The organism is Pseudomonas sp. UBA6323 (assembly GCF_002439135.1).
In the GTDB taxonomy this organism is placed as follows: Bacteria; Pseudomonadota; Gammaproteobacteria; order Pseudomonadales; family Pseudomonadaceae; genus Aquipseudomonas.
Genome location: NZ_DJSX01000065.1, coordinates 1 through 112,270 on the forward strand (window position 1 = coordinate 1; position 112,270 = coordinate 112,270).

General features: G+C 64.3%; 105 protein-coding genes, 2 pseudogenes and 2 riboswitches (1 of these 109 cut by a window edge). Of the genes and pseudogenes, 54 read left to right on the top strand and 53 right to left on the bottom strand.

Annotation, left to right across the window (positions count from 1 at the left end; all coding sequences use genetic code 11):
* The 4 genes and pseudogenes from B3P22_RS14670 to B3P22_RS14685 all read right to left on the bottom strand — a co-directional run.
* Window positions 1-2,660, bottom strand: a pseudogene (locus tag B3P22_RS14670) (LuxR C-terminal-related transcriptional regulator); the annotation flags it as partial.
* Window positions 2,661-2,979: 319 nt separating this feature from the next.
* Window positions 2,980-4,347, bottom strand: a complete 1,368-nt coding sequence (locus B3P22_RS14675) for a DUF1329 domain-containing protein (protein WP_296271470.1) — start codon at window positions 4,345-4,347, stop codon at window positions 2,980-2,982.
* Window positions 4,348-4,377: 30 nt separating this feature from the next.
* Window positions 4,378-6,177, bottom strand: a complete 1,800-nt coding sequence (locus tag B3P22_RS14680; RefSeq protein WP_296271471.1) for a DUF1302 domain-containing protein — start codon at window positions 6,175-6,177, stop codon at window positions 4,378-4,380.
* 217 nt (window positions 6,178-6,394) lie between these two features.
* Entirely contained in the window at window positions 6,395-8,077 is a 1,683-nt protein-coding gene (locus B3P22_RS14685; protein WP_296271472.1) for a fatty acid--CoA ligase, read from the bottom strand.
* Between the two features lie 190 nt (window positions 8,078-8,267).
* Between B3P22_RS14685 and B3P22_RS14690 the strand changes: the two genes are divergently transcribed.
* Window positions 8,268-9,443, top strand: coding sequence for a thiolase family protein (locus B3P22_RS14690; protein ID WP_055986993.1), 1,176 nt, complete (start codon window positions 8,268-8,270; stop codon window positions 9,441-9,443).
* Between the two features lie 44 nt (window positions 9,444-9,487).
* On the opposite strand, the gene B3P22_RS14695 is transcribed toward B3P22_RS14690, so the two are convergent.
* A complete protein-coding gene (locus B3P22_RS14695; protein WP_197855384.1) occupies window positions 9,488-10,117 on the bottom strand; it encodes a LysE family translocator in 630 nt (209 codons plus the stop codon).
* A gap of 79 nt (window positions 10,118-10,196) precedes the next feature.
* Here B3P22_RS14695 and B3P22_RS14700 point away from each other — a divergent pair, with 79 nt between their 5' ends.
* From B3P22_RS14700 to B3P22_RS14715, 4 genes are all read left to right on the top strand, one after another.
* Entirely contained in the window at window positions 10,197-11,162 is a 966-nt protein-coding gene (locus B3P22_RS14700) for a 2-hydroxyacid dehydrogenase (RefSeq protein WP_296271473.1), read from the top strand.
* Window positions 11,163-11,271: 109 nt separating this feature from the next.
* Window positions 11,272-12,267 (top strand): class I SAM-dependent methyltransferase, encoded by a 996-nt coding sequence (locus B3P22_RS14705; RefSeq protein WP_296271474.1) that lies wholly within the window; start codon window positions 11,272-11,274, stop codon window positions 12,265-12,267.
* A 36-nt stretch (window positions 12,268-12,303) separates the two neighbouring features.
* Window positions 12,304-12,424, top strand: a riboswitch (yybP-ykoY riboswitch).
* A gap of 92 nt (window positions 12,425-12,516) precedes the next feature.
* Window positions 12,517-13,098 carry a TMEM165/GDT1 family protein gene (locus B3P22_RS14710; RefSeq protein ID WP_197855614.1) on the top strand — a complete coding sequence of 194 codons (582 nt, stop codon included), beginning with the start codon at window positions 12,517-12,519 and terminating at the stop codon, window positions 13,096-13,098.
* Between the two features lie 110 nt (window positions 13,099-13,208).
* A complete protein-coding gene (locus tag B3P22_RS14715; protein ID WP_197855387.1) occupies window positions 13,209-13,652 on the top strand; it encodes a ketosteroid isomerase-related protein in 444 nt (147 codons plus the stop codon).
* A gap of 57 nt (window positions 13,653-13,709) precedes the next feature.
* On the opposite strand, the gene B3P22_RS14720 is transcribed toward B3P22_RS14715, so the two are convergent.
* Window positions 13,710-14,531 carry a M48 family metallopeptidase gene (locus tag B3P22_RS14720; protein ID WP_296271475.1) on the bottom strand — a complete coding sequence of 274 codons (822 nt, stop codon included), beginning with the start codon at window positions 14,529-14,531 and terminating at the stop codon, window positions 13,710-13,712.
* A gap of 193 nt (window positions 14,532-14,724) precedes the next feature.
* Here B3P22_RS14720 and B3P22_RS14725 point away from each other — a divergent pair, with 193 nt between their 5' ends.
* Window positions 14,725-16,875 (top strand): methyl-accepting chemotaxis protein, encoded by a 2,151-nt coding sequence (locus B3P22_RS14725; RefSeq protein WP_296271476.1) that lies wholly within the window; start codon window positions 14,725-14,727, stop codon window positions 16,873-16,875.
* A gap of 28 nt (window positions 16,876-16,903) precedes the next feature.
* Here the strand turns inward: B3P22_RS14725 and B3P22_RS14730 are convergent, their stop codons facing one another.
* Genes B3P22_RS14730 through B3P22_RS14740 form a run of 3 tightly spaced genes read right to left on the bottom strand, consistent with a single transcriptional unit; the run spans window position 16,904 to window position 17,991 of the window.
* Window positions 16,904-17,521: an SOS response-associated peptidase gene (locus tag B3P22_RS14730; RefSeq protein ID WP_296271477.1), complete on the bottom strand. Its 618-nt coding sequence runs from the start codon at window positions 17,519-17,521 to the stop codon at window positions 16,904-16,906.
* A 27-nt stretch (window positions 17,522-17,548) separates the two neighbouring features.
* The gene (locus tag B3P22_RS14735) at window positions 17,549-17,809 is read right to left on the bottom strand and encodes a putative signal transducing protein (RefSeq protein WP_197855391.1); all 261 of its coding nucleotides are present in this window, start codon (window positions 17,807-17,809) and stop codon (window positions 17,549-17,551) included.
* Window positions 17,809-17,991 carry a CPXCG motif-containing cysteine-rich protein gene (locus tag B3P22_RS14740; protein WP_296271478.1) on the bottom strand — a complete coding sequence of 61 codons (183 nt, stop codon included), beginning with the start codon at window positions 17,989-17,991 and terminating at the stop codon, window positions 17,809-17,811. The genes B3P22_RS14735 and B3P22_RS14740 overlap by 1 nt, the downstream gene beginning before the upstream one ends.
* A 265-nt stretch (window positions 17,992-18,256) precedes the next feature.
* Between B3P22_RS14740 and B3P22_RS14745 the strand changes: the two genes are divergently transcribed.
* Window positions 18,257-18,577 (top strand): hypothetical protein, encoded by a 321-nt coding sequence (locus B3P22_RS14745; protein WP_296271479.1) that lies wholly within the window; start codon window positions 18,257-18,259, stop codon window positions 18,575-18,577.
* 289 nt (window positions 18,578-18,866) lie between these two features.
* Complete coding sequence (locus B3P22_RS14750; protein WP_296271480.1) at window positions 18,867-20,030, top strand: 1-acyl-sn-glycerol-3-phosphate acyltransferase; 1,164 nt, start codon at window positions 18,867-18,869, stop codon at window positions 20,028-20,030.
* A gap of 62 nt (window positions 20,031-20,092) precedes the next feature.
* On the opposite strand, the gene B3P22_RS14755 is transcribed toward B3P22_RS14750, so the two are convergent.
* Window positions 20,093-20,368 (bottom strand): hypothetical protein, encoded by a 276-nt coding sequence (locus tag B3P22_RS14755; protein ID WP_296271481.1) that lies wholly within the window; start codon window positions 20,366-20,368, stop codon window positions 20,093-20,095.
* Window positions 20,369-20,640: 272 nt separating this feature from the next.
* Between B3P22_RS14755 and B3P22_RS14760 the strand changes: the two genes are divergently transcribed.
* Entirely contained in the window at window positions 20,641-20,847 is a 207-nt protein-coding gene (locus tag B3P22_RS14760) for a hypothetical protein (protein WP_296271482.1), read from the top strand.
* A 61-nt stretch (window positions 20,848-20,908) separates the two neighbouring features.
* On the opposite strand, the gene B3P22_RS14765 is transcribed toward B3P22_RS14760, so the two are convergent.
* Window positions 20,909-21,493, bottom strand: a complete 585-nt coding sequence (locus B3P22_RS14765) for a YajG family lipoprotein (RefSeq protein ID WP_197855397.1) — start codon at window positions 21,491-21,493, stop codon at window positions 20,909-20,911.
* A 165-nt stretch (window positions 21,494-21,658) separates the two neighbouring features.
* Here B3P22_RS14765 and B3P22_RS14770 point away from each other — a divergent pair, with 165 nt between their 5' ends.
* Window positions 21,659-21,889, top strand: a complete 231-nt coding sequence (locus B3P22_RS14770; RefSeq protein WP_197855398.1) for a hypothetical protein — start codon at window positions 21,659-21,661, stop codon at window positions 21,887-21,889.
* A gap of 464 nt (window positions 21,890-22,353) precedes the next feature.
* Window positions 22,354-23,850, top strand: coding sequence for a malate dehydrogenase (quinone) (gene mqo, locus B3P22_RS14775; RefSeq protein ID WP_296271483.1), 1,497 nt, complete (start codon window positions 22,354-22,356; stop codon window positions 23,848-23,850).
* A 188-nt stretch (window positions 23,851-24,038) separates the two neighbouring features.
* Here mqo and B3P22_RS14780 read toward each other — a convergent pair whose 3' ends face one another.
* From B3P22_RS14780 to rplU, 5 genes are all read right to left on the bottom strand, one after another.
* The gene (locus B3P22_RS14780) at window positions 24,039-24,497 is read right to left on the bottom strand and encodes a CreA family protein (RefSeq protein WP_296271484.1); all 459 of its coding nucleotides are present in this window, start codon (window positions 24,495-24,497) and stop codon (window positions 24,039-24,041) included.
* A gap of 15 nt (window positions 24,498-24,512) precedes the next feature.
* Window positions 24,513-25,631: a glutamate 5-kinase gene (gene proB / locus B3P22_RS14785; RefSeq protein WP_296271485.1), complete on the bottom strand. Its 1,119-nt coding sequence runs from the start codon at window positions 25,629-25,631 to the stop codon at window positions 24,513-24,515.
* Between the two features lie 81 nt (window positions 25,632-25,712).
* Window positions 25,713-26,933 (bottom strand): Obg family GTPase CgtA, encoded by a 1,221-nt coding sequence (gene cgtA, locus B3P22_RS14790; protein WP_197855402.1) that lies wholly within the window; start codon window positions 26,931-26,933, stop codon window positions 25,713-25,715.
* Between the two features lie 140 nt (window positions 26,934-27,073).
* Window positions 27,074-27,331, bottom strand: coding sequence for a 50S ribosomal protein L27 (rpmA, locus tag B3P22_RS14795; RefSeq protein WP_013717060.1), 258 nt, complete (start codon window positions 27,329-27,331; stop codon window positions 27,074-27,076).
* A 36-nt stretch (window positions 27,332-27,367) separates the two neighbouring features.
* Window positions 27,368-27,679 (bottom strand): 50S ribosomal protein L21, encoded by a 312-nt coding sequence (gene rplU, locus B3P22_RS14800; protein WP_004424548.1) that lies wholly within the window; start codon window positions 27,677-27,679, stop codon window positions 27,368-27,370.
* Between the two features lie 246 nt (window positions 27,680-27,925).
* Here rplU and B3P22_RS14805 point away from each other — a divergent pair, with 246 nt between their 5' ends.
* Window positions 27,926-28,894, top strand: a complete 969-nt coding sequence (locus tag B3P22_RS14805) for a polyprenyl synthetase family protein (RefSeq protein ID WP_296271486.1) — start codon at window positions 27,926-27,928, stop codon at window positions 28,892-28,894.
* 147 nt (window positions 28,895-29,041) lie between these two features.
* On the opposite strand, the gene B3P22_RS14810 is transcribed toward B3P22_RS14805, so the two are convergent.
* Complete coding sequence (locus tag B3P22_RS14810; RefSeq protein WP_296271487.1) at window positions 29,042-29,800, bottom strand: SDR family oxidoreductase; 759 nt, start codon at window positions 29,798-29,800, stop codon at window positions 29,042-29,044.
* Between the two features lie 253 nt (window positions 29,801-30,053).
* On the opposite strand from B3P22_RS14810, the gene B3P22_RS14815 reads away from it, so the two are divergent.
* From B3P22_RS14815 to B3P22_RS14835, 5 genes are all read left to right on the top strand, one after another.
* Complete coding sequence (locus B3P22_RS14815; RefSeq protein WP_296271488.1) at window positions 30,054-30,788, top strand: HugZ family protein; 735 nt, start codon at window positions 30,054-30,056, stop codon at window positions 30,786-30,788.
* A gap of 67 nt (window positions 30,789-30,855) precedes the next feature.
* The gene (locus B3P22_RS14820; protein ID WP_296271489.1) at window positions 30,856-31,305 is read left to right on the top strand and encodes an FxsA family protein; all 450 of its coding nucleotides are present in this window, start codon (window positions 30,856-30,858) and stop codon (window positions 31,303-31,305) included.
* A gap of 258 nt (window positions 31,306-31,563) precedes the next feature.
* A complete protein-coding gene (locus B3P22_RS14825) occupies window positions 31,564-31,857 on the top strand; it encodes a co-chaperone GroES (RefSeq protein WP_017675400.1) in 294 nt (97 codons plus the stop codon).
* Between the two features lie 47 nt (window positions 31,858-31,904).
* Window positions 31,905-33,551: a chaperonin GroEL gene (gene groL, locus B3P22_RS14830; RefSeq protein WP_197855407.1), complete on the top strand. Its 1,647-nt coding sequence runs from the start codon at window positions 31,905-31,907 to the stop codon at window positions 33,549-33,551.
* A gap of 551 nt (window positions 33,552-34,102) precedes the next feature.
* A complete protein-coding gene (locus B3P22_RS14835) occupies window positions 34,103-34,339 on the top strand; it encodes a hypothetical protein (protein ID WP_197855409.1) in 237 nt (78 codons plus the stop codon).
* On the opposite strand, the gene B3P22_RS14840 is transcribed toward B3P22_RS14835, so the two are convergent.
* The 4 genes from B3P22_RS14840 to B3P22_RS14855 form a co-directional block, all read right to left on the bottom strand.
* Complete coding sequence (locus B3P22_RS14840) at window positions 34,340-35,068, bottom strand: lysozyme inhibitor LprI family protein (RefSeq protein WP_296271490.1); 729 nt, start codon at window positions 35,066-35,068, stop codon at window positions 34,340-34,342.
* A gap of 306 nt (window positions 35,069-35,374) precedes the next feature.
* The gene (locus B3P22_RS14845; RefSeq protein WP_296271491.1) at window positions 35,375-36,202 is read right to left on the bottom strand and encodes an arylamine N-acetyltransferase family protein; all 828 of its coding nucleotides are present in this window, start codon (window positions 36,200-36,202) and stop codon (window positions 35,375-35,377) included.
* A 305-nt stretch (window positions 36,203-36,507) separates the two neighbouring features.
* Complete coding sequence (locus B3P22_RS14850; protein ID WP_296271492.1) at window positions 36,508-38,004, bottom strand: CoA-acylating methylmalonate-semialdehyde dehydrogenase; 1,497 nt, start codon at window positions 38,002-38,004, stop codon at window positions 36,508-36,510.
* Window positions 38,005-38,086: 82 nt separating this feature from the next.
* Window positions 38,087-39,433 carry an aspartate aminotransferase family protein gene (locus B3P22_RS14855; protein ID WP_296271493.1) on the bottom strand — a complete coding sequence of 449 codons (1,347 nt, stop codon included), beginning with the start codon at window positions 39,431-39,433 and terminating at the stop codon, window positions 38,087-38,089.
* 181 nt (window positions 39,434-39,614) lie between these two features.
* On the opposite strand from B3P22_RS14855, the gene B3P22_RS14860 reads away from it, so the two are divergent.
* The 9 genes from B3P22_RS14860 (at window position 39,615) to B3P22_RS14900 (ending at window position 48,054) form a co-directional block, all read left to right on the top strand.
* Window positions 39,615-40,532: a LysR family transcriptional regulator gene (locus B3P22_RS14860; protein WP_296271494.1), complete on the top strand. Its 918-nt coding sequence runs from the start codon at window positions 39,615-39,617 to the stop codon at window positions 40,530-40,532.
* Window positions 40,533-40,689: 157 nt separating this feature from the next.
* A complete protein-coding gene (locus B3P22_RS14865) occupies window positions 40,690-41,352 on the top strand; it encodes a TetR/AcrR family transcriptional regulator (protein ID WP_296271495.1) in 663 nt (220 codons plus the stop codon).
* The gene (locus B3P22_RS14870) at window positions 41,352-41,936 is read left to right on the top strand and encodes an IMPACT family protein (RefSeq protein ID WP_296271496.1); all 585 of its coding nucleotides are present in this window, start codon (window positions 41,352-41,354) and stop codon (window positions 41,934-41,936) included. The genes B3P22_RS14865 and B3P22_RS14870 overlap by 1 nt, the downstream gene beginning before the upstream one ends.
* Window positions 41,933-42,496, top strand: coding sequence for a DUF922 domain-containing protein (locus tag B3P22_RS14875; protein WP_296271497.1), 564 nt, complete (start codon window positions 41,933-41,935; stop codon window positions 42,494-42,496). Before B3P22_RS14870 ends, B3P22_RS14875 begins: the two co-directional genes overlap by 4 nt.
* 157 nt (window positions 42,497-42,653) lie before the next feature.
* Window positions 42,654-43,340 (top strand): SDR family oxidoreductase, encoded by a 687-nt coding sequence (locus tag B3P22_RS14880; protein ID WP_296271498.1) that lies wholly within the window; start codon window positions 42,654-42,656, stop codon window positions 43,338-43,340.
* 191 nt (window positions 43,341-43,531) lie between these two features.
* Window positions 43,532-44,092 (top strand): MFS transporter permease, encoded by a 561-nt coding sequence (locus B3P22_RS14885; protein WP_296271499.1) that lies wholly within the window; start codon window positions 43,532-43,534, stop codon window positions 44,090-44,092.
* Between the two features lie 321 nt (window positions 44,093-44,413).
* Window positions 44,414-45,961 (top strand): ABC transporter ATP-binding protein, encoded by a 1,548-nt coding sequence (locus tag B3P22_RS14890; protein ID WP_296271500.1) that lies wholly within the window; start codon window positions 44,414-44,416, stop codon window positions 45,959-45,961.
* Window positions 45,962-45,971: 10 nt separating this feature from the next.
* Window positions 45,972-47,075, top strand: coding sequence for an ABC transporter permease (locus B3P22_RS14895; protein ID WP_296271501.1), 1,104 nt, complete (start codon window positions 45,972-45,974; stop codon window positions 47,073-47,075).
* Window positions 47,076-47,127: 52 nt separating this feature from the next.
* Entirely contained in the window at window positions 47,128-48,054 is a 927-nt protein-coding gene (locus tag B3P22_RS14900; protein ID WP_296271502.1) for an ABC transporter permease, read from the top strand.
* An 80-nt stretch (window positions 48,055-48,134) separates the two neighbouring features.
* Here the strand turns inward: B3P22_RS14900 and B3P22_RS14905 are convergent.
* Window positions 48,135-48,596 (bottom strand): annotated as a pseudogene (locus B3P22_RS14905) (REP-associated tyrosine transposase); the annotation flags it as partial.
* A 237-nt stretch (window positions 48,597-48,833) separates the two neighbouring features.
* Between B3P22_RS14905 and B3P22_RS14910 the strand changes: the two are divergent.
* The 4 genes from B3P22_RS14910 (at window position 48,834) to B3P22_RS14925 (ending at window position 54,037) form a co-directional block, all read left to right on the top strand.
* A complete protein-coding gene (locus B3P22_RS14910) occupies window positions 48,834-50,189 on the top strand; it encodes an 8-oxoguanine deaminase (protein WP_296271503.1) in 1,356 nt (451 codons plus the stop codon).
* Between the two features lie 360 nt (window positions 50,190-50,549).
* Window positions 50,550-51,632, top strand: coding sequence for a BMP family ABC transporter substrate-binding protein (locus B3P22_RS14915; protein WP_296271504.1), 1,083 nt, complete (start codon window positions 50,550-50,552; stop codon window positions 51,630-51,632).
* Between the two features lie 187 nt (window positions 51,633-51,819).
* Complete coding sequence (locus B3P22_RS14920) at window positions 51,820-52,779, top strand: 2-oxoglutarate and iron-dependent oxygenase domain-containing protein (RefSeq protein WP_296271505.1); 960 nt, start codon at window positions 51,820-51,822, stop codon at window positions 52,777-52,779.
* 310 nt (window positions 52,780-53,089) lie between these two features.
* Window positions 53,090-54,037: an adenosine deaminase gene (locus B3P22_RS14925; RefSeq protein ID WP_296271506.1), complete on the top strand. Its 948-nt coding sequence runs from the start codon at window positions 53,090-53,092 to the stop codon at window positions 54,035-54,037.
* Between the two features lie 135 nt (window positions 54,038-54,172).
* Here B3P22_RS14925 and B3P22_RS14930 read toward each other — a convergent pair whose 3' ends face one another.
* From B3P22_RS14930 to B3P22_RS14955, 6 genes are all read right to left on the bottom strand, one after another.
* Complete coding sequence (locus tag B3P22_RS14930) at window positions 54,173-56,257, bottom strand: TonB-dependent copper receptor (protein WP_296271507.1); 2,085 nt, start codon at window positions 56,255-56,257, stop codon at window positions 54,173-54,175.
* A gap of 61 nt (window positions 56,258-56,318) precedes the next feature.
* The gene (locus B3P22_RS14935; RefSeq protein WP_296271508.1) at window positions 56,319-56,693 is read right to left on the bottom strand and encodes a DUF2946 domain-containing protein; all 375 of its coding nucleotides are present in this window, start codon (window positions 56,691-56,693) and stop codon (window positions 56,319-56,321) included.
* The gene (locus tag B3P22_RS14940) at window positions 56,693-57,184 is read right to left on the bottom strand and encodes a copper chaperone PCu(A)C (protein WP_296271509.1); all 492 of its coding nucleotides are present in this window, start codon (window positions 57,182-57,184) and stop codon (window positions 56,693-56,695) included. The genes B3P22_RS14935 and B3P22_RS14940 overlap by 1 nt, the downstream gene beginning before the upstream one ends.
* Before the next feature lie 45 nt (window positions 57,185-57,229).
* The gene (locus B3P22_RS14945) at window positions 57,230-58,630 is read right to left on the bottom strand and encodes a PepSY-associated TM helix domain-containing protein (RefSeq protein ID WP_296271510.1); all 1,401 of its coding nucleotides are present in this window, start codon (window positions 58,628-58,630) and stop codon (window positions 57,230-57,232) included.
* Window positions 58,631-58,711: 81 nt separating this feature from the next.
* Complete coding sequence (locus B3P22_RS14950; RefSeq protein WP_296271511.1) at window positions 58,712-59,098, bottom strand: DUF2946 domain-containing protein; 387 nt, start codon at window positions 59,096-59,098, stop codon at window positions 58,712-58,714.
* A gap of 97 nt (window positions 59,099-59,195) precedes the next feature.
* Window positions 59,196-60,110 carry a LysR family transcriptional regulator gene (locus tag B3P22_RS14955; RefSeq protein ID WP_296271512.1) on the bottom strand — a complete coding sequence of 305 codons (915 nt, stop codon included), beginning with the start codon at window positions 60,108-60,110 and terminating at the stop codon, window positions 59,196-59,198.
* A 107-nt stretch (window positions 60,111-60,217) separates the two neighbouring features.
* Here B3P22_RS14955 and B3P22_RS14960 point away from each other — a divergent pair, with 107 nt between their 5' ends.
* The 3 genes from B3P22_RS14960 to B3P22_RS14970 all read left to right on the top strand — a co-directional run bounded on the left by B3P22_RS14960 (window position 60,218) and on the right by B3P22_RS14970 (window position 61,992).
* Entirely contained in the window at window positions 60,218-60,511 is a 294-nt protein-coding gene (locus tag B3P22_RS14960; protein ID WP_296271513.1) for a putative quinol monooxygenase, read from the top strand.
* Between the two features lie 20 nt (window positions 60,512-60,531).
* Window positions 60,532-61,548 (top strand): zinc-binding alcohol dehydrogenase family protein, encoded by a 1,017-nt coding sequence (locus tag B3P22_RS14965; RefSeq protein WP_296271514.1) that lies wholly within the window; start codon window positions 60,532-60,534, stop codon window positions 61,546-61,548.
* Window positions 61,549-61,809: 261 nt separating this feature from the next.
* Complete coding sequence (locus tag B3P22_RS14970; protein ID WP_296271515.1) at window positions 61,810-61,992, top strand: hypothetical protein; 183 nt, start codon at window positions 61,810-61,812, stop codon at window positions 61,990-61,992.
* A gap of 196 nt (window positions 61,993-62,188) precedes the next feature.
* Here B3P22_RS14970 and B3P22_RS14975 read toward each other — a convergent pair whose 3' ends face one another.
* Window positions 62,189-62,824, bottom strand: coding sequence for a TetR family transcriptional regulator (locus tag B3P22_RS14975; protein ID WP_296271516.1), 636 nt, complete (start codon window positions 62,822-62,824; stop codon window positions 62,189-62,191).
* Window positions 62,825-63,005: 181 nt separating this feature from the next.
* Here B3P22_RS14975 and B3P22_RS14980 point away from each other — a divergent pair, with 181 nt between their 5' ends.
* From B3P22_RS14980 to adeC, 3 genes are read left to right on the top strand one after another with little or no spacing between them, the layout of a single operon-like run.
* Window positions 63,006-64,154: an efflux RND transporter periplasmic adaptor subunit gene (locus B3P22_RS14980; protein WP_296271517.1), complete on the top strand. Its 1,149-nt coding sequence runs from the start codon at window positions 63,006-63,008 to the stop codon at window positions 64,152-64,154.
* Between the two features lie 14 nt (window positions 64,155-64,168).
* Window positions 64,169-67,312 (top strand): efflux RND transporter permease subunit, encoded by a 3,144-nt coding sequence (locus tag B3P22_RS14985; RefSeq protein WP_296271518.1) that lies wholly within the window; start codon window positions 64,169-64,171, stop codon window positions 67,310-67,312.
* Complete coding sequence (gene adeC, locus B3P22_RS14990) at window positions 67,309-68,742, top strand: AdeC/AdeK/OprM family multidrug efflux complex outer membrane factor (protein WP_296271519.1); 1,434 nt, start codon at window positions 67,309-67,311, stop codon at window positions 68,740-68,742. Before B3P22_RS14985 ends, adeC begins: the two co-directional genes overlap by 4 nt.
* A gap of 615 nt (window positions 68,743-69,357) precedes the next feature.
* On the opposite strand, the gene B3P22_RS14995 is transcribed toward adeC, so the two are convergent.
* From B3P22_RS14995 to B3P22_RS15010, 4 genes are read right to left on the bottom strand one after another with little or no spacing between them, the layout of a single operon-like run.
* Window positions 69,358-69,951 (bottom strand): HAD family hydrolase, encoded by a 594-nt coding sequence (locus B3P22_RS14995; RefSeq protein ID WP_296271520.1) that lies wholly within the window; start codon window positions 69,949-69,951, stop codon window positions 69,358-69,360.
* Window positions 69,948-70,817: an acyl-CoA thioesterase II gene (tesB, locus tag B3P22_RS15000; protein ID WP_296271521.1), complete on the bottom strand. Its 870-nt coding sequence runs from the start codon at window positions 70,815-70,817 to the stop codon at window positions 69,948-69,950. The genes B3P22_RS14995 and tesB overlap by 4 nt, the downstream gene beginning before the upstream one ends.
* On the bottom strand, window positions 70,814-72,421 hold the full coding sequence (locus tag B3P22_RS15005) for a SagB/ThcOx family dehydrogenase (protein WP_296271522.1): 1,608 nt from the start codon (window positions 72,419-72,421) through the stop codon (window positions 70,814-70,816). The genes tesB and B3P22_RS15005 overlap by 4 nt, the downstream gene beginning before the upstream one ends.
* On the bottom strand, window positions 72,418-72,978 hold the full coding sequence (locus B3P22_RS15010) for a GNAT family N-acetyltransferase (RefSeq protein ID WP_296271523.1): 561 nt from the start codon (window positions 72,976-72,978) through the stop codon (window positions 72,418-72,420). Before B3P22_RS15010 ends, B3P22_RS15005 begins: the two co-directional genes overlap by 4 nt.
* Before the next feature lie 58 nt (window positions 72,979-73,036).
* Here B3P22_RS15010 and B3P22_RS15015 point away from each other — a divergent pair, with 58 nt between their 5' ends.
* On the top strand, window positions 73,037-73,957 hold the full coding sequence (locus B3P22_RS15015; protein ID WP_296271524.1) for a histone deacetylase family protein: 921 nt from the start codon (window positions 73,037-73,039) through the stop codon (window positions 73,955-73,957).
* Window positions 73,958-74,025: 68 nt separating this feature from the next.
* On the opposite strand, the gene B3P22_RS15020 is transcribed toward B3P22_RS15015, so the two are convergent.
* The gene (locus tag B3P22_RS15020) at window positions 74,026-75,159 is read right to left on the bottom strand and encodes an aminotransferase class V-fold PLP-dependent enzyme (protein ID WP_296271525.1); all 1,134 of its coding nucleotides are present in this window, start codon (window positions 75,157-75,159) and stop codon (window positions 74,026-74,028) included.
* 114 nt (window positions 75,160-75,273) lie between these two features.
* Between B3P22_RS15020 and B3P22_RS15025 the strand changes: the two genes are divergently transcribed.
* The 4 genes from B3P22_RS15025 to B3P22_RS15040 all read left to right on the top strand — a co-directional run bounded on the left by B3P22_RS15025 (window position 75,274) and on the right by B3P22_RS15040 (window position 78,633).
* A complete protein-coding gene (locus B3P22_RS15025) occupies window positions 75,274-76,521 on the top strand; it encodes a TIGR03862 family flavoprotein (RefSeq protein ID WP_296271526.1) in 1,248 nt (415 codons plus the stop codon).
* Window positions 76,522-76,748: 227 nt separating this feature from the next.
* Complete coding sequence (locus B3P22_RS15030; RefSeq protein WP_296271527.1) at window positions 76,749-77,750, top strand: response regulator; 1,002 nt, start codon at window positions 76,749-76,751, stop codon at window positions 77,748-77,750.
* A gap of 4 nt (window positions 77,751-77,754) precedes the next feature.
* The gene (locus B3P22_RS15035; protein WP_296271528.1) at window positions 77,755-78,186 is read left to right on the top strand and encodes a PAS domain-containing protein; all 432 of its coding nucleotides are present in this window, start codon (window positions 77,755-77,757) and stop codon (window positions 78,184-78,186) included.
* A gap of 84 nt (window positions 78,187-78,270) precedes the next feature.
* Window positions 78,271-78,633 (top strand): VOC family protein, encoded by a 363-nt coding sequence (locus tag B3P22_RS15040; protein ID WP_296271529.1) that lies wholly within the window; start codon window positions 78,271-78,273, stop codon window positions 78,631-78,633.
* 281 nt (window positions 78,634-78,914) lie between these two features.
* On the opposite strand, the gene B3P22_RS15045 is transcribed toward B3P22_RS15040, so the two are convergent.
* The 3 genes from B3P22_RS15045 to B3P22_RS15055 form a co-directional block, all read right to left on the bottom strand.
* Window positions 78,915-80,258: a DEAD/DEAH box helicase gene (locus B3P22_RS15045; protein WP_296271530.1), complete on the bottom strand. Its 1,344-nt coding sequence runs from the start codon at window positions 80,256-80,258 to the stop codon at window positions 78,915-78,917.
* 418 nt (window positions 80,259-80,676) lie between these two features.
* A complete protein-coding gene (locus tag B3P22_RS15050) occupies window positions 80,677-81,279 on the bottom strand; it encodes a 3'-5' exonuclease (protein ID WP_296271531.1) in 603 nt (200 codons plus the stop codon).
* A gap of 7 nt (window positions 81,280-81,286) precedes the next feature.
* The gene (locus tag B3P22_RS15055) at window positions 81,287-81,766 is read right to left on the bottom strand and encodes an NYN domain-containing protein (protein WP_275546744.1); all 480 of its coding nucleotides are present in this window, start codon (window positions 81,764-81,766) and stop codon (window positions 81,287-81,289) included.
* 101 nt (window positions 81,767-81,867) lie between these two features.
* Between B3P22_RS15055 and B3P22_RS15060 the strand changes: the two genes are divergently transcribed.
* Genes B3P22_RS15060 through B3P22_RS15070 form a run of 3 tightly spaced genes read left to right on the top strand, consistent with a single transcriptional unit; the run spans window position 81,868 to window position 83,547 of the window.
* Window positions 81,868-82,353, top strand: coding sequence for a YbaK/EbsC family protein (locus B3P22_RS15060; protein ID WP_296271532.1), 486 nt, complete (start codon window positions 81,868-81,870; stop codon window positions 82,351-82,353).
* Between the two features lie 55 nt (window positions 82,354-82,408).
* Window positions 82,409-83,077, top strand: a complete 669-nt coding sequence (locus B3P22_RS15065) for a YciC family protein (protein WP_275546746.1) — start codon at window positions 82,409-82,411, stop codon at window positions 83,075-83,077.
* A 32-nt stretch (window positions 83,078-83,109) separates the two neighbouring features.
* Complete coding sequence (locus tag B3P22_RS15070) at window positions 83,110-83,547, top strand: VOC family protein (RefSeq protein WP_296271533.1); 438 nt, start codon at window positions 83,110-83,112, stop codon at window positions 83,545-83,547.
* 7 nt (window positions 83,548-83,554) lie between these two features.
* On the opposite strand, the gene B3P22_RS15075 is transcribed toward B3P22_RS15070, so the two are convergent.
* Together B3P22_RS15075 and B3P22_RS15080 are read right to left on the bottom strand one after the other, a co-directional pair.
* Window positions 83,555-84,298, bottom strand: a complete 744-nt coding sequence (locus B3P22_RS15075) for a substrate-binding periplasmic protein (RefSeq protein ID WP_296271534.1) — start codon at window positions 84,296-84,298, stop codon at window positions 83,555-83,557.
* Window positions 84,298-85,143 (bottom strand): SDR family oxidoreductase, encoded by an 846-nt coding sequence (locus B3P22_RS15080; RefSeq protein ID WP_275546749.1) that lies wholly within the window; start codon window positions 85,141-85,143, stop codon window positions 84,298-84,300. Before B3P22_RS15080 ends, B3P22_RS15075 begins: the two co-directional genes overlap by 1 nt.
* 375 nt (window positions 85,144-85,518) lie before the next feature.
* On the opposite strand from B3P22_RS15080, the gene B3P22_RS15085 reads away from it, so the two are divergent.
* On the top strand, window positions 85,519-86,610 hold the full coding sequence (locus tag B3P22_RS15085; protein ID WP_296271535.1) for an endonuclease/exonuclease/phosphatase family protein: 1,092 nt from the start codon (window positions 85,519-85,521) through the stop codon (window positions 86,608-86,610).
* 83 nt (window positions 86,611-86,693) lie between these two features.
* Entirely contained in the window at window positions 86,694-87,428 is a 735-nt protein-coding gene (locus tag B3P22_RS15090; RefSeq protein ID WP_296271536.1) for a substrate-binding periplasmic protein, read from the top strand.
* 4 nt (window positions 87,429-87,432) lie between these two features.
* Here B3P22_RS15090 and B3P22_RS15095 read toward each other — a convergent pair whose 3' ends face one another.
* Window positions 87,433-88,239 (bottom strand): TlpA disulfide reductase family protein, encoded by an 807-nt coding sequence (locus tag B3P22_RS15095; RefSeq protein WP_296271537.1) that lies wholly within the window; start codon window positions 88,237-88,239, stop codon window positions 87,433-87,435.
* Between the two features lie 7 nt (window positions 88,240-88,246).
* Entirely contained in the window at window positions 88,247-90,781 is a 2,535-nt protein-coding gene (hrpB, locus tag B3P22_RS15100; RefSeq protein WP_296271538.1) for an ATP-dependent helicase HrpB, read from the bottom strand.
* A 128-nt stretch (window positions 90,782-90,909) separates the two neighbouring features.
* Between hrpB and B3P22_RS15105 the strand changes: the two genes are divergently transcribed.
* The 5 genes from B3P22_RS15105 (at window position 90,910) to B3P22_RS15125 (ending at window position 93,831) form a co-directional block, all read left to right on the top strand.
* Window positions 90,910-91,329 carry a polyribonucleotide nucleotidyltransferase gene (locus tag B3P22_RS15105; protein ID WP_296271539.1) on the top strand — a complete coding sequence of 140 codons (420 nt, stop codon included), beginning with the start codon at window positions 90,910-90,912 and terminating at the stop codon, window positions 91,327-91,329.
* A gap of 3 nt (window positions 91,330-91,332) precedes the next feature.
* Window positions 91,333-92,214, top strand: a complete 882-nt coding sequence (locus B3P22_RS15110) for a cation diffusion facilitator family transporter (protein WP_296271540.1) — start codon at window positions 91,333-91,335, stop codon at window positions 92,212-92,214.
* 343 nt (window positions 92,215-92,557) lie between these two features.
* Entirely contained in the window at window positions 92,558-93,037 is a 480-nt protein-coding gene (locus B3P22_RS15115; RefSeq protein WP_004424680.1) for an Lrp/AsnC family transcriptional regulator, read from the top strand.
* A 90-nt stretch (window positions 93,038-93,127) separates the two neighbouring features.
* On the top strand, window positions 93,128-93,346 hold the full coding sequence (locus B3P22_RS15120; RefSeq protein WP_197855462.1) for a DUF2788 domain-containing protein: 219 nt from the start codon (window positions 93,128-93,130) through the stop codon (window positions 93,344-93,346).
* 92 nt (window positions 93,347-93,438) lie between these two features.
* On the top strand, window positions 93,439-93,831 hold the full coding sequence (locus tag B3P22_RS15125) for a globin (protein ID WP_296271541.1): 393 nt from the start codon (window positions 93,439-93,441) through the stop codon (window positions 93,829-93,831).
* A 157-nt stretch (window positions 93,832-93,988) separates the two neighbouring features.
* Here B3P22_RS15125 and B3P22_RS15130 read toward each other — a convergent pair whose 3' ends face one another.
* The gene (locus B3P22_RS15130) at window positions 93,989-94,558 is read right to left on the bottom strand and encodes a pseudouridine synthase (protein ID WP_296271628.1); all 570 of its coding nucleotides are present in this window, start codon (window positions 94,556-94,558) and stop codon (window positions 93,989-93,991) included.
* Between the two features lie 173 nt (window positions 94,559-94,731).
* Between B3P22_RS15130 and ahr the strand changes: the two genes are divergently transcribed.
* Together ahr and B3P22_RS15140 are read left to right on the top strand one after the other, a co-directional pair.
* A complete protein-coding gene (gene ahr / locus B3P22_RS15135; protein WP_296271542.1) occupies window positions 94,732-95,763 on the top strand; it encodes an NADPH-dependent aldehyde reductase Ahr in 1,032 nt (343 codons plus the stop codon).
* Between the two features lie 59 nt (window positions 95,764-95,822).
* Entirely contained in the window at window positions 95,823-96,266 is a 444-nt protein-coding gene (locus B3P22_RS15140; protein WP_296271543.1) for an acetyltransferase, read from the top strand.
* Here the strand turns inward: B3P22_RS15140 and B3P22_RS15145 are convergent.
* Entirely contained in the window at window positions 96,256-97,599 is a 1,344-nt protein-coding gene (locus B3P22_RS15145) for a PLP-dependent aminotransferase family protein (RefSeq protein WP_296271544.1), read from the bottom strand. The genes B3P22_RS15140 and B3P22_RS15145 overlap by 11 nt on opposite strands.
* An 80-nt stretch (window positions 97,600-97,679) precedes the next feature.
* On the opposite strand from B3P22_RS15145, the gene B3P22_RS15150 reads away from it, so the two are divergent.
* The gene (locus tag B3P22_RS15150; RefSeq protein ID WP_296271545.1) at window positions 97,680-98,651 is read left to right on the top strand and encodes a threonine dehydratase; all 972 of its coding nucleotides are present in this window, start codon (window positions 97,680-97,682) and stop codon (window positions 98,649-98,651) included.
* 148 nt (window positions 98,652-98,799) lie between these two features.
* Here the strand turns inward: B3P22_RS15150 and B3P22_RS15155 are convergent, their stop codons facing one another.
* The 10 genes from B3P22_RS15155 to B3P22_RS15200 form a co-directional block, all read right to left on the bottom strand.
* Window positions 98,800-99,462 (bottom strand): hypothetical protein, encoded by a 663-nt coding sequence (locus B3P22_RS15155; RefSeq protein ID WP_296271546.1) that lies wholly within the window; start codon window positions 99,460-99,462, stop codon window positions 98,800-98,802.
* Window positions 99,463-99,571: 109 nt separating this feature from the next.
* Window positions 99,572-101,044 carry an AMP nucleosidase gene (gene amn, locus B3P22_RS15160; protein ID WP_419096438.1) on the bottom strand — a complete coding sequence of 491 codons (1,473 nt, stop codon included), beginning with the start codon at window positions 101,042-101,044 and terminating at the stop codon, window positions 99,572-99,574.
* Between the two features lie 95 nt (window positions 101,045-101,139).
* Complete coding sequence (locus tag B3P22_RS15165) at window positions 101,140-101,823, bottom strand: energy-coupling factor ABC transporter permease (RefSeq protein ID WP_296271548.1); 684 nt, start codon at window positions 101,821-101,823, stop codon at window positions 101,140-101,142.
* A 52-nt stretch (window positions 101,824-101,875) separates the two neighbouring features.
* Window positions 101,876-102,078: riboswitch (cobalamin riboswitch) on the bottom strand.
* A gap of 275 nt (window positions 102,079-102,353) precedes the next feature.
* Window positions 102,354-104,003: an acyl-CoA dehydrogenase family protein gene (locus tag B3P22_RS15170; protein WP_296271549.1), complete on the bottom strand. Its 1,650-nt coding sequence runs from the start codon at window positions 104,001-104,003 to the stop codon at window positions 102,354-102,356.
* Window positions 104,000-104,641 carry a TetR/AcrR family transcriptional regulator gene (locus B3P22_RS15175; RefSeq protein ID WP_296271550.1) on the bottom strand — a complete coding sequence of 214 codons (642 nt, stop codon included), beginning with the start codon at window positions 104,639-104,641 and terminating at the stop codon, window positions 104,000-104,002. The genes B3P22_RS15170 and B3P22_RS15175 overlap by 4 nt, the downstream gene beginning before the upstream one ends.
* A 242-nt stretch (window positions 104,642-104,883) precedes the next feature.
* Window positions 104,884-107,277 (bottom strand): hybrid sensor histidine kinase/response regulator, encoded by a 2,394-nt coding sequence (locus B3P22_RS15180; RefSeq protein WP_296271551.1) that lies wholly within the window; start codon window positions 107,275-107,277, stop codon window positions 104,884-104,886.
* A gap of 90 nt (window positions 107,278-107,367) precedes the next feature.
* Window positions 107,368-108,258: an ABC transporter substrate-binding protein gene (locus B3P22_RS15185; RefSeq protein ID WP_296271552.1), complete on the bottom strand. Its 891-nt coding sequence runs from the start codon at window positions 108,256-108,258 to the stop codon at window positions 107,368-107,370.
* Entirely contained in the window at window positions 108,255-110,231 is a 1,977-nt protein-coding gene (gene fhuB / locus B3P22_RS15190) for a Fe(3+)-hydroxamate ABC transporter permease FhuB (RefSeq protein ID WP_296271553.1), read from the bottom strand. The genes B3P22_RS15185 and fhuB overlap by 4 nt, the downstream gene beginning before the upstream one ends.
* Window positions 110,232-110,233: 2 nt before the next feature.
* Window positions 110,234-111,001 (bottom strand): ABC transporter ATP-binding protein, encoded by a 768-nt coding sequence (locus tag B3P22_RS15195; RefSeq protein WP_296271554.1) that lies wholly within the window; start codon window positions 110,999-111,001, stop codon window positions 110,234-110,236.
* 187 nt (window positions 111,002-111,188) lie between these two features.
* Window positions 111,189-112,270 carry the 3' portion of an MFS transporter gene (locus B3P22_RS15200; protein ID WP_296271555.1) on the bottom strand. It continues 79 nt past the right edge of the window, so only the last 1,082 of its 1,161 coding nucleotides appear in the window; the start codon falls outside the window, past its right edge; its stop codon occupies window positions 111,189-111,191.

Below are 112,270 nucleotides of genomic sequence, written 5' to 3' on the forward strand. Positions count from 1 at the left end.
CATGGGTCTTGACCGTGTGCAGGGAGATGAACAGACGCTCGCTGATCTCCTGGTTCGAACAGCCACGCGCAATCAGCTGCAGTACCGCCAGTTCGCGGCCGCTGAGCTTCTCGGTAAGCGGCTCCTGCTCGGCTTCCAGCAAATCGTCGATAGGCTGCTGCGTGGGAAGTTGTGCGAATAAGGCATCACGTACCTGACAGGACGATGTACGTTCTTGCAAGCGCTCACGTAGCCACTGCGGCTGATGCTGCACCAGTTCGATGAACGGCAGCAGCGCACCGCCCTGCGCCAGATCAAGACAACTGTCGAGCTGTTGCTGCGCCNNCGCGCGCCCGCCCGGTCTGCCGTAGCAGTTGGGCAAGCTGCGCCTGCGCTGCCAAGCCAACCAGTTGGCCGCCCAATCCCTGTGCTCGCTGTTGCAAGGCGCGCAGACGCCGCTCGACACTCTCCACCCCTCCCTGCAGACGCTCCAGAGCGGCCTGCTGCAGATCGATGTGCAGCGCCAACTGCGGGTGGAACTCCGGCGCCAGCGCACGCCCTTCGCCGTAGGTTTCTGCCAACTGCGGTAGCCAGGCCGCCGCCAGCTCGACTTGCCCCTGGCGCAACCACAACTCGCATTTCATCAGCGTGATCATCGCCAGGTAGTAAATCGCCGGCACATCCCAGACGTGCATCAGGCGCTCGGCCTCGCCGAGCAGGGCAAAAGCCTCGGCGGAGCGGCCATCACGGCCTTCGAGGCTGGCCAGCACGCAGTAACCGATCAGCGCACCGACATCGCGACAGGCCCTGGCCTCGGCGACCCCGGCACGCAAACGCTCGACGGCCTGAGGCTGCAGACGAAGGCTGAGCAGATAGCCCTCATAGATAGTCAAGCGCGCCCGCACGGAATAGCTGCGCTGCGCAGGCAAACGCTGCACCAGCAACAATCCCTGATGCACCTCATCCTGCGCGCGCAGCACTTCGCCACGGGCCTGCAACACCCGGGCGCGCTCATAATGTGCCAGCGCCTCGAACAGGGGATTGTCGATACGCTGCGCCAATTCCAGCGCGTCGCGGTTCAACCCGCGCGCGCGCCACAGGTCGCCGCGCACCATAGCCAGGTTGGACAAGGCCGACAGGCACATGAAGTGCGGACCATAACGCTCCGCCGGTAAACCGGCCAATGCCTCGCTGCATTGCTGCTCGGCACGCGCGCCATCGCCACGGCCACGGGCGATGACCCCATCAAGTGCTTGCCACTGCGCCAGCAGGCTGCGCTGGGCGGCTGGTTCGGTAGCCGGCAGGAATCGCCCGAGCTGATCGAGCAGCTCCTGCGCGGCATCCAACTGACAGGCCAACGCCAGTGCCCAGCCATAGAGCATGATCAGCCGCGGTGTGCTGGCCAGCAGGTCATCCGGCAGGTTGGTTTTCCAGCGCAGCAGCATGGCGATGTTCTGCTCTGCCAGCATCTGCTCCTCGGAAAGGTTCTGCACCAGGTTGGCAGCGACATCGGCCTGCCCCGCCAACAGCGCCTGCTCGATGGCGGCATCCAGCATGCCCTGCGCAGCGAACCAGCGGCAGGCCCGCAGGTGAGCACTACCGCGCGAACGACTTACCCCGTCGGCAGGGCGCGCATTGAGCAGATCGGAGAAAAGATGGTGGTAGCGAAACCAGCGTCCCTGCTCGTCGAGCGGCACCAGGAACACCTGATTGGCCTGCAACTGGCGGATGATCGCGGCACTGTCATGGCTGTCACGAACCGCATCGCACAGTTCGGCACAGAAGCGCTCCATGCAGGCGGTGTCGTAAAGAAACTGCTGCACTTCGGCGGGCTGCCGCTCGATGACCTCTTCGAGCAGATAGTCACGAATCAGCCCTTCACCGCCGTGCAGTTGCAGCGCCTCGCCCGTCTCCGCCAGTTCTTCGGCGGCCAATAGCCACAGGCGCAAGCCCGCGATCCAGCCCTCGCTGCGCTGCAGGATCCCGCTGACCTGCTGCCGTTCGAGGCGTGCGCCCTGGCTCGCCAACAATGCGTCCAGCTCGGCAGCGGTCAGGCGCAGATCCTGTTCGTTGAGTTCGAGCAGTTGCCGCGACAGACGCAGGCGCGCCAGATGCCAGTCCGGCCGTTGGCGACTGGTGACCAGCAGCAGCACGCCAGGCGGTAAATGATTGAGGAAGAATTGCAGGCAACGATCGAGCACCGGCCCCTGCGCCAGGTGGTAGTCATCCAGCACCAGCAACAGCGGCTGGCCATCGTCGAGTTGCTGAGTCAGTTCATCGAGCAAACCATCGAGCCACTGCTCGAATGCGAAAGGCTGGTGACGCTGGCGCATTTTCAGCAGGCTGAGAGCATCTTCGCCCAGACCAGGGTGAAACTGCTGCAAGCCCTGCAGCAAACGCTCGAGAAAACGCCCCGGATCATGGTCGCGTTCACTGAGACCGAGCCAGAGGCTGTGCCAGTGATCGGGTAGTCGTTCGCAGAACTCGATGGCCAGCGAGCTTTTGCCAAAGCCTGCTGGCGCACTGACCAGCAGCAATCGCCCTTGCAGACCCTTCTCAAGACGCTCGCACAGTCTGGGCCGCGGCATATGTCCTGCCGGCAGCGGCGGACGATAAAAACGCGCTTCCACCGGCGTGGCCGGCGTGCAGGGAAAACCTGGCGAGCGGGAGAGATCTGTCATCGGCCTATTCTTGGAAGTCTTCTATGTGCATCGGCGGGCTCGATCTGGACCCAGCCTAGCGACTTGCAATGGCCATTTGAAGCGCCCGCTACAGTCCGTAACGAAAAAGCCGGCACAAGGCCTAATGCTGATCAGATAAGTTCGTCACCACCCCCTCCTACTTGCAGTAGAGGGGGCGCTTTTCGTAGGAGCCAGCTTGCTGGCGATGCTTTTTATGGCGGATCGCCGGCAAGCCGGCTCCTACAAAGATCGAGTGCAACGGCTTAACTGACTGGCATTAGGCACAAGGCCGGCTTCATCGTGTTGCCTGAGGCAGGTTTTAGCGCACGCCTGCCTGGCGCAGCGCCGCCGGAGTGTAGTCGCTGCTGGATGCCTTGTAGTTGAAGTCGTAGGCTTGTTTCTCCTCGTTCTTCATACCCAGGGCCGAGTAGCGACCGGACAGCAGGTCGTACAGGGTTTCCACGGTGTACCACGGCACTTGCTTGTCGTAGTAGTACTGGGCATGCGCCTCAGCTACGCGCCACAGGGTGCCACGGCCATCGTAGTGGTCGATCAAAGCAGCTTGCCAGGTGTCCTCGTCGATGTAGAAGTCACGCTTGGCATAGATGTGGCGCTCACCCGACTTCAGGGTCGCAGTCACGTGCCATACACGGTGTAGCTCGTAACGAGTCAGGTCCTGGTTGATATGGCCAGCCTTGATGATGTCGGAGTACTTCAGGCTGGGCGAATCGAGCTTGTAGGCGTTGTAGGGGATATAGATCTCCTTCTTGCCTTCCAGTTTCCAGTCGTAACGATCCGGCGCACCGTTGTACATGTCGAGGTTGTCCGAGGTACGCAGGCCGTCAGCTGCGGTGCCCGGGCTATCGTAGGACACCTGCGGCGCACGGCGCACGCGACGTTGACCGGCGTTGTACAGCCACGCCAGACGCGGCTCTTTCACCTGATCGAGCGTCTCGTGTACCAACAGTACGTTACCAGCCAGACGCGAAGGCGCGGTTACGCGCTGCTTGAAGTAGAACAGGACGTTGCTTTCCTTGCTCGCATCGACGTCGGTCAGGGCATCGCGGAAGGTGAACTCTTCCTGGAAGTAGACCAGCGAGTAGGAACCATTCGGCTGCGGAGTCGCCTGGGTTACCACGCGACGCAAGCTACCGCCACGATAACGGGTGATGTGGTTCCAGATCACTTCCAGGCCGTTCTGCGGAATCGGGAAGGGGTTGGCGGTCTGGAAGTTCTCCAGGCCGTTACCACCCTGCACCATTTTGGTGTTAACCGCGTTCTGCTTGGTCGCCTCCAGCACGGCAGCCGGCAGATTGGCCGAGCGGTGGGTCGGGAAGACCGGCATCCTGTAGCTTTCCGGGTAGCGCTTGAACATGGCCAACTGGCCAGGGGTCAGCTTGTCCTTGTATTGGTCGACGTTCTGCGCGGTGATGGTGAACAGCGGCTGCTCGTTGGCGAACGGATCGGCCAAAAAGCCACGCGGATCGACCGCACCGGCGTTGGCCGGCAGGCCGCCAGTCCAGGCCGGGATCGAGCCATCGGCATTACCGGCCATCTCGGCGCCTACCGGCGTCAGGGTTTTGCCCAACTTCGCAGCCTCGTCAGGCGATACGGCCGCCATCACGCCGGTCGCCAGCAGAGACAGGGTCAGCACGCCGGATTGCAACAGGTTTTTTTTCACGTTCATCTGCATAGTGTCCTTATTCCTCGTTCGCATTTAGAAGCTCACGCCGAAGCTGACGGCCAGGAAGTCGCGGTCGACCAAAGTGTTGTAGTCGCCGCCGAAGAAGTTGGTGTAGGAGAGGCTGGTGGTGTAGGTGTTCTGGTATTCGGCATCGAGTCCGATGCTGATGGCCTTGGCGCCTTCGTTGAACACCGGCCCATAGCCGTCCACGTCATGGGACCAGGCTACATTCGGCTTGAGGTTGATACCGGCGAACACGTTGTTGTAGTCGAGGATGCCACGCGCCCGGTAGCCCCAGGAGCCGGAGGTGTAGAAGCCATGCCGGCCGTTCATGGCGATGGCGCTCGCATCGTTGTAACCGCCGTAGATCGCATCGCGGCCATAACGTACCTTGTCCAGGCTTTCCAGGCCACCGATGCGGGTGTAGCCGATCTCGCCGACCAGGGTCATCCGCTCGGCGCCGAGTACCTGATCGATGAAGTGGGTGAAGGTGGTCTGCAACTGGGTGACTTCCTTGCGGTTGTAACCTCGGTGCGCCTGCCCGGCCTGGGCCAGCGCCGCCGATACGTTGCCGACGGCCAGCGCACCGCCGATGCCGCTGGCCAACCAGCCGGTAGTGTCGACTGTATTGATCTGCAGCGGCATGTTCGGCCGGTAGCTGATCTCGCCCTGCCACGCGGTGCCGGTGGGCAGGGTGGTCGAGAAGCTGGCGCCATACAGGCGGATGTCTTCCGGGTAGTCCAGGAAGTAGCTGCCGGTTCCCAGCAGGCCCAGGGAAACGAATGGCGTCTGGAAAGCCGCCGGAAGACCTCCCGCGGTAGTCGCGATGGCGGCAATGGATGCCGCATCGGCATTGATGTAGCTCACGTTCGGCGTGCGGCTATGGTAGTTGAGCGCATACAGGCCGTATTCGGCCTCGTCGCCCAGCCAGCGCAGGGCCACGCCCCACTGGCCGCTGTCGCGCGCATCGTTGTCTCCGGCACGGCGCAGCATGACACCCTCGGAGCTGCCGGCGGCTCCCACGGCGCCCAGGGCGCCGGCCAGTCCCGCGGGATAGCTCTGCACATGGTAGTTGCTGGCACAACCATCCTGCAGCACGTCGACGGCGAAGAAGGTACCGCAGTTGTCGACGACCGTCTGGTCCCACTCCAACTGGTAGAAGGCCTCGGCAGACAACCGGTCGGTCAGACTCTGAGCCACATAGAGCATATTGACCGGGATCAGGCCTTCCTTGACCTCGGCACCTGGGCGGCGGAAGACGGCGACGTCGACCGGGTTGATCGCGTTGATGCCGTTGATGATGAAGGTGCTCTCACCCCAGCTCACCACCTGCTTGCCCAGACGTACCGATCCAGGCTGGTCACCGATCGCGTAGTTGTGGTAGATGAAGGCGTCGAGAATCTCGGCCCCCGATGACTGTGCTCCCTCCTTGCGGTTGCTATCGCTGATGTCCTTGAAAAGGCGGCTTTCGTCCTTCAGTTCGAAGTCATACCAGTACTTGCCGCGCACGAATACGCCGGTGTCGCCGTATTTAAGTTCAAGATCGTGGATACCCTTGAAGATCTTCGAGAAGGTCTCGCCGCGCTTGAAGTTCAGGCGGCCGTCGTCACCGGTCTGGGTGAAGCCGGTACCGCCATTGGACGAACCGATCAGGTCACGATCCCGTTTGGCGGTCGACCAGCTCGCCCCCACCGACAGCGACGAATCGAACTGCCCTTCGATCTCACCGATATTGAAAGTGACGCCGAATGCCGGAGCGGCAAGGGTGGAAGCGAGGCTGACGGCCAGCGGCAGTTTTGCCAGGCGCCAGTAGGGTTTTGTTTTTGTTGTCATCGACGCTACTCCATGTGTTTTTTGTTATGGATGCTTGGACTATAGCCAGCAGGTGGTACTGCTTGATCCCTCGAAAGTGTGATTTGCAGCCCCCAGCCACTCTGGCTCGCAGGTTTCAGACCCTGCCCCTAGCCAAGCATGGACGTGAAACAGCAATTAGCAAGCCAAACGCTTGTTTGACTGAGCGGTCACTTTCACCGCCCAGTCAATTCGCACCTCACAGCGTGGACAGGAATGCGCTGCCAGCCTCCTGCCACTGGGCGATTTCCACGCGGATGCGCTTCTTGTCCAGTTTGCCGACACTGGTCTTGGGAATTTCAGTAACAAGCGCGATCTGCGTGGGAATCGCCCACTTGTTGATGTGGCCCTGCTCGACGAAGGGTTTGAGGTGCTCCTTCAGGCCCTTGGCATCCAGCCCGTGCTCGTCGCGCAGCACCAGGAGCGCGAACGGGCGTTCACCCCACTGCGGGTCCGGCACGCCGACCACGGCCACTTCACGCACGGCCGGGTGCCGGCTGATCAGGTCTTCCAGCTCCAGCGACGAAATCCATTCCCCTCCGGTCTTAATCACATCCTTGATACGGTCACGAATCTCGATGAAGCCCATACCGTCGATGGTCGCCACATCGCCGGTGTGCAGCCAACCATGTGCCCAAAGCTCTTCGCCCTTCTCAGGCTCACGGAAATAGCCCTGGGTCAGCCAGGGCGCGCGCAGCACCAGCTCGCCCTGGGATTCGCCATCGCTCGGCAATAGCTTACCCTCGGCATCCATGATCGCAGCCTCCACCAGCGGCACCGGAATACCGGCCTTGATCCGGTAAGTGGTGCGCTCGTCCTCGCTACCCGCGCGCAGTTCCTCGTTGAGGTAGGCACAGGAGATCAGCGGGCAGGTCTCGGACATGCCATAAGCCGCCGTCAATTGAATACCCCGCTCTTTCGCCGCTTCGTACAGCGAGCGATTGAGCGCGCTACCGCCAATGATCATCTTCATGCCGCCGAAATCATGGCCCTGCGCACCTGGTGCGCCCAGCACCATCTGCAGAATGGTCGGGACGCAGTGGGAGAAGGTGACCTTCTCTTCCTTGATCAGGCGGCAGAGCATGTCCGGTTCATAGCGACCGGGATACACCTGTTTGACACCCAGCATGGTGGCCACATAGGGCACGCCCCAGGCATGCACATGGAACATCGGCGTGATGGGCATGTAGACATCGTCGTTGCCCAGCAGACGGATGCTGTCCAGGCCACCCATGGTGGTCGCCATCGACAGGGTGTGCAGCACCAGTTGCCGATGAGTGAAGTACACGCCCTTGGGGTTGCCGGTGGTGCCGGTGGTATAGAAGGTAGTGGCTACCGAGTTCTCGTCGAAGTCGGCGAAGTCGTAATGCGGGCTGGCCGCCGCCAGCAGGCTTTCGTACTCGCCGACAAGGTTCGGCAGGTCGGCCTTCTTGTCCTCCCCATCGGTCAACAGCAGGGTCTTCTCGACAGTGGTCAATTGCCCGGCAATACCGTTGTACAGAGGCACGAACTCGCTGTTGACCAGCGCGAAGCGGTCTTCGGCGTGGTTCATGGTGTAGAGGATCTGGTCCGGCGACAGGCGAATGTTGATGGTGTGCAGCACCGCGCCGAGCATGGGGATGGCGAACATGCACTCCAGATAGCGGTGGCTGTCCCAGTCCATCACTGCCACGGTGTCACCGGCCTTGACCCCCGCCTGGCTGAGCACGTTGGCCAGACGGGCGACACGTTCGTTGAAGGTGGCATAGCTGTAGCGCAGCTTGTCGCGATAGACGATTTCGCGGGTCTTCTCATAGCGGCTGCCGGATAGCAGCAGACGCTTGATCAGTAGCGGATAGGCGTGGGCGTTGTTGGCGGGAGGGATAAGTCGAGTCTGCAGCATGAAGCCACCTTGAGGCACGCTAGGAATAGGTATGCAGCGACTCTAGAGCGGCTCATGCACAGCTAAATCAGCCCAAAGAATGATTTGCCATGTGACCCTATGGCCACTTTTGGTCACAGGCTAGAATCGAGACAATCAGCCAGTTCTGAAAACGGCTGCACCAAGCCAAACTCTCGTTAGAGGTAACACCATGTCCGATATCGTCATCGTCAGCGGCGCCCGCACTCCCATGGGCGGTTTTCAAGGCAGCCTGGCCAGCGTGCCAGCTGTCGAGCTGGGCGCTGCTGCCATTCGCGAGGCAGTCAAGCGTGCCGGTATCGAGCCGGCCGACGTGCAGGAAGTGATCATGGGCTGCGTACTACCTGCTGGTCTCAAGCAAGGTCCGGCCCGCCAGGCATCGCTCAATGCCGGACTGCCCTCTGCCACCGGTTGCACCACCATCAACAAGCTGTGCGGCTCGGGCATGAAGGCGGTGATGATGGCTTTCGACTCGCTGAAGGCCGGCAGCAACCAGGTAATGATCGCCGGCGGCATGGAAAGCATGTCCAACGCGCCCTATGTGCTGGAAAAGGCCCGCACCGGCCTGCGCATGGGCCATGGCGAGATCAAGGACCATATGTTCCTCGACGGCCTGGAAGACGCGCGCACTGGCCGCCTGATGGGCTCCTTCGCCCAGGAAACGGCCGACCAGTACGGCATCACCCGCGAGGAAATGGACGCCTATGCCATCGAATCGCTGCGCCGCGCGCAGGCGGCGATCAAGGACGGCTCGCTGGACGCGGAGATCGTCCCGGTCACCGTCACCTCGCGCAAGGGTGAGGTGGTGGTCAAGGATGACGAACAGCCGCTGACGGCCAACCTGGACAAGATTCCTGCGCTCAAACCCGCCTTCAAGAAGGACGGCACCATCACCGCCGCCAACGCCAGTTCTATTTCCGACGGCGCCAGCGCACTGCTATTGATGACTGCTGATGAAGCCGCCAAGCGCGGTCTCAAGCCGCTGGCCAAGGTGGTTGCGCATGCGACCCAGAGTCAGGACCCGAGCGAGTTCACCCTGGCCCCCATCGGCGCGATGAGCAACCTGCTGAAGAAGACCGGCTGGAGCAAGGATGAGATCGATCTGTTCGAGATCAACGAAGCCTTCGCCATGGTGACCATGCTCGCCATGCGCGAGCACGGCCTGGATCATGCCAAGGTCAACGTCTTCGGCGGCGCCTGCGCCCAGGGCCACCCGGTGGGCTCCACCGGCTCGCGGATCATCCTCACCCTGATCAACGCCCTGCAGAAGAAAGGCGGCAAACGCGGTATCGCCTCGCTGTGCATCGGCGGCGGCGAAGCCACTGCAGTAGCCATCGAACTGCTGTAAGCCCATCCGTTACGAAAGAGCCCCGCAGTCGCGGGGCTCTTTCTTTAGCGCATCTCGGTCAGCGCCAGTTTCACACCGATCCCCACCAGCACTGCCCCCATCAGCCGGTCGAACCAGTGCCCCATGCGGGCGAAGCCGGCGCGCACACGTTGCTGGCTGAACAGCCAGGCCACCAGGCAGAACCAGAACGCGGTGGCCAGTGCCAGATACAGGCCATAACCGGCCTGCACCGCCACCGGCGTATGCGGGTTGATCACCACGGTAAACAGCGACAGGAAGAACAGCGTCGCCTTGGGGTTCAGGCCATTGGTGATGAATCCCGTAACGAAGGCGCCGCGGCCACTGCGCTCGCCTGCAACCAGACTCGGCTCGGCGCTGGCCGGATCGGCCGGACGCGCACGCAGCGCCTTGAAGCCGACGTAGAGCAGATAAGCGGCCGCCAGCCATTTCAATGCATTGAACAGGACGATCGACTGCGACACGATCAGGCCGATACCGAGCAGTGAATAGGTGACGTGCACCAGAATACCGGTACCCACCCCCAGAGCCGAGAACAAGCCGGCGCGGCGACCGTAGCCGACGCTCTCACGCACGACGATGGCGAAATCCGGCCCGGGGCTGGCCACTGCCAGCAGGTGAATCAGGGCAACGGTGAGAAATTCACTCCAGTACATGGCGGCTCCGCATCGACGATGAAGGTCTGGTAGGCTCGCCAATCTACTCCTGCGACCCTCCTGCGAAAAGGTACAGCTGATGAGCAACAGCCCACGCGCCGTCTTCCTCGACCACGCCTCCCTCGACCTTGGCGACCTCGACATGCAACCGCTGCATCAGGCGTTCGCCGAGCTGACCCTGCACGCCCACACGCGTCCGGATCAGGTCGCCGAACGCCTGCAAGGCGCGCAGGTCGCCATCAGCAACAAGGTGGCGCTGGACGCTGCCACCTTCGCCGCCTGCCCCGAACTGAAGCTGGTGCTGGTGGCTGCCACCGGCACCAATAATGTCGACTTGAAAGCGGCCAGCGCCCATGGCGTGACCGTCTGCAATTGTCAGGGCTACGGTACACCATCGGTGGCGCAGCACACCCTGATGCTGCTGCTGGCCCTGGCCACGCGCCTGCCGGATTACCAGCGCGATATCGCCGCCGGTCGTTGGCAGCAGGCCAGCCAGTTCTGCCTGCTCGATCACCCCATCGTCGAGCTCGAGGGCAAGACCCTGGGCATGCTCGGTCATGGCGAACTGGGCGGCGCCGTCGCCCGCTTGGCCGAAGCCTTCGGCATGCGTGTACTGCTCGGCCAGTTGCCCGGTCGCCCGGCGCGCGCCGATCGCCTGCCACTGCACGAACTGCTGCCGCAGGTCGATGCCCTGACCCTGCACTGCCCGCTCAACGAGCAGACGCGCAATCTGATCGGCGCGCAGGAGCTGGCGCTGATGAAACCACGCGCGTTCCTGATCAACACCGCTCGTGGCGGCCTGGTCGACGAACAGGCGCTGGCCGATACGCTGCGCCGCGGCCACCTGGGCGGCGCAGCCACTGACGTACTGCTGCAGGAGCCACCGAAGGACGGCAATCCGCTACTGGCTGCCGACATCCCGCGCCTGATCATCACCCCGCACAGTGCGTGGGGCAGCCAGGAAGCGCGCCAGCGCATCGTTGGCCAGATGGTCGAGAACGCAGCCGGCTTCTTCGCCGGTGCACCGCTGCGAGTGGTCGGGTAAGCTGCGCAGCTTTTTAGGGAGCGACGGGCCAGCGTTGCGCTTAGCGGCAATGCTCCGGTTTCGCGCTCCCCGGGCCTTTATTTCCGCATCACAGATTTCAGGAAGCACCATGGATTCGCGAAGCGAAGTTCTCCTGCGTCAGGCCGAGCTGTTCGAAGGCGAGCTGTTGTTGGCAGGCCTGCCGGCCGACGACCTGCTCGGCGCACTGCCGCAGGCGCACGGCTGGACCTGGCATGCAGGTGATCAGGCGCAGCTCGCCGCGCGCTTTGCCGGCCGCAGTCAGTTCGACACGCAAATGCCCGAAGGTGACTACCGCGCCGCCGTGCTGTTCCTGCCCAAGTCACGCGAGCTGACCGACTACCTGCTGCAAGCCCTGGCTTCGCGCCTGGCCGGCAAGCCTCTGTACCTGGTCGGAGAAAAACGTGGTGGCATCGAGCGCGCCTCGAAGCAATTGGCCGCCTATGGCAAACCGCGCAAACTCGACAGCGCACGGCACTGCCAGCTCTGGTGCGTCGAGGTAGAGCAGGCGCCGCAGGCTCCCGACCTGCATGCCCTCGCGCAAAGCTACTCACTGCAACTGGCCGATGGCGCACTGGAGATCGTCACCCTGCCTGGCGTGTTCGCCCACGGCCGACTCGATCGCGGTAGCGCACTGCTGCTGGAACACCTGGACGGCCTGCCGGCCGGCCACCTGCTGGACTTCGGTTGCGGTGCCGGCGTGCTCGGCGTCGCCCTCAAACGGCGTTACCCGGCCAGCGAGCTGAGCCTGCTGGACGTCGATGCCTTCGCCCTGGAAAGCAGCCGCCTGACCCTCGCACGCAATGGCCTGTCGGCCAACCTGATCGCCGGCAGCGGGATAGAATCTGCACCTGAAGGATTGAGCGCCATCGTCAGCAACCCGCCATTCCATCAGGGCGTGCACACCGACTATCAGGCCAGCGAGAACCTGCTGGCCCAGGCTGCGCGCCATTTGCTCAAGGGTGGCGAGCTGCGCCTGGTGGCCAACAGTTTTCTCAAGTATCCGCCACTGATCGAGCGCCACCTCGGCCCTTGCCGCACCCTGGCCGACGCCGAGGGCTTTCGCATCTACAGTGCGCGCCGCTGAGTGGGGTTGCCGACAACGCAACGCTTGGGCACAATGGCGCCCGTCCTAGGGGAGTAGTCTCCCGCGAGCGCCCTGCTCGCCCGGCATGCGTCAACACACTTGCTCCGCAGAGCATGGCGCATGCGACCCAAGGCCTTCACAGAGAGGCCTGCGGTTTGACAAGACCTATGACGCGCACAACCTCACCCGGGGCGGGTAGGTCGTTCGTGTCATAAGCCGTGTCACCCGCCCCCGTTAGGAAACCTGATGCTGGAATCGCTGTTCGTCCCCACCCTGATCGTTGCCCTCGCCGAAATCGGCGACAAGACTCAGTTGCTCGCCCTGCTGCTGGCCGCACGTTTTCGCCGGCCTTGGCCGATCATCTGGGGCATGGTCGTCGCCACTCTGGCTAACCATTTCGCCGCAGGCGCCGTCGGTAACTGGGTCGCTGGGCTCTTCTCGCCCGCCACGCTCAGCTGGATCCTGGCCGCCAGTTTCGTCGCCGTGGCAGCCTGGACTCTGGTACCGGACAAACTGGATGAGGATGAAGAGTCCGGCCTGAAAAAATACGGCCCCTTCCTCACCACCCTGATCGCCTTCTTCCTTGCCGAGATGGGCGATAAAACCCAGGTCGCCACCGTCATGCTGGCAGCGCAGTACCCGCATTTCCTCCTCGTGGTGATTGGCACCACACTGGGTATGCTACTGGCCAACGTGCCGGTCGTGCTGGCGGGTAACTTCGCTGCCGAGCGCTTGCCGCTGACCTTGATTCGCCGGCTGGCAGCCTGTGCCTTCGCAGCGTTGGCGGTCTATGCCGGCTACCAGGCGATGAAGCTGAGCGGACTTATCTGACGCATACCTGGCGCCAGCAAACTGGCATTTCGGCCAATTCCAGCCCCCTCCTGCCTGCTGCTAAAGTACGCGCCACACCACGTGGCGCGTAGCGCAGACAGGAGGGTGACATGTCATTGGATGATCGCAAGAAAGTGGTGCACCAGCATATCGACCTGGTCTGGAACAAGGGTCGCCTGGCACTGGCCGAACAACTGCACAGCAGTGATTTTCTCTATAAAAGCTCGTTCATTGGCCGCTCGCTCGACAGCACCGGCTTCTCGCGCATGGTGCAGGACATCCGCCACGCCATGCCGGATTTGCAGGTGCTGGTCGAGGAATGCATCGCCGAAGGCTACAAGGTGATGACCTGGAGCACGCTGATCGGCACCATTCAGAAACCCGCCCTGGGCTACCCGCCCAGTGACAAGGTGCTGAGCATTTCGGCCATGGCCTTCTGGAGGCTGACGCCCGGCAACGAGATCCAGGAAATCTGCACCATGTTCGACATGGAAAGCTTCCGCGCTCAGTTGGGCCTGCAAACCCGCCCACTCGCCGAAACCGCCCTGCCCTGAAAACAACAGCGGCGCGCCCTGATGCTCAGGCCGCGCCGCTTTTCCCTGCCGCGGGACTCAACGCCCGGCCTTGGCCTGCTCGTAAAGTGGCATCACCTTGGGAATCGCCGCCTGCAGCGAAGCGATACGGCTGCTGGACGACGGGTGAGTGCTCATGAATTCGGGCGGCGCGCCGCCACCGGCTGCCTCCATTTTCTGCCACAGGCTGATGGCTGCGTTCGGGTTGTAGCCTGCTCGGGCCGCCAGCTCCAGACCGATCAGGTCGGCCTCGTTCTCGTTACCGCGACTGTTGGGCAGCGTCAGGCTGTACTGCACCACGGTATCGGCCAGCGCCATGCTGCTCTCGCCGAGCCCCAGCAAGGCGCCCGCGCCCTGCCTGGCGACCTGAATTCCGTACGCCTTGGACATCGCCTCACGGCTGTGCTCGCGCAGCGCATGTGCCATCTCGTGGCCCATGATCGCGGCGATCTCGTCATCGGTCAGCTTGAGCTGCTCGATGATGCCGCTGTAGAAAATGATCTTGCCGCCCGGGCCACAGTTGGCATTGAGCTCCGGGCTCTTGATCAGGTTGACTTCCCACTGCCAGTTGGCGGCGTCCGGACGAAACCGCGGCGCCTGCGGAATCAGCCGCCCGGCGACAGTCTGCAAGCGCTTGGCATTGGCGCTGGTCTTGTCCAGAACGCCCTTGCTCGAGGCCTCGCTCAGCGTCTGCTGATAGGACTGTGCATACATCTGATTGACTTCATCGGCTGACAGCATGCTGAACATGTACTGCTTGCGCTCTACGCCAACCGCACCACCGCTGGTGGTGTTGACTGCCTGACAACCGCTTAGCAGCAGCGCCGCCGCTACGCCGCTCAGATAAAGAACCTTGCTCATCGAGCTACCTCCTTGAATCGGACGCACTATGCTAGGCCGCACCCGCAATGCGAGCAACCGCGCCACTTGCGCGATGGCCGCGCGCCATCTTTGCTGAATACAACACCAGCCTGTTGGTTAGCATCATCCCATCAAGCTTGATCTGGCACAGCCGATAGGCTGTGGAAGGTGCGTTCTGCATCCGGGAGCTCCCATGAAGTTCAAATCGATCCAGTTTTCCGTGGCCTTTCTCGCTGGTGCCAGTGTGCTCGCGGTGGTAGCAGCCCTGGTGCTCTACGCCCTGTTCGCCAGCGGACGAACCCAGAACCTGGTTCAGCAACGCACCCAAACGCTGCTGGAGCAGATCATCGAACAGCGTTTGTACGCGCTGGCGCAAGCACAGGTCAGCGAAATTCAACGTGAACTGGAAGCCCCTCTGCAGATAACCGCCGACCTGGCTCGGGTCAACGCCATGCTTGGCGTGACCGACGATAACGGCAGCCCTTCGCTCAGTATCAGCCGCGAGGAGCTGGCCAACCTGGTGCGTGAAACCACGGCGCAGAATCCGAAACTGCTTGGCAGCTATCTGGGTTGGGAGCCGAACGCCTTCGACGCCAGCGACGACATCTACGCCGGCAGCAAGGAAAACGGTTACGACGGCACCGGACGCTTCCTGCCGTGGTGGTATCGCAATGCCGATGGCAGCCTGGGCATAGACGCCATCGGCTCGACCGAAAGCGAGGAACTGCTGCCAACCGGCGTACGCGCGGGTGAGTACTACCTGTGCCCCAAGGAGCGCAAACGCCCCTGCGTGATCGACCCGGCGCCCTACGATGTCGGCGGCAAGATGACCATGCTCGCCTCTTTCACATCACCCATTCTGGTCAACGGGGAATTCCGCGGTATCGCTGGCGCAGATCTGGCGGTCAATTTCATCCAGGATCTGTTGGTCAAGGCCGACGCTCAGCTCTACGACGGCGCCGGTGAGATGGCACTGATCGCCAGCAATGGTCGCCTGGTCGCCGCCACCAAGGCCCCGGACAAACTCGGCGAGCCCGCCACCGTGCTGCTCGACGCCAACGAGGTGAGCAACCTCGGCAAGTTGCAGCCGGGCCAACCTCTCTACTCCATTGATGCCCAGGAGGATCCGGAACACAGTCATATCGAGCTGTTTCTCAGCTTCAACATCGGCCAGAGCGATACGCGCTGGGTGCTGATGCTGGTACTGCCGCAGAAGGCAGTGCTGGCGGACCTGTACCAATTGCAGGCTGATATGGCCGCGCAGCGCGATGGCGACACCCTGGGCATGACCCTGGTCGGCCTGCTGATCGCCGGCCTGGGCCTGCTGGTGATCTGGTTCGTAGGTTATGGCATCGCCCGCCCGCTGCGGCAGATGGTCGGCATGCTCGACGATATCGCCAAGGGCGACGGCGATCTCACCGTACGCCTGCAGGTCGATCGCAAGGACGAACTGGGACAGATCGCGGCGGGCTTCAACGCCTTCCTGGCCAAACTGCAAAGCATGATCGCGTCCGTGGTGACCTCGGTGCAGCAGGTCAGTGATTCCTCCGAACACACCGCCGACATAGCCATCCGCACCAACCAGGGCGTGCAAAAGCAACTGGCGGAGATCGAACTGGTGGCCACCGCAGTGCATGAGATGACCGCCACCGCCCAGGACGTTGCACGCAACGCCACCCATGCCGCCGAAGCGGCCAACCACGCCGACCGCGCAGCCAACCAGGGCAAACAGGTGGTTCAGGAAACCTCGGCGGCCATCGCCGTACTCGCCAGCGAGATCGGTCGCGCCGTGGGCGTGGTGCAGAACCTGGCCAAGGACAGCGAGAACATCAACGCCATCCTCGTCGCCATTCGTGGCATCGCCGAGCAGACCAACCTGCTGGCGCTCAACGCGGCCATCGAGGCCGCACGCGCTGGCGAGCAGGGCCGCGGTTTTGCCGTGGTCGCCGATGAGGTGCGCAATCTGGCGCAGAAGACCCAGCAGGCCACCGAAGAGATCCAGAGCATGATCGCGCAGCTGCAGCAGGGCACCCGCGAAGTGGTCAAGGTGATGGAACAGAGCCAGAGCAAGACCGACGACAGCGTGGAACATGCCAACCAGGCCGCGCAATCGCTGGAGTCGATCACTCAGGCGGTGTCGGTGATCAACGACATGAACACGCAGATCGCCAGCGCTGCCGAGGAGCAAAGCGCGGTGGCCGAAGACATCAACCGCAACGTCACCAACATCGGCCAGGTCGCCAACGAGGTGGCAGGCGGCGCCGACGAAGCCAGCCAGGCCAGCGCCCAGCTGACCAAACTGGCCGAACAGCAGCGGCGCCTGATCAACCAATTCAAGGTGTAAGCGGCAGCGCAACGCCGCCAGGCGGAACTCAAGCCGGAGTCAGGCACTCCGGCGCGTCCAGCTTCGGATCGTTGACCAACGTTGCCAGCGCCCGCTCGCGCAACGCTGTCTGCGGTTTGGCCAGCAGCGCCGCCAACTGCTCGGGCGGCGTAGCGTTGCTCAGCCACAGGGCCTGCTCATGCTCGCCGAGAATCAATGGCCGGCGCAGTGTCGCAGCTTCCTGAGTGATCAACGCCACGCTCAGGTATTCATGCCCGCCGACCGGATATAGCTCCCACAACGCTGCGAAATACATCAGCGAATCGCCATTGGTCATCCAGTACGGTCGCTTGCGTGTCGCACCGCGCCACTCATAGAAACCGTTGGCCGGCAGCAGGCCGCGACGCAGACGAAAGGGCTCGCGAAACATCGGTTGCTCGGCAAGGGTTTCGGCGCGTGCATGGGCTGGCGTCTTGGACAAGTCCTTGAGCCAGGCCGGCGTCAATCCCCAGCGCGCTGTTGCCGCCTGCGGCCCGCTCTCGCCGGCGCGCAGCAGCAACACCTGGCCATTGGGCGCCAGGTTCCAGTGCGGCTTCTGATCAGCAGGGAAACCGGGCAGCGCCACAAAAGCGGGCGACCAGCGAAACAGGGCGTAACGTCCACACATGAAACGACTCGACAGACAGGGGGCGCGTCAACAGAGCAACACACCCTGGAAAGACTCTGGCTCATCGCCAGGCACAGGTTGCGCGGCATTGTACTCAGCGATCAGCGTTCGCGCCCGTTCCGCCTCGGAGTCGGCGACAACCATGCCGAGCAGGCCGCATGCCGGCAACTCCCCCACCGCACCAACCAGATGCTGCCCCAGCAGGTGCGCCTCGATACCTTCGCTGGCCAGCATGTCCACCAGCATCTGCCCTTCCAGCAGATTTTCCGGCTCGTAGATTCGTTGCATCAGTCGTTCTCCGCGCGCACATCCAGCTGCCATTCGACCCCGTCGGTTCGTAGCTCGAACTGAATCGGCCGACAGCACACCGGGCAGTCTTCGATATAGGACTGATCACCACCCGACAGATCGAGCAACGCCTCGGCCGGCTCGCCGCAATAAGGGCAGTCATACACCTCGCTTTCCAACACCTTATGGCCTCCTTGAGCGTTGATGCAGTGACGGCAAAAGACACTGTCTTGATCAGCATAGCCAGCGTTTTTTGATTCACGTCACAACACAGCAGAAACGCTTTACAGCAACTATACCAATGCAGCTAAAAGTACAAACAACTTATACAGAAATGCAATCATAACAATAGCAATTAGCGCCGTTCATCGCCTGCGCTTGCATGCTATTTGTCATTCACTAATTTTCTGTTTGCTCAGTCATTTAACATCCATTGAGGGAACTTAAATGTCTATGTCCGCAGAAAACGCAACTGAACCACTGGCCTGCGATTGCGTCGTTTCCGCAAAGCCGCGCCCTGACGGCTCCGTTCTTGTTTCGGTAAAACAAGGCGATCGTAAAATCAGGCGGGTTGTCGACCATACCTGTGTAACGCAGGAAGTTATTCGCGCAATAAAATTTGAACTTTCGGAAAAGGCGAACGATGGTGAGATAATCAAGGTTGTACAAAACTATGGCCCTACGAATTTGCCAACCTTTGCCAATCAGCCTATCTACCGAACCCGTTATGCGAGAATGTGGGAAACGCGCAAGCTGAAAAACTACTGACTTGCTGAGCTGATAGCGCAACACAGCGCTATCCGTCCCAGCTTTCAAGAAACTTGAAAGCTGGGAGCCTCTCCGCCCATGCCGTAGATGCTCATCACCCAGACCTGACTCGGTGCTGCAAGCCCGTAGTCTCTGCCCCTGGCTCTTCCAAGACTCGCGCTCCCGCTACCCTCCGAAAACCCGAGCCTGCCACTTCACGGATTGGCTGTGACTTGGCGCTATAATCGCCGGTCTACTGCTCACCCTGTTCAAGCAGAAACCTTTTCCACCTTAGCCGTCACAAGAGAGCATGATGGGCGCATTCGATGCCATCCGACCCTATGCCGATACAGAAGTGCGCCCCGTACTGGAGCGCCTGCTCGCCGATCCGGCGTTTCTCGGTACCCTCACCCGTTTTCGCTTCCCGCGACTGGCCGGGCCATTCGGCTGGCTGCTCAAGCCGCTGATCGCTGCACGCCTGCGCGGTGAGTTTGCCAGCATCGACTCGGTGGCCGGCCTGCAGGAAAAGATCGAGCCATACATCGATCGCACCATCGAACACGCCAGCGACGGCATCAGCTACTCCGGCCTGGAGCACCTGCAGCCAGGCAAACCCTATCTGTATCTGGCCAATCACCGCGACATCGTCATGGACCCGGCCTTCGTCAACTACGCCGTCTACCATGCCGGCCTGCAGACGCCGCGTATCGCCATTGGCGATAACCTGCTGCAACGCCCCTTCGTCAGCGATCTGATGCGCCTGAACAAGAGCTTCATCGTGCATCGCTCGATCAGCGGCCGACGCGAGAAGCTGGCGGCTTATCAGTTGCTCTCCGCCTATATCAATCACTCGATCCGCGAAGACGGCGAATCGATTTGGATCGCCCAGGCCGAAGGCCGGGCCAAGGACGGTGATGACCGCACCGATTCTGCCATCCTCAAGATGTTCCACATGAGTCGCAAGGACGAGCCGTTCGCCGAAGTGATCGACTCGCTGAACCTGATTCCCGTGTCGATCAGCTACGAATACGACCCCTGCGACCTGGCCAAGGCCCGCGAGCTGAGCGTACGCGCCGCCACCGGTGGCTACACCAAGGCGCCAGGCGAGGACGACGCCAGCATCGCCCTGGGTATCACCGGCTACAAGGGCCGTGTGCACCTGCACTTCGGCCCGCCGGTAGCTGGCCTGGAGGACACCAAGCAGCTGGCGCAGGCGCTGGACCGCCGCATTCTCGGCCAATACCGTCTGTTCCCGGTGCACTACCTGGCCTACGCCATGTGGGAAGGTCGCGAGGCAGAGCTGAACGTGCCGGCGGCAAGCGAGTTGTTCCCGGCCGCAGAACTGGCCAAGGCCGAAGCCGAGTGGCAGAAGCGCCTGGCCGCCTGCAGCGCCGAAGAAAAGCCGTTCCTGATCCTGCAGTACGCCAACCCGGTACGAAACCAGTATCGAATCAAGGCTGGCCTGCCGCTGTAAGTGCACCGATATAAGCGAAAACGGCAGCCCAATGGCTGCCGTTTTCGTTTATCGCTCAGGGATCAGAGACGCGTGCTGAACCAGGACAACAGCAGAGCCGCTCCCAGGCAGACGGCACCGAAACGATAGAAAAATCCGTTGATGCGCAGGGGGCGCTCATCCTGCACTTCGCTTTCCTCCAGTTCGCCTTGGGCCAGCACGCGTGCCATGCCGCGCTGCTCACGCAGGCGGGTCATCAGGCACAGCCAGCCACCGGCCACGGCAAAAAACAATGCCAGCGAATTCACCGCCCCGGCCGGATGAGCGATAAACAGCGACCACAACACCTGCAGCGACATGCAACACCTCAAGAACAGCATGGTGCAGTGAACACGCCGCCGCACCAAAATGGGATATCAGCTGAAAACAACACTGCTTCAGCCCCGAAAAAGTCGCCGCGCAGTGTACTGAAGTCCCCCTTTTATGAAGTTCGTTTCCGACGAACGCAGCCCGCTATCCCGAAATCGTCTGAAAACTGTCATATGCCTGGCCTAGGGTTTGTATCTCCCAGAGTGACCAAACAGTCACGACTGTGCTGGAGCTAAACCTCAATGTCCGTGGAGGACCCGTCATGCTCAATTCACAACCGCTGGATCGCGATTATCTGATCGACTCGCTGGATGAAGTGGACGCCGTGGTCGACGAACTCTCTTTCAACGTGCAGGACCAGCACTGGCTGGTGTACTGCGCCCTCGGCGGCCATGAACATTACGACCTGCCGGACATCGACAACCGCACCGGTATGAGCCTGCCGGAGTTGTATGCCGAGGCGGCGTGAAAACCCGAGACAAATGAAAACGCCCCGCAATGCGGGGCGTTTTTCGTAACGACGCAGCGTACTACTGCAGCAGGACCTGGCCAATGGTCGGGTCCTTGAAGGCGCGGGTCAGCGCATCGCTGAGCACATCACCTACCAGCTTGCTGTTGGTCTGCTGGTTCGGCGCGCTACCAAAACGCTGGTTCAGCGAAGCACCGTAACGGCCGGTGTAACGGCGGCTGCCGCCTTGTACGTCAGCGCGGATCGAAGCGGTGATATCCGCCTCTGTGACATACATGCCCTCTTTCGGCGACTGGTACTTCAGTTCCGCCAGGGTAATGGTCAGTTGCGGCGCGTTATAGGCGTTGGGCGACGGGGTGAAGCCCAGCAGACGCACGGCCGCCTCGGCCTCGGCCTGCAGCTTGGGCAGCACGGCATCACCGCTGACGCTGATCGAGCTGGTTTCCGGGTACAGGCCACCGCGGGTGCCAAGCACTGGCGACGGACGACCGTCGACCACGCGCACCACCACTGGCTGCCCTTGCCCCACCGGAGTCAGCGAGCTGGTCAGCTTGGGTTGCGGGGTGAGTTGCTGAGGGCTGAGGGCGCAACCGGCCAGCGTCAGGCTGGTGGCAGCGAGCAAGGCGATCAACGCACGGTGCAGCATGCTCATCTCTCCGAGTGAGGTAAAAGTGGCCGGCAGTATACCCAGCGCGGCCTGGGGCCGACAGTAGTGCAGGATAAGACTGCCAGCGGGCCATCGCGGTTCCTGTCATCAGCCTGTCACCGCCTCCTGGCATAAAGCAGATGTCACCACGCTGGAGCCTTCGCCATGTTGTTGCGCCGCCTGTTCAACCGCTCCCGTCCGGTGCGCCACTTTGCCCTGATCGACGCTCAGGGGCTTTGCCGTGCCCTGCGCCAAATGCACGAGCATCCGGGCCAGGCAGGCTGGGTCGAAGTGCATGAACCGAGTATCACCTGGCTAGGCGCTCCCCTGCCTGGCAGCGCCCGCATCACGCCGGTCGTCACGCACGCACGCGCCGCTCGCCCGTTGGCAGCCTGACCGGCGGAAGAATAAAAGTCACGCAGGGGCAACCAATTTCCCCTCATTCACCGTTATAATCGCGCCCCGATTATAAGGACGTCTCCTGATCGGGCCGCACGACCTCGCCGATGCAACGTCATCGCCCCGCCCCAGAGAGTCGCCCACTTCGAGCTGCCAAGTCAGGCCAGCCGCTTTTTAGCCCATATGCAGAGCCAATGGCAGCCATGCATCGCATGTTTGCACGGGCAAAAAGCGCGCCGAGGCAGTCGAGCTTTTGAGGTTCACCGCTCCAAAAGAGCGTGAAAAAACGGTTTTTACAAACTTCACAAGAGTGTGGCGAACAGATGAACAGTTTTGCGTCCGCAAATCCCAGCCTTGACCCTCCCCGCCGAACGACAGGGCATCACGCCTGAGTCTGCCGGTCTAGCCCTTAAAGGCCGAACGGCCGTCCATCTGGTGCAGTTTTTCTTGGAGAGAGGTTAATGGCGCATAACGATTACCAAAGCGTAGATGTGGTGCTGGTTGGCGCTGGCATCATGAGCGCGACCCTGGGCGTGCTGCTCAAGGAACTCAACCCCGGCATCACCCTGGAAGTGGTGGAGCTGCGCGAGTCCGGCGCGGTGGAAAGCTCCAACCCCTGGAACAACGCCGGCACGGGGCACGCCGCACTGTGCGAGCTGAACTACACCCCGGAAGGCGCAGATGGCAGCATCGACATCAAGAAGTCGGTGAACATCAATGCCCAGTTCGAAGAGACCAAGCAGTTCTGGGCCTACCTGATCGAGAAGGGTGCGATCAACGCGCCGAAGACCTTCATCAATCCGGTTCCGCACATGAGTTTCGTACGCGGCAACAGCGGTATCGCCTTCCTCAAGAAGCGGTTCGAGGCACTGCGTCAGCATCACGCCTTCACCGAAATGGAATTCACCGAGGATCGCGCCACCATCGCCGAATGGGCACCTCTGCTGATCCCGGGCCGTGACACCAGCGAGCCGCTGGCGATGACCCGCGTACAGGCCGGTACCGACGTCAACTTCGGCGCGGTCACCGAGCAGATGCTCGCCTACCTGACCAAGCAGCCGAGCGCCACGGTCACCTGCAACCAGAAGGTCACCGACCTCAGGCGCGACGGCGAAGGCTGGCTGGTGGACATCAAGGACACCCGCTCCGGCGCCACGCGCAAGCTCAAGAGCAAGTTCGTCTTCCTCGGTGCCGGCGGCGGCGCACTGCCGTTGCTGCAACTGTCGGGCATCCCAGAGGGCAAAGGCTTCGGCGGCTTCCCGGTCAGTGGCCAGTGGCTGCGTTGCGACAACCCGGAAATCGTCAAGCAGCACCAGGCCAAGGTCTACAGCCAGGCCGCCGTGGGCTCGCCACCCATGTCGGTACCGCACCTCGACACTCGCGTGGTGGACGGCAAGAAGTCCCTGCTGTTCGGCCCTTACGCCGGCTTCACCACCAAGTTCCTCAAGCACGGCTCGTTCCTCGACCTACCGCTGTCGGTACGCCCCAACAACCTCGGCCCGATGCTGGCGGTGGCGCGCGACAACATGGACCTGACCCGCTACCTGATCAAGGAAGTGATGCAGTCCGAGGAACAGCGCCTGAACACCCTGCGCGGCTTCTATCCGGAGGCCAAGGCCGAAGACTGGCGCCTGGAAGTGGCTGGCCAGCGCGTGCAGATCATCAAGAAGGACGCCAAGAACGGCGGCATCCTGCAGTTCGGTACCGAACTGGTGGCGGCTGCGGACGGCACCATCGCCGCCCTGCTCGGCGCCTCGCCGGGCGCCTCGGTGACCGTGTCGATCATGCTCGACCTGATTCGCCGCTGCTTCCCCGAGCAGGCCAAGAGCGAAGGCTGGCGCACCAAGCTGGACGAGATCTTCCCAGCCATGGCCGATGTCCTGTCCAAGGATGCCGAGCGCTACCATGAAGTGCAGACGCAATCGAACAAGCGCCTGCAACTGGATATACCTAGCTGATCAGCGGGTATGAAGAAACCGCCCCTCGGGGCGGTTTTTTTATGCGGCATCGCTGCCGGACTCAGTCGGTGCAGATGGCGCCTTAATGCGGGGGAACATTAATGCTGTGGGAGCGGACTTGTCCGCGATTTTCTCTGCTGATCCTATTCGCGGGCAAGTCCGCTCCCACAATCCCTGCTCCCTTCGCTCTACTGGCCCCAGGGCAGGATCGGAATGGCCGTCACCGCGTTCTGCGGGCTGCCTTCGATCACCCGGTCGCTGTAGACCAGATACACCAGCGTATTGCGCTTGGTGTCGAAGAAGCGCACCACCTGCATGGTCTTGAACACCAGCGAGGTGCGCTCCTTGAACACTTCCTCGCCATCCTTGAGCTTGCCCTTGAATTCAATGGGCCCGACCTGGCGGCAGGCGATGGACGCTTCGGCGCGATCCTCGGCCAGTCCAAGACCACCTTTCACACCACCGGTCTTGGCGCGCGACAGGTAGCAGGTCACGCCCGCCACCTTGGGATCATCGAAGGCCTCGACGACGATCTTGTCGTTCGGACCGACCCACTTGAACACCGTGGACACTTCGCCGATGGTCTCGGCCAGAGCCAGGCCGGGCAACATCAGCAGGCCCAGTACACATCCCTTGAACAGGCGCATCGCACTCTCCTTTCTTCAAACCAGAATCAGGTTATCCCGATGCACCAGCTCTGGTTCATCCACGTATCCCAGCAGCCCCTCAATGGCATCGGAAGGCTTGCCGATAATCTTCTGCGCTTCCAGCGCGCTGTAGTTGACCAGGCCACGCGCCACTTCGCGGCCGTCCGGGGCAACGCAAACCACCATTTCGCCACGGCGGAAACTGCCCTGCACCGCCTTCACGCCCACTGGTAGCAGGCTCTTGCGGTCCTGGCTCAGCGCCTTCACCGCACCGGCGTCGAGCACCAGGGTGCCGCGGGTCTGCAGGTGGCCGGCCAGCCATTGCTTGCGCGCCGCCAGCAGGCCACGCTCGGGAGCCAGCATCGTGCCCAGGCGTTCGCCGGCCTTGAGCCGCGCCAGCACCTGCTCGATGGCACCGCCAACGATGACGGTGTGCGCGCCGGAACGTGCCGCCAGGCGCGAAGCGCGTAGCTTGGTCTGCATGCCGCCACGGCCCAACGCACCACCCACGCCGCCGGCCACGGCATCCAGTGCTGGGTCGTCGGCGCGGGCTTCGAAAATCAGCTCGGCATCGGGGTTGTGTCGCGGGTCGGCGGTGTACATGCCGTCGCGATCGGTGAGGATCACCAGCAAGTCGGCCTCCACCAGATTGGCCACCAGCGCGGCCAGAGTGTCGTTGTCGCCGAAGCGGATCTCATCGGTAACCACGGTATCGTTCTCGTTGATCACCGGCACCACGTCGAGGTCGACCAGGGTGCGCAGGGTGCTGCGCGCATTGAGGTAGCGCTTGCGGTCGGAGAGATCGTCGTGGGTCAGGAGGATCTGCGCGGTGCGCCGGCCGTGCTCGGCAAAACTCGACTCCCAGGCCTGAACCAGCACCATCTGGCCAATGGCCGCGGCCGCCTGCAATTCGTGCATCGCGCTAGGTCGACTGGTCCAGCCCAGGCGGCTCATGCCAGCCGCCACGGCGCCGGAGGACACCAGCACCAGCTCGACACCCTGCTCACGCAGCGCCACCATCTGCTTGACCCACACCGCCATGGCCGCACGATCCAGGCCACGCCCGTCGGCGGTCAGCAGCGCACTGCCGATCTTCACCACCCAGCGCCGTGCGCCGGTCACCTTGTCACGCATGATCTTCCAACCTTAGCCAGAAAACGATGGGTTCCGCCCCACCTACAAAAACGCCGCAATTAAGCGGCGTTGGAAATTTGCTTAATCCCGGACGTAAATGATTTCCGGGCCGTCGTCGTCTTCTTCATCGAAGAAGTCGTCGTCTTCGTCGATATCGTCGACGCTACGCACACCGGATTTACGCAGCGCACGCTGGTCATCCAGCGCCTGCAGACGGGCACGCGCCTCGTCCTCGATGCGTTGATCCAGCTCGGCCAGCTCCTCGGCGAACACCGGATCTTCGGCGATACGCTCGGCTCGCACCTCCAGGTAATGCATGATGTCGCGAGTGATGCGCTCGGTGCCGTCACGGCTGATGGCCGCCACCACGTAAACCGGCCCCTGCCAATTCAGGCGGGCGACGATATCGGCCTTGCGCGCCTCGCGCTCGTCCTCGGGAATCTGGTCCATCTTGTTCAGCACCAGCCAGCGGTCACGCTCGGCCAGCGCCGGACTGAAGCGGCCCAGTTCATCGATGATCACCTGAGCCGCCTCGGCCGGATCGCTCTCGTCCAGCGGCGCCATGTCCACCAAATGCAGCAGCAGGCGGGTGCGCGCCAGGTGCTTGAGGAAGCGGATGCCCAGGCCGGCGCCGTCCGAAGCGCCTTCGATCAGCCCCGGGATGTCGGCGACGACGAAGCTCTTGAAGCGGTCGACGCTGACCACACCCAGGTTCGGCACCAGGGTGGTGAAGGGATAATCGGCGACCTTCGGCTTGGCCGCAGACACCGCGCGGATGAAGGTGCTCTTGCCGGCATTGGGCAGGCCCAGCAGGCCGACATCGGCCAGCACCTTCAGCTCGAGCTTGAGATCACGCGAATCGCCCGGCTTGCCTGGCGTAGTCTGGCGCGGCGCGCGGTTGGTACTGGACTTGAAGCGGGTGTTGCCCAGCCCGTGCCAGCCGCCCTGGGCGACCATCAGGCGCTGGCCGGCCTTGACCAGGTCACCAATCACTTCCTGGGTGGCCACGTCGATCACCGTGGTACCGACCGGCACCGGCAGGATCAGGTCTTCACCCTTGGCGCCGGTGCAGTCGGTGCTGCCGCCCTTCTCGCCATTCTGCGCGTGGAATTTGCGGGTGTAGCGGTAATCGATCAGGGTATTGAGGTTCTCGTCGGCCTCAAGGAACACCGAGCCACCGTCGCCACCGTCGCCACCGTTGGGGCCACCCTTCTCGATGAACTTCTCGCGACGGAAGCTCATCATGCCGTTACCGCCGTCACCGGCTTTTACAAAAATCGAAACTTCGTCGACAAATTTCATGGATATGCCTCCCGCCTCATCTGCGGGCTAGGGGAACGCTTGCCGGATCATCCAGAACTAGCGGATCTGGCAAGCGAACCAAAGATACACAAACAAAAAAGCCCCGTCCTACGGACAGGGCTTTTCCAGCGCGTAGACGATTAGGCCTGAACGACGCTCACGTAGCGACGGCCGAAAGCGCCCTTCACTTCGAACTTGACCACGCCTTCGATCTTGGCGAACAGGGTGTGGTCTTTGCCGATGCCCACGCCGAAGCCCGGGTGGAACTCGGTGCCGCGCTGACGAACGATGATGTTGCCGGCCTTGATGACCTGACCACCGTACATTTTCACGCCAAGGCGTTTACTTTCGGAATCGCGGCCGTTACGGGTAGAACCGCCAGCTTTTTTGTGTGCCATGAGTCAATACTCCTATAAAGGATCGGGGCCGACGAATCAGGCCTGGATACCGGTGATTTTGATCTCAGTGAACCACTGACGGTGGCCCTGACGCTTCATGTGGTGCTTACGACGGCGGAACTTGATGATGCGCACTTTGTCGTGACGGCCTTGCGAAACGACTTCGGCAACCACTTTAGCCCCGTCTACGACCGGAGCGCCGATCTGAACGTCGTCGCCATTGCCGATCAGCAGAACGCGATCGAAAGTCACGGCTTCGCCGGTAGCGACTTCGAGCTTCTCGATCTTGAGGAATTCGCCTTCGGTGACTTTGTATTGCTTGCCACCAGTAACAATTACTGCGTACATGGTAAATCTCCGTTAATCCTGCTCACCCAGCGCTTTAGAAAAGGCGTTATTGGCTGGCATGGCTGCTTGGGGCCGGAAGTGACACCCTTGCAATTGCGTAAGGCAGGGAAATGCCCAGGGGGAAGTTCAGGGTGCGCGATTGTACGCAAGCGCCGAACGCTACGCAAGGGGCGCCCGTGCTTGCCTTGACAGCCCCTACCCTGCCACCTAGCATGCCGCGCAACCTCAGAGGAGCACTAGTCGCCGATGCAACCCCAGGCTTTCTACCGCGTGGTAGCGGACGATTTCACCGCCGTCGATGGCATCATTCGCCAACAGGTGGTTTCCCGCGTGCCGCTGGTGGAAAAGATCGGTGACTATATCATTTCCGCTGGCGGCAAGCGCCTGCGTCCACTGCTGGTACTGCTCAGCGGCCGCGCTCTGGGTTACCAGGCCGACGACCTGCGCCTGCTGGCCGCCACCATCGAATTCCTGCACACCGCCACCCTGCTGCATGACGACGTTGTCGACATGTCCGACATGCGCCGTGGCCGCAGCACCGCCAATGCCCAATGGGGCAACGCACCAAGCGTGCTGGTGGGCGACTTCCTTTATTCACGCTCGTTCGAAATGATGGTCGAGCTCGGCTCCATGCCGGTGATGAAGATTCTCTCCCACGCCACCCGCGTGATCGCCGAAGGTGAAGTGCTGCAGCTGTCCAAGGTGCGCGATGCCAGCACCACGGAAGAAACCTATATGGAGGTCATCCGCGGCAAGACCGCGATGCTGTTCGAGGCCTCTACTCATGCAGCAGCAGCCCTGGCCGGCGCCGACGAAGCGCAGCGCGAGGCCCTGCGCACCTTCGGCGACCATCTGGGCATCGCCTTCCAGTTGGTCGACGATCTGCTCGACTACAAGGGCGACGCTGCCAGCCTGGGCAAGAACGTCGGCGACGACCTCGCCGAGGGCAAGCCCACCCTGCCGCTGATCTTCACCATGCGTGAAGGCACCGAGGAGCAGGCTGCTCTGGTGCGCCGTGCCATTCAGAAAGGCGGTATCGAAGATCTGGAAAGCATCCGTGCCGCGGTCGATGCAGCCGGCGCTCTGGACTACACCGCACAACTCGCACGCGACTATGCCGAACGCGCCATCGCCTGCCTGGACGTGCTGCCCGCCGGCGAGTACCGCGACGCGCTGATCGAGCTGAGCCGCTTCGCTGTCGCCCGTACACACTAAGAAGTAGCCCGGATGCAATCCGGGGCGGGTTGACGGGATATGGCCTTTCCCGGATTGCATCCGGGCTACGAATTCGCGATACACAGCACCGGCTCAAACAAAAACGCCCCGAACCAGTCAGGGCGTTTTGCGTTTAGACGCAGACGATTACAGACGCAGGCCGCCGTCCAGCTCCAGGATGCGACCGGTGTAGTAGTCATTCTCCAGGATGTAGGCCACCGAATGAGCGATCTCGGCCGGCTTGCCCATGCGCTTGAGCGGAATGCCCGAAGTCATCTTTTCCAGTGCCTCCGGCTTCATGCTGGCGGTCATCTCGGTTTCGATGAAGCCTGGCGCCACGCCCGCTACGCGAATGCCGTAACGTGCCAGCTCCTTGGCCCAAACCACGGTATCGGCGGCGACGCCTGCCTTGGCCGCGGAGTAGTTGGCCTGGCCCATGTTGCCGGCACGGGAGATCGAGGAAATGTTGACGATCGCGCCTTCGTTCTTCAGCTCGATCATCTTCGCCGCGACTTCGCGAGTGCAGAGGAACACGCCGGTCAGGTTGACGTCGATCACCGCCTGCCATTGCGCCAGGCTCATCTTGGTCATCTCGCCATCCTTCACGCGGATGGTCAGGCCATCACGGAGGATGCCGGCATTGTTGACCAGGCCGTTGATGGCGCCGAAGCCCTCCGCCACCTGGGCGACCATGTGCGTGACCTGCTCTTCATTGGCCACGTTGCACAGGTAGGCGCGGGCATCGCCACCGGCGGCCTTGCAGGCAGCCACGGCTTCGTCGAGTTTTTCCTGGTTCAGATCGACCAGCGCCAGCCTGGCGCCCTTGGCCGCCAGGTACTCACCCATGGCGCGACCCAGTCCCTGGCAACCGCCAGTGATGATGATGACTTTGTCTTTCAGTTGCATCGCTTTATCCCCTCAAGGTGCAGCATTTACCGACCCCGCTGATGCCCGCAAACCGCTATGCTAGGGCGTCTGTCCGTTTATTAGGAATCTGTTCACGGTCTTGCGAGCTAGAGCGATACAAGGCAAAAACAGGCGAGGAAGCGCAGTTTACGAGTTGTAAATGAGCATTCCGAGCCTGTTTTTAACGCAGTAGCGCCGACGCGCAGCTGACCGTGAACAGGTTCCTTACGGATCTTCTGCGAGGAGTCATAAGGTGAGCGTGAAAGCCGGCAAGCATGCACGAGAATTGCTGCTCAAGGAATACCGTGGCGTGCTCAGCACCCACTCCAAGGCCATGCCGGGTTTCCCGTTCGGATCAGTGGTGCCTTACTGCCTGGACGCCGAGGGCAGGCCGCTGATCCTGATCAGCCGCATCGCCCAGCACACCCATAATCTCGGGCAGGACGCCAAATGCTCGCTGCTGGTCGGCGAGCGTGGCGCAGAAGATGTGCAGGCGGTCGGCCGTCTCACTTTGCTCGCCGAAGCACGACAATTGAGTGACGAAAGCGAAATCGAAGCGGCCGCCCAGCGTTACTACCGCTTTTTTCCCCAGTCACGCGACTACCATCGGGCGCACGACTTCGATTTCTGGCGTCTGGAGCCGGTACGCTGGCGCTTCATCGGTGGCTTCGGCGCCATCCACTGGCTCGATCAGGTGACCCTGGCCAACCCGTTCGCGGCCGATGGCAGCGAAGCGAGCATGGTCGAGCACATGAACGAAGATCACGCCAAGGCCATCGCCCACTATGTCGAACTGGCCGGCCTGCCCAAACATGAGCCGGCACAGATGGCCGCCATCGACCCCGAAGGTTTCCACCTGCGCATCGGCCAGAGCCTGCACTGGCTGGCCTTTCCAACATCCTGCAACAACCCTGGCCAGGTGCGTGAAGCCCTGGTGATGCTGGCTCGCGCCGAGCGCTGGCCGACCGATGGTGCATCTTCAGCTTGAATTAAGCGCAGAACGCCATATTTAAACCGTACGGGAAGCCTGTCTTCCGCCAAGGACATTTCGACTCATGCGCGCGTTTCTGTTTCTCTTCCTGCTGTTCCCGATCATCGAGCTGGCCCTGCTGATCAAGGTCGGCAGCGCCATCGGTGTAGTGCCTACGCTGCTGCTGATCATCGGCACCGCAGTGCTCGGCAGTATCCTGCTGCGCGTCGCCGGCGTCGCCACTGCCTGGCGCGCCCGGGAACGACTCGCGCGCGGTGAGCTGCCCGAGCAGGAAATGCTCGAAGGCCTGCTGATCGCCGTCGGCGGCGGCCTGCTGCTGCTGCCGGGTTTCATCAGTGACATCTTCGGCGTGTTCTGCCTGATTCCCTTCACCCGGCGCCTGCTGGTCGGCAAGATTCGCCGCCGCGCCGAGGAGCAGGCCCTGCGTCAGCGTGCCTTCTTTGACGACCAGGCAGCCCGCTCCGGGCAAACCCGTCCAAATGTTCTCGAAGGCGAGTACGAGCGCCGCGACTGACCTGCCTCACGCCGGGCACCACGCCATGGTGCCCGCCTCCGTCGCCCTGCCGGGCGCATGTAAAAAATTTACGTCAGCCCCCTTGAAATGCTATTGCCCGCCCACATGTAGCAGTCACCGCAAGGTACCTGCCCACTGAGGCAGTCCAACTTTCGCGGTGCGCCCAGCGCGCCGCACCCGGCCTCGCCGGATTTTACAAACCCGCTGACCAATCAAGAGTCGGCAAGTTGGCCATTCAATTGTTAGGAGAGATCGACAATGAAGCTTCGTCCTCTGCATGACCGCGTCGTGATCCGTCGCAGCGAAGAAGAGACCAAAACCGCAGGCGGCATCGTGCTGCCGGGTTCGGCCGCCGAGAAGCCGAACCAGGGTGAAGTCGTTGCCGTCGGTACCGGTAAGGTTCTGGATAACGGCGAAGTCCGTCCGCTGGCCGTCAAGGTCGGTGACAAGGTGGTATTCGGCCCTTACTCCGGCAGCAACACCGTCAAAGTCGACGGCGAAGACCTGCTGGTAATGGGCGAGAACGAAATCCTCGCTGTCGTCGAAGCCTGATTCCACGAATCTCCGTTTAACCTTCAAGAATTTGAGGACTGATCAACATGGCTGCTAAAGAAGTCAAGTTTGGCGATTCCGCTCGCAAGAAAATGCTCGTTGGCGTCAACGTACTGGCCGACGCCGTCAAAGCCACCCTCGGCCCGAAAGGTCGTAACGTGGTTCTGGCCAAATCCTTCGGCGCCCCGACCATCACCAAAGACGGTGTATCGGTTGCCAAGGAAATCGAACTGAAAGACGCCTTCGAAAACATGGGCGCCCAGCTGGTGAAAGACGTTGCCTCCAAGGCCAACGATGCTGCCGGTGACGGCACCACCACCGCTACCGTTCTGGCTCAAGCCATCGTCAACGAAGGCCTGAAGTCCGTCGCTGCCGGCATGAACCCGATGGACCTCAAGCGCGGCATCGACAAGGCCACCACCGCCATCGTTGCTCAGCTCAAAGACCTGGCCAAGCCGTGCGCCGACTCCAAGGCCATCGCTCAGGTAGGCACCATCTCCGCCAACTCCGACAGCTCCATCGGTGACATCATCGCCGAAGCCATGGACAAGGTTGGCAAGGAAGGCGTCATCACCGTTGAAGAAGGCTCGGGCCTGGAAAACGAACTGTCCGTCGTAGAAGGCATGCAGTTCGACCGCGGCTACCTGTCGCCGTACTTCATCAACAAGCCGGACACCATGGTTGCCGAGCTGGAAAGCCCGCTGCTGCTGCTGGTCGACAAGAAAATCAGCAACATCCGCGAACTGCTGCCGGTTCTGGAAGCCGTTGCCAAGGCCGGTCGTCCGCTGCTGATCGTGGCTGAAGACGTCGAAGGCGAAGCCCTGGCTACCCTGGTGGTCAACAACATGCGCGGCATCGTCAAGGTCGCTGCCGTCAAGGCTCCGGGTTTCGGCGACCGCCGCAAGGCCATGCTGCAGGACATCGCCATCCTGACCGGCGGCACCGTGATCTCCGAAGAAGTTGGCCTGTCCCTGGAAAGCGCCACTCTGGAGCACCTGGGTAACGCCAAGCGCGTCGTCCTGAACAAGGACAACACCACCATCATCGATGGCGCTGGTGCTCAGGTCGACATCGAAGCCCGCGTTGCGCAGATCCGCAAGCAGGTCGAAGAAACTTCTTCCGACTACGACAAAGAGAAGCTGCAAGAGCGTCTGGCCAAGCTGGCTGGCGGTGTTGCCGTGATCAAGGTTGGCGCTGCCACCGAAGTCGAGATGAAAGAGAAGAAAGCCCGCGTTGAAGACGCCCTGCACGCTACCCGCGCTGCCGTGGAAGAAGGCGTGGTACCTGGCGGTGGTGTAGCCCTGGTGCGTGCTCTGCAGGCCATCGAAGGTCTGAAGGGCGACAACGAAGACCAGAACGTCGGTATCGCTCTGCTGCGTCGCGCTGTCGAAGCGCCGCTGCGTCAGATCGTTTCCAACGCCGGCGGCGAGCCGAGCGTAGTGGTCGACAAGGTCAAGCAGGGTTCGGGCAACTTCGGCTTCAACGCCGCTACCGACACCTACGGCGACATGATCGAGATGGGTATTCTCGATCCGGCCAAGGTCACCCGTTCGGCGCTGCAGGCTGCTGCCTCCATCGGCGGTCTGATGATCACCACCGAGGCGATGGTTGCCGAATCGGCTGACGACAAAGCCCCGGCCATGCCTGATATGGGTGGCATGGGCGGTATGGGTGGCATGGGCGGCATGATGTAAGCCGACCGGCTCCCACGCAGCACGAGAACCCCGCGCTAGTCGCGGGGTTTTTTATTGCCCGAAGAAAGCGAATCCGTAGTGCCAAGAAGAAAGCGACATCAGGTCATTTATCGTAGCCTGCGCAAGCGCTCCCTTTCGCAGCGGACCGGACCGACGTGATCGATTGCGGCTGCTTCGGCACAGCTCTTGCCTAATCAATCGACCGCTGACGCAGCGTCGGTAATGTTCCACTCGCAATACCTCGCTCCATTTGCCTCACCCCTACCAGGAAGTAGCTCTACCCTGCCCCTTTGCGCCAAGTAGCGAGAAGGCAGCAGGCGATAGAAGTGGCCAGGGCCGGTCGTTACAGAAGGGTCATAACCGGCACTTAAGGTTACGTTAGGCGTTACCTGCATCGTTCTGAACCAACCGACAAGGGCCGTGTCCCAACACAGTCCCGGCGGGTGCTAGCCAGGCTTCCATGACCATTCGTCGCATAAGGCGACGACCAGGCGATATGTGATCTAGGTTTAGCGAACAGCGTTTGGCAGCGCTTTCAAGGGGTTAGCAAAATGAAACTAGAAATAGCACGAGGTTTGTTCCTCGGCCTGGCCCTCAGCGTGACGGCGATTGCCGCCGCTGCCTGGCAGGAACCCGGCCCACGCGTGCTGGAAGCGCGCGAATGCGCCATGGCCGAGCCCTGCCCCACCGCGCCCTTGCGCAAACAGGTGCAACCAGCCGTGAAGCCGGATGCTAATCTGCTGGTGTTGATGTTCGGACTCAGCGGCGCGATGAAAGGCGAGTACTGATCAACTCTGATCACCGCGCACCACTGCCAGTTGGCGAGCACGATCAAGCGTCAGGCGCACCAGGCAGTCGTAGCTGAATTCGCCGAACACCGAGTAGGGCTGCTCCTCACCGTAGGGCTTGCATTCGGCATCACGCATCGCGATCCAGTTACGCTGCGCCTGGCGCAGTGCGGTACTCGCCTCGTCCGACAGCTGCCGCTGGCGTTCGCGATAGGCTGCATTGAGCAGCGCATCGGCATCGCCCAATACCAGCGCACTGATTCCACCCAGCGCCATCACGTTCTGCGGCAAAGCCTGGGGCATCTCCTGGTTCCAGTTGTAGAAACCATTGGTCTCCACCCGCAAGCGTGCCGTGGGTCGGCTGTAGACGTCGTCGTAGAGCGGCTGCAACTGGGTGCGATAGACCAATTCAAGATAGATCGGGTCGCTGGCGCGCTCCGGTCTGGCCAGCAGGGTCTGATAGATCGGCTGCTGCGGGCCGTTGCCTTCGTCGATACTTACTTCGAAGCAACTGCCTGGTGCCAGGTGCTGGCCCGGCTCGCTGGCCAGTGGGCATTTGCTGACGATGGACTCCTGATCCGTGCCGAAAGCCTCGTCCAGCACGCGCACCAGCAGGCGCGCCTCCGGGGCCTGGGAAAAGTCGGCGTGAACGACAGTGGCAGTGAGAGTGCCTTCAGCAGCCGCGAAGAGCGGCGACAGGCACAGAGCGAGCGACACGGGCATACGCATGGATAACCTTCCCTGGAAACGGCAACTGGACCCACATCATCTCCGGCGCGATGCGGCCTGACAAGCAGGCGGCCTTGGTAGCGAGCGGTGGGTCTCACAGCATCAAGCGGAAACGCCGATAGTGGCGTTTAAAGCAGCTCGTTCAGTTTTGCCCAAGTAAGAATCCTTCACCGAGTGCGTTCCGTCAGCAATCTCGGTTGGTTGAAAGGTTTTCGCGGCGGAAGCCGCTCCTACAGGATTTAGGTGGCTTCGGGTCGCGGCTGAAGCCCCTCCTGCAAGAACGTGGCAATACCAGTGGCCTTGCCTTTAGGCCCCCGAGATCAGCCGCTCGATGATTTCCCGCCGCTCAGGATGCTCCGGCACCTGAATACCAAACTCCTCCTGCAACACCCTCAGCACCTCATCGACACTCTGCAACTGCACCCGCTCACTGGCCTGCCCCAGGCGGTGGATGGCGAAGCTGCCGTTGTTCAACGTCTTGCGCAGGCCTGGCCCGGTGCGGGCGGCGATCATCTGGCCAAGGAAGGGCGAATCCGGGTGGGTGCACACGTACCAGTTGCCCACCACGTAATCGATATCCGCTACCTGCTGCAGATCGAACACGTACGTCGCCCGCCAGCTACCCGCCACCAATGCGCGCAGGGTGTAGGTGCTGTCCAGCAACGTCAGGCGATAGGGCTCGTGCGGTGTGGCCTGCTCCGCATCGCTGTCGAGCAGCAGCGGGCCGGTCGGCACCATGCCGCCGAAGCCGACGTCGCTGATGTAGCGCACGCCATCAATGGTCACCAGCACCAGCATATGGGTGCGCGCCGACAGGGCATCTTCCGGGCCGCCCATGACCACGCGGCCGGTCAGCCCGCGTGCGTCGAAGCCCAGCGCCTGCAACAGCAGCAGGTACAGACGGTTGAGTTCGAAGCAGTAACCGCCACGGCCCTGGCGCAGCAGCTTGTCCTGGATCGCGGCGGGCTCGACCTCCACCGGCACACGCAGCATGCTGGCCAGGGTTTCGAAGGGGAATTCGGCGGCGTGCCGCGCCTGCAGCTCGCGCAGGACTTCGAGCGTCGCTGGCGGCGCCGACGAGTAACCCAGGCGCCCTAGGTATGTGTGCAGATCCAGCTGGAATGCTTCGGTCATCGTGCCTCTCCCTTTTTTACCTACCGGCTGTTGTACCAGAGGCGGCAGAGGGGAGATATCTATTGGGTCGATAGCACGTCCGCCCGTTCCCATGCTCCGCGCGGGCATGCAGCCCGTGAAGCTCCGCAACGGCTGCAGAGCGACCGAGGCTAAACACGCCCACGCAGAGCGAGGGTGCAATCACGCAAACTTTTTCGCGGATGAAGCCGCTCCTACAGGTGTCCGGTGTCTGCCTCGACATAACGTGCCACCAATGAAAAAGGCCGATCTCGCGATCGGCCTTTGCGTTCAACGCTACTGCTCAATCAGCCATTGCTGGGGAAGGCGAACTGCGCGGCCTCATGGCTCTTGCGTGCCGGCCAGCGCTGGGTGATGGCCTTCTTGCGGGTGTAGAAGCGCACGCCATCCGGGCCGTAGGCATGCAGGTCGCCGAACAGCGAGCGCTTCCAGCCGCCGAAGCTGTGGTAGCTCACCGGCACCGGCAGCGGCACGTTGACGCCGACCATGCCGACTTCGATCTCGTCGCAGAACAGGCGCGCGGCTTCACCGTCGCGAGTGAAGATGCAGGTGCCGTTGCCGTATTCGTGATCGTTGATCAGTTGCATGGCTTCTTCCAGGCTGCCGACGCGGACGATGCACAGCACCGGGCCGAAGATTTCGTCGGTGTAGATGGTCATCTCCGGGGTCACCTTGTCGAACAGGGTGCCGCCGACGAAGTAACCGTTCTCGTTACCGGCGACTACCAGATCACGGCCATCGACCACCAGCTTGGCGCCTTGCGCAACACCGGCGTCGATATAGCCCTTGACCTTGTCACGCGCAGCGGCGGTGACCAGCGGACCCATATCCAACCCGCAGGAGGTGCCGGCACCGATCTTCAGTGCCTGGATCTGCGGGACGATCTTCTCCACCAGCGCATCGGCGATCTGGTCGCCCACGCACACGGCCACAGAGATCGCCATGCAACGCTCGCCGCAGGAGCCGTAGGCCGCGCCCATCAACGCGCTGACGGCGTTGTCCAGGTCAGCATCAGGCATCAGCACGGCGTGGTTCTTGGCACCACCCAGGGCCTGCACGCGTTTGCCGCGCTTGGTGCCTTCACTGTAGATGTACTCGGCGATCGGCGTCGAGCCGACGAAGCTCAGAGCCTTGACCTCAGGCGCCTCGATCAGCGCGTCGACCGCATCCTTTTCGCCGTTGACCACGTTCAGCACGCCCTTGGGCAGGCCGGCCTGGTTCAGCAGCTCGGCGATGAACAGGGTGGAGCTAGGGTCACGCTCGGACGGTTTGAGGATGAAGCAGTTGCCGCAGACGATGGCCAGCGGGTACATCCACAGCGGCACCATGGCCGGGAAGTTGAACGGGGTGATGCCAGCCACCACACCGATGGGCTGCAGGTCGGTCCAGGCGTCGATATTCGGGCCGACGTTGCGGCTGTACTCGCCCTTGAGGATTTCCGGGGCGGCGCAGGCGAACTCGACGTTCTCGATGCCGCGCTTGAGTTCACCAACGGCGTCCTCGATGGTCTTGCCGTGCTCGGCGCTGATCAGCGTGGCGATCTCGTTCTCGTTCTGCTCCAGCAGTTGCTTGAAGCGGAACATGATCTGCGCACGCTTGGCCGGCGGGGTGTTGCGCCAGGCCGGGAAGGCAGCCTTGGCGGCATCAATGGCCAGTTGCATGGTGGCGCGGTCGGCCAGGCCGACCGCGCTGGTGGAGTCGCCGGTGGACGGGTTGTACACCGGGGCACTGCGACCGTTGCCGTCAACGCGTTCGCCGTTGATCAGGTGGGGGATGTGGCTCATGGGGATCTCCAAAGTCAGGTTGGTGGGAGGGGCTTTAGCCGCGACGCTCATTCAGTCGCGCCTAAAGCCCCTCCCACAGGAATCAGTCGAGTTTGTTCAGTACGTCGCCAACGGCGTTGAACACGCGCTCGAGGTCTTCGATCTTGGCGTTGAAGGTTGGGCCGAACTGCAGCGTATCGCCACCGAAGCGCACGTAGAAACCAGCCTTCCACAGGGCCATGCCGGCCTCGAAGGGGCGGATCACCGCATCGCCATCACGCGGTACGATCTGCAGCGCGCCAGCCAGGCCGCAGTTGCGGATATCGATGATGTGCTTGGTGCCCTTCAGGCCATGCAGCGCGGCCTCGAACTTCGGCGCCAGCTCGGCGGATTGCTGAATCAGGTTCTCGCGTTTGAGCAGCTCCAGCGTCGCCAGACCGGCGGCGCAGGCAACCGGGTGCGCCGAGTAGGTGTAGCCGTGGGTGAACTCGATCATGTGCTCCGGCGACGGCTGCTGCATGAAGGTGTTGTAGATCTCGCTGCTGGCGATCACCGCGCCTAGCGGGATGGCGCCGTTGGTGATCTGCTTGGCGACGTTCATCAGGTCCGGGGTGACGCCGAAGAACTCCGCGCCGCTCCACCTGCCCATGCGGCCGAAGCCGGTGATCACTTCGTCGAAGATCAGCAGAATGTTGTGCTGGGTGCAGATTTCGCGCAGGCGCTGCAGATAGCCCACCGGCGGCACGATGGCGCCGGCCGAACCGGACATCGGCTCGACGATCACCGCGGCGATATTGGAGGCGTCGTGCAGTTCGATCAGCTTGAGCAGTTCGTTGGCCAGCTCCACGCCGCCGGTTTCGGCCATGCCCTTGGTAAAGGCCATGCCCGGTTGCAGGGTGTGCGGCAGGTGGTCGGCATCCATCAGCTGGCCGTACATCTTGCGGTTACCGCCAATGCCGCCGAGCGAGGTGCCGGCGATGTTGACACCGTGGTAGCCACGGGCGCGGCCGATGAAGCGGGTCTTGGAGGCCTGGCCTTTCAGGCGCCAGTAGGCCTTGGCCATCTTCACCGCGGTGTCGGCGCACTCGGAGCCGGAGCCGGTGAAGAACACATGGTTGAGCTCGCCCGGCATCAGGTCGGCGACCTGCTCGGCCAGCTTGAACGACAGCGGATGGCCGTACTGGAAGCCCGGCGAATAGTCGAGGGTGCCGAGCTGCTTGGCCACGGCCTCCTGGATTTCCTTGCGCGAGTGGCCGGCGCCGCAGGTCCACAGGCCGGACAGGCTGTCGTAGATCTTCCGGCCCTGGTCATCGGTGAGCCAGCTGCCTTCTGCACCGACGATGATGCGCGGGTCGCGCTGGAACTGGCGGTTGGCGGAGAACGGCATCCAGTGCGCATCCAGCTTAAGCTGGCTGGCCAGGGACGGAGTTGCGGTCTGCGGCATGTTCATGGGAGGAGCCTCGGGCTGGCGGCGTTCGGGAGATTCGTAGTCCGCCAGCAGCCCCGTGGCCACCAACGAATCGCGGCTGAAGCCGCTCCTACAAAAGCTCGTTGTTGCCAGTAAAGGTGCCACGGGCATAGAGTCAGTAAAACAATACTCTTCTTATCTTCAGTTCAAGGCCGACTAAACAATGAGCAGCCGCCGCCCCGATCCGCTGGCCCAGGTCAGCGACTTTGAAATACGCCTGCTTAAGCTGTTTCGCAGCGTGGTGGAATGCGGCGGCTTCTCTGCCGCAGAAAGCGCGCTGGGCATCGGCCGCTCGGCCATCAGCCAGCAGATGAGCGACCTCGAACAACGCCTCGGCCTGCGCCTGTGCCAGCGCGGCCGCGCCGGCTTCGCCCTCACCGAGGAAGGTCGCGAGGTGTACCAGAGCACCCTGCAATTGCTGGCGGCACTGGAGAGCTTTCGCACCGAGGTCAACGGCCTGCACCAGCACCTGCGCGGCGAGCTGAACATCGGCCTGACCGACAACCTGGTGACCATCGCCCACATGCGCATCACCAACGCCCTGGCCCGCCTCAAGGTGCAGGGGCCGGACGTGCGCATTAACATCCGCATGACGCCCCCGTCGGAAGTGGAACAGGGGGTGCTCGACGGCCGCCTGCATATCGGCGTGGTGCCACAGGTCGGTGCCCTATCCGGCCTGGAATACCAGGCGCTATACGATGAACGCTCGCTGCTTTACTGCGCGGTCGGCCATCCGCTGTTCTACGTCGACGACCAACAGCTTGAAGACGACAGGCTCAATGCCCAGGAAGCCATCGCCCCGACCTTCCGCCTGCCGCCTGAGGTGCAGAACCATTACCAGGCGCTGAACTGCACGGCCAGCGCATCGGACCGCGAAGGCATGGCCTTTCTCATCCTCACCGGGCGCTATATCGGCTATTTGCCCGATCACTACGCCCAGGCCTGGGTGCAGCAGGGGCGCCTGCGGGCGCTCAAAGCCGGAAGCCGTTTTTACGACATCAACCTGGCGGCGGTAACGCGCAAGGGCCGTCGCGCGCACCTGGTGCTGGAGAGCTTTCTCGAAGCGCTGGCTGAAGCCTGAATACATAGAACGACCGTACCGAAAAGCGGCTTGAGCACGCACAGCGCCGGTGCATTTGTGCTATCACGGCGATTTTCCTTGCAGCGCACTTGTCACCCAGGCGGCGCTGGGGTATCTGTGCAATCGCTCGGCTCCCTGATCAGTTCGGAATCACCCCATGACCTTCGAAGTCCCCGCCCACGGCGCCACCGGCAAACCCGCCGGGCGCATTCGCCAGAAGAACGAAGAAGCCATCATCAAGGCTGCCGAGGAAGAGTTCGCCCGGCACGGCTTCAAGGGCACCAGCATGAACACCATCGCGCAGAACGTCGGCCTGCCCAAAGCCAACCTGCATTACTACTTCAACAACAAGCTGGGCCTTTATCTGGCGGTGCTGAGCAATATCCTCGAGCTGTGGGACAGCACCTTCAACAACCTCAGCGTCGAGGACGACCCGGCCGAAGCGCTGGCGCGCTACATCCGCGCCAAGATGGAATTCTCCCGGCGCCAGCCGAAGGCCTCGCGCATCTTCGCCATGGAAGTGATCAGCGGCGGCGACTGCCTGTCGCAGTACTTCAACCAGAACTACCTGGACTGGTTCCGCGGCCGTGCCGAGGTATTCGAAGGCTGGATCGCCGCAGGCAAGATGGACCCGGTCGATCCAACGCATCTGATCTTCCTGCTGTGGAGCAGCACCCAGCACTACGCCGACTTCGCCTCGCAGATCTGTCGGGTCAGCGGACGCTCGCGCCTGACCAAGCAGGACTTCGAAGCCGCTGGCGACAACCTGATTCACGTCATTCTCAAGGGCTGCGGCCTGACACCGCCCGCCGCATCCTGATGGCTTTCACCCTGGCCGCGCCCTGCGAGTACCGCGAGGAAATTCGCAAGAGCCGCTTCATCGCCCTCGCCGCGCCGGTTGCCAGTGCGGCCGAGGCCCAAGCCTTCATCGACCGTTACAGCGACCTGGCCGCCTCGCACAACTGCTGGGCGTGGAAGGTCGGCAACCAGTACCGTTTCAACGACGACGGCGAACCGGGCGGCACCGCCGGCAGGCCGATACTCGCCGCCATCGAAGGGCAGGATTGCGACCAGGTGGTGGTGCTGGTGATCCGCTGGTACGGCGGCATTCAGCTCGGCACCGGCGGCCTGGCCCGCGCCTACGGCGGCAGCGCGGCGAAATGCCTGCAGGCCGGCGAGCGGCGCGAACTGGTCGTGCGTCAGGCCTTCACCTGCCACCTGCAGTTTGGCGAACTCCCCGTGTTCAAAGCTCGTCTGGGCGAGATGGACAGCCTGATCGAGAGCGAGGATTACGACGCCAGCGGCGCGCGCCTGCAACTGGCCGTGGCACCGGCCGAGCGTGAAAAGCTGGAGCGTCTGTTGGGTGATATCAGCCGTGGCCGGGAGAGCCTGAAAGCACCATGAAACGGATCACTGCACTGCTGCCGCTGCTATGGCTGGCGCTGCCTGTTCACGCCGAAGTACAGCAGCGGCTGCAGGAGCAGTATTACGACCTGCAGGTAGCGTCCGGTGAGTCGCTCAGCCGTGCCATCAGCCAGGCCTCGCCGATTCGCCAGAACGGGCAGATCTACCACGCCTACACACTCTGGCAGGTGCAGTGGAATTTCTGGTGGCGCGAACAACGTGACGGTCGCTGCCAGATCGACCTCACCCGCACCCGGTTGAACGCCACCGTCACCCTGCCCCGCGTCGGGGGCGGCGATGCGCAACAGCGTCAGCGTTTCCAGCAGTATCTCGGTGCACTGCGTGAACATGAGCTGGGCCACTACCGCATCGGCCAGGCAGCCGCCGCCGAGATCGACGCGGCGCTGCTGGCAACACCTGAATATCCCAGTTGCGCCGAGCTGCAACAGCAGGCCAATCGCCGCGCCAGTGCCGTGCTGCAACGGCATGTCGAACATGAACGCCGTTACGACCGCGAAACCGGCCATGGCCGCACACAGGGTGCCTGGTTGGCGGAATAACACTGCAGCGAGAGCTACGCCCCGCCGCGAAGCATGGCGGGACGCGCTCAAAAAGCTTCGCCCCGAGGCGAGACGCCTACAGAGGATTGCCGTGCCGGGATTATCGGATCGGCATTCGCTATGCTGATCTTCTTTCTCAATCGCCATGGAGCCCGACATGACTGCCTCTCGATCCATCCTGATCATTGGAGCCTCACGCGGCCTCGGCCTTGGTCTGGCCGGTGAATTCGCCGCCCAGGGCTGGGCCGTTACCGCCACGGTGCGCAGCACCACGCAACAGGCACCGCTGCAGGCACTGCCCGGCGTCCGCGTGGAGCAGCTGGAGATGACCGAATCGGACAGCCTCGAGCAGTTGGCCAATCGTCTGAGCGGTCAGCAGTTCGACGTCATCTTCGTCAACGCCGGGGTCGCCGGCCCCACACACCACAGCACCGCACAGGCCAGCGCCGAGGAAATGGGACAGTTGTTCCTGACCAACGCTGTCGCTCCACTACGCGTGGCCGAGCGCCTGCTGCCGAACCTGGCCACCGGGCATGGGCTGATCGTGTTCATGAGCTCGATCCTCGGCAGCATCGAGGCAGGCGCCGGCCTGGGCATGCCGCTGTACGGCGCCAGCAAGGCCGCGCTCAACCACCTCGTGCAGTGCTTCGTGCGCACGCAAGACAATCCGCAGCTCGGCGTGCTGCTGATGCACCCTGGCTGGGTGCGCACCGACATGGGCGGTGCCGACGCCCCGCTGGATATCGACAGCAGTTGCAAGGGCATGGTCCAGCAGGTCAGCGCCGCCGTCGGCCAACCCGGCCTGCGCTATCAGGACTTCGAGGGCAACCCGCTGCCCTGGTAAGCGTCAGCGCTGGATAGGGTCGCTAGCTCCCACGCTCCGGCGTGGGGGCCATACTGCGACGCTCTGCCCTCGCTACCGGGCCGGATGCGCCAGAGCTCACAGTCAGCGCGCCACGACATTCGTATAATCAGCGCCCCTGCACACTCGCTGGATGCGAGTTCCCCACGCAACAGTCAATCGGAACCAGGTCAATGGACAACCTGTATCAGCCGCCCAAAGCCGAGCTGCTCGACGAAAAATCCCAGGCCCGTAGCGTCTTCTTCGTCACCTCACTGAAGAAGTTCTACCTGCTGTACTTCACCACCTTCAGCCTGTACTCCTTCTACTGGTTCTACAAACAGTGGGACCTTCAGCGCAGCGCAATGCTGCCGAAAAAGATCTGGCCGGCGGCGCGCTCGATCTTTCAGATTTTCTTCACCCATTCGTTATGCAGCCTGATCAGCGAACACAAGCAGCGCCTGGGCCAGGCGGCCTGGAGCTACTCGGGTACCGCCTGGATGTACGTGCTCCTGACCATCGTCACCAATCGCCTGTCGCGGATCGATGGCCCAGGCGGCGGTCTTGAATTGCTGATGCTGTTCGCCGTCATCATGGTGCCAGCCCTGCCCCTGGCGCTGATCCAGCAACAGGCCAACCAGGCGAGCGGCGACGACGAGGGGCAGAGCAACGCATCCATCAGCGGCCTCAACTTGCTTTGCATGGCCCCCGGGGCCTTGCTATGGCTGTTCCTGATGGGCGCATTTTTCGTCTGATGGCCCGCGGCGCAAGCATGCCTGCTTGCGCTCTGACCGCCGCCCTCACCTGCGGTCCGTCTTGGCGCCTGCCGGGGGTGAATACTGAGCCGCGCAGCGGCTTCCCGGATTGCATCCGGGCTACAGAACAGCTTGGTGGGAGGGGCTTTAGCCGCGAACGCTCGAATGCGGTGCGCACGGCGCACCCTACGCAGTGGTTCGCACCAATCCCGCGCATGAATCAGGACTGGCGGCAGACGTAAACGCCCGCCGCCAGCTTTTCTGACCTCCTGGCCAAGTTTTTGCTTTAGCCCCGCTCAGTTATCGCAACGAGCGCTTCCCATGTCTGCCTCATCCGATCTTCCACGCCTGCAGCTGACCGCCATCAGCAAGCAATACCCCGGCTGCCTGGCCAACGACCGTATCGACCTGACCATTGCCCCAGGCGAGATCCGTGCCCTGCTCGGCGAGAACGGCGCCGGCAAAAGCACGCTGATGAAGATCATCTACGGCGTCACCCAGCCCTGCAGCGGCGAGATTCGCTGGCAGGGTGGGCCGCTGACGATGCGCGACCCAGCCATGGCGCGGCGTCTGGGCATCGGCATGGTATTCCAGCATTTCTCCCTATTCGAGACGCTCACTGTCGCCGAGAACATCGCCCTGGCAATGGGCGCGCAGGCCGGTACGCCGAAGCAGCTGGAGCCGAAGATTCGCGAGGTGTCACAGCGCTACGGCATGGCGCTGGAGCCGACGCGCCTGGTGCACAGCCTGTCCATCGGCGAACGGCAGCGGGTGGAAATCGTGCGTTGCCTGATGCAGGACATCAAACTGCTGATCCTCGACGAACCCACTTCGGTGCTCACCCCGCAGGAGGCCGACGAGTTGTTCGTCACTCTGCGCCGCCTGGCCGATGAGGGCTGTAGCATTCTGTTTATCAGCCACAAGCTCGGCGAGGTGCGCGCGCTGTGCCAGAGCGCCACGGTGCTGCGCGGCGGCCGGGTGTCCGGCCATTGCGTGCCGGCCGAATGCAGCGACCTAGAGCTGGCGCGGCTGATGGTCGGCGACGCCGAGGGACTGGAAAGCAGCTACCCGAAAGTCAGCGGCGGCCTGCCACGGCTGCGTGTCGATGATCTCAGTTGGCACAACCCCGATCCCTTCGGCTGCTCGCTGGACCGCATTCGCCTGGAGGTGCGCAGCGGCGAGATCGTCGGTATCGCCGGGGTGGCCGGCAATGGCCAGGACGAATTGCTCGCCCTGCTCAGCGGCGAAACCCGTCTGCCGCGTGGCGAGCGCGAGCGGGTCAGCCTGGATGCCGCGCCAGTGGCCAATCTGCATCCGGATGCGCGGCGTGGGCTTGGCCTGGCCTTCGTGCCCGCCGAACGCCTCGGCCATGGCGCGGTGCCGGAGATGAGCCTGGTGGACAACGCCCTGCTCACCGCCTTCGGCCAGGGCCTGGTCAAGGGCGGGCTGGTGCAGCGCGGCAAGGTGCGTGCGCTGGCCGAGCAGATCATCCAGCGCTTCGCGGTGAAGACGCCGGATGTCGACACCGCCGCGCGCAGCCTGTCCGGCGGCAACCTGCAGAAATTCATCCTCGGCCGCGAGATTCTGCAACAGCCCAAACTGCTGGTGGCCGCGCACCCGACCTGGGGCGTGGACGTCGGCGCCGCTGCCGCCATCCACCGCGAGCTGATCGCCCTGCGTGATGCAGGCGCGGCGATCCTGGTGATCTCCGAAGACCTCGACGAGCTGTTCCAGATCAGCGACCGCATCGGCGCGCTGTGCAGCGGGCGGCTGTCACCGCTGGCCGAGACGGCGCAGGTATCCACCGTGGAAGTCGGCCGCTGGATGGCCGGTGAATTCGATCAACCCGCCGCTGCTGCGGCCTGCTGACGGAGCCGTCATGCTGTTATCCCTGGAACCGCGCGGCCAAGAGTCACGCCCCATGCTCTGGCTGTCGCCGCTGCTGGCCGCCGTACTGACGCTGGTGAGCGGCGTGCTGCTGTTCACCCTGCTCGGCCATGATCCGCTGGAAACCCTGCACACCCTGCTGATCGCCCCGGTCAGCGACTGGTATGGCGTGTCCGAACTGCTGGTCAAGGCGCTGCCGATTCTGCTCTGCGCCCTCGGCCTGGCGGTGGCCTACCAGGCGCGCATCTGGAACATCGGCGCCGAAGGCCAGTTGCTGATCGGCGCCCTGGCCGGCAGCGCCATGGCCCTGCAACTGATCGACTGGGACAGCCGCTGGGCACTGGCCTGGGTGGTGTTGGCCGGCACCTGCGCGGGCGCGGCCTGGGCCGGCCTTACCGCCTGGCTGCGCACGCAGTTCAACGCCAACGAAATCCTCACCAGCATCATGCTCAACTACATCGCGCTGAACCTGCTGCTGTTCTTCGTGCATGGCCCGCTGAAGGACCCGGCCGGTTTCAACTTCCCCGAGTCGGCAATGTTCGGCGAAGCCAGCCGCCTGCCACTGGTCAGCGAGGACGGGCGCCTGCACGGTGGCCTGTACCTGGGGCTGCTGGCCCTGGTGGCGGTATGGGTGCTGCTGCACAAGAGCTTTCTCGGCTTCCAGATCAAGGTGCTGGGCCTGGACAGCCGCGCCGCCGGCTTCGTCGGTTTTCGCGAGAAGCGCCTGGTGTGGTTCGCCCTGCTGGTCAGCGGCGCGCTGGCCGGTATGGCGGGTGTGGGCGAAGTGGCCGGGCCGATTGGCCAACTGGTACCGCAGGTCTCGCCTGGCTACGGCTACGCGGCGATCACCGTGGCCTTTCTCGGCCGCCTCAACCCGCTCGGCATCGTCGCCGCCAGCCTGCTGATGGCCCTGCTCTACCTGGGCGGCGAGAGCGCGCAGATGAATCTCAACCTGCCGCAGGCAATCACCCAGCTGTTCCAGGGAATGATGCTGTTCTACCTGCTGGCCTGCGACGTGCTGATCCTCTACCGGCCACGCTTCGCGTGGCGCTTCAAGCTGCAAGCCACAAGCCGCAAGCAGGAGTCCGCCGCATGAGCCATTTCTACTTTCCCTTTAACTGCCGCTTGCAGCCTGAGGCTTGACGCTCATGGATCTCGATCTGTTGACCAATATTTTCTACGCCATGGTGCGCACCGGCACGCCGCTGCTGCTGGTGGCTCTGGGTGAGTTGGTGTGCGAGAAAAGCGGCGTGCTCAACCTCGGCCAGGAAGGCATGATGCTGTTCGGCGCGGTGATTGGTTTCATCGTAGCCTTCAGCACCGGCAGCCTGTGGCTCGGTGTGTTGCTGGCGATTGCCGCCGGCATGCTGTTGTCGCTGCTGTTCGCCGCGGTGGCGCTGGGCTTCAATGCCAACCAGGTGGCCACCGGGCTGGCTCTGACCATCTTCGGCGTCGGTCTGTCCACCTTCGTCGGCGCCGCCTGGGTCGGCAAGCCGCTGACCGGCTTCGAGCCCATCGTCATTCCGCTGCTGGCGGACATCCCGCTAATCGGGCGCATGCTGTTCGCCCAGGACGTGCTGATCTACCTGTCCTTCGCCCTGTTCGGGCTGGTGGCCTGGGTACTGCTGAAAAGCCGTATCGGCCTGATCATCCAGGCCGTCGGCGAGAACCCGGACGCGGCCAGCGCCATGGGCCTGCCGGTACTGCGCGTGCGCACCCTGGCGGTACTGTTCGGCGGCGCCATGGCTGGCCTCGCGGGCGGCTACCTGTCGCTGGCCTATACGCCGATGTGGGCGGAAAACATGACCGCCGGGCGCGGCTGGATCGCCCTGGCACTGGTCGTATTCGCCAGTTGGCGCGTATTCCGCGTGCTGCTCGGCGCCTACCTGTTCGGCCTGGCCAGCATCCTTCACCTGGTGGCGCAGGGCATCGGCCTGTCGATCCCGTCGAACCTGCTGGCGATGCTGCCTTATGTGGCCACCATCCTGGTGCTGGTGCTGCTCTCGCGCGATGCGATCAAGACCCGGCTATATGCCCCGGTATCCCTTGGCCAGCCTTGGCAGCCGGGGCATTGATCGAATCAATCGCGGCTGAAGCCGCTCCTACAGAAACAGTGCACGCCCCGTAGGAGCGGCTTCAGCCGCGATAAGATGTCGATCCAGACTGCATCCCACAACGGGTAATCCGCCACCCGCTTCACCAGACCTGCTCGCACAGGATTGGCGACCACATAACGTGCAACAGCCCGCAGATCCTCTTCCTGACGCAAAGCACGATCATGGAAACCCTGCTGCCATAACGGGCCTGTTCGCGACAAACGCTGGTTGATCCGCCGTGAGCTACGGCCTTTTACCCGGCGCATCAGCTCCTTCAGTGCAGTGCTCTCCAGTTGCACCAGCCAATGCAGATGGTCAGGCATCACCACCCACGCCAGTGAGTGCACCAATCCATTCTCATGAGCATCGCGTAGCTCGGCGACCAACAACCGACCGAGGACAAAATCCTGGAGAAGCGCTTCGCGGCCATGTAGCACGGCCGTCAGCAAGTAGACGCGGCCGGATTCGGAAAACCGTCCTCTGCGCAGTGCGCCTGCATGCGGTTTGTCTGGACGAAGCATTCCTTTGCCTCCTGATCGTGATCGGTTCTGTATAGCAGTAATCCTTGATCGCGGCTGAAGCCGCTCCTACAAATACACAGCGCGCCTTGTAGGAGCGGCTTCACCCGCGACCTGGCTTATTGCCCCTGACTTCAGAGTCAGCTATCTTCGCCGCACGTCATTTCTGACGAACCTGGATCAGCAGACAGGGTCAACACTGAGCTGGCTTACCTGACATCAACCTCAGAGGAGCCACTCATGGCTGCTACCCGTATCTGGATCAAGAACCCGCTCGCCATCTTCACCGCCAACGACCTGGACGCATCCGGCGGCCTGGTGATCGCCGATGGCCGCATCTGCGAAGCGCTCGGCAAGGGTAAGCAACCCGCCACGCCCTGCCAGCAGGTATTCGATGCCCGCGAGCATGTGGTGCTGCCGGGCCTGATCAACACCCATCATCACTTCTACCAGACCCTCACCCGCGCCTGGGCGCCCGTGGTCAACCAGCCGCTGTTCCCCTGGCTGAAGACGCTCTACCCGGTCTGGGCACGCCTCACGCCCGAGAAACTCGCCCTGGCCAGCAAGGTGGCGCTGGCCGAACTGCTGCTGTCCGGCTGCAGCACCGCCGCCGATCACCATTACCTGTTCCCCGGTGGCCTGGAGAATGCCATCGACATGCAGGTCGAAGCCGTTCGTGAACTGGGCATGCGCGCCATGCTCAGCCGCGGTTCGATGAGCCTGGGCGAAGACGACGGGGGCCTGCCGCCGCAACATACGGTGCAAAGCGGCGAGACGATCCTGGCCGACAGCCAGCGCCTGATCGGCCAGTACCACGAACGCGGCGATGGCGCGCAGATCCAGATCGCCCTGGCGCCCTGCTCGCCCTTCTCGGTCACACGCGAGATCATACGCGCCAGCGCCGAACTGGCCGATGAACTCGATGTGCGCCTGCACACCCACCTAGCCGAAACCCTCGACGAAGAGGACTACTGCCTGCGCCAGTTCGGCCTGCGCACCGTGGATTACCTGGAAAGCGTCGGCTGGCTTGGCCCGCGCACCTGGCTGGCCCACGGCATCCACTTCAACCCCGAGGAGATCGCCCGCCTCGGCGCTGCGGGCACCGGCGTCTGCCACTGCCCCTGCTCGAACATGCGCCTGGCCTCGGGCATCTGCCCCGTGCATGACCTGGAGGCAGCCGGTGTGCCGGTAGGCCTGGGCGTCGATGGTTCGGCCTCCAACGATGCCTCGAACATGATCCTCGAAGCGCGCCAGGCGCTTTACATCCAGCGCCTGCGCTACGGCGCCGAGGCGATTACGCCCGAGCGGGCACTGGGCTGGGCCAGCAAGGGCTCGGCGAAGCTGTTGGGCCGCAGCGACATCGGCGAATTAGCGGTGGGCAAACAGGCTGACCTGGCGCTGTTCAAGCTCGATGAGCTGCGTTTTTCCGGCAGCCACGACCCCATCGCCGCACTGCTGCTGTGCGGCGCCGACCGCGCCGACCGCATGATGATCGGCGGCACCTGGCGCGTCATCGACGGACAGATCGAAGGGTTGGACGTGGCGCAGCTGATCGCCGATCACCGGCAGGCGGCAACGCAACTGGTGAACGGTTGAAAGCACGCAGCTCCGCTCTAGGAGAGCAGCGAAGCCGACAGTGCTGAAAAACTCGCGGACAAGTCCGCTCCCACAGCAGTGCTGCTGACCTTGTGGGAGCGGACTCGTCCGCGAAGCTTTTCTCGCTGAACGCACTCACGAGCCACTGCCTAAGTGTGAATACCCAGCCTGCTGGATCCAAACCATTGCACCACAACGCGGCATCCGCACAGCCTGCGCACCAATAGCGCTCCACCGACTTCCCGCGCCTCGCCCGCCAGGTCTTGCGCCAAGTCGATCTGTCTTGTTGGTCAGCTTTTTGCAGTCATGGAATCAGCCAACCAACGGCCATTCCAACACCAAGACTGGAGCTGCACCATCATGCACAAGAAGAGCAAGAAACCGCTGCTGCGCACCCTCGTCGCAGCCCTGGGCTTTGGCGCCGTGCTCAGCGCCTCGGCAGCCGATCCTCTGAAGGTCGGTTTCGTCTACATCGGCCCCATCGGCGACCACGGCTGGACTTACCAGCACGAGCAGGGCCGGCAGATGTTGATCAAGGAAATGGGCGACAAGGTCACCACCAGCTTCGTCGAGAACGTGCCGGAAGGCGCCGACGCCGAGCGGGTGATCCGCAACATGGCCAAGGGCGGTTTCGACCTGATCTTCACCACCTCCTTCGGCTACATGAACCCGACCATCAAGGTGGCCAAGCAATTCCCCAAGGTCACCTTCGAGCACGCCACTGGCTACAAGCAGGACAAGAACGTCGGCACCTACCTGTCGCGCTCCTATGAAGGCCGCTACGTCGGCGGTTTCCTCGCGGCGAAGATGACCAAGACCAAGAAGGTCGGCTACATCGCATCCTTCCCGATCCCCGAGGTGATCCGCGACATCAACGCCATCCAGCTGGCGCTGGACAAGTACAACCCGGGCACCGAGATCAAGGTGGTGTGGGTCAACACCTGGTTCGATCCGGGCAAGGAATCCGACGCCGCCAACGCGCTGATCGACCAGGGCGTGGACGTGATGTTCCAGCACACCGACAGCCCCGCACCGATCCAGACGGCCGAACGTCGCGGCATCTACTCCGTCGGCTACGCCTCGGACATGGCCCACTTTGGGCCGAAGGCCGTGCTCACCTCCATCGTCAACGACTGGGGCCCGCACTACGTGAAATCCGCCCAGGGGGTGATCGATGGCACCTGGCAGCCGCAGGATTTCTGGGGCGGCCTGGCCGAGGACACCCTCTCACTGCCGATCAGCGACCTGGTGCCGGCTGACGTGAAGAACGAGGCCGAACAGATCATCGCCGACATTCGCAGCGGCAAGTTCCACCCCTTCACCGGCCCGATCAAGGACCAGAGCGGCGCAGTGCGCATCGCCGAAGACGCCAGCGCGACCACCGCCGAGCTGGCCTCGATGAACTACTACGTGGAAAACGTGAAGGCCGAAATGCCGAAGTAACAGCGCAAAGCATCGCGGCTGAAGCCGCTCCCACAGGTGTAGGAGGCGCTTCAGCCGCGACGTTTTTTAAACATCGATGCCGTCCCTGCTCTGCAGAACCGCATCACCGTGGCGCCGGCCTTTGGGTGCCACGCATCGCTGCCCTGGGTACGAGAAGACTCGCAGCACCGCCCACCCGAGGCTCAACATGAACGCATTACCCATCATCGACATCGCCCCTCTCTACGCTGACGACGCTTCGGCCTGGCCTGCCGTGGCCGAGCAGATCGACCGCGCCTGCCGCGACTGGGGCTTCTTCTACATCGTCGGTCACCCGATCAGTGCCGAGCGCATCGACGCCCTGCTCGGTGCGGCCAAGACCTTCTTCGCCCAACCCGCCGAAGCAAAACTCAGGATCGATATCACCCAGACCGCCCACCACCGCGGTTACGGCGCCATCGCCACCGAGCAGCTAGACCCGAGCAAGCCGAGCGACCTCAAGGAAACCTTCGACATGGGTTTCCACATACCCGCCGATCACCCCGAGGTGCTGGCGGGAAAACCCTTGCGCGGGCCGAATCGCCACCCGGAAATGCCCGGCTGGACCGAGCTGATGGAAACCCACTATGGCGATATGCAGGACCTGGCCAAGACCCTGCTGCGCGCCATGGCCATGGCGCTGGACATCGAGCACGATTTCTTCGACGCACGCTTTCATGAGCCGATCAGCGTGCTACGCATGATCCACTACCCGCCGCGCCACACCGCCAGCAGCGCCGAGCAGCAAGGCGCCGGCGCGCACACCGATTACGGCTGCATCACCCTGCTCTACCAGGACGATGCCGGTGGCCTGCAGGTGCGCGCACGTAGCGGCGAGTGGATCGACGCGCCGCCGATTGCCGGCAGCTTCGTGGTCAACATCGGCGACATGATGGCGCGCTGGAGCAACAACCGTTACACCTCGACGCCACATCGAGTGATCAGTCCGCTGGGCGTGGATCGCTACTCTATGCCGTTCTTCGCCGAGCCGCACCCGGACACGCTGATCGACTGCCTGCCCAACTGCTCTAGCGCGGACAATCCGGCCAAGTATTCGCCGGTAACCAGCGCCGAGTACCTGCTGTCGCGCTTCGCCGATACCTATGCCTATCGGCGCGAGGAGCTTTGATGGCTCCCACGCTCCGGCGTGGGAGACCAGCCCGAGAGGGAATCGACTATGTAGGTTGGACTCAGCCCTGTAGGGCGGACTCTGGAGCGCCAGCGAACAGTCCGCCAGACCAGGCCGGGAACACCGCCGTGACGCACGGCGTACTGCTTCGCGAGTACGCCCTACATCGTTGCTTGCTCACAGGTTGGAACCATCAACAATCAATTCGCGGACAAGTCCGCTCCCACAGGGGAGCGCCCATCGGCACAGCACGATTCTGTCCGAGCGGTTAAACTTGCCGGTTACCCAAGCCTGACCACGAGAAACCACCATGCCCGAATGGCTCAACGCCCTGCCCAAGGCTGAACTGCACCTGCATCTGGAGGGCTCACTGGAGCCCGAGCTGCTGTTCGCCCTGGCCGAACGCAACCAGATCGCCCTGCCCTGGGCCGATGTCGAGACCCTGCGCGCGGCCTATGCCTTCAACAACCTGCAGGAATTCCTCGACCTGTATTACGCCGGCGCCAACGTACTGCGCACCGAGCAGGATTTCTACGACCTGACCTGGGCTTACCTGCAGCGCTGCAAGGCGCAGAACGTCATCCACGTCGAGCCCTTCTTCGACCCGCAGACCCACACCGACCGCGGCGTACCCTTCGAGGTGGTGCTGCGCGGCATCCAGCAGGCGCTGCTCGACGGCGAGAAGCAACTGGGCATCAGCCACGGTCTGATCCTCAGCTTCCTGCGCCACCTGCCCGAGGAAGAGGCGTTCAAGACCCTGGAGCAGGCCATACCGTTCCGCGATGCCTTCATCGGCGTCGGCCTCGACAGTTCGGAGAAGGGCTTCCCGCCGCGGCTGTTCGAGCGGGTGTTCGCCAAGGCCCGCAGCGAAGGCCTGCACGCGGTAGCTCATGCGGGCGAGGAAGGCCCGCCCGAATACATCTGGGAGGCGCTGGACCTACTCAAGATCAAGCGCATCGACCACGGCGTGCGCGCCATCGAGGACGAGCGTCTGATGCAGCGCATCATCGACGAGCAGATTCCGCTGACCGTCTGCCCGCTGTCCAATATCAAGCTGTGCGTGTTCGAGCACATGGGCCAGCACAACATCCTCGACATGCTCGAGCGCGGCGTGAAGGTAACGGTGAACTCGGACGATCCGGCCTACTTCGGCGGCTACGTCGGCGAGAACTTCGCCGCCCTGCACGAGCACCTGGGCATGACCGAAGATCAGGCCAAGCGCCTGGCGCAGAACAGCCTGGACGCGCGCCTGGCTTAAACCACCTGTAGAGCGGACTTGTCCGCGAGCTTTTTCGTTCGCGGACCAGTCCGCTCCCACATTCCCGACCCAAAAGATTTCGGCGCAGCCCCCACCAGAACAGGCGGGGACGCGCAGCAGGCCTTGGGCAGGTGCTCAGAAGTCGAAATCGACCTTGGCCCAAAGCGTGCGGCCTGGCTCGTCGATGCGGCTTTCGGCCGGGAAGCCGAAGCCGGCATCGCCCGCCAGGTTGAGGTGCTCGGCGTAGCGCTTGTCGAGCAGGTTATCCACCCCGGCGCTGAGCTTGACCTGCCGGCTGACGCGGTAAGCCCCATTGAGCGAGAGCACGCCGAAGCCGGCACTGTCGCCGAAGTCCTGCCCTACCACGTTGCCGCGCCCGTCGGCGGTGCGACCCTGACCATCGACCACGCGCCAGAGCGCACCGACGCTCCAGGCGTCACGCTGGTAGCTCAGGCCCAGGCGCGCTTCCAGCGGCGGCATCTGCGGCAGCGCTTCGCCGTCCGAGCTGTTCTTGCCCCAGGCGTAGGCCAGGGTCGCATCGGCCTTCCAGTTGGAGGAGAAGGCGTAGGCCACGCCCAGCTCACCACCCATGATGCGCGCATCGACGTTGTCGGCCTGGGTGCCCATGCCGCGATAGTCGAACAGGATGTAGTCGCGCACCTGCCCGGCATAGGCCGAGGCCCAGGCCTGCAGCTTGTCGCCCTGGTACTGGATGCCGATGTCGAGCTGAGTGGTCTTCTCCGGCTCGATGCCGTCGAACGCATTGGGCGAACCGGCCGGGCCGTTCAGCCCGGCAGAGAACAGCTCCCAGTAATCCGGAAAGCGCTGCACATGGCCGAGGCCGGCATAGAGGGTAGTCGGCGAACCGGCCAGGTCATGCTCGTAGCGCACGAAACCGCTGGGCAGGGTCTCGGCACGCATCTCACCCGCCGTCGGGTTGGGCCGCGCCATGCCCATCATGCTGCGAAAACTTTGCCGGTAATCCTTGGCCGAGGCTCGATCCAGCCGCGCCCCGGAGATCAGCCGATCACGCTCGGCCAGGCTCCAGGTGGCCTCGGCGAATGCGCCGTAGTTATGCATCAGCGCGTCCTTGCTCCAGGGGAAGCGGTCGGCATCCGTGTAGCCCGTCATCATGCTGTAGGTGGAACGACGGCCGCGATGCTCGCTGCGCTGCGCATCGATGCCGGTGATCAGCTGGAGGTCGTCCCACTTCCAGGTCGCCGCCAGCCGGGCGCCGAGGGTGCGCCGGTCGACCTGCGAGGCCATCGGCATGGCCATCATGCTGGTCGGGTCCGGCACGCGCAGGCGGAAGTTGTCCATGATGTGGTCGGCGTAGTTGTAGTAGACCTTGGCCTCGACCTTATCCAGCGCACCGCCGAGGTTGCTGCGCTCGACGCGCAAGCCCAGGCTTTCGCGCTTGAACTGGCTGCCATCCATGCCGCGCCCGGCGTAGCGCGCCTCGCCATCGCCACGACCAGCGCTGAATTCGATCAGGGTGTCGGCATCCGGGGTCCAGCCCAGGGCTACGTCACCGTTCCACTTGTCCCAGCGCGAGGCGATGGTGTCGCCGTCACCGTTGTCGTAGTCATCCGAATGCGAACGGTTGGCCATCACCCGCAGGTAGCCCTGCTCACCACCCACGGCGCCGTCGATCAGGCGGTCGAAGCGCCCGTTGGAACCCGCCAGCACGCTGGCATGTAGGCGCGCGCCCAGTTCGCCGAAGCGCTCCGGCTCGCGCTCGAAGCGCACCACGCCGGCCGACGCACCGGGGCCCCAGATCACCGTCTGCGGGCCCTTGGTCACGGTCAGCAGATCATAGGTTTCCGGAGCGATATAGGAGCTTGGAGCATCCATCCGACCGGGGCAGGCGCCGAGCATCTGGCCGCCGTCGGTGAGCAGCAACAGACGCGAGCCGAACATGCCGCGCAGCACCGGGTCGCTGTTGCTGCCGCCGCTGCGAATCGCCGAGAAACCGGGAATGGTCTTGAGGTAATCGGCGGCATCGCTGGCCGGCACCGGCTGGCGTGGGTCCTTGGGATCAGCCACCACGGTCAGCGGCGAGCTCTGCTGGATTGCCGTGATCACCGTGGGCGGCAGTTCATGAACATGCTCCTCGGCGTGCAGCGGCGTGATGGTGCACAGGCCACAGGCGAGGGCCAGGGCAGACAGGGGAAAACGAGGGCGAACGGAAACAGCGCCCGGAACGAAGGAAACGGACATGCGAATACCTGAAAATGGTCGATTTGCAAAAAGGGCCGGCTAGCCCTCGCTGAAGAGAAAATCAGGCGCGCATGGGCGGTGCGCGTGACAGCGCGCGGGGGAAGTGAGGATCAGTGCGTGGTGCAAGCGGCAGCGCTGCGCCAGTCTGATGAACGGGCGACAGCCGCGCGGCGATTGCCCAACGGTTATCTGCCAGCGCAGGGCAGTGGGAAAACAACGAGCAGTAACCGCAGGCATCCACCTGCAGCACCGGCCTGCCGCCATCGCTGGCAAGCGGTACAGAATCGTCGCCCTCATGGCAGGCGATTTCGTTTAGCCAGCGCCAGTCAGCCGGCTCGGCACGCAGCTGCGGCGCCAGAGGCGCCAGCACGACCAGAACGAACGCCAGCAGCCCGAGATGGGCGGCGAAGGTCCGTCTGCGCGCCGTGATCATCATCAGTGCTGGTGCTTGCCTGCGTCGTGGGCGGCGTGGTCGTGGCCGGCCGGTGCCTCTTGCTGCACGGCCACCTCCACCTCGACGCTGCCGGCCTTCTCGAAGGTCAGGGTCAGCGGAAAGCGTTCACCGTCCTTGGCCTGCTGCTTCAGGTTGAAGAGCATGACGTGGTAGCCCATGGGCTCGAACTTCACCTCACCGCCGGCAGGAATGGCGACGTCCTGCACCTGCTGCATCTTCATCACGCCATCTGCGTGCTTATGCTCGTGCAGCTCGGCCTTGCCGGCCACCGGGCTGCTGACCGAGAGCAGGCGATCAGCCTCGCTGCCCTTGTTGTGCACAACGAAATAGGCAGCCGCGGTCGGCGCCACAGGCGGCATCTCGCGCGACCATGGGTGATCGATATGCAGCGGGCCGACATCGTACTCGTGGGCCTGGGCCAGCATCGCGGGGAGGATCAGAGCGAGGCCCAGCAGGGTTTTGCGCAGGTTCATAGGGATTGTCTCCAGGTGGGTATCGTCAAAAATCATGGCACTTCTTCAGTTGGCGAGGCGGGTTCTGGGCAGCAGACAGAGGCAGCGGTCGAGCGCCCACATCAGCAACAGCGAGGCACCCACCAGCGGGAAGACCATGCCCAGCACGATCATCACGCCGATGGCGGTCTTCCAGCGCGGCAGGTCGTGGCGCAGCGGCGGTACGCCGAGGCGACCGGCCGGGCGGCGTTTCCACCAGAGCACCAGGCCGCTGACCGAGCTGAAGATGATCAGCAGGCAGACCAGCGCCATGAGAATCTGGTTGGCCAGGCCGAACATCTTGCCTTCGTGCAGCTTCACCCCGCTCTCCACGGCCCGCGCCACCAGGCCGTAGTCCGCCCAGCGCACATCGGCCAGCACCTCGCCGCTGTATTGGTCCAGATGCAGGGTGGCATCGTTGCGCGGGTCGTCGGCGAACAGGCCGATGCTGTAAACGCCCGTGGCGCCCTGCGGGAAGCTGATGCTGTAGCCGCGCTGCACGCCGCGCGCATCGGCGGTGTCGACCACCTGCTGCAGGCTGATGCGTGGCGCCGCCGGACCATGGTCGTGACCGGCGTGGCCACGATGCGCAGCGTGCGGATCGGATGCCGGCAGCGGCGTGACCTCCGCCGCCCAGGACACGGTCTGCTCGCGGCTGCTGTTGAGGCTGCCGGCAAGCTGCCCGGACTTCGGCACGTCATCCCACATCGCCGCGGGGAACTGGTTCCAGGCGCCGGCGAACTGGGCGCCCCAGTAGCCGGTCCAGGTCATCCCGGTAAGCAGCATGAACAACAGCAGCAGGGAGCCCCAGAACCCGGTCACCGCATGCAGGTCGCGCCACAGCAGGCGCCCTCGCGCATGCCGGCGTGGCCAGAGCACGCCGGCCGGGTTGTTGCCGCGCGGCCACCACAGGTACAGACCGGACACCACCAGCACGATGCCCCAGCCGGCAGCCAGCTCGATCAGCCGATCACCCAAGGTGCCGATCATCAGGCCGCCGTGCAGGGTGCGCGCTGCCGCCTGCAGGTTCCACTGCGCGTCCTGCTCGCCGAGCAGGGTGCCGCGGTAGGGATCGACGAACAGGTTGAGCAGGCGCCCGTTGTTGTCGATGACGAACTGCGCGCTGCGCCCTTCGCCGAGCGGAGGCAGGTACTTGCTAAGCGTGGCACCGGGGTACAGCTGCTCGACCAATGCCAGCTGCTGGTCAGCGCTGACGCGCTGCTCGGCCACCGGCGCCAGCATCAGGTGCGGGTATAGCCAGGTATCGAGCTGCGGTTTGAACAGATAGATCATCCCGGTAATCGACAGCAGGATCATGAACGGGATGACGAACATCCCGGCATAGAAATGCCAGCGCCAGGCCAGGTTGTAGAAAGACGGGGCCACACGCTCACGAGCAGGTGCGGTGCTATTGGGGGAAGACGCCATAAAGCTTTCTCCAGCCCGCCGCAGTCGTGGACGCGCGGTCAGGCATTCGCGTGATAAGGACGCCCTGAGCGGGCGGAAGGATCAGGCGAAAAAGGGAGAAGCGCGGGGATTGGCCGGAGGCCAGCGATAACGGGTGATGCGCGGCAGATGCAGCGCGGACAGCGACCAGCTGCGCTCGACAGCCAGCAGCCCGAGCAGGCCAAAGAAGGCAGCGAGAATGAGGGCGCTGAACAGGCTGGCCAGGGCGCAATTGGAACCCGTGGCCGGGTTCGGCGCGACGATACCGGAGCCGGTCAGATCAGCCCCTGCGCCGAAGTTACCCTCGAACGAACAGTACTGCCCGTCCAGGCCGCTGAGCTGCATGCCAGCCATCTGGCCGTGGCTGATGGCACAGACGAACGCACTGAACAGAATGCTGAAGTACAGCACCCAGGCGGTCAGTGAGCGGTCTTTGCGGGCCAGTTTCATGGAGCGTGACTCTAAACAGAGGATGGCAGCGCGACACTGCGGTACGTTGCCGCAGAGGCCTGATACGGAAGTCTAGCAGGCGCCCGGCACTTTATCTTCAACGCCAGGGCGCCGCTGCCAGCAGGCGCTCGCAACGCGCCTGGAGGAACTCGCGCAGCAGATGCACCGCCTTGCTCAGTTGCGCCCGGTGTGCGCAGACCAGATACAGCGGCGTCGGCTCGCCCAGCCAGCCGGGCAACAGCACCTGCAGGCGCCCTTCACGGACATCGTCGGCCACGTCCAGCCAGGACTTGTACACCACGCCCTGCCCGGCCACGGCCCAGCGCCGGGTGACATCGGCATCGTCGCACACCCGGTTGCCGGCAACGCTCATGACCATCTCGCGCTTGCCGTCCTGGAAGCGCCAGCGGTCATGCACGCGGCCGTGCAGCATGTACAGCAGGCAGTTGTGCTGGCGCAGCTCCTCTACCGTCTGCGGCGTCCCCTGCCGTGCGAGATAGGCCGGCGAGGCGCAGAGCACGCGGCGATTGTCCGGTGCCACCGGCAAGGCAACCAGGCTGGAGTCTTCCGGTGCGCCATAGCGCAGGGCGATATCTACCGGCTCGCGAAACAGATCGGTGACGCGGTCGGCCAGCAGCAGGCGCAACTGCAGTTGCGGATGCTCGCCCTGGAACTCGTCGAGCCAGGGCAACAGGGTGTTGCGGCCGAAGTCCGAGGGCGCCGAAAGCTGCAGCACACCACGAATACCGTCCTGGCTGCCGGCCAGTTGCTGGCGTCCCTCCTCCAGGCTCTGCAAGGCCAGGCGCGCGTGCACCAGATACAGCTCGCCTTCGGGCGTCAGGCGCAGGCTGCGCGTCGAGCGCGCCAGCAGCCGCACCTGCAGTTGCTGCTCCAGGCGCTTGAGCGCGGCGCTCGCCACCGCCGGCGACACATCGAGTAGCCGCGCCGCGGCCGACAGGCTGCCGCTTTCAGCGGTCCGCACGAAGAGTTGCAGGTCATCGAAACGCAGCATGGCCGCTCACTTTCAAAATAATGATGAAAGAGACTCTATAACCACCTCCTTTTTCTCGCCACACAAATAAACGAGCATGACTTCCCGCCACCAAACCGGAACCAGTCATGACCAGCGCACTAACGCTCATCGCCACCATCAACGTTCTGCCGGGGCATGCCGAGGCAGTGGCCGCAGGCCTGCAAGCCCTGGTCACCGCGAGTCGCACAGAGCCGGGCTGCCTGCAGTACGCGCTGCACCGCAACCAGCAAGCGACGGATCAGTTCGTGATGATCGAACAATGGCGCGACGCCGAAGCGCTGGACCAGCACCGCGCAACGACCCACTTCCTGCATTTCACCCACGCATTCGGCGAGCGGCTCATTGGCGTCGATCTGCTCCCGCTGCAACGCATTGCCTAAACTCAGAGAGCACCCACCAGATGAAAGCCATTGCCTACTACCAATCCCTCCCGGCCGACCATCCTGAAGCGCTGCAGGACGTGCAACTGGACGCCCCGTCTCCCGGCGCGCACGACCTGCTGGTGGAGGTTCGGGCGATCTCGGTCAACCCGGTCGATACCAAGATCCGCCAGGGTGTCGCGCCGGAGAACGGCGCGGCCAAGGTGCTCGGCTGGGACGCCACTGGCGTGGTCAAGGCGGTGGGCAGCGAAGTGACCCTGTTCCAACCTGGCGACCGGGTGTTCTACGCCGGCGCCATCGACCGTGCCGGGGCCAACAGTGAGCTGCATCTGGTCGACGAGCGCATCGTCGGCGCCATGCCCGCCAGCCTGTCGTTCGCCGAAGCAGCGGCGCTGCCGCTGACGGCCATCACCGCCTGGGAACTGCTGTTCGAGCGCCTGCAGATCGCCGAGGGTTCGGCCGATCAGGGCCAGAGCCTGCTGATCGTGGGCGCCGCCGGCGGCGTCGGCTCGATCCTCACCCAGCTGGCGCGGCGCCTGACCGGACTGACCGTGATCGGCACCGCCTCGCGCACGGAGACCCAGGCCTGGGTACGCCAGCTCGGTGCGCATCACGTGATCGACCACGGCAAGCCGCTGAGCGAAGAGCTGGCGCGTATTGGTGTCGGCCAGGTCACCCATGTCGCCAGCCTGACCCAGACCGACCAGCACTTCGCGCAACTGGTCGAGTGCCTGCAGCCGCAGGGGCGCCTGGCGCTGATCGATGACCCGCTGCAACCGCTGGACGTGATGCAGCTAAAGCGCAAGAGTCTGTCGCTGCACTGGGAGCTGATGTTCACCCGTTCGCTGTACCAGACCGATGACATGATCGAGCAGCATCGCCTGCTGCAGCGGGTGTCCGGGCTGGTCGACAGCGGCGTGCTCAGGACCACGCTGGGTGAACATTTCGGCCGCATCGACGCCGCCAACCTGCGCCGTGCCCATGCCTTGTTGGAGAGCGGCAAGGCCAAGGGCAAGATCGTGCTCGAAGGGTTTTGAGGCCGATGGCGGGCCGAGTCGGTGTGGTGGGCTGAAGCCCACCCACCGGGTTGTGTCGTGGCTTTGTCGGGCGGGCCGGGCGACGTTTCGCTTCCACCCAGATCGCCTGATTCAAGCACCACCTCTACGCAGCGTTCATCGCGAAGCGCACGTGCCCGGACCGAGCATTTGACCCAGGTCAGAAAAAAGTCATGCAGTCGGACTATTCTGAGCCTCCCAACACGCGCTGCCGAGGCGGCGCAGCTCAGGGAGGTGGTTAGCATGAAGATTGTCGTCCAACCCCACAATCAGGGCGGCGAACGCCTGTGGCAGGTTCGTCTGGATCAACACGGCGTAAGTTTTCGCAGTGAAGAGGAGGCGCGCCAGTTCGTCGCCAGGCTGCAAGCGCGACTGCGCGCGCCGCATACCCTGCCCGACTGGCCCGCGCAGAAACGGGCGAGCTGACCCTCAGCCCAACGCCTTGTAGGAGCGGACTTGTCCGCGAATGGCTTGAAACCTTACCGGCCCTTTTCGCGAATAAATTCGCTCCTACACCCGAATGACGCAGCGATGGGAAAGCTGACCCCAGCACCTTGTGGGAGCGGACTTGTCCGCGAAAGGCTTTCCACCGAGCCGGCCCTTTTCGCGAATAAATTCGCGCCTACACCGGCGCCTGGCGCAGCGCCGGGCTGCGCAGCATATCCAGTACCGTATCGACCAGCGCGGGCGCCTGTTGCGCCAGGTCGAAATTGGGCACCAGCAGCCAGTTGGCCTCGATGCCTTCCATATAGGCATGCAGGCACACGGCCGCTCGCACGCAATCCAGATCCTCAGGCAACTGCCCCTTGTTGACCGCATTGCCCAGTGCCTTGGCAATACGCTGATCGCACTCGAGGCTCAGCGCCTGCATGCGCTCGCGCAAACCGAGCAGCTCACCGGTGTATTCACACTTGTAGCGCAGGATATCGTGGGTGCGATGGGTCTGCGGCTCGCAAGCAAGGCGCGTCAGAGCCTTGATCAGCAACTCGCGCATGCAGCCCAGCGGGTCGGGCTCGTCCTCGCTCTCGCTGGCGCGCGCCAGCTCTTCGAGGGGCAGACGCAGGCGTTCGAGCATGGCCTGAAACAGGTCGATCTTGTTCTCGAAGTGCCAGTAGATGGCGCCGCGGGTAACGCCGGCTTCTTTCGCCACCTCCGCCAGAGACGCACGGGAAACGCCCTGGGCATGGAACACCCGCTCGGCAGCGTCGAGTATCTGCACCCGCGTCGCCTGCGCTTCCTCTTTGGTTCTTCTGGCCATCTGTCTACCTGGTTTCGCCTCTATGTAAAGCTCCGGTAAAGGAGGACGGGCGAGAGTATGCAGGCAGCTATAGGCATTTACAAACATTCACGTACGTAAGTATATTCCTGCATCGCTTTTTCCCCTGCCTTCGTCCCCTTCGCCCCTTGGGCCATGAATCGATAAAAAACGAGGTTCTCAGATGCACTCGAAGCCAGCCTTCGCTGTCTTGGTTTCCGCCATCGCCGTGGCAATGCTCGGTCTCACCGGTTGCCAGGAGTCCAGCGCCCCCCAGGCCCAGCAAACGCCCCAGGTCGGTGTGGTCACGCTGGAGGCCAAACCCTTTGCCCTGACCAGCGAAGTGCCGGGCCGCACCAGCGCCTATCGCATCGCCGAGGTTCGCCCGCAGGTCAATGGCATCATCCAGAAGCGCCTGTTCACCGAGGGCAGCGAGGTCAAGGCGGGTCAGCAGCTGTATCAGATCGACCCGGCCACCTACGAAGCCGCATACAAGAGCGCCCAGGCCACGCAGCTGTCCGCCAAGTCGCTGTCTGATCGCTACAAGCTGCTGGTCAACGACAAAGCCGTCAGCCAGCAGGCCTACGACGAAGCCCGCGCCGCCAGCCTGCAGGCCGACGCCGCACTGGAGCAGGCGCGTATCGACCTGCGCTACACCAAGGTGATGGCGCCGATCAGCGGCCGCATCGGCCGTTCCGCAGTGACCGAAGGCGCGCTGGTCAGCAACGGCCAGGCAAACGCCATGGCCACCATCCAGCAGCTCGACCCGATCTACGTCGACGTCACCCAGTCGAGCAAAGAAGTGCTGCGCCTGCGCCGCGACATGGCCGAAGGCCGTCTGCAGAAGGCCAGCGAGAACGCCGCCAAGGTCGCGCTGAAGCTGGAGGACGGCAGCCGTTACGCCCATGAAGGCACCCTGGAATTCTCCGAAGTCGCGGTGGACGAAAGCACCGGTTCGGTCACTCTGCGCGCCGTGTTCCCCAACCCCGACCACCTACTGCTGCCGGGCATGTTCGTGCATGCCGAGCTGCTTTCCGGGGTCAAGCAGAACGCCATCCTCGCCCCGCAGCAGGGTGTGACCCGCAACCAGCGCGGCGAGCCGACAGCGATGGTGGTCAATGCCGACAACAAGGTGGAGCAGCGCGTGCTCAAGGCTGATCGTACCGCCGGCAGTGCCTGGCTGGTCGAGGACGGCCTGCAGGAAGGCGACCGCCTGATCACCGAAGGCCTGCAGTTCGTGCAGCCCGGCGCCGAGGTGAAGGCCGTGCCGGCGACCAACGTCAAGACCGAACAGCCTGCCCAAGACGCCGAACAAGCCAGCGGCCAGGACTAACGGAGAAGTACTGAATGTCCAGATTCTTTATCGACCGGCCGATCTTCGCCTGGGTGATCGCCCTGGTGATCATGCTGGCCGGCGGCCTGTCCATCCTCAAGTTGCCGATCAACCAGTATCCGAGCATCGCGCCGCCCGCCGTTTCCATCCAGGTCAGCTACCCGGGCGCCTCGGCGCAGACGGTGCAGGACACTGTAGTGCAGGTGATCGAGCAGCAGCTCAATGGCATCGACGGCCTGCGCTATGTCAGCTCGTCGAGCAACTCCGACGGCAGCATGGAGATCATCGTTACCTTCGAACAGGGGGTGAACCCGGACATCGCTCAGGTTCAGGTGCAGAACAAACTGCAGCTGGCTACCCCGCTGCTGCCACAGGAAGTGCAGCAACAGGGCATCCGCGTGACCAAGTCGGTGCGCAACTTCCTCATGGTCATTGGCGTGGTGTCGAAAGACGGCAGCATGACCCGTGAGGACCTGTCCGACTATATCGTCTCCAACCTGCAGGACCCGATCTCACGGACCAAGGGCGTCGGCGACTTCCAGGTGTTCGGCGCGCAGTACGCCATGCGCATCTGGCTCGACCCGGCCAAGCTCAACAGCGTCCAGCTGACTCCTGTAGACGTACGCAGCGCCATCCAGGCGCAGAACGTGCAGATTTCCTCCGGCCAGTTCGGCGGCCTGCCCGCCTCACCGGGCAACCAGCTCAACGCCACCATCATCGGCAAGACACGCCTGCAGAGCCCGGAAGAGTTCCGCAAGATTCTGCTCAAGGTGCAGGCCGACGGCTCCCAGGTGCGCCTGGGCGATGTCGCCAAGGTCGAGCTGGGCGGCGAGAACTACGCCATCAATGCGCAGTTCAACGGCCTGCCGGCCTCCGGTCTGGCGGTTCGCCTGGCCACCGGTGCCAACGCCCTGGACACCGCCAAGGCGGTGCGCGAGACCATCTCCACTCTCGAGCCGTTCTTCCCGGCCGGTATGGAAGTGGTCTTCCCCTACGACACCACGCCGGTAATTTCGGCTTCCATCGAAGGGGTGGTGCACACCCTGTTCGAAGCCATCGTGCTGGTGTTCCTGGTGATGTTCCTGTTCCTGCAGAACCTGCGCGCCACCATCATCCCGACCATGGCGGTGCCGGTGGTGCTGCTCGGCACCTTCGGCGTACTCGCCGCGTTCGGATTCTCGATCAACACCCTGACCATGTTCGCCATGGTGTTAGCCATCGGCCTGCTGGTGGACGATGCCATCGTGGTGGTGGAAAACGTCGAGCGGGTGATGCGCGAGGACGGCCTGTCGCCCAAGGAGGCGACCAAGAAATCCATGGGCCAGATCCAGGGCGCGCTGATCGGCATCGGCCTGGTGCTCTCGGCGGTGTTCCTGCCAATGGCTTTCTTCGGCGGCTCTACCGGGGTGATCTACCGGCAGTTCTCCATCACCATCGTCTCGGCCATGGCCCTGTCGGTGCTGGTGGCGCTGATCTTCACCCCGGCGCTGTGCGCCACCCTGCTCAAGCCCATCGACAGCGATCACCACGAGGCCAAACGCGGCTTCTTCGGCTGGTTCAACCGCACCTTCGAGCGCGGCAGTAATGCCTATCAGCGCGGCGTTGCGGGCATGATCAAACGCAAGGCGCCGTACCTGCTGCTGTATCTGGTGATCGTCGTAATCATGGCCTGGATGTTCACCCGCATTCCCACCGCCTTCCTCCCCGAGGAAGATCAGGGCGTGCTCTTCGCCCAGGTGCAGACGCCGTCCGGCTCGAGTGCCGAGCGCACCCAGGTAGTGGTCGACGAAATGCGCCAGTACCTGCTGGAAGACCAAGCGAGCACGGTCCAGTCGGTGTTCACCGTCACCGGCTTCAACTTCGCCGGCCGCGGCCAGAGCTCGGGCATGGCCTTCATCATGCTCAAGCCCTGGGGCGAACGTCCGGGTGAGGAGAATGGCGTGGCCGCGCTGGCGCAACGCGCGCAGCAGCACTTCTTCAGCTTCCGCGATGCGATGGTGTTCGCCTTCGCCCCGCCGGCGGTGATGGAGATGGGTAACGCCACCGGCTTCAACTTCTTCCTGCAGGACCAGGCGGGCGTCGGCCATCAGGTGATGAACGAGGCACGCGACAAGTTCCTGCAGTTGGCCAACCAGCATCCGGTGCTCGACAGCGTGCGGGCCAACGGCCTGCGCGACGAGGCGCAGTACCAGTTGCTGATCGATGACGAGCGCGCCCGTGCCCTCGGTCTGTCGCTGTCGGACATCAACAGCACGCTGTCGATCGCCTGGGGCGCCAGTTACGTCAACGACTTCATCGACCGCGGTCGGGTGAAGAAGGTCTACCTGCAGGGCGTGGCCGACGCACGTATGGCCCCGGAAGACCTGAACAAGTGGTACGTACGTAACGACCAGGGCCGCATGGTGCCGTTCAGCGCCTTCGCCAGTGGCGAGTGGACCTACGGCCCGCCCAAGCTGGCGCGCTACAACGGCGTCTCGGCGGTGGAAATCCTAGGTGCGCCGGCACCCGGCTACAGTACCGGTGATGCCATGGCGGCGGTGGAAGAAATCGCCTCGCAGCTGCCACAGGGCGTCGGCTACTCGTGGACAGGTCTGTCCTACGAGGAACGCCTGGCAGGCTCGCAGACGCTTGCGCTGTTCGTGATCTCCGCCATCGTCGTGTTCCTCTGCCTGGCAGCACTGTACGAGAGCTGGTCGATCCCGTTCTCGGTGATGCTGGTGGTGCCACTGGGGATCATCGGCGCGCTGCTGTTCACCGAGCTGCGCGGGCTGTCCAACGACGTGTTCTTCAAGGTCGGCCTGCTCACCACCATCGGTCTGTCGGCGCGTAACGCGATCCTTATCGTCGAGTTCGCCAAGGCCCAGTACGAACAGGGCATGACCTTCGCCGAGGCGGCCATCGAGGCCTGCCGCATGCGTCTGCGCCCGATCATCATGACTTCGCTGGCGTTCATGCTCGGCTGTCTGCCGCTGGCCATCGCCAGCGGTGCCGGCGCGGGCAGCAAGCACGCCATCGGCACCGGGGTGATCGGCGGCATGCTCAGCGCGATGGTTCTGGCGATCTTCTGGATCCCGCTGTTCTACGTAGTTGTCTGCTCGCTGTTCGAGAAGAAGCGCCCCGAGCCGCCCCGTGAAAACGAGAAGGAGGTACTGCAATGAGGCAGTCCCTGTTGTCCCTGGCCGTGGCCGCCGCTCTGCTCAGCGGCTGCAGCCTGATCCCCGACTATGAGCGCCCGGAGGCCCCGGTGGCCGCCGACTGGCCGCAGGGCGAGGCCTATGGCAGCGCCGCCAGCGAGGGCAGCCGCGCCGCCGCCGACCTGCAATGGCGCGAGTTCTTCCGTGACCCGGCGCTGCAGCAACTGCTGCAGGTGGCGCTGGAGAACAACCGCGACCTGCGCGTCGCCGCGCTGAACGTCGAGGCCTACCGCGCGTTGTATCGCATCCAGCGCGCCGACCTGCTGCCCTCGGTATCCGCCGACGGCGCCGGCACCCGCCAGCGCCTGCCGGCAGACCTGAGCCAGACCGGCGAAGCCCGCACTGCCGGCCAGTACAGCGCCACCCTGGGCGTCAACGCCTGGGAGCTGGACTTCTTCGGTCGCCTGCGCAGCCTCAGCGAGCAGGCCCTGCAACAGTACCTGGCTACCGAACAGGCGCAGCGCAGCACGCAGATCAGCCTGGTGGCCAGCGTCGCCAATGCCTACCTGCAATGGCAGGCGGACCTGGCGCTGCTTGAGCTGACTCAGGACACCCTGAAGACCTTCGAGGAAAGCTACCAGCTGACCCAGCGCAGCTTCGACGTCGGCGTCGCCGACGCCCTGGCCCTGAGCCAGGCGCGCAGCTCGGTGGACAGCGCCCGCGTCAGCCTGGCGCAGTACCAGCGCCTGGTCGCCCAGGACCGCAACGCCCTGACCCAACTGCTCGGCACCGGCCTGCCGGCCGACCTGCCGCAGAGCCTGGCGCTCAACGCCGACCTGCTGGAACAGGTTCCGGCCGGCCTGCCCGGCGACCTGCTGCAGCGTCGCCCCGACCTGCTGCAGGCCGAGTATCAGCTCAAGGCGGCCAATGCCAATATCGGCGCGGCGCGCGCGGCGTTCTTCCCCAGCATCAGCCTGACCGCCAATGCCGGCACCGCCAGCAGCCAACTGTCCGGCCTGTTCGACAGCGGCTCGGGCACCTGGCTGTTCCAGCCACAGATCAGCCTGCCGATCTTCAACGCCGGCCGCCTACGCGCCAACCTCGACTATGCCGAGCTGCAGAGCGATATCCGCGTCGCCGAGTACGAGAAAGCCATCCAGGTGGCCTTCCAGGAAGTCGCCGACCGCCTCGCCGCGCGCACCACCTATCGCCAACAGCTGGACGCCCAACGTGCCCTGCTGGAGACCACCGAGACTTACTACGACCTGGCCGAGCGCCGCTACCGCACCGGTGTGGACAGCTACCTGACCCTGCTCGATGCCCAGCGCCAGCTGTTCAGCGTGCGCCAGCAGCTGATCACCGACCGCCTGGCCCAGCTCAGCAGCGAAGTGGAACTGTACAAGGCGCTGGGTGGTGGCTGGAGCGATACCGGCAGCAACGCCCCACAAGGTTGATCGCGCGTAACCCGCTTCAAGGACGACCTTACCCAACGCGCCGCCCCCGCAAGCTTTGCGGGGGCGTTTTTTTGTACGAGTTCTGACGGATTGACTGCGCAGCGTGGCCGGATTGAAATCCGGAACCGTGAGGTTTGGCTATAGCTGCATGTCGGCGGTCCGCTGGCGCGCCTGCAGCCCGCTTTCGCGAATAAATTCGCTCCTACAGAAACGTGAAGCCGCCTGTATCGGCGGCAGGCACCCGGGCCTCCAGAGAACGCTGAAGGTGAGCGCTACTGCGCAGTGCTCTCTCTGTAGGAGCGAATTTATTCGCGATCCGCACGCCCCGGTTTCACCCTAAAAGCGCCGTGCCACTCAGCACCGTAGTCCGGATTGAAATCCGGAACCGTGAAGCATGGCGATAGCTGCATGTCGGCGATCCGGGCGCGCCTGCGGCCCGCTTTCGCGAATAAATTCGCTCCTACAGAAACGTGAAGCCGCCCGTTTCAGTGGCAGGCACCCGAGGCCTCCAGAGAACGCTGAAGGTGAGCGCTACTGCGCAGTGCCCTCTTTGTAGGAGCGAATTCATTCGCGATCCGCTCCCCCAATTTCGCCCTAAAAGCGCTATGCCGCCACTCAGCCCAGCGCGGCCAGCAGCTGCGCGCAATCCTGCGCATGCAGCTCGGTCAGCTCCGGCCAGGGGTTGTCCGGCAGATTGACCAGCACGCCGCGCGCGCCCGCAGCCTGGGCGCATTCAAGGTCGAAGCGGTAGTCGCCGACCATCGCCAGTTCCTGCGGCTTGACTGCCCAGCGCTCGGCCAGGTGCAGCAGTCCGCCCGGATGCGGTTTGGGCGGCGCCTCGTCGCGGCCAAGGATATCGGCCGTGGCGAAGCAGTCATCCAGGCCGATGGCCTGCAGCGTCAGCAGCGCCAAAGAGTGGGCGTTGCGCGTAAGAATGCCGAGCTGGCAGCCGCGCTCGCACAGCGCGCGCACCAGCTCGATGGCGCCCGGCGCCGGGCGCGAGGCCACAGCCAGTTCGCGCTCGTGCTCCAGCAGCCAGGCATGCTTGGCCGCTGCCTCGTCTGCCGGCAGCGCCGCCAGGTGGTGGAGGATGTCGTCCTCCTCGGGAATGCCCAGCGCCCGTTTGATCGCTGGAAAGTCATGCACCGCCAGAGTCAGGGTGCCGTCCATGTCGAACACCCAGTGGCGTGCGTCGCGCAGTGCTCTCACTTCCAATCCTCACGCACGCGGGTCAGGCCTTCCTGGGCAACCGACGCGACCAGTTCGCCCTGACGGTTGTAGATACTGGCGCGGGAGAAGCCGCGGGCATTGCCGGCCCAGGGGCTGTCCATGGCGTACAGCAGCCAGTCGTCCATACGCAGGTTGCGGTGGAACCACAGCGAATGGTCGAGGCTGGCCACCTGCATGAACTTCTGGAACACCGACACGCCGTGCGGCTGCATCGAGGTGGTCAGCAGGTTGAAGTCGCTGGCGTAGGCCAGCAGGTACTTGTGGAGCTGGGGGTCGTCCGGCAGATCGCCGGCGGCGCGGAACCACACGTACTTGACCGGCTCGCAAGGCTGCGGGGCGAAGGGGTTGATCAGGGTGACCGGGCGGATCTCGATGGGCTTGTCGCTGATCGCACGCTCGCGCATGCGCTCGGGAATCATCGGTGCGACCATGCGCGCCAGATCGGTTTCCGACTTCAGGTCCTCGGGGCCTGGCACATCCGGCATCTCGCTCTGGTGATGGAAACCTTCCTCGTCGTACTGGAACGAGGCACTGCAGAAGAAGATCGGCTTGCCCTTCTGCACCGCTACCACGCGGCGGGTGCTGAAGCTGCCGCCATCGCGTGTGCGCTCGACCTGATACACCACCGGCAGGCTGGCATCGCCAGGGCGCAGGAAGTAGCCGTGCATGGAGTGCACGTGACGCGCCTCCTCGACGGTCTGGCTGGCAGCGGAGATGCACTGGCCAAGCACCTGGCCGCCGAACAGCTGGCGAAAACCGAGATCCTGGCTGCGGCCACGGAACAGGTTTTCCTCGATCTGTTCCAGGCTCAGCAGCGCGACCAGATCGTCGAGTACCTGGGTCATGGAGTCTCTCCTTGTGCAGGGGTTGGTAATCGCGGTTGGGAATAGGCCGGCAGCGACGTCAGGCGTTCATCCCATACGGCGCGGCCAAGGGTGAAATGGTAAAGACTTTGCAGCCCGCTGTCGGCATCGCCGAGCAACTCGCGCAAGGCGTCGTCGAAGTAGCAACCGATGCCCGTACCCGAAAGCCCTGCCGCTTCGGCTTCGAGATAGAGCAACTGACCGATCTGGCCACACTCCCAGTAGAGCCTGGGATAGCGCCAGGCGCCATTGGCCAGGGCGCGCTCCACCCGCGCCAGCATGGCCAAGGCCACACAGCCATCGGCGGCGATGTCCTGGCCGCAACTGAGAAAGCCCGCCAGACCACGGGCGTCGCCTTCGAGCAGGCGGTACAGCGGCAGCTCGTCATCTACCCGCTGCCACAGGTAATCCGCGCGCAGTGGCTGCACGCCGCTGCCTGTGCGATCCAGCCAGTACAGCCCCGGCGCCAGGCCCTGCACGCGATGGACGAACAGCAACAGGTCGATCTCGATCGGCTCTTCGTTCACGGCGAAGGGCACCGGCGACTGCTGCGGCATCAGCCGGCGCAGCCAGGCCAGCAGCAGTGACGCCTGAATGCCGCTGCGGCCATCCATCGCCTGCGCACTGCGTCGGCGATGCAGGATTGGCCGCAGTGGCAGGCCGGGGTTGTCGGCCCGTGCGTCGGCCGCACCCAGGTTCCAGACGGCGCGAGGACGTGCCGGCGCGCGGCACAGCCCATGCACCCGCTGCAGCTCCGGCCAGTGGCGATACTCGCGCGACAGCCGATTGGGCGCGCCAATCCGCTCTAGCTGCGCCAACCCGGCGAGCAGCGCTTCGGGCAGGGCGAACTCCATCGCTTGCGCCGGGCCGATCCATAGCAGGCAGTCGCCGTGTTCGGCCTCATGAAAGTCGTCTCCGTCCAGCCCTAGCAGGCCGTCCAGACGCGCCTCGGCCACGCCGTGCAGCATGCGCACCTGCCAACCCTGCACGTTGGCGGCGATGGCCAGCGCCGCCAGGGCATGCCCCAGGTCGTGCTGGCAGTAGCGGTAGGCGCGCTCGCCGTACTTCCAGGCCTCGCGCCAGGCGATGCTGCTCAGCCCCAGGAGAAAACCACCGGGCGGCAGGCTGCTCGCCAGCTGCCGGCCAAGCGGCACGGGCAGCTCGCTGCGTACCTCCAGCGCATGAACATCCGGGGCATAGTGGGCCAGCACAGCGACCTCATCCACGACACCCGGCGGCAACAGCAGATAGGCCTCGGTCGGGTGCAGATTGCCGGATGACGGATTGACCCGCAGCGCCCAGCGATTGTCGCCGGCTTCCTTCCAGGCGGAAATGGCCAGGCTGTCGTACAGCAGTTGCGAGACGCTGGCGCGATCCAGCGGCGCAGGCGGTGTCTGCGGCCCGGCAAATGCCGTGTCGTAGCCCGGCCCCTCTTCCAGCGGGCGGAGGTACAGCTCGATCAGCCGCGCCCCCGCGTAGCGGCGAAACGGCGCCGGCTGGGTCGCCCAGTCCAGCTGCCCCGGCCCCGGCGCGAAGCGTTCGGGCGCGTGCTTGCTGAGCTGGTGATAGGCGAGCACATCCTTCATCGTCCGGCCTCCCAATGCTCGCGGCGAATGCGATGGAGCACATGCAGTTGCAGCGGATGACCGTCCGGCAGACGCGGGTGGAGAAAATCGCCGGCCGGGTCACGCTGCATGCCGATGCTGCGCATCACCGCCTGCGACGGCAGGTTGGCCGGCACGGTAAAGCTCACCACTTCGTCCAGCCCAAGCTGCTCGAAGGCCACAGCTAGCGAGGCGCGCGCCGCTTCGCTCGCATAGCCCTGGCGCCAGTGCGCCCGCGCCAGTCGCCAGCCGATCTCCACGGCCGGCACGAAAGGCGCCTCGAAGCCGACCTGCGCCAGGCCGGTGAAACCGATCAGCTCGCCGCTGTCGCGCCGCTGCAGTGCCCAGAAGGTGAAACCATATTGCTCATGATGCGCCCGCAAGCGCGCCAGCAGCTGTGCACTCTGTTCGGCGTCCAGTGGCGCGGGGAAATGGCGCATCACCTCGGCATCGGCATTCAGCGCGACCAGCGCCGGCAGATCAGTGTCGCGCCAGGCGCGCAGCAGCAGGCGTTCAGTGGAGGTTTCGATCAGGGGCATGGCAGTTGTCTCGATTGGCTGCGACCATAAGCCGTCAATTCGCTTGAGTCGTCATTGTATGCCGCTACCGCTGGTCTACCACGAGGATTACAGCCCGCCCTTCCCGGCCGGGCATCGCTTCCCCATGGAGAAGTTCCGCCTGCTGCGCGATCACCTGGTCGATAGCGGCCTGACCACGGATGCCGAGCTGCAACGCCCGGAGCTGTGCCCGGCGGAGATTCTCGCCCTGGTTCACTGCCCGGACTATATCGCCCGCTACATGGCCGGCGAGCTTTCCCATGAGGACCAGCGCCGCCTCGGCCTACCCTGGAGCGAAGCGCTGGCGCGGCGCACCGTGCGCGCCGTGGGCGGCTCGCTGCTGACTGCCGAACTGGCCCTGCGCCACGGTCTGGCCTGCCACCTGGCCGGCGGCACGCACCATGCGCACTACGACTTTCCTTCCGGCTTCTGCATCTTCAACGACCTGGCGGTGATCGCCCGCTACCTGCTCGAAGCTGGTTGCGTGCATCGCGTGCTGATCTTCGACTGCGACGTGCATCAGGGCGACGGCACCGCGCGGCTGCTGGCCGATGAGCCGGATGCGGTCACCGTGTCGCTGCATTGCGAGCAGAACTTCCCGGCGCGCAAGGCCGAAAGCGACTGGGATATTCCCCTGCCGCGCGGCATGGGCGACGCCGATTACCTGAAGGTGGTGGACGGCACACTAAATTACCTGTTGCCGCTCTATCAGCCGGATCTGGTGCTCTACGACGCCGGCGTCGACGTGCACAAGGACGATGCCCTGGGTTATCTGCAGCTCACCGACGCCGGCCTGGCCGCCCGCGACGAAGCCGTGCTGCAACACTGCCTGGGCCGCGACATTCCGGTGCTGGGGGTGATCGGCGGCGGTTACTCCAAAGATCACGCCGCCCTCGCCCGCCGCCACGGCATCCTGCATCACAGCGCAGCAAAGGTGTGGGCGGGGCGAGGATTGGATTAACCATCATAGGGCGGGTGAAACCCGCCAGTTGGGCGGCGGGTTGCACCCGCCCTACCTGATCCTGACGATCAGCCCGCCTGCACCTTGTCCAACGCCTGCTCCAGCGTCTTCACCGTGCGTTCGATATTGCCCAGCTTGTCCAGCCCGAACAGGCCGAGGCGGAAGGTCTGAAAGTCCGCCGGTTCATCGCATTGCAGCGGCACGCCGGCGGCGATCTGCAGGCCGACGGCGGCGAACTTGGCGCCGGTCTTGATCTGCGCATCGTCGGTGTAGCAGACGACCACACCAGGCGCCTCGAAGCCCTTGGCGGCAACGCTCCTGAAGCCGCGCGCCGCCAGCAGCGCACGCACCCGGTCACCGAGTTCCTGCTGTTGCTGGCGCACCTTGGCAAAACCGATGGCCTTGGCCTCCAGCATGGCGTCGCGGAAACGCGCCAGGGCATCGCTGGGCATGGTGGCGTGGTAGGCGTGGCCGCCCTGCTCGTAGGCCTGCATGATCTGCAGCCACTTCTTCAGGTCGCAGGCGAAGCTGGTGCTCTGAGTCGCCTCGACGCGAGCCTGGGCCGCTTCGCTCATCATCACCAGGGCGCAGCAGGGCGAGGCGCTCCAGCCCTTCTGCGGCGCGCTGATCAGCACGTCGATGCCACAGGCCCGCATGTCCACCCAGAGGGTGCCGGAGGCGATGCAGTCGAGCACGAACAGGCCGCCAACCGCATGCACCGCGTCACTCACCGCGCGCAGGTAGTCGTCCGGCAGGATCATGCCCGAGGAGGTTTCAACATGCGGGGCGAACACTACCTGCGGCTTCTCGGCGGCAATGGTGACCAGCACCTCGTCCAGTGGCGCCGGGGCGAAGGCGGCCTGAGGGCCGTCGGCGACCGGGCGTGCCTTGAGCACGCGCGCTTCGGAAGGAATCCGGCCCATGTCGAAGATCTGCGTCCAGCGGTAGCTGAACCAGCCGTTGCGGATCACCAGGCACCTCTGCTCGGTCGCCAACTGCCGCGCCACCGCTTCCATGCCATAGGTGCCGCTGCCCGGGACCACCGCCACGGCGTGGGCGTTGTAGACCTGTTTCAGGGTGGCGGAAATATCGCGCATCACGCCCTGGAACGACTGCGACATATGGTTAAGCGAGCGGTCGGTGTAGACCACCGAATATTCGATCAGGCCATCGGGATCGATGTCGGGGCAGATTTGGGACATGGCAGGCTCCAGCCAAAAAAGGTTCGAACAGAACCTGCCCCAACCCCGAGCAAATGACAAGGCCGCAAGGCACTCGGGTAGAATGCGCAGCCCTTCTTAAACCGTTCCGCCGCCATGACCACACGCACCTCACCCAACGCTCATCACGTCGCCATCATCGGCGGCGGCCCGGCCGGGCTGATGGCTGCCGAAGTGCTGGCGCAAGGCGGCGTACGCGTGGAGTTGTTCGATGCCATGCCCTCGGTGGGGCGCAAATTCCTGCTGGCCGGCGTCGGCGGCATGAACATCACCCATTCCGAGCCCAAGGACGCCTTTATCGGCCGTTACGGCGAGCGCCAGGCCGAGGTCGCAAGGCTCCTGCACGAATTCGATGCCGATGCCCTGCGCGCCTGGATTCATGGCCTGGGTATTGACACCTTCGTCGGCACCTCAGGCCGCGTGTTCCCCAGCGACATGAAGGCCGCACCGATGCTGCGCGCCTGGCTGCGCCGCCTGCGCGAGCTGGGCGTGATCATCCATACCCGCAGCCGCTGGCTGGGCTGGAACCAGGACGGCAGCCTGCGAATTGCCAGCTCGGACGGTGAGCGCGCACTGGCCGCCGACGCATGCGTGCTGGCCCTGGGCGGCGGCAGTTGGGCGCGCCTGGGTTCCGACGGGGCCTGGGTACCGCTGCTGCAGGCGCGCGGCATCGAGGTGGCAGCGCTGAAACCGAGCAACTGCGGCTTCGAGGTGGCTGGCTGGAGCGAATATCTGCGCGAGAAATTCGCCGGTGCACCGCTGAAGAACGTATCCCTGAGCCTGCCCGACCAGGCGTTTCGCATCGGTGAATTCGTGCTGACTGCAGGCGGCATCGAAGGCAGCCTGGTGTATGCCTTTTCCGCAGATATACGCCGCGCCATCGAGGCCGATGGCCAGGCGCTGATCCACCTCGACCTGCTGCCACAGATGCCGCTGGCCAGACTGCAGCAGGCACTGGCCAAGCCGCGCGGCAAGCACTCGATGGCCAAGCACCTGCACCGCCAGGCCGGCCTCGACGGGGTGAAGGCCGCCCTGCTGCGCGAACTGGCACCTGCTGCTGCCTTTGCCGAGCCGGCCGACCTGGCGCCCTGGATCAAGGCGCTGCCGATTACCCTGCTGCGCACCCGGCCGCTGGATGAAGCGATCAGCAGCGCCGGCGGCGTGCCCTTTGCGGCGCTGGATGACGGTCTGATGCTCAAGTCGCTGCCCGGCGTGTTCTGCGCCGGCGAAATGCTCGACTGGGAAGCGCCCACCGGTGGCTACCTGCTCACCGCCTGCTTCGCCAGCGGACGGGTGGCGGCACAGGGCTTGTTGGAGTGGTTGCAGGCCACCGCACACTCGTAGCCCGGATGCAATCCGGGGGCTATCTGCGCAATGTCCCGGATTGCATCCGGGTTACGACTGAAAATACCGTGACGCCACACAGCCCGTAGGGCGAGTTGGAACCCGCCACTATGACCTGGCGGGTTTCACCCGCCCTACGCCTGAAAAACCGCTGAAACCACTGTGACGCCACACGGGCTGCGTCTATGCTGAATTTCAGCGTTTCCCCACACAGGTAATCCCCCGCCGTGATCCCGCTGCTGGTCTGCGACGACTCCAATATGGCGCGCAAGCAATTGATCCGCGCCTTGCCGGCTGAATGGCCGGTTTCCCTCAGTCAAGCGAGCAACGGCGAGGAGGCGTTGGCCCTGATCCGCCAAGGCCTGGGTCAGGTCATGCTGCTCGACCTGACCATGCCGGTGCTCGACGGCTACCAAACACTCGCGGCGCTGCGCGCCGAAGGGCTCAAGAGCCAGGTCATCGTGGTATCCGGCGATGTGCAGGAAGAAGCGGTACGTCGCGTACGCGAGCTGGGCGCGCTGGCGTTTATCAAGAAACCCGCCGATCCGGAAATCCTGCGCCAGACGCTGATCGGGCTGAAACTGTTCGACCCTCAGACCACACCGGGTGCGCAGGCCCAGGCAGCGGCATTGTCGGAGCTCAAGGTCAGTTTTCGTGATGCCCTGCGCGAAGTGAGCAACGTCGCCATGGGCCGCGCCGCCGCGCTGCTGGCCAAGGTGCTCGGGGTGTTCGTGCAGCTGCCGGTGCCGCAGGTAAACATCTTCGAGGTCAGCGAACTGCATATGACCCTGCTCGACGCCCAACGCGGCGAGCGCTTCAGCGCCATCTGCCAGGGTTTCATCGGCGAGGCCATCGCTGGCGAGGCGCTGCTGCTGTTCCACGATTCAGAAGTGGACGACATGGCGCGCCTGCTCGGCTGGCAGCCGAAGAACGAGGCCGAAACCTCGGAAATGCTCCTGGACCTGGCCAGCATCATCACTGGAGCCTGCCTGGCCGGCATCGCCGAGCAGCTCGACCTGCGCTTCTCCCAGGGCCACCCGCAACTGCTCGGCCAGCACGCCAGCCTTGACCAGCTCATCCAGATCAATCGTCAGCGCTGGCGCAAGACCCTGGCCGTGGAGATCAGCTACAGCCTGGAAGGCCACGCCATCCATTTCGACCTGCTGCTGTTGTTCACCGAAGACTCGATCAAGCGCCTGACCGCCAAGATCGGCTACCTGATGGAGTAAGGCCATGCCCGCGCAGATCGATATCAAGGAAGTCCACTGGCTGCTCGACATCGTGCAATGCATCGACGTTGGCGTGGTGGTGCTCGACCGCCAGTACCGCATCGAGGTGTGGAACGCCTTTATGGAAAACCATTCCGGACTGGGGCCGGATCAGGTGCAGGGGCGCTCGCTGTTCGAGCTGTTCCCCGACATTGATCGCCCCTGGCTGGAGCGCAAGGTGGAAAGCGTCGTGCAACTCGGCACCCGCGCCTTCAGCCTGTGGCAGCAGCGCCCCTACCTGATGCGTTTCAAGAGTTACCAACCCATCACCGGCCAGGCCGACTTCATGTACCAGAACGTCACCCTGCTGCCGCTGGCCGGCCAGCCGGTGGAGCACGTGTGCCTGGTGATCTACGACATGACCGCTGCCGCCGTGCAGAACGGCGGTACGCAGTAAGCTCAGCGAACTCCATCCTGTGGGAGCGGGCTTGCCCGTCAATGCCCGCGCCATTTGCCTAACAGCCTCGAGAAAGGACCATCCATGCTGCGCAGCGTCGAACTGAAAACTTTCGTCCCGGCACGGGACTTTGCCTTGAGCATGGATTTCTACCAGGCCATGGGCTTCAGGCGCGGCTGGTCAGACGATCAGATGGCCTACTTCAGCCACGGCGAGCATTGCGCCTTCCTGCTGCAGAACTTCTACGTCAAGGAGCAGGCGGAGAACTTCGTCATGCACCTGCTGGTGGAGGACGTCGATGCCTGGTGGCAGCAGATTCAGCAAGCACGCCTGGACGAGCGTTTCGGTACGCGGCTGATCCCGCCGCAGGATCAGCCCTGGGGCATACGCGAGTTCATGGTGTTCGACCCCAGCGGCGTGCTCTGGCGCATCGGCCAGAACAGCTGACTCGTCGCGGCTAAAGCCCCTCCCACATGGAACAAGCTGCGCCTGTGAGAATGAAGCTATTCACTTAGAGCTTTATGAGCTTGGCTCCGCTCTCCCATTTATTAGGGGCACGCCTGGTGGAGAGCAGTTGGGGAGAGGGCTGAAAACACCGCAAAACTGCCAATTCCCCCCTCTCCCTAACCCTCTTACAGAGGGCGAGGGGACTGGTGGTGTTCGACCGTTTCCTGTAAGAGCGACATTACGCCTGTGGGAGGGGCTTTAGCCGCGAGCTTTTCCGATGACTACTTCTTGCCGCCCTTGGGCTTGCTGCCGAAGCTCGGCACCTTGCGTACTGCCTTGACCTTGGGCTTGGCGTCTTCTTCCTCGAACCAGCGGCCGAGGTGGATATTGCCCTTGCCGCCCGCCTTGCCCGCGCCGGGGATCAGCTTCTGCTTGGGCTTCTTGGGCTTCTTCAACACCTGGCCACCGACCGCCGTCAGCGGTACGCGGTGATCGGGGATGAAGTCCGGCTCGTCGACACGCTTGATCAACTGCTGGGTCAGGTTCTCGATCGCCGCCAGCTGGTCCACCTCATCGGCGCAAACCAGGGAGATCGCCTCGCCTGTGCTGCCGGCGCGGCCGGTACGGCCGATGCGGTGCACGTAGTCTTCGGCATTGATCGGCAGGTCGAGGTTGACCACCAGCGGCAGGTCGTCGATATCCAGGCCACGCGCAGCCACGTCGGTGGCCACCAGGATCTGCACCTCGCCGGCCTTGAAGCGCTCCAGCGCGCGCAGGCGGCTCGGCTGCGGCTTGTCGCCATGGATCGAGTCGGCCGACACGCCCATGGCCAGCAGTTCCTGCTCCAGCTGGTCGACACCCTTGCGCGTCTTGGCGAACACCAGCACCTGGCCCCAACGCTTTTGCTGCAGCAGATGCAGGAACAATTCGCTCTTGCGCTTCTTGTCCACCGGGATCAGCCACTGTTTGACTGTCTTGGCGGCAGCGTTACGCGGGCTGACTTCCACCGACAGCGGGTCGCGCAGCAACTCGCCGGCCATCTGCCGGATGGCATCGGAGAAGGTGGCGGAAAACAGCAGGGTCTGGCGCTTTTTTGGCAGCGCGCTGAACAGCTCGTCCAGCTCGCGGGCGAAACCGAGGTCGAGCATGCGATCGGCTTCGTCGAGTATCAGGGTCTGCAGCTGGGAAAACTTCACCGCGTTCTGCCGGTACAGGTCGAGCAAACGGCCCGGCGTGGCCACCAGCACGTCGACGCCCTTGCGCAATTTCATCATCTGCGGGTTGATGCTGACCCCGCCGTACACCGCATAGCTGGTCAGCGGCAGATTCTGGCCGTAGGTCTGGAAGCTCTGCAGCACCTGTTCGGCGAGCTCCCGGGTCGGCGTCAGCACCAGCGCGCGCACCGAGTTGCTGGCCACCTGCGGGCCTTCCAGAGTCAGGCGCTGCAGCAGCGGCAGGGCGAAACCCGCGGTCTTGCCGGTGCCGGTTTGCGCCGCCGCCATCAGGTCGCGACCCTTGAGCACGGCGGGGATGGCCTGGCTCTGCACCGGCGTCGGGGTCTGGTAGTCGAGTTCGGCGAGAGTGCGCAGCAGCGGCTCGATCAAACCAAGGGAGGCGAAGGTCATGGGGCAACCGAATCGGAAAGGAAACAGGCGCGCAGTTTAACCTGTCCCCACCCGTAGGAGCGGCTTCAGCCGCGAAAATCGCCGCTGCGGCTGCATGGATGCGGGAGGTAGAACGAAGCAGGATGCCCGAGTGGAAAGCGTCTCTCACAAAGCATCCTGAAATCTGCGGCGTTCTCTTCCGAAAAAGGCTTCGCGGCTGAAGCCGCTCCTACAGGAACGAGGCAAACCCGTAGCCCGGATGCAATCCGGGACCATGCACCACTTTCCCCGGATTGCATCCGGGCTACCAACCCGCAGCAGCTTCAGCCGCAGCAACCCCAACGCATAAGACAAACCGAAGGAGCGGCTGGGCGGCATACCGCTTCAGCCCGCGAGCTTTTATCGCGGCTAAAGCCGCTCCTACGGATACGAGGCAAACTCAGCTGGCGGTGGCCAGCAACGCCCGCACCTTGGCCGCCGAAAGGCTCTGCAACTGGCAGAGAAAGGCATGATCGGCCTGGTGCCGGCCGTGGCGTTCGCGCAGAAGGCCGAACAGGTGCAGGGTCAGGTTCGCCGCCATCTCGGCATCGGCCAGGGCGCGGTGAGCGCGGCCGGTATCCGGCAGGCCGGCCCAGGTGTTGAGGTTGCCCAGCTTGTGGCTCGGCGCCTCCGGCAGCAGGCGCCGCGACAGCAGCAACGAACAGGCGAAAGGCTGCAGGCGACGGCGCCGAACGCGCGCCAGCTCGGCGTCCCAGAACTTCTGGTCGAAGGAGGCGTTGTGCGCCAGCAGCGGGCGCTCACCGATGAAGTCGGCCACCTCGTTCATCACCTGCTCAGAAGGCGGCGCCTTGCGCAGCATGGCGTTGCTGATGCCGGTCAGTTGCTCGATGAACGGCGGCACCCAGGCGCCACTGTTCATCAGGCTCTGGTAACGGTCGACGATGCGCCCGTCCTCGATGATCGCCACGCCGATCTCGGTGGCGCGCGCCTGGGTCGGCGATACGCCGGTGGTTTCAAAGTCGATTACTGCGATGGATTCCACGTAAGTCTCAATGATTGCGGAGCAAAAGATCACCCTCGATGGGCACGTACAGGCTGGCGGCGCGGATCAGCGACTGCGCCGTCAGCCCCGGCGCGCCGAAGGCGATGGTTTCCACACCACGGCTGCGCACGCGCTCGAGCAACAGGTCGAAGTCGCCATCGCCCGAGGCCAGGACGATCTCGTCGACGCGCTCGACCGCGTCGAGCACGTCGATGGTGATGCCCACGTCCCAGTCGCCCTTGGCCGAGCCGTCGGCGCGCTGGATATAGGGCTTGAGCTTCACGGTGAAACCCAGCTTGCGCAGGATCTGCTGGAACTGCTGCTGCTTGGCGTCGCCGCGGTCGATGGCGTAGGCGTAGGCCTCGACGATCACGCCGCGGCGGCTGACCTCGGCCCACAGCACGCTGTAGTCGAAATGGCAGCCATGCACCTGGCGCACCGTGTAGTAGAGGTTCTGCACATCGGCGAATACGGCGATCTTCTTCACCGGGAGTCCTCGGGGGTGACGAAGGCGCCAGTATGCCAGAGCTGGCAGCATCCTGCGTTCAGGGCTGGCCGGGGCGCGACGCAGCCCCTATCCTTGCCGCCATGACGCCTCTAGACCGCCTCTGCCAGCGCAACCTTGACCTGCTCCAACGCCTGCAAATCAGCCATCGCCTGATCGAGCACGAAGCCGTGCTGGACTACCCCACCGCCCACGCCGTGCGCCAACGCTTCGGCCTGCACGGCGTGGAGAGCAAGAGCCTGTTCCTGCGCGTCGATGCGCAGCGCTACGCGATGCTGGTCACCCTTGAAGGCGCTCGCGCCGACTGGACCAAACTAAAAGCGCTGCTCGGCAAGCGTCCGCGCATCGCCAGCGACGAAGAACTGAGCGAGCACACCGGCTGCGTGCCGATGTGCGCCTGCCCGTTCGGCCATGACGCCGCCATCACTCTGCTGATCGACCGCGCAGTGCTGGCCTGCGACTTCCTGCTGTATTCACCCGGCCCGCCGCAGTTGACTCTGGAAGTGCCTGGCGGTGAATTGCCGCGCCTGCTCGCCGCACTGCCCAATGCGCAGCTGGAATACCCTTGAACCTATCCCGGCAACCCGCCACAGTGCGGGCGCCCTGACATTTGGTAACCCGTCGATGAGCCCACTTTCCGTTTTGCGCGACGCCTGGTTCTTCTCCAGCCACAACCTCGCCGCCATCGCCCGCCTGACCCTGCCGCTGTTGCTGCTCGAAGCCATTGCCCAGACGCTCCTCGCCGCCCAGCTTGGCGAAGGCGCCAACCCGGCCTATGGCGTGCTGCTCGGCATTCTCTTCTACCCGCTGTACGCTGCGCCGCTGATTCTCTTCCTGCATGCCCGCAGCATCGGGCAGACGCCCGGCAGCGCGCAGCTGTTCGCGGCCGGTCTGCAGCTGTGGCCGACCTTCGCCCTGATGACCGGCCTGAGCACCCTGGCGATCATGCTCGGCCTGTCGTTGTTCATCGTGCCGGGTATCTGGATCATGATGCGCCTGGCCTTCTCCGAACTGATCCTGGTGCTGCGCCAAGAGCCGCCAATGCGCGCCCTGCAAGCCAGCTTCGCGCTGACCGAGGGGCGCTTCTGGCCGGTGTTCGCCTGCCTGGCCAATGTGCTGGTGCCGCTGTGGCTGCTGGACTGGTGGACGCAGCCGAATCACAGCGACACCCTGCTGTGGGTGCTGCATCAGACCGGCAACGGTTTCCTCCAGCTGTTCGCCATCGTCGTGCTATTCCGCCTGTTCATGCTGCTCGAACCGCAGCAGGCGGCAGATGGCGAGAACAGCGACTAGGCTTGCCAGTCCACCCTTCTGGAGCGCTTGCCATGAGCGACAGCAACCCGAGCATCCTGTCCCACGTATCCATCGGCACCAACGACTTCGAGGCAGCCAGCGCCTTCTACGCCAAGGTGCTGGCCACTCTTGGTTGCAAGGAAATCATGCGCCATCCCGGCGCGGTGGCCTTCGGCCGCGAATTTCCCGAGTTCTGGGTGCAGACGCCGATCAATGGTCAACCGGCCACGCTCGGTAACGGCAGTCACTTCGGTTTCGTCGCCCCGGACAAGGAATCGGTGCACGCCTTTCACCAGGCCGCGCTGGAGGCCGGAGCACGCGACGAAGGCCAACCGGGGCCGCGCCCCGAATACGGCGAACCCTACTACGGCTGCTTCGTCAGGGATCTCGACGGCCACAAGATCGAGGCGGCGTACTGGGACATGGCGCTGATCTACGAGCTATACGTGGAGCCGAAAGAACACGGCTGAAATGCCGTTAGTGGCCCGCCACCACGGGCTGGTAGCGCAGCGCGGCATTGGCGATCCAGCCTTCGCGCAGCAGGCTCTCAAGCGCCGTGGCCAGCTCCGGCATGCGCTCCAGGCGCTTGCGCGAGAAGCCGATGTAAAGCTCGGTGCGGACCCCGGGCTGGAAGGCGGCCTTGACGATGCGCCCGGCCAGCCCAGGATCGAGCAGCGAATAGTCGACCTGACAATCCGTACCGACCAGGGCGTCGATGCGACCACGCGCCAGCATCTCCAGGAGCTGATGCTCGTTGCTGACGCCAACCTTGTTCAGCGCCTGATCAGCATCGAACGGCTGGAAATAGGCCGACTCCAGCACATAGCCGATACGCAGCCCGCGCAGCGAGGCATAGTCATTCAAGCGCGTCGCCAGCGCTGGATTGGCGTAAAAGCGCGGCGAGCAGGTGTAGTACGGCGTATGCAGATAGCGAATGTAGCGTTCGCGTTCCGGCGTCCTGGCCAGGCCGGTCATCAGGTCGGCAGTCCCCTGCTCCAGCGCCGCCAGCCCACGCGCCCAGGGCGCCCGCTGTACCTCGAACTGCATGCCGGTGCGCCGCGACAACTCATCGAGCAGATCGATATCCAGCCCGTGCAGACGGCCATCCTCCCGGTCCATGCGAAACGGCGGCCACAGGTCGGTCATGACACGCAACGGCTGTACTTGCTCGGCCCGGCATAACGGCGCCAGCACCAGCAGAAGCAGCAGCCAGATACGCATCAGACGCGCCCTTGATTCGGCGGTTTGAGCCCGGAAAGCCGCGGCAGCAGCACGCGCTCGAACAATCTCGGGAAGAAGCGCGCCAGCACCCGCGCGCGCCAGTCGACATTCGACAGCACCAGCAGCCGTCGACGTTTGAGCGCGCCGTGGTAGATGGCCTCGGCGACATCCTGTGGCGAGGCGACCTTGCCCATCGCCAGCGTCGCCTGTGCGGCCACCGAGCCATCGCCGACCAGGGCGTTCTTGCGCAGGTCGGTGGCGGTGAAGCCAGGGCACACCAGCATCACGTTCACACCCGAGCCCTTGAGCTCGTAGCGCAGCGTTTCGAACAGGCCATGCAGCGCGTGTTTGCTGGCGTTGTAGGCGCTGCGGTAGAGCAAGGGCGCGATACCCGACAGCGAACTGAGCACGATGATCTGCCCGCGCCGGGCGATAAGACTGGGTAGCGCCGCCTGAGTGCAGTGCAGCGCACCGAAATAGTTGACCGCCATGACCCGCTGGAAGACCTCCAGGCTGGTCTCGGCGAACGTGCTGCGGTGGGTGATGCCGGCATTGTTGATCAACACGTCGATCCCGCCGAAACGCTCCACTGCCAGGGCCACGGCGCGCTGCACCGCCTCGGCATCGGCGACGTCGCAGAGCAGCCCCAGGGCCTCGGCGTTATGGTGATCGGCCAGGTGCTGCACCAGGCTATCCAGCGCTGCCTGCTGCAGATCGAGAATCACCAGCCGTGCCCCGGCCTGCGCCAGACGCATGGCCAGCGCCCGACCGATACCGGCGCAACCGCCAGTGATCAGCACCACCTTGCGGTCGAATACCTTGTTGGCAAATACCTTGCGATACATGGGTGACTCCCGGCGGCCCAGTGTCAGCGACAAGCCCGAACCATAGCCTCAACGCTGCTCACTTAGGGTTGCACACGTTTTTGCTCCCCTCTCCCATTTGTGGGAGCGGGGCTGGGGAGAGGGCCGAAAACACCGCAAACCGCCGGTTTCCCTCTGCCTGCCCCTCGCCCAAAAGGGGCGAGGGAAGTGATCGTGCTTGACCGTTTCCTGAGTGAACAGCATTGGGAACCATCGCCCGGCCTGTCAAACCTTTCAGCATGGTACTGCAGGCGCATGACAGGCGAAGCGGCCAGTGAAATGCGCAGCTCACAGCCTGGGACGAAGTTGCGCACTGGGTTATGCTCGCCTGCTTCCAGCATAGTCGCCCGCTTCGCCATGTCTTTGCACCGCCCGCTTCGCCTGCTGCTGTTCATTGCCCTGCCGTTACTCATTCTACTGATCGCCCTGGTCTACAGCCTGACCTGGCGCCCGCTGCCACGTGAGAACGCGCCCGTGACCTGCGATGGTCAGGTGCCCCAGCTGCAACCCGGCCAGGCGCTCAAGGTGATGACCTGGAACGTGCAGTACCTGGCCGGCAAGCGCTACGTGTTCTGGTACGACCTGCCCGGCGGCGACGGCCCGGACGAGCGCCCGAGCAGCGAGGACCTGGCGCTGACGCTCGATGAAGTGGTGCGCGTGCTGCGCGATGAGCAGCCGGACGTGGTGCTGTTGCAGGAGTTGCATGACAACGCCAAGGCCAGCGACCACCAGGACCAGTTGGCCCTGCTGCAGGCGCGCCTGGGCGACCTCTATCCATGCAGCGCCCAGGCGTTGTACTGGAAGGCTGCCTTCGTACCGCACCCGCGCATTCTCGGCAGCGTCGGCATGAAGCTGGGCACCCTCAGCCGCTTCCAGATCACCCGCGCCGAACGCCTGCAGCTGCCCATGCTCGAGGCCGATCTGCTGAGCCGCCAGTTCCAGCTCAAGCGCGCGCTGCTGGTCAGCTACCTGCCCGTTCGCGGCGGCGAAGAACTGGTGGTGATCAACACCCATTTCGATGCCTTCGCCCAGGGCCAGAACACCATGCAACGCCAGGTGCAGATGACCGACGACCTGCTCCAGCAACTGCAAGGCGCGGGTAAGACCTGGGTACTGGGCGGCGACCTCAATCTGCTGCCACCCGGTCAGTTCCAGCGCCTGCCGGAGGATCAGCGCAGCTGGTACGCCGCCGACAGCGAACTACAGGACCTGGCCCGCCGCTACCCGATGATCCCCAGCCTGCAACAGGCCAGCGGCGTGGAGCAGGCGCAGTGGTACACGCACTTCCCCAACGACCCGGCCGCCCGCGGCCCCGATCGCACCCTCGACTATCTGTTCCATAGCCCGCGCCTGACCCCGCTCGCCAGCCTGGTTCGCCAGCACGATACGCTGACCATTTCCGACCACCTGCCGGTAATCGGCCGCTTCTTTCTGCCCAGTCAGCAATAGACCGGGCTGGACAAGCCAACCCGGTCTTGTCCATCCTCAGCGGGCACCATCGAATGAAAAGACGGCGAAGAGCCGCGAGCCAAATGCCAAGACGCTTCTGCCTGATGTTCATCGCCCTGTTCTGGCTGTCGGCTGCCCACGCTGCCGAGACCAGGCAGCGCATTCATGTGGGTTACTACGAGTTTCCGCCCTACTCCTATACCGACGCCCAGGGCCAACCAAGCGGCTCGGGGCTGGAGCTCACCGCGCGCCTGCTCGATGCGGCGGGCTATGAGGCCGACTTTCGCTCCTACCCCGGCGCCCGCCTTTACAGCGGCCTGCTCGACGGCAGTATCCAGCTCTGGGCCGGCGCATCAGGCAAGCCGGAACTGGCCGAGCACACCTTCGAGGGCAGGCATCTGCTGGGCGAGATCACCCTCAACTTGTACTTTCGCCAGGATACGCCGGCGCCGATCATTCCGGACGAGTTGCACGATCGTGGGGTGATCCTGATCACCGGCTACAGCTACTGGCAGGACATCAATCAATGGCTGGAAGATCCAGCTCGCAACATCATCCATCACCGTACCCGCAGCCATACCTCGGCTCTGGAAATGCTCCTGCGTCGACGCGCCGACTACCTGCTGGACTATCGCGCCCCCATCGAGCAGGCCATGCGAGAGCTGGGCATGGGCGACCTGCCTTTCGTCGAAGTGCAACGCCTGCCGCTGAGGATGATCTACTCGCGCCGTGCGCCGGGTGCCGAGCGCCTGCGCGACGACCTGGATCGGGCCTACCAGCAGTTGCAGGATGCCGGCGAGGATCTGTGGCTGTATTGATCCCTCACTCACCACGCAACCTGGCCAGCGCTCGCTCCAGGCTGGCGTGCGACAGCTCGCCCAGATGGCTGCCGATCTGCCGCCCCTCGGCGTCGTAGAACAGCGTGGTCGGCAGTGCGCGCGAACCCACCAGTTGCCCCAACTTGACCTGTTCGTCGAGCAGCAGGTGGTCCAGGCTCAGTTGCTGGGCGGCAAGGAACTCGCTTACCAGCGCGGCGCTTTCCCCCTGGTTGACGAACAGGAAGGTGATCGCGGACTCGCGCTGCTGCGCCTGCATCAACACCGGCATCTCGCGCCGGCACGGTGGGCACCAGGTGGCCCACAGATTGACCACCAACGGCTGCCCGGCGTAATCGCGCAGGTTCACCGGATTGCCCTGCAAGTCCCGCACTTGAAGATCAGGCAGCCGCGTGCCCTGCTCCAACGCGTGCAGCATCAGGTTGCCAGCGAGCCATACCGCCAGGCCGACGCCCATCGCCACCCCCAGCGGGCGCCGCAACGGCGCCTGACGCCAGCAGTACCAACCCCCCAGCGCCAGCCCGGCGAGCACACCCGGCCAGGCTATGAAACCGCCATCACGAATATCCACCACACGCCACGGCGCATCGCGGTAGAACTCGGCATACACCAGCACGAAGGCCAGCCGCGCCACCAACAGCCCGACCAGCAGTGAGCGAAACAGCTGGCGCTCGGGGTTGCAGCCGTGACGGCGACCAATCAGCCAGCCTACCAGCGTCGCCACCAGCAGGCTGCCCAACAGCAGCACATGGGTGACACCCAGGGCCAGCGGCCCGACATTCAGGGTCAGCATCGGCTTCTCACTTTCTCGGTTTGGCCCGCGCAGTGGGCTCGGCGATCAACGGGTCATCAGGCCAGTAGTGCTTGGGGTAACGCCCCTTCAGATCCTTCTTCACATCGATGTAGGTATTGGCCCAGAAGCTGGCCAGATCCTGGGTTACCTGCACGGGCCGACGCGCCGGCGACAACAGGTGCAGCTTGAGGCCGAGACGACCGCCGGCGATGCGCGGCGTGGCGGCCAGGCCGAACAGTTCCTGCAGGCGCACGGCGAGCACCGGCGGGTTTTCCGTGTAGTCGATGGCGATGCGCGAGCCGGACGGCACGCTCAGAGCACGCGGCGCCAGCTCGTCAAGGCGTTGCGGCAGCGGCCAGGGCAGCAGCGTTTGCAGGATCGATGGCAGGTCGAGATTGGCGAAATGGCTGAGGCGGTTGACCTTGCCCAAGTAGGCCGGCAGCCACTGATCGAGCGTCGCCAGCAGCGCAGCATCGGACAGATCCGGCCATTCGCTTTGGTCCTGTTGCTGCAAATCTAGGTCGCGCAGCAGCGCCACGCGCGCCTGCCACTGGCGCAGCTCCGGCGTCCAGGGCAGCAGTTCCAGACCCTTGCGTCGCACCAGGCCGACCAGGGCGCGGCTGCGCGTGTCCTCACCCAGTGTGGCCAGCGCCTGGCGCTCCAGCACCAGTTCGCCCACCTTGCGCTGACGCTCGGCGCGCAGCACGCCTTCGCGCTCGTCCCAGTCGAGTACCTCCAGCGTCTGTACCTGCTCGGCCAGTTCGCGCTCGAACAGCGCCGGATCGAGATCGGCCGCCAGATAGATACGCTCCTCGCGCTGGCCCTGGCGACTGCCCAGGTCTGCTACTACCAGCCATTCGTGCTTCATCAGCGCATCGGCTTCAGCGAACTGCGCGGCGCGACCGTTGGCCAGGCGGTAGTCGGCGCCACCAGGGCGGCGCTGCTGGGCGATGCGGTCGGGGTAGGCGAAGGCCAGCAGGCAGCCGAGCCAGCGCGGGTGCTCGGGGTCGCTCACCGCCTGGCTTACCGGCCGGCCCCGGAGCAGTCCCTGAAATTGCTTGGCCAACTGCCGCGCGCGCTGCACGCCACCCTGGGCCGAGCGCGCGGCACGGCTTTCGCCGCTGAGCAGGGCCAGGCGACTGTGCAGATCGGCGCCAGCACCCCGAAGAATGTCGCGCTCGGACAGCAGCGCCGCCAGATCGCACGCCAGCGCACCGAGCCCCAGCGCCTGACCGCGCAGTAGCAGATGGGCGATACGCGGATGGCTCGGCAGCTCGGCCATGGCCTGACCATGGGCATTGAGCGCGCCACGCTCGTCCAGCGCGCCGAGACGACCGAGCAAGTCCAGCGCCTGGGCATAAGCAGCCGGTGGAGGCAGGTCGAGCCAGCCCAGCTCCTGCGGCGTGACGCCCCAACGCAGCAGTTGCAGGGCCAACCCGGACAGATCGGCCGCAAGGATTTCCGCGCCGGAATAGGCGCTGAGTTGTTCGTGCTGCGCCTGCGACCACAGGCGATAGCAGGCGCCTGGCTCAAGGCGGCCGGCGCGGCCGGCACGCTGGGTGGCGGAAGCGCGGGAAATGCGCTGGGTATCGAGGCGGGTCATGCCGCTGGCCGGGTCGAAACGCGGCACCCGCGCCAGGCCGGCATCGACCACCACACGCACGCCGTCGATGGTCAGGCTGGTCTCGGCAATGTTGGTGGCCAGCACCACCTTGCGCTTGCCCGCTGGAGCCGGTTCGATGGCCGCGCGTTGCGCGGACAGTTCCAGCTCGCCATGCAGCGGGCAGAGCAGGATGTCGTCGCGACCGGCCAGCGCCTCGCCCAGTTGCTCGGCCACGCGGCGAATCTCGGCCTGTCCCGGCAGGAACACCAGCAGGCTGCCGGGCTCATCGGCCAGCGCCTGCTGTACCGTCTGCAGCACGCGCGGTTCGACCCACTCGCCCGATTGGAACGGCGCGCCCCAGCGGATATCCACCGGAAACATGCGCCCTTCGCTGCGTAGTACCGGGGCGTCGCTCAGCAAGGCGGCCAGGCGCTCGCCTTCGAGGGTCGCCGACATCAGCAGCACCTTGAGCGGCATCTCACCACTGTCCGCAGCACGGAACATGGCGCGGCCATTGAGGGTCAGCGCCAGAGCAAGGTCGGCATCGAGACTGCGCTCGTGGAACTCGTCGAATATCACCAGACCAACGCCGTCCAGCGCCGGGTCGTCCTGCAGACGGCGGGCCAGGATGCCCTCGGTGACCACCTCGATTCGGGTGTTCGGTCCCACCTTGCTATCCAAACGGATGCGGTAGCCGACCGTCTCGCCGACGCGCTCGCCCAGCTCGCTGGCCAGGCGCTCGGCCGCAGCGCGCGCCGCCAGCCGGCGCGGTTCGAGCATGAGGATCTTCTGCCCGCGCAACCAGGGCGCGTCGAGCAATGCCAGCGGCACGCGGGTGGTCTTGCCCGCACCGGGCGGCGCCTCCAGCACGACTTCGTGGCGGGCGCTCAGAGCATCGCGCAGGGCGTGTAACAGGGCGTCGATCGGCAGGTCGTTCATGGTATCTCCACAACAGGCCGGCGATTATAACGGCGAACTGCCAGACGCCCCGCGAGTCATAAACAGCGCACAGCAGTTTTACAATCAACGCCTTGCTATAGTTGCGCCACTTTTTTCTGGAGGTGCTCATGCGCACGAAATCCCGCGTTATTGCCGGCCTTGTCGCCGCTACCCTGTTCGCTCAACTGACCGCCTGCGGTTCGATTTTCTACCCGGATCGCCGGGGCCAGATCGAAGGCCGGATCGACCCGGTGATTGCCGGGGCCAACGCCATCGGCCTGCTGTTCTACGTGATTCCCGGCCTGATCGCTTTCGCCGTGGATTTCGCCACAGGCGCCATCTACCTGCCCGAAGGCCAGACCGCTCAGGTCGACCCGCAACAGCTCAAGCAACTAATCGGCGCAGACGGCAAGGTCGACCAGTACGCGCTGAAAACGCTGATCGAGACCAGCACCGGCCATCAGCTGCCGCTGGACGATCCGCGCCTGATCCAGCACAGCGGCAACGCCGAGCAACTGGCTGCCTACGGTCTGCGCCCGGCTGCCTGACCCATGCACGACCCGCAGCACGCCAGGCTGATGCGCCTGGCCACCCGGGCAGCGCTGACCGTGGCGCTGACCCTGGTGCTGGCCAAGGCGCTTGCCTGGTGGTTGAGCGGCTCGGTCAGCTTGCTGGCCGGTCTCACCGATTCGCTGCTCGATAGCGCGGCCTCGCTGATCAACCTGATCGCCGTGCACTTCGCTCTGCGCCCAGCCGACGAAGATCACCGCTACGGCCATGGCAAGGCCGAAGCCCTGGCTGGTTTGGGGCAGGCGCTGTTCATCGGTGTCAGTGCCATCCTCATCGGCCTGCAGGGCGTCGAGCGCCTGCAATCGCCGCAGCAGCTGTCTGCCGAAGGTGTCGGCATTGCCGTGATGCTGCTATCGCTGGCACTGACCGTGGCCCTGCTGCTGTTCCAGCACAAGGTGGTACGTGAAACCGGTTCCACCGCCATCCACGCCGATTCGCTGCACTACCGCTCCGATATCCTGCTCAACGCCAGCATTCTCGCCGCCCTGCTGCTGACCCGCCTCGGCTGGCAGCAGATGGACGCGATCTTCGCCATTGGCATCGCCTTCTACATCTTCTGGAGCGCCATCAGCATCGTCCGTGGCGCGATTGCCGTACTGATGGACGAGGAACTGCCCGCCGACGTCAGTACGCAGATGCACGAGCTGGCGTGCGCCGTCCCTGGCGTGCTCGGCGCACACGATCTGCGCACGCGGGTTTCCGGCACACGCTGGTTCGTCCAGCTACACCTGGAGCTGCCGGGCGAAATGAGTCTGTCGCAAGCTCATGAGCATTGCGAAGCGGTGGAAAAGGCCATCCACGAACGCTACCCCCGCGCCGAGGTGCTGGTGCATGCCGACCCGCAGGAAGTGGTCAGGCATTAACCACGGTCGCCTGCTACCCCGCAACAGCGGGCAATAAAAAAGGGGCCTCGCGGCCCCCTCGGGAAATCTGTCCGGTGCTGGCGATGTTGTCGCCGCTTTCGTCGCCCGCCTGGTTGGGCAGTGCGGACCCGGGTGCCGGTGCGATCCGGTAGGACCGTCGGCGCCGGCTCACCTGGTTGGGCGAGGCCGGTAGGACTTCTCGTCCGGGCCGTGAAACTGAGGTAAAGCTTACGCCTGCCGCACCGAAATAAGATTGCGAAGATTGCTTACAGATCAGACCATTGCGCAATTAATGGCTAAAGGATCACTATTTAGCGCAATGCAATAACGGACTGATGAAAAAATGGACAAACTCGATCGTTACGACCTGAACATCCTCGCTGAATTGCAGCGCAACGCGGCATTGTCCAACCAGGAGCTGGCCGAGCGCATCGGCCTGTCGCCCTCGCCCTGCTCGCGCCGGGTCAAGCAACTGGAAGACGATGGCTACATCACCGGCCAGGTCGCCCTGCTCGACCGCAAGAAACTCGGTCTTAGCCTGACCGCCTACGTGCTGATCGGTATGGACCGGCATACGCCGGAGCGCTTCGAGCATTTCCAGGACGAGATACGCAAATGCCCCGAGGTGCTGGAGTGCTGCCTGGTCACCGGGATGGACGCCGACTACCAGCTCAAGGTGGTGGTGCCGGACATGGATCATTACCAGAAGCTGCTACTGGGCACCCTGACTCGTATCGACGGTGTCTCCAGCGTGCGTTCGAGCTTCGTGCTGCAACAGATTCTCTCCAGCACGCAGCTGCCGTTGCAGCACCTGCGCGACTGAAAGTCGCAGGGTCAAACGGATCATGCCGCGGTCCAAGCCAGGGCGCGTATAATTCTCGCCCTGCGTTTTCCGTCCGAATCACGAGGCACCATGGAAACCGAACAATTCGAAGCTCTGATGATGTACGTCCTGGTAGGCGGCCTGATGCTGTTCATGTTCTTCATCATCTGGGACCTGGCGAAGAAGTCCAAGGCCGGCCGCCTGGGTACTGCCATCCTGTTCCTCGGCCTGGGCCTGTGCCTGTTCGCCTTCCTGGCCAAGCCGATCATCACCTACATCATCGAGACCACGCGCGGCATTCACGGTTGAGCGGTCGCAGTATCGCCAAGCCCGCGCAACACGTCTGATCCTCTCCAGGCCGCCGCCTCGATGCGGCCGGCTGCCCATTCAAGGAGTTGCACATGAGCGCCGCCAATCTGGTGATGCAGAGCTATGGACGCTGCTGCGCCAGCCTCACCTTTTTCGATGATTTCTACCGCCACTTTCTCGCCAGCTCGCCGCTGATCCGCGGGAAATTCGTCAACACCGACATGACCGCGCAGAAGCAACTGCTGCGCCAGGGCATCATGAACCTGGTGATGCACGCGCGCGGCATGCCCGATACCAAGCTACGTGCCCTTGGCGAATCGCACTCGCGCCAGCACCTGGACATTTCCCCCGAACTCTACGACCTGTGGCTCGACGCGCTGCTGCTGACCATCAGCGAACACGACAAGGAGTGCGACGCGGACGTGCGCCAAGCGTGGCGTGAAGTGCTGAACAAAGGTATTGCCGTGATCAAGGCCGGTTATTGACTCAGGTCATCTCGCCAGGGCCCGGCCCTGCGACAAAACGCCCGGCAGATAAACAGTCGTCATTCCCGCCAAGGCGGGAACGCAGAACTGGGCTCCCGCCTTGGCGGGAGTGACGGCAAATGGATTCTTCAGTGTTTCCCCAAGCGACCGCGCGCCGCTACGGCAGCTGTGCCGGGATCTCACGCCACTGGCCAGGTTGCAGGCCATCCAATGTCCAAGGGCCAATGGCCACGCGCACCAGGCGCAAAGTGGGCAGGCCAACCGCGGCGGTCATGCGCCGCACCTGGCGGTTGCGCCCCTCGCGAATCACCAGCTCCAGCCAGACGGTCGGCACGCTCTTGCGAAAGCGCACCGGCGGGTTGCGTTGCCACAGCTCGGGCTCGTCCAGGCGCCGCGCCTCGGCCGGCAGGGTCGGGCCATCATTGAGCGTGACGCCATCGCGCAGCTGCTGCAGTTGTTCCTCGCTCGGCTCGCCCTCCACCTGTACCCAGTAGGTCTTCGCCAGCTTGTGCTTGGGGTCAGCGATACGCGCCTGCAGGCGACCGTCGTTGGTCAGCAGCAACAGGCCTTCGCTGTCGCGATCCAGACGCCCGGCCGGGTAGACGCCAGGCACAGCGACAAAATCCTTGAGGGTGGCGCGACCCTGCTCGTCGTTGAACTGGGTCAGCACGTCGAATGGCTTGTTCAGCAGCAGCAGGCGTGGCTGCGCAGGCGGTGCCTTGGCCACGCGGCGAGGTGCTGCAGGACGGCGATTGGCGGGAGGACGAGGGCGAGACATGCGACGAGCTTCGGCGGAACTAGGCTGCGCAGTGTAACTCACGATAAGCGGCGCTGATGGTCCTTACACGCCCCACCAGACAGGCTAAGCTGCTGATTCACCCCAGCATCGAGGAGCCGTCCATGAGCAACAGCGCCGAACTCGCCACCTTCACCGGCTGGGCCGCCACCGCGCCCAAGGCGCCATTGGAGCGCCTGAGCTACGACCCAGGCCCGCTCGGCGCCGAAGAGGTGGAGGTGGCGGTGGAATATTGCGGCATCTGCCACTCCGACCAGTCGATGATCGACAACGAATGGGGCAATGCCCGCTACCCTTTCATCCCCGGCCACGAGGTGGTTGGCACCATCGTCCGCCTCGGCGAGCAGGCGCGCGGCCTCAAGCTCGGCCAGCGCGTCGGCATCGGCTGGTACAAGGGCAGCTGCATGCATTGCGGCTCGTGCATGGAGGGCTCACACCAGCTGTGCCGCTCGGTCAAACCCACCATCGTCGGCAGTCACGGCGGCTTCGCCGACCGCCCGCGCTCGCACTGGGCCTGGGCCGTGCCGCTGCCCGATGGCCTCGACCCGGCGCTGGTCGGCCCGCTGTTCTGCGCTGGTTCAACGGTATTCAGCCCGCTGCTGGAGTTCGACATTAAGCCCACCGACCGCGTCGGCGTGGTTGGCATCGGCGGCCTTGGCCACCTGGCACTGCGTTTTCTCAATGCCTGGGGCTGCGAGGTGACCGCCTTCACCTCGTCGCTGAACAAGCAGGACGAAGCCAAGCGCCTGGGCGCGCACAAGGTGGTGGCCTCTACCGACAGCGCGGCGATGAAGGCGATTGCCGGCACGCTGGATTTTCTCCTGGTCACCGCCAGTGCGGATCTCGACTGGATCGCCTTGCTCGCCACCCTGCGTGGCAAGGGCCGCCTGCACTTCGTCGGCATCGTGCCCAGCGCCATACCGGTGCACGTGTTCAACCTGATTCCGCAGCAGAAGAGCCTGTCCGGCTCGCCGGTGGGCTCGCCGAGCACCATGGCGACCATGCTGGAGTTCTGCGCGCGGCACCAGATCCTGCCGCAGGTCGAGCAATTCCCCATGAGCCAAGTGAACGCGGCCATCGACCATCTGCGCAGCGGCAAGGCGCGTTATCGCGTCGTGCTCGACGCCAGCAAATGACAGCACGGGCGCAGAGCTGGCATGCTCTGCGCCCCGTTTCATCCAAGATGCCCGCCGCCATGCCGCTGACTCTCGACACACCCAGCCCTGCCGAACTGTCCAACCTGGTGGAAATCTGGGAGGCCGCCGTGCGCGCCACCCACCACTTCCTGCCGGAGAGCGACCTGCAGGTGATCAAGCCGCTGCTGCGCGAGCAGTATTTCCCGGCCGTGCAACTGACCTGCGCACGCGATGAGTCGGGGCGAATCCTGGGTTTTCTCGGCACGGCCGAGGGCATGGTGGAAATGCTCTTCGTCGACCCAGCCTGCCACGGCCAGGGCGTGGGCAAGCGGCTGATGCAGCACGCCATCGACGCGCTGGGCGCCACGCGGGTCGACGTCAACGAGCAGAATCCGCAGGCCGTCGGTTTCTACCAGCACCTGGGTTTCGTCGTGACCGATCGCTCACGACTGGATGGCGGCGGAAGGCCCTTTCCGATCCTGCATATGACACTCAGCCGATAGGCCAGGCTGCGACTATCCCTTCCAGTGCACGCTTGAGTTCGACTCTGCTGGCTGCTGCAGCGAGGCTGATGCGTACCGCATGCCCCGGATTGGCCTCCACCGCGAACACCTCGGCCGGCACCACCTCCACGCCATGCTGCCGACAGGCCTCAGCCAGGCCGGCAGGCGGCGCGCCATCCAGCCACAGGTGCGGCGCCACCGCCCTGCCCTGCGGCATGCGCGGCCCGAGCACACGCGCGGCCAGGCGCCAGCGCTGCTGCAATTCTCCGATCTGCCAGGCCAGACGCCGTTCGGCGACGCCGCTTTCGACCCATTCGCAGGCCAGCGCCAGGCTCAGCGGCGTCACCGCCCAGCGGGTGGCCTGGGCCTCGGGGTCGATACGCTCGAGCAGCTCGGGTGCGCCGGCGATAAAGCCCAGGCGCAAGCCCGGGGCCACGCTCTTGGACAGGCTGCTGATCAGCAGACAGCGTTCGGGCACCTGCACCGCCAGCGGCGCGGCGCTGCCGAGCACGCCGTAGACGTCATCCTCGACGATCCACAGCTCGCGTCGGCGCGCCACCACGGCGATTGCGGCGCGGCGCTCGGCATCCAGACTGGCGCCGGTGGGGTTCTGCAGACAGGGCGTAAGCACCGCGACACGAGCGCCAGTTGCACGCGCCTGGCGGTCGAGGTCGTCGGGCAGGATGCCGTGCTCGTCCATCGCCACACCATGCAGCGGCAGGCGCAGCTGGCGCGCGGCTGCCTTGATCCCCGGCGCGGTGAAGCGCTCCACCAGAATAGGCTCGCCCGCCTCGCACAGCGCCAACAGGGCCGCTGACACACCCTGCTGGGCGCCAGCGCAGAGCAGCAGGCCGTTCGGCGCCAGTTCCAGACCGCGGCGGCGCAGCCAGGTTGCACCGGCCAGATGCGCACGCTCGACCAGCGCCGCCGAGGGATAGGCTTGCAGCGCATCCAGCTCGCCGCGCACAGCCAGCGCGGCGAGGCTGGCGGACAGGTCGCGGTTGTCCGGGTCATGCACCGGCACATTGGTCGACAGGTCGATCAACTCGCCCTGCACGGCCGGCTCCTTGAGGCGGAACAGGCTCGCCTCGCGGCTACCGGCCAGCACGTAGGTGCCGCGGCCGACCTCGCCGGAAACCAGATGCCGACGCGCCGCCTCGCGGTAAGCGAGCATCACCGTGCTCGGGTTGATACCCAGCGTCCAGGCCAGGCGCCGCTGCGGCGGCAGGCGTTCGCCGGGCTTGAGTTCACCGCGGCCGATGGCAGCGGCGATGGCCTCCACCAGGGCGAGGTAGGTGGGCAAAGCGCTGCTGGACAGGTCAGGGAGCCACATTGTTTGCCATGCAATATAAAGATTTACCCATACAATGCGCCGCACTAGCATCGGGGTCAACGCCACTCGGAGTACCCGTCATGTTCGACCTCGCCCAACTGCGCCAGAGCGCCGCACTGGTTCACCGCCATATGGCGCCCACGCCGCAACTGAGCTGGCCATTGCTGGCGCAGCGCACCGGCTGCGAGGTCTGGGTCAAGCACGAGAACCATGCACCCACTGCCGCCTTCAAGGTGCGCGGCGGGCTGGTCTATATCGACGCCCTGCTGCGCCGCGAGCCACAGGTGCGCGGGCTGGTCACCGCCACCCGCGGCAACCATGGCCAGAGCCTGGCGCTGGCTGCGCGCCAGGCGGGCCTGACCATCCGCATCCTGGTGCCGCATGGCAACGCACGCGAAAAGAACGCGGCGATGCGTGCCCTTGGCGCCGAAGTGATCGAGCATGGCCGCGACTTCGACGAAGCCCGCGCCGAAGCCGCGCGCCTGGCCGAACGTGATGGCCTGCACTGGGTGCCGTCACTGCATGAGGATCTGGTGCGCGGCGTGGCCACCTATGCTCTGGAACTGCTGGAGGCGGTACCGAATCTGCGTCGGGTCTATGTGCCCATCGGCCTCGGTTCGGGCATCTGCGGCATGATCCACACCCGCGATCTGCTCGGCCTCGACAGCGAAATCGTCGGCGTGGTCGCCAGTGGCGCCGATGCCTACGCGCAGAGTTTCGAACAAGGCCGGCTGGTGCAGACCGAACGCGCCGAGACACTGGCCGACGGCATGGCCTGCCGCCAACCGCAGCAATTGGCATTGGACGTGATCAGCGCCGGCGCCGCACGCATCCTACGGGTCGACGACGAGGAAATTCGCACCGCCATCCGCGCCTATCACGAGGACACTCACAACCTCGCCGAAGGCGCCGGCGCCGCCGCCCTGGCCGCGTTGATGCAGGAGGGTGAACTCAATGCCGGCCAGCGCGTGGCGGTGGTGCTCAGCGGCGCCAATATCGACCGGCTGGCGCTGGCCGACCTGCTGCGTGACGAAGCGCCAGCCGCAGCCTGACTCAGGCCAGCGGCAGAGGCTCGGCAGGCAGCCGTCCGGGCGTCTGCCGTAACCGGCGCGAAACGCCCCATTCCGCAGCGATCAGCGCCAGCAGCAGGCCGAGCTGAATCAGCACGGCGATATAGAACGGTTTGAATACATGGCTGATCTACCGCTTGAGCAAGCCGAGAAGGAACTCGGCGTGGAAGAGCTGCTCGATACGCGCATCCAGCACCTGATTCAGCACCTTCTCGTTAAGCCCGCTGTAACGGGCGGTTTTCTCCACTGCCATCTCGCCAATCGCCTTGCCCAGCAGACTGGCACGCAGCCGGCCGAGCAGGTCGAAGGCGATGCGCTCGGTAGTCGAGGCGTCGGCGCGCTCGGCAGCTTCTTGCAGCCGCTCATTACGCACATAGTCCAGCGCCAGCTGATTGAGCAGCGTTTGCACACTGACATCACGCGCGGCCAATAGCCCCTGCTGCTCCTGCACCTCGACATAGGCCTGGAAGTCGCTCCAGATGTCGTCGGCCAGTTCCTGCACCAGGGGCGCGTAGCTATCGAGATGGCGATTGATCTGCTGCTGGCTGCCATACAACAACCCACCCTGGAAGCCGAGGAAACCTCCGGCCAGCGGCAATAGCAGAAAGTAGAGTTTCAGCAGCCAGTGGTGCCAGCGGTTATTGCGTGCCAGCCAGCCCAATCGGTGCAACTTGAAAGCCAGCCACAGGCCGGCGACCGCGCCGAACAAAAGCGCCAGAGCTGTGCAGAGAAAAAGACTGAAAAAACTGAAGGGTTCCCACAGCGCCGTGAGCAGCAGACGTGCCTGATCCATGCGTATCGCCTCGTTCATCCATGAGGGCGCGAGTGTAAACCACAGGGCTGCAGGACACTGCCAGGGCGTGGCCGGACTGTGCGCCAGGCCACGCCACTCTTTCAGAGCCTCAGCGGAACGGCGGCTCGTCGAAGCTGCGCAACTTGCGCGAGTGCAGCGAGTCGAGCTGGCTGCGCATCAGCTCCAGCGCCGCGATGCCGATATGCAGGTGCTGGGTCACTGCGCGCTCATAGAAGGCACCCGCCGCACCGGGCAGCTTGATCTCGCTGTGCAGTGGTTTGTCCGACACGCACAGCAGCGTGCCGTAAGGTACCCGCAGGCGATAACCCTGGGCGGCGATGGTGCCGCTCTCCATGTCCACCGCCACCGCGCGCGACAGGTTGATCAGCGGACGCTCCTGCGCCCAGCGCAGCTCCCAGTTGCGATCGTCGTAGGTCAGCACGGTGCCGGTACGCAGGCGCTTTTTCAACTCGTCGCCCTCTTCACCGGTGACCAGCTTGGCGGCCTCCTGCAGCGCCTGCTGCACTTCGGCCAGCGCCGGCAGCGGGATATGCGGTGGCAGCACGCGGTCGAGAATGCCGTCACGGCGCATATAGGCGTGGGCCAGCACGTAGTCGCCGATGGTCTGCGACTGCCGCAGGCCACCGCAGTGGCCGATCATCAACCAGCAGTGCGGGCGCAGTACGGCCAGGTGGTCGGTGATGTTCTTGGCGTTGGACGGACCGACACCGATATTGACCAGGGTGACGCCGTGGCCGTCATCAGCCTGCAGGTGGTAGGCCGGCATCTGATAGCGGTGCCAGACCACGTTCTCGATGATCGCCTGCATCTCGCCTTCGGCCATGCCACGCTCGATCACCACGTTGCCCGGCAGCACCATGCGGGTGAAGCGCGAGTCGCCCACCAGCATGTCCAGGCCATGGCGGATGAACTGGTCGACGTAGCGGTGGTAGTTGGTCAGCAAAATCCATGGCTGCACATGATTCCAGTCGCTGCCGGTGTAGTGCTGGATGCGCTTGAGCGAAAAGTCGGTGCGCGCGGCATCGAACAGCGCCAGCGGCAGCGGATCGATGTTCTCCCAGTCATACAGGCCGTCGGCGGTACCATCGGTGGCGGCGGACAGGTCGGTGCTGGGGAAAACCCGCGCCAGCTCGGCGGCGGTGACGCCACTGCCGGCCAGCTCATCACCCCCCTCGACCACGTAGGGATAGGGAATGTTCTGCTGGCTGCGGCCGACTTCCACACGCAGGGTGAAATCGTTCATCAAAGGGCGCAGCTGCTCCAGCAGGTATTTGCGAAAGGCCGCCGGCTGGGTCACGGTGATGGCGTAGGTGCCCGGAATCTGCACCTTGGCGTAGGCGCGCACAGTGGTCGGCACCTCGCCCTGGCACAGGTAGGTCAGGCGCAATTCGGGATAACGGAACAGGCAGTGCTCGCTGGCATCCGGGCGGATGCGCTCCTTGAGATAACGTTTGAGCGCATGGCTCAGGGCACCAGTGGCTTCCTGGTGCAGCGCGGCAAGGCGATCGACCGCCTCTTCGGGAGTGTGGGCAATGATGAAATCATCTGAGCAGACTTTCACGGCGCATCTTCCTGACTGAACGTACGCGCCTATCTTGCCTGCATCCTTGTGGCAAAACATAGCGTGGCGACCGGGAATCGGTCGCCACGCTGCGATCAGGCGGCTGCCTGATGCAGGCGCGCGTTGAACAGCGGACCCTGGCTGAAACGCGACAGCGCCTTGGCTGCGGCCAGCACGCCCAGGTCGATCAGCGGCTCGATCAGGATCACGCTCATATAGGCCAGGCCGAAGCTGCCCACGGCTGCCAGGTTCTCGCTGGAGAAACCATGACCGTAGAAAGCCCAGAACGCGACCCAGGCGACGATGCCGCCCTGATAGGCAGTCGACAGCGCCAGTGCCTGCTTGTAGGAAAGATCGACGTACGCAGTGCCGGGCGTGACGATGCGTTTGGCCAGCAGGCTGATGCCCCACAGCGGGATCAACAGCGTGGTGACGTTCATACCGTATTGCGGCAAGTCGAACTGGGCGAACAACAAGCCTTGCAACAGCAGGCCCGCAGCCAGGCCAATGGCTGCGGCACCGGCGCCGAACAGCAGCAGCAGGGTCGAGCCGAGGATCAGGTGTACTTCGGAAACGCCCACCGGATGATGCGGGAACACCTCGAAGAAGCAGTATACCAGCGCGGTGGTCAGCAGGCTGCGCAGCGCCAGGGCGGCAGCACCACCGTTGTTGCGGACACTGTCCAGAGCGAGTTTGGCGGTCAGGCCAAAAGCGGTGACGGCTGTTGCGTAGCTGAGTAGGATCTTGGCGCCTTCGACGACGCCCGGTTCGATATGCATGCGAGTTCCTTTGCCGCGCCCACCGCGCGACGATTCGGATGAAGGATGGGCGAAACGCCCGTTGCCGATGGCAGGTCTCCTGGCTCACGGCTTGGCACTTCGCCCGCCTTCCCGACCGAAGTCAGTGGCATCCGGGCATCGTTCGCCGCTTACAGTTGCGGGGGCAGCCAGGGCATTGGCGAAATTCGCCGCACCCTGTTCCCTTTTCATCCGCGTCACGACTGTGAACGCAGAACCATCGGCCGCCAGATTACTCGCCCGTCTGGCTAAAAAACAGCGGGCCAGACTGATCGCTGAGCCCTCCTCGCGCATGCAGAAAACACCCGCGGTCAATCAGCGATATGCGGCCACTGCGCTAGCTCATCCCCGCTGGCGCGGGGAACTCGTAGCACGCTCCAGCACAATCGCGGCATAGGCCGGTTCATCCCCGCTGGCGCGGGGAACACTCTTAGCGTAACCAATTGTTCCCAAAGGGAAAAATCAGCCACTAAAAATCTACCAACTTTTTCTTGTTAAAGATCGCAGCCACATCAAAGCAGATGTGGCGTGCTGCGCGCCAGCAGCGCGTCGACGTCGACGCCGCGCGGGAGGGTGCCGTAGACCCGGCCGCGGCCTTCCAGGCGGCTGGCGATAAAGGCGTCGCTGACCACGCTGTTGCCCGCCTCCAGCAGCAGCTTGGCCTGCAATGCCACGGCCACGTCTTCGGTGAGCTGGCGGGCGCGGTATTGGATGTCGGCGGTATCGGCAAAATCGGCTTTCAACCGTTGGATATGCGCCTTGAGACGGGCATCACCATGGCCGTCGCCCAATTCAGTGAACAGTGCGTCGAGCACGCCCGGCTCCTTGGACAACGCGCGCAGCACGTCCAGGCATTGCACGTTGCCGGAGCCTTCCCAGATCGAGTTGACCGGCGCTTCGCGGTACAGGCGCGGCAGGATGGTTTCCTCGACGTAACCGGCGCCGCCCATGCACTCGCTGGCCTCGTAGATCATTTCCGGCGCGCGCTTGCAGATCCAGTACTTGCCCACCGCGGTGACCAGGCGGGCGAACTTGTCTTCCAGCTCGTCATGCTGATGGTCGAGCGCGCGACCCATGCGCATGCACAGCGCCAACGCGGCTTCGCTCTCCAGCGCCAGGTCGGCCAGCACGTTCTGCATCAGCGGCTGGTCGGCGAGGATCTTGCCGCCCACCTGGCGATGCGCGCAGTGGTGCGCGGCCTGGGTCAGCGCCTGGCGCATCAGGCTGCTGGAACCGACCATGCAGTCGAAACGGGTCATGGCCACCATCTCGATGATGGTCGGCACGCCGCGCCCTTCCTCGCCGAGCATCCAGGCGAAGGCGCCGCGGTATTCTACTTCGCTGGAGGCGTTGGCCCAGTTGCCCAGCTTGTTCTTCAGGCGCTGGATGTAGAACGCGTTGCGCGTGCCGTCCGGGCGGTGGCGCGGCAGCAGGAAGCACGACAGCCCCTTGTCGGTGTAGGCCAGGGTGAGGAAGGCGTCGCACATCGGCGCCGAGCAGAACCACTTGTGGCCGACCAGCTCGTAGCCCTGCCCCGGCCCGCCGAGACCGATGGGATAGGCACGAGTGGTGTTGGCGCGCACGTCGGTGCCGCCCTGCTTCTCGGTCATGGCCATGCCGATGGTGACGCCGGTCTTCTGCTCCATCGGCAGGTTGCGCGGGTCGTATTCGGTAGCGAGGATCTTCGGCAGCCACTGCTCGGCCACGTTGGGCTGCAGGCGAATGGCGGGCACCGCGGCAAAGGTCATGGTCAGCGGGCAGCCGCTGGCCGCTTCGGCCTGGCTGTGCAGGTAGGTGAGACCAGCACGGGCGACATGGGCGCCGGCACGCGGATCGGTCCAGGGCAGCGACGGCAGGCCGTGCTCGACCGCCGCACGCATCAGCTCGTGATAGGCCGGATGGAATTCGACCAGGTCGATGCGATTGCCGTAGCGATCATGACTCTTGAACACCGGCTTGTTCTCGTTGGCGAGAAAGCCGGCCTGCATCAGGGCACCGCCAGCCAGCGCACCATAGGCGCTCAGGCGTTCGTCCGCCCAGGCGCCGTCATAGCGGCGAACCCATTCCTGCAGCGGCAAGTCGAGGCGATAGAGGTTGGCGCCGTCCAGGCTCGGCACCTGGTTGAACACCTCATGGGTTTCGGCGTGCAGGCTGGGTCTCATCGCGTGGGCTCCTCGGCGCCGACGGCGCGCAGGCAGAAGGTGGCAAGGCTGGCGCTGACCTGCGCCAGCTCCAGAGTGGGTTTACCCGCTTCGCGCGCGGCGCGAGCAGGCGGTGAAAGTGGCCCGACCAGGGCCTCGGCAATAGCGCCAACCAGACAGGCCGCCACCAGGCCGATCGGCTCGACGCGAAACTCGCCGGCTCCGGCGCCCTCCTCCAGCAGGTCGCTGAACAGTTCGGCGTAGGCTTCGCGATAGAGCAGGCGCTGCTCGTCGACTTCGGGATCGACCGGCTCGGCGATCAACGCGAAGGCCAGACGGCGGCTATGCCAGGCGCGGGCGGCGAATTGCTCCAGGCCGAGGCGCAGGCGCTCGCTGGCGCTGCCCGGCCCGCGCAAGGCGGCAGCCAGGGCATCCACTTCGCGCTGACTGGCCGCGGCGAAGACTTCGGCGGCCAGCTCGCCCTTGCTGCGAAAATGGCGGTACAGGCTGCCGGTGGCGATACCAACGTCGTCGGCCAGCGCCTGCATGGTCAGGGCCGCGAAACCACCGGCGCTGACCCGCTCCAGCGCGCAGCCGAGAATGCGCTGGCGCTGCGCCTGGTCGCGGTCGATTCGCGCTTCGGTGATGCGGTAGGCCATGGTCTGAATCCTGATTCATTGCCAAACAGTGAACCAGGATTCAGATCATGGCTAAAGGGACGATCCGGCCAAATCTGCGGCCGAACGGACATCGCTAGACAGGTTGAGCCAAAGCCGTCGATAGCGCGGAAGGACTTGTCGTGGCCAGGCACAAGTACCTAGTGCAACGACCGTAGACATCGGCCACTAACAGACCGGCATAGCCTTCATGCGGGTTGCACCCGCCCTACGCAGGCCCAGCGCTAGGAGACGGCGGGCGGCCTGCACAGCACCCAGTCATGCAGCAGCACGCGCAGCTCGTCGAACTTGACCGGCTTGGCCAGGTAATCGCTCATGCCCGCGGCCAGGCAGCGCTCGCGGTCACCGCTGTGGCTGTGCGCGGTAATCGCCAGCACCGGCAGCTCGTCACAACCGGGAAGCGCACGAATCGCGCGGCAGGTGGCGAAGCCATCCATCACCGGCATCTGGCAGTCCAGCAGCACGGCATCGACGCTTTCACCGCGCAGCAGCTCCAGCGCCTCGGCCCCGTTGTCGGCGGTGCGCACGCGGTAGCCCAGTTTGAGCAGCATGCCGCGCGTCACCAACTGGTTGATCGCGTTGTCCTCGACGATCAGCACCGTGCACTGCTGCGCCTGACGCAGCGCGATGCCACTCGGCAAGCGCTGGGGGCGCGCGACCGGCATCGCCTGCTGCTCCGGAAGCGTCAGCGGCACGTTGAGGCGAAAGCGGCTGCCGACATCGGGCTGCGACTCGTGGCTGAGACTACCGCCAAGCAGATCGACCAGTTGCCGGCAGATCGCCAGGCCGATGCCCAGGCCGCCGTACTTGCGGGTCATGGAGCCGTCAAGTTGGTGGAAACGTTGATACAGGTCGCCCTCGCCCTGGACGAAGCCGATGCCACTATCGCTGACCACCACGCTCAGCGGCAGATGACTGCCCTGGCTGCCTGCACGCCCGACCTGCAGCGCCACGCCCCCCTCGCTGGTGAACTTGATGGCGTTGTCCAGCAGATAGCCCAGGGCCTGAGCCAGCTTGGTGGCGTCGCCCTCCAGGGTGTCGGGCAGGTTGTCCTCAAGCTCCAGGGTGAAGCTCAGCCCCTTGTCCTCGGCACGCGGCGCGTATTGCGCACGCAGGCCGTCGAACAGGCCGCGCAGGCTGAACGCCTCACGCCGCGGATAGAGCTTGCCGGCCTGCAGCTCGGTCAGGGCGAGGATGTCATTAACCATGCGCATCATGTCGCGCGCCGATGTGGCGGCAGTCTTTTGGTACTGCTCCAGCTCGACATCCATCTTCACCGTCTGCATCAGCTCCAGCGAGCCGATCACGCCGTTCATCGGCGTGCGTAGCTCATGGGTCACGGTGGCGAGGAACTCGTCCTTGAAGCGGTTGCTGTCGGCCAGCTCCTGGTTCAGTTCCTCGAGCTTGCGCCCGGCCTCCTGGAGGATGCGCGCGCGCTCTTCCTTCATCGCGTTGATGCGATCGGCCAGCGCCAGCGACAGTAGGCTGACCTCCAGCGCCGAGCCGATCTGGCTGGCGTACATGGTGAGAAAGACGTTGGGCAGATAGCCCAGCACCATCAGCGTGTTGACGATGCCGCCGACGAGGAAGGCCGTCCAGGCAAAGATGAAGTAGCGCGCCACGCGCATGCCGCGCAGCCAGGCGAGGATACCGGCAGCGAAGATCGCCACGGTGAACAGCAATGCCAGGTAGGTGGCCAGGCGCAACGCCGTTGCATAACTGATGCACAGCGCCAGGATCATCACCCCGGCGCCGCAGGCCATGAGCAGCAGCAGCAGGCGATCGACCCAGGGGCTGTGCTCGGCGGTATGCAGGAAGCTGCGCGCGAACTGGCAGCCGAACAGGGCCGCCGAGCCGATCAAAAAAGGCGTCGCGGCGTTGGCCCACCACGGGCTGTTGGGCCAGAAGAACTCGATGCCGGCACCGTTGACCGATACCTGATAAAGGCCGAACGAGGCGATGTAGAGAATGTAATAGAGGTAGCTGGTGTCGCGCACGCTGAGGAAGATGAACAGGTTGTACACCAGCATCACCAGCAGCACGCCGTAGATGATGCCGAGCATGTAGATGCGCCCGGGCTGCTCCTCCAGATAAGCGTTGGGCGCCCACAAGGTCAGCGGCGCCTGGATCGACCCCTGGCTTTCCAGGCGTAGGTAGATGCGCTTGACCTGCCCCGGCTCCAGGTTCAATTCGAACAGATAGTTGTTCTGGCGGATCTGCCGGCTGTCGAACGGCAACGCATCGCCGGTGCGCTGCGCCAGGGCGAAGCGACCGTCCCTGGCGGGGAGATAGAGCTCGAGATGATCGAGCGGCGGGTAGGCCAACTCCAGCAGCCAGTTTCGGTCACCCTTCGCCTGCACGGGGCGATATTCAAAATCCAGGCGCAACCAGAACACCGAACGCGAATAACCGGCGTTGAGTACGGGCTTGTCATGCAGGCGGAAGCTGCCCTGCACGGCCGGCGAGGCGACGTCGTCGATGCTGGCGTCGCCGCGCACGTCCTCGAACACGTACATGCTCTGCCCCAATGGCAGCATGCGCATCTGTTCGTCGAAGGTAACGGCGCTCGCGAACGAGCAGAAAACGAGGCTCAAGAAGAGCAGGAGCAGCCGGTGCATACGACCCCACGAGCCCTGTCGAACGACATCGGGACCCCATTACCCCATCGATGATGTCGTCACGCACGGCAGACTTGTATTCGAATCGCCCTACTCTAGGGGCTGGCGTGGCGCTTTGCCAGATTCAGGCGGCAGTTTGAGCATTGCCTGGCCAATGGCCTCGGCCAGGTACTGCAGGGAAAATACCCCGCCATAGGTCCAGGTCGAGGGCATCCCGGCGAAGCGCCGCTCGCGCACGAAGGGCATCGCCTGCCACAACGGCGAGGCGAACAGCTGCGCCTCCTGGGCGAAGGGTTCGATATGCAGCACCACGCCCTGCTCGATGCGCCCCAGTGCGGTGATCGGCACCTGGGTGATGCCCCAAGGGCTCGGTGCCAGCTGCATCGCCGGCTGCAGGCCAAGCAACGTCAGCGCGTGCTGCGGCATGGAGTTGGGGCCGTTGATGAAGGCCGCCGTCGGCGACGAGAAGCGGATCACCGTGACCGCCGGCAGGCGCTCGCCATAGTGAGCCTGCAAGCGCTTGCGCCACTGCGCCAGCTCGGCCTCCATGGCCTGCAGGCGCTGTTCGGCCAATGCCTCGCGCCCGAGTGCACGCGCCAGGTCGAGAAAGGCTTCTCGCTGCGCCTGCAGGTTGTCGTGCTGCTGGCTGAAGCCCTGGTACACCTGGACCGGCGCGATGCGTTCGAGCAGTGGCCGGATGTCTTCGAGCAAGGGCGGAATGACGATCAGCTGCGGCTGCAGTTCGGCCAGCAACTCGAGGTTGGGCTCCAGGCGCGAGCCGACCGATGGCACCTGGTCAGGCAGCGTCGGCCGCACCACCCAGGCGCGGTAGTCGCCAGCATCGGCCACGGCCAGCGGCGTCACGTCGAGCATCAGCAGGTGCTCGGTGGCCTCCCAGCTCAGTGCAGCCACACGTGGCACGTCGCCGGCCCAGGCCGGTGCCAACCAGAGCAGCAACGCGCCCAGCAGCCACTGCCTCATCCCAGCCTCCCGCGTATCAGGAGAAAAACGAAATACCCGCCGCACAGCACCGAGGCGACGATGCCCACCGGAATCTGTAGGGGGAAGATCAGCGTGCGCCCGCCCCAGTCAGCCAGCAACATCAGCACCGCGCCCAGCGCAGAGGCGAGCAATAATTGCGGCGCCACGCGGCGCGCCCCGAGCATCACCGCGATATGCGGCGCCAGCAAACCGAGGAATGCCACCGGCCCGAGCAGGCTGGTGACCAGCGCGCAGAGCAGCGCCACCAGCACCAGCAGCGCCAGACGCAGCCGCGGCACATTGAGGCCGCGGCTGGCGGCAACCCCATCGCCGATGCCGATCAGCGTCAGCGCGCGGTGGAACACCAATGCCGACGCGCCGAACAGCAGCACGCCGAGGGTCAGCCACAGCGCCTGCGCCGGCGTGGCTCGGTAAGTGGAGCCGGCCAGCCAGCCGAGCAGCGCGAAGGAATCTCCAGTGCCTTTGGCCAGCACGAACTGCAGCGCGGCGTTGAGCAGCGCCCCCAGGGAAATCCCCAGCAGCGCCATCAATGCCGGCGAATAATGGTGTCGTCGGCCCAGCAGCATCAACACCGCCAGCACCACCAGGCTGCCGATGAACGCCGCCAGCGGTGCGACCGCGCCGAACACCGCACCACCGAACAGAATCAGCGCCAGCATCACGGCCAGCGTGGCACCGGCCGACAGGCCGAGGATATCCGGGCTGGCCAGCGGGTTACGCAGCAGGCGTTGCAACAGCAGGCCGGAAATCGCCAACCCGGCACCGGCCGAAGCGGCGGTGAGCACGCGCGGCCAGCGCAGCGACCAGACCAGTGCCGACGGCCATTCCAGGCGCCAGCCATCGAGGCCGCGTGCAAGCCCCAGAGCCAATGTCAGCGCCACTGCAGCCAGCAGCCCGACCCACAGCGCACCGCGCCAGCCAAAGCCCTCGGCGCCGGCGGGCAGTTGCAAGCCATGCGGGTCCTCGGCCGCCAGATGCCGACGCGCCAGCCACAACAGCACCGGGGCGCCGATCAGCGCTGCCGCCGCACCGCTGGGCACCAGCTGGCCGCTGAGCTGATTGGCCAGCAGCGCCAGAGCGTCTGTGGTCAGCAGCAAAACGGCACCGAGCAGCGCGCTGTAGGCCAGCTCATCGCGCGCCGTGCGGGCACCCAGCATCTTTGCCAGATTGGGCGTGAGCAGGCCGATGAAACCGATCAGGCCGACCGCGGTGATCGACACCGCGCACAACCACAGCGCGGCCAGAAACAGCGCCAGCATCACCGGCCACAGGGCCAGCCCGCGCCCCTGGGCTGCCTCGCCGCCCAGCTGCAACAGGCTCAACGGTCGTGGCGCGAGGATCAGCAGCGGTACGGCCAGCAGCAGCTTGGGCCACAACCACTGCACCCAGTGCCAGTCGATCTGCGCCAAATCCCCTGCGCCCCAGACGAACAGGCCCTGGGTGTACTGGTTGTTTATCAGCACCAGCCCGGCGGCCAGTGCGCCGAGCAGCAAGTTCATCGCCATGCCGCCAAGCACCAGCGGCAGGCCGCCGATGCCGCTGCGCCCGGCGATCAGCAGCACCAGGCCGACCGCCGCCAGCGCCCCGCCGAGTGCCGCCCACTGGCCGTGGCTGGCAGCAAAGGCCGGCACCAGCAGGGTCGCCAGCACCAGGCCGAGCCAGGCACCGGACGACGCGCCGATGGTCATCGGCGAAACCAGGCGATTCTGCGTGATCTGCTGCAACAGGCTGCCGGACAGCCCCAACGCGGCGCCCACCAGCATGGCCATACTCAGCCTTGGTAACGCCGACAACTGCAATTGCAGGCTCTCGAAGCTCTGCCCCGCAGCGCCGAGCATGGCCCAGAGTTCGAGCGGGTCGAGGTCCGCTGCCAGCCAAAGATGCAGCAGCGCCAGAGGCAATAACAGGAAAAGTGTCAGGAGATGGCGTGACGGCGCCGAAACGGCCGACATGCTCAGGCCACCACGGCGATCTTGCGTGCGCTGCCGGGCTGCTCGATCAGCTGGATGTCGATTTCGTAAAGCTGGCTGAGCAGCGGCCCACTGAGCAACTCGTCCGGGCTGCCGTCGAAGAAGATGCGCCCCTGCTTGAGGGCGATCACCCGGTCGGCATGCCGCGCGGTCAGGTTGATGTCATGGAGGATGGCTACCACGCCGCGCCCGCTGTCACGGTTGAGCTGGCGCAACAGGCCCATCAGTTCGTACTGGTGGGCCAGATCCAGCGCCGAGGTCGGCTCGTCGAGCAACAGCAGCGGCGATTGCTGGGCCAGCAGCATGGCGATCCAGGCCCGCTGGCGCTCGCCGCCGGATAGGCTGTCCGCCAGGTGGTCGGCGTAATGGGCGACATCGGTCTGCGCCAGCGCCTGGTCGATGGCGGCATGATCCTCGGCGCGCCAGCGCCCGAGCAGCCCGCGCCAGGGAAAGCGCCCCAGGCGCACCAGCTCACGCACGGTCAGGCCGGCGACATCGGGCAGATGCTGCGGCAGGAAGGCCACGCGCCGGGCGAAATCGCGATCGGAGAAGCGCTGCAAGGGCTTGTCGTCGAGCTGCAACGAACCCCGGGTCGGCTCGAGTTGCCGCGCCAGCAAGTTCATCAAGGTCGACTTGCCCGAACCGTTGTGGCCGAGGATCACGGTGAAGCGATCACCCTCCAGGTGCAGCTCGTCCAGCGCCAGCGTCACCCGCTCGCCACGGCGCACCACGATATCGCGCAACGTCAGCATGCTCGCACCAGCTCCCTGGACAGACCAATCCGCGCCCGGCCGAAAGCGGCAGGCCACGACAGGCGATGGCGAATCAATGGACGTGGGGGATATTGCATCGCGGTGAACCCGGACGACGGCAGCGGCGAAGGGCGAATTTAATCATCGATACACACCTGCATCAAATTATCATTCGCCACTAAAAGTCTTACGCCGACCTGGGTTTGCGCACCAGCAACGGGAACAGCGCCGCAGTCACCAGCAGGCCGGCAGCGCCGACCCAGAACGGCATGGCCTGGCCGTAATGGCTGACCAGCAGCCCCGCGCCATAGGCCGAGCCCATGTTACCCAGGCACTGGAAGATGTTGATCTTGCTGAAGTCCACGGCGTAGTGCTCAGGCGAGCTGAGCTCGAACAGCAACGCATCGAGGCGCACGGTGACCTGATACAGCGCCCAGCCGAACAGCACACGACCGAGCAGGATCAGCCACTGGTCGCCGAAACCCTGAATGAAGGTCGCCGCCGCGCCCAGCAGCAAACCGGCAAGAATGCCGTCACGGGTATTGCCCTGCTTGGTCGCACGACGCCCCCACCACAGCGCCGCCACGGCGACCGCGCCAGGCAGCGCATAGACGAAGCCGGCGGCCATCTCGCTGTTCCACTGTGCTACCTGTTGCCAGTAGACGGCGAAGAAAGGCCGCGTGACGTAGCCGACGAAGTAGAACAGCAACATCACCAGGCACAGGCGATAGATGGCCGGCAGGCTGCGCGCCTCGTTCTTTACCGGCGCGTCTTCGCTCGCCGGCTGCTCACCCGGCGCCGGCAGATAGCCGCGCACCAGATGCATGCAGATGGCCATCTGGATGAAGTCGCCAGCAGCCATGACCAGAAACACGTCGCCGATGTTCATGACCTGCAGGATCAGCCCGCCCAGCGCGGCGCCGAGGATGGCGCCGAAGTGCACCACCACCGACAGCGTGCCGATGGTCTGGGTGTGGTTGTCCTGCTGCTGCAGGCTCATCACGTAGGGATACATCAACAGGTAGCTGCCCTTGAATACCACCATCAGCAGCGACACCACCCAGAACAGCGGCAGCGAGTCGATGAAATAGCAGGCAGCGGTCAGGCTGCCGGCCATCAGCTGCGCGCTGATCAGGATGCGCACCGGATGCACGCGCTTGGCCAGACGCGCCCAAAGCGGGAACACCGACATCACCACCAGGCTGACCACCGCCAGGTAAAGGCCGACATGCTGCTCAGGCGGGTTGCCGAAGCGCTCGGCGAAGTACT

Excerpts from the sequence above, each read along its gene's own strand:
- B3P22_RS14675 (WP_296271470.1), bottom strand. The coding sequence starts at position 4,347 with ATGAACGTGAAAAAAAACCTGTTGCAATCCGGCGTGCTGACCCTGTCT.
- B3P22_RS14680 (WP_296271471.1), bottom strand. The coding sequence starts at position 6,177 with ATGACAACAAAAACAAAACCCTACTGGCGCCTGGCAAAACTGCCGCTG.
- B3P22_RS14685 (WP_296271472.1), bottom strand. The coding sequence starts at position 8,077 with ATGCTGCAGACTCGACTTATCCCTCCCGCCAACAACGCCCACGCCTAT.
- B3P22_RS14690 (WP_055986993.1), top strand. The coding sequence starts at position 8,268 with ATGTCCGATATCGTCATCGTCAGCGGCGCCCGCACTCCCATGGGCGGT.
- B3P22_RS14695 (WP_197855384.1), bottom strand. The coding sequence starts at position 10,117 with ATGTACTGGAGTGAATTTCTCACCGTTGCCCTGATTCACCTGCTGGCA.
- B3P22_RS14700 (WP_296271473.1), top strand. The coding sequence starts at position 10,197 with ATGAGCAACAGCCCACGCGCCGTCTTCCTCGACCACGCCTCCCTCGAC.
- B3P22_RS14705 (WP_296271474.1), top strand. The coding sequence starts at position 11,272 with ATGGATTCGCGAAGCGAAGTTCTCCTGCGTCAGGCCGAGCTGTTCGAA.
- B3P22_RS14715 (WP_197855387.1), top strand. The coding sequence starts at position 13,209 with ATGTCATTGGATGATCGCAAGAAAGTGGTGCACCAGCATATCGACCTG.
- B3P22_RS14720 (WP_296271475.1), bottom strand. The coding sequence starts at position 14,531 with ATGAGCAAGGTTCTTTATCTGAGCGGCGTAGCGGCGGCGCTGCTGCTA.
- B3P22_RS14725 (WP_296271476.1), top strand. The coding sequence starts at position 14,725 with ATGAAGTTCAAATCGATCCAGTTTTCCGTGGCCTTTCTCGCTGGTGCC.
- B3P22_RS14730 (WP_296271477.1), bottom strand. The coding sequence starts at position 17,521 with ATGTGTGGACGTTACGCCCTGTTTCGCTGGTCGCCCGCTTTTGTGGCG.
- B3P22_RS14735 (WP_197855391.1), bottom strand. The coding sequence starts at position 17,809 with ATGCAACGAATCTACGAGCCGGAAAATCTGCTGGAAGGGCAGATGCTG.
- B3P22_RS14745 (WP_296271479.1), top strand. The coding sequence starts at position 18,257 with ATGTCTATGTCCGCAGAAAACGCAACTGAACCACTGGCCTGCGATTGC.
- B3P22_RS14750 (WP_296271480.1), top strand. The coding sequence starts at position 18,867 with ATGATGGGCGCATTCGATGCCATCCGACCCTATGCCGATACAGAAGTG.
- B3P22_RS14755 (WP_296271481.1), bottom strand. The coding sequence starts at position 20,368 with ATGTCGCTGCAGGTGTTGTGGTCGCTGTTTATCGCTCATCCGGCCGGG.
- B3P22_RS14760 (WP_296271482.1), top strand. The coding sequence starts at position 20,641 with ATGCTCAATTCACAACCGCTGGATCGCGATTATCTGATCGACTCGCTG.
- B3P22_RS14765 (WP_197855397.1), bottom strand. The coding sequence starts at position 21,493 with ATGCTGCACCGTGCGTTGATCGCCTTGCTCGCTGCCACCAGCCTGACG.
- B3P22_RS14770 (WP_197855398.1), top strand. The coding sequence starts at position 21,659 with ATGTTGTTGCGCCGCCTGTTCAACCGCTCCCGTCCGGTGCGCCACTTT.
- mqo (WP_296271483.1), top strand. The coding sequence starts at position 22,354 with ATGGCGCATAACGATTACCAAAGCGTAGATGTGGTGCTGGTTGGCGCT.
- B3P22_RS14780 (WP_296271484.1), bottom strand. The coding sequence starts at position 24,497 with ATGCGCCTGTTCAAGGGATGTGTACTGGGCCTGCTGATGTTGCCCGGC.
- proB (WP_296271485.1), bottom strand. The coding sequence starts at position 25,631 with ATGCGTGACAAGGTGACCGGCGCACGGCGCTGGGTGGTGAAGATCGGC.
- cgtA (WP_197855402.1), bottom strand. The coding sequence starts at position 26,933 with ATGAAATTTGTCGACGAAGTTTCGATTTTTGTAAAAGCCGGTGACGGC.
- rpmA (WP_013717060.1), bottom strand. The coding sequence starts at position 27,331 with ATGGCACACAAAAAAGCTGGCGGTTCTACCCGTAACGGCCGCGATTCC.
- rplU (WP_004424548.1), bottom strand. The coding sequence starts at position 27,679 with ATGTACGCAGTAATTGTTACTGGTGGCAAGCAATACAAAGTCACCGAA.
- B3P22_RS14805 (WP_296271486.1), top strand. The coding sequence starts at position 27,926 with ATGCAACCCCAGGCTTTCTACCGCGTGGTAGCGGACGATTTCACCGCC.
- B3P22_RS14810 (WP_296271487.1), bottom strand. The coding sequence starts at position 29,800 with ATGCAACTGAAAGACAAAGTCATCATCATCACTGGCGGTTGCCAGGGA.
- B3P22_RS14820 (WP_296271489.1), top strand. The coding sequence starts at position 30,856 with ATGCGCGCGTTTCTGTTTCTCTTCCTGCTGTTCCCGATCATCGAGCTG.
- B3P22_RS14825 (WP_017675400.1), top strand. The coding sequence starts at position 31,564 with ATGAAGCTTCGTCCTCTGCATGACCGCGTCGTGATCCGTCGCAGCGAA.
- groL (WP_197855407.1), top strand. The coding sequence starts at position 31,905 with ATGGCTGCTAAAGAAGTCAAGTTTGGCGATTCCGCTCGCAAGAAAATG.
- B3P22_RS14835 (WP_197855409.1), top strand. The coding sequence starts at position 34,103 with ATGAAACTAGAAATAGCACGAGGTTTGTTCCTCGGCCTGGCCCTCAGC.
- B3P22_RS14840 (WP_296271490.1), bottom strand. The coding sequence starts at position 35,068 with ATGCGTATGCCCGTGTCGCTCGCTCTGTGCCTGTCGCCGCTCTTCGCG.
- B3P22_RS14845 (WP_296271491.1), bottom strand. The coding sequence starts at position 36,202 with ATGACCGAAGCATTCCAGCTGGATCTGCACACATACCTAGGGCGCCTG.
- B3P22_RS14850 (WP_296271492.1), bottom strand. The coding sequence starts at position 38,004 with ATGAGCCACATCCCCCACCTGATCAACGGCGAACGCGTTGACGGCAAC.
- B3P22_RS14855 (WP_296271493.1), bottom strand. The coding sequence starts at position 39,433 with ATGAACATGCCGCAGACCGCAACTCCGTCCCTGGCCAGCCAGCTTAAG.
- B3P22_RS14860 (WP_296271494.1), top strand. The coding sequence starts at position 39,615 with ATGAGCAGCCGCCGCCCCGATCCGCTGGCCCAGGTCAGCGACTTTGAA.
- B3P22_RS14865 (WP_296271495.1), top strand. The coding sequence starts at position 40,690 with ATGACCTTCGAAGTCCCCGCCCACGGCGCCACCGGCAAACCCGCCGGG.
- B3P22_RS14870 (WP_296271496.1), top strand. The coding sequence starts at position 41,352 with ATGGCTTTCACCCTGGCCGCGCCCTGCGAGTACCGCGAGGAAATTCGC.
- B3P22_RS14875 (WP_296271497.1), top strand. The coding sequence starts at position 41,933 with ATGAAACGGATCACTGCACTGCTGCCGCTGCTATGGCTGGCGCTGCCT.
- B3P22_RS14880 (WP_296271498.1), top strand. The coding sequence starts at position 42,654 with ATGACTGCCTCTCGATCCATCCTGATCATTGGAGCCTCACGCGGCCTC.
- B3P22_RS14885 (WP_296271499.1), top strand. The coding sequence starts at position 43,532 with ATGGACAACCTGTATCAGCCGCCCAAAGCCGAGCTGCTCGACGAAAAA.
- B3P22_RS14890 (WP_296271500.1), top strand. The coding sequence starts at position 44,414 with ATGTCTGCCTCATCCGATCTTCCACGCCTGCAGCTGACCGCCATCAGC.
- B3P22_RS14895 (WP_296271501.1), top strand. The coding sequence starts at position 45,972 with ATGCTGTTATCCCTGGAACCGCGCGGCCAAGAGTCACGCCCCATGCTC.
- B3P22_RS14900 (WP_296271502.1), top strand. The coding sequence starts at position 47,128 with ATGGATCTCGATCTGTTGACCAATATTTTCTACGCCATGGTGCGCACC.
- B3P22_RS14910 (WP_296271503.1), top strand. The coding sequence starts at position 48,834 with ATGGCTGCTACCCGTATCTGGATCAAGAACCCGCTCGCCATCTTCACC.
- B3P22_RS14915 (WP_296271504.1), top strand. The coding sequence starts at position 50,550 with ATGCACAAGAAGAGCAAGAAACCGCTGCTGCGCACCCTCGTCGCAGCC.
- B3P22_RS14920 (WP_296271505.1), top strand. The coding sequence starts at position 51,820 with ATGAACGCATTACCCATCATCGACATCGCCCCTCTCTACGCTGACGAC.
- B3P22_RS14925 (WP_296271506.1), top strand. The coding sequence starts at position 53,090 with ATGCCCGAATGGCTCAACGCCCTGCCCAAGGCTGAACTGCACCTGCAT.
- B3P22_RS14930 (WP_296271507.1), bottom strand. The coding sequence starts at position 56,257 with ATGTCCGTTTCCTTCGTTCCGGGCGCTGTTTCCGTTCGCCCTCGTTTT.
- B3P22_RS14935 (WP_296271508.1), bottom strand. The coding sequence starts at position 56,693 with ATGATGATCACGGCGCGCAGACGGACCTTCGCCGCCCATCTCGGGCTG.
- B3P22_RS14940 (WP_296271509.1), bottom strand. The coding sequence starts at position 57,184 with ATGAACCTGCGCAAAACCCTGCTGGGCCTCGCTCTGATCCTCCCCGCG.
- B3P22_RS14945 (WP_296271510.1), bottom strand. The coding sequence starts at position 58,630 with ATGGCGTCTTCCCCCAATAGCACCGCACCTGCTCGTGAGCGTGTGGCC.
- B3P22_RS14950 (WP_296271511.1), bottom strand. The coding sequence starts at position 59,098 with ATGAAACTGGCCCGCAAAGACCGCTCACTGACCGCCTGGGTGCTGTAC.
- B3P22_RS14955 (WP_296271512.1), bottom strand. The coding sequence starts at position 60,110 with ATGCTGCGTTTCGATGACCTGCAACTCTTCGTGCGGACCGCTGAAAGC.
- B3P22_RS14960 (WP_296271513.1), top strand. The coding sequence starts at position 60,218 with ATGACCAGCGCACTAACGCTCATCGCCACCATCAACGTTCTGCCGGGG.
- B3P22_RS14965 (WP_296271514.1), top strand. The coding sequence starts at position 60,532 with ATGAAAGCCATTGCCTACTACCAATCCCTCCCGGCCGACCATCCTGAA.
- B3P22_RS14970 (WP_296271515.1), top strand. The coding sequence starts at position 61,810 with ATGAAGATTGTCGTCCAACCCCACAATCAGGGCGGCGAACGCCTGTGG.
- B3P22_RS14975 (WP_296271516.1), bottom strand. The coding sequence starts at position 62,824 with ATGGCCAGAAGAACCAAAGAGGAAGCGCAGGCGACGCGGGTGCAGATA.
- B3P22_RS14980 (WP_296271517.1), top strand. The coding sequence starts at position 63,006 with ATGCACTCGAAGCCAGCCTTCGCTGTCTTGGTTTCCGCCATCGCCGTG.
- B3P22_RS14985 (WP_296271518.1), top strand. The coding sequence starts at position 64,169 with ATGTCCAGATTCTTTATCGACCGGCCGATCTTCGCCTGGGTGATCGCC.
- adeC (WP_296271519.1), top strand. The coding sequence starts at position 67,309 with ATGAGGCAGTCCCTGTTGTCCCTGGCCGTGGCCGCCGCTCTGCTCAGC.
- tesB (WP_296271521.1), bottom strand. The coding sequence starts at position 70,817 with ATGACCCAGGTACTCGACGATCTGGTCGCGCTGCTGAGCCTGGAACAG.
- B3P22_RS15005 (WP_296271522.1), bottom strand. The coding sequence starts at position 72,421 with ATGAAGGATGTGCTCGCCTATCACCAGCTCAGCAAGCACGCGCCCGAA.
- B3P22_RS15010 (WP_296271523.1), bottom strand. The coding sequence starts at position 72,978 with ATGCCCCTGATCGAAACCTCCACTGAACGCCTGCTGCTGCGCGCCTGG.
- B3P22_RS15015 (WP_296271524.1), top strand. The coding sequence starts at position 73,037 with ATGCCGCTACCGCTGGTCTACCACGAGGATTACAGCCCGCCCTTCCCG.
- B3P22_RS15020 (WP_296271525.1), bottom strand. The coding sequence starts at position 75,159 with ATGTCCCAAATCTGCCCCGACATCGATCCCGATGGCCTGATCGAATAT.
- B3P22_RS15025 (WP_296271526.1), top strand. The coding sequence starts at position 75,274 with ATGACCACACGCACCTCACCCAACGCTCATCACGTCGCCATCATCGGC.
- B3P22_RS15035 (WP_296271528.1), top strand. The coding sequence starts at position 77,755 with ATGCCCGCGCAGATCGATATCAAGGAAGTCCACTGGCTGCTCGACATC.
- B3P22_RS15040 (WP_296271529.1), top strand. The coding sequence starts at position 78,271 with ATGCTGCGCAGCGTCGAACTGAAAACTTTCGTCCCGGCACGGGACTTT.
- B3P22_RS15045 (WP_296271530.1), bottom strand. The coding sequence starts at position 80,258 with ATGACCTTCGCCTCCCTTGGTTTGATCGAGCCGCTGCTGCGCACTCTC.
- B3P22_RS15060 (WP_296271532.1), top strand. The coding sequence starts at position 81,868 with ATGACGCCTCTAGACCGCCTCTGCCAGCGCAACCTTGACCTGCTCCAA.
- B3P22_RS15065 (WP_275546746.1), top strand. The coding sequence starts at position 82,409 with ATGAGCCCACTTTCCGTTTTGCGCGACGCCTGGTTCTTCTCCAGCCAC.
- B3P22_RS15070 (WP_296271533.1), top strand. The coding sequence starts at position 83,110 with ATGAGCGACAGCAACCCGAGCATCCTGTCCCACGTATCCATCGGCACC.
- B3P22_RS15075 (WP_296271534.1), bottom strand. The coding sequence starts at position 84,298 with ATGCGTATCTGGCTGCTGCTTCTGCTGGTGCTGGCGCCGTTATGCCGG.
- B3P22_RS15080 (WP_275546749.1), bottom strand. The coding sequence starts at position 85,143 with ATGTATCGCAAGGTATTTGCCAACAAGGTATTCGACCGCAAGGTGGTG.
- B3P22_RS15085 (WP_296271535.1), top strand. The coding sequence starts at position 85,519 with ATGTCTTTGCACCGCCCGCTTCGCCTGCTGCTGTTCATTGCCCTGCCG.
- B3P22_RS15090 (WP_296271536.1), top strand. The coding sequence starts at position 86,694 with ATGCCAAGACGCTTCTGCCTGATGTTCATCGCCCTGTTCTGGCTGTCG.
- B3P22_RS15095 (WP_296271537.1), bottom strand. The coding sequence starts at position 88,239 with ATGCTGACCCTGAATGTCGGGCCGCTGGCCCTGGGTGTCACCCATGTG.
- hrpB (WP_296271538.1), bottom strand. The coding sequence starts at position 90,781 with ATGAACGACCTGCCGATCGACGCCCTGTTACACGCCCTGCGCGATGCT.
- B3P22_RS15105 (WP_296271539.1), top strand. The coding sequence starts at position 90,910 with ATGCGCACGAAATCCCGCGTTATTGCCGGCCTTGTCGCCGCTACCCTG.
- B3P22_RS15110 (WP_296271540.1), top strand. The coding sequence starts at position 91,333 with ATGCACGACCCGCAGCACGCCAGGCTGATGCGCCTGGCCACCCGGGCA.
- B3P22_RS15115 (WP_004424680.1), top strand. The coding sequence starts at position 92,558 with ATGGACAAACTCGATCGTTACGACCTGAACATCCTCGCTGAATTGCAG.
- B3P22_RS15120 (WP_197855462.1), top strand. The coding sequence starts at position 93,128 with ATGGAAACCGAACAATTCGAAGCTCTGATGATGTACGTCCTGGTAGGC.
- B3P22_RS15125 (WP_296271541.1), top strand. The coding sequence starts at position 93,439 with ATGAGCGCCGCCAATCTGGTGATGCAGAGCTATGGACGCTGCTGCGCC.
- ahr (WP_296271542.1), top strand. The coding sequence starts at position 94,732 with ATGAGCAACAGCGCCGAACTCGCCACCTTCACCGGCTGGGCCGCCACC.
- B3P22_RS15140 (WP_296271543.1), top strand. The coding sequence starts at position 95,823 with ATGCCGCTGACTCTCGACACACCCAGCCCTGCCGAACTGTCCAACCTG.
- B3P22_RS15145 (WP_296271544.1), bottom strand. The coding sequence starts at position 97,599 with ATGTGGCTCCCTGACCTGTCCAGCAGCGCTTTGCCCACCTACCTCGCC.
- B3P22_RS15150 (WP_296271545.1), top strand. The coding sequence starts at position 97,680 with ATGTTCGACCTCGCCCAACTGCGCCAGAGCGCCGCACTGGTTCACCGC.
- B3P22_RS15155 (WP_296271546.1), bottom strand. The coding sequence starts at position 99,462 with ATGGATCAGGCACGTCTGCTGCTCACGGCGCTGTGGGAACCCTTCAGT.
- B3P22_RS15165 (WP_296271548.1), bottom strand. The coding sequence starts at position 101,823 with ATGCATATCGAACCGGGCGTCGTCGAAGGCGCCAAGATCCTACTCAGC.
- B3P22_RS15170 (WP_296271549.1), bottom strand. The coding sequence starts at position 104,003 with ATGAGACCCAGCCTGCACGCCGAAACCCATGAGGTGTTCAACCAGGTG.
- B3P22_RS15175 (WP_296271550.1), bottom strand. The coding sequence starts at position 104,641 with ATGGCCTACCGCATCACCGAAGCGCGAATCGACCGCGACCAGGCGCAG.
- B3P22_RS15180 (WP_296271551.1), bottom strand. The coding sequence starts at position 107,277 with ATGCACCGGCTGCTCCTGCTCTTCTTGAGCCTCGTTTTCTGCTCGTTC.
- B3P22_RS15185 (WP_296271552.1), bottom strand. The coding sequence starts at position 108,258 with ATGAGGCAGTGGCTGCTGGGCGCGTTGCTGCTCTGGTTGGCACCGGCC.
- fhuB (WP_296271553.1), bottom strand. The coding sequence starts at position 110,231 with ATGTCGGCCGTTTCGGCGCCGTCACGCCATCTCCTGACACTTTTCCTG.
- B3P22_RS15195 (WP_296271554.1), bottom strand. The coding sequence starts at position 111,001 with ATGCTGACGTTGCGCGATATCGTGGTGCGCCGTGGCGAGCGGGTGACG.